The following is a 110,896-nucleotide window of genomic DNA, read 5'->3' as shown; positions in this document are numbered from 1 at the left end:
TTAGTATGAGCGTTATAAGATAAAAATATCGATATATAGAATAAATACTATACTAATAGAATATTTTATATATATAATTTTCACGATCCTATTTTTTAATCGTGGAATCTAAATAATTTAAATTAATAATATCAAACACTTATAAATAATTTTAGATATTATGAAAAATTGGCACGCCCTTAGCATTATATAAAGTAAGAATTATCTTCAATAATGAACAAACTTTGCAACGCTAAGGAATACAACATGCAACCAACCACTCATAACATCATTCAAGACGGTGGAACACCTATCAGACTTTGGACCAAAGGCGTGCCTGTCGATCCAAAAGCACACGACCAATTGATCAAAGCATCAAAAATGCCGTTTGTATATAAATGGCTTGCGGTGATGCCCGATGTGCATGTCGGTATTGGCGCGACTATCGGTACGGTATTGCCCACCAAAGAAGCGATTATTCCGGCTGCCGTTGGTGTCGATATTGGCTGCGGAATGATGGCGGTACAAACCACCCTAACCGCAAACGATTTGCCAGATAACTTGCTTGGTCTGCGTACCGAGCTGGAAAAAGCGATTCCGCATGGTCGTAGTAAAACACGTGGTCGCGGTTCTCGTCGTGATGTCGGTGCGTGGGCAAACCCTGACGACACGGTAATGAACGGTTGGAGAACGCTGGTTGATGACTTTAATTATATAACCCAAAAGCACCCTCGCCTAAAAAACACCAATAACCTTAACCATTTGGGTACGCTGGGTACAGGCAACCATTTCGTCGAGGTGTGCCTTGATGAAACCAACCAAGTTTGGATCATGCTGCACTCAGGCTCACGCGGTGTGGGTAATGCCATTGGTCGCTACTTTATTGAGCTGGCACGTGAGGACATGCGCAAGTGGTTTATCAACTTGCCTGATAAAGATTTGGCCTACTTTGCCGAGGGTACAGAGCATTTCGATGACTATTGGTTTGCCGTTGGTTGGGCGCAGCGCTTTGCCTTTAAAAACCGCGAAATCATGATGGAAAAAACCATCAAAGCGCTGCGCCAAATCATACCTAAGCCGTTTGATGCTGCCGTAAAAGCGGTGAACTGTCACCATAACTATGTAGAAAAAGAGCAACATTATGGCGAAGAAGTGTTTGTGACCCGCAAAGGCGCGGTACGTGCCCGCGTTGGTGAATACGGAATCATTCCAGGGTCAATGGGTGCCAAATCATTCATCGTGCGCGGTAAAGGAAACGAAGAGTCGTTTTGCTCTTGCTCGCATGGCGCAGGTCGTATCATGTCACGTACCGAGGCGAAAAAGGTATTTACGGTCGCCGATCAAATCGCGCAGACTGCGGGCGTAGAATGTCGAAAAGACGCAGATGTGATTGATGAAATTCCAGCGGCTTATAAAAATATTGATGACGTGATGCAAGCACAAAGTGATTTGGTGGAAGTGGTACACACACTGCGTCAGGTGGTTTGTGTTAAAGGCTAAACCAGAATATTTAAAAAAATCAGTTAATTATAGTACTTTGACCTATATTAATTCAAAAAATAAGGCTAAATATGATTCCTCAGACATTTATTGAAATAGCAGGTGATATTCTAGGTAGCACTGAGAAAGGCTTATCAGGCTCTAAAATTGCTAGTTTATTTGCAGCATACGCAGTTGACTATAACGTTGATATTCCCTATCCAAGTTATTCCTTTCCAGCATCAGTACCTAATAAAAGGCATGCTTTAAAGAAAAACTTAAGCTCATTTGATCCGAAACAACAATTTAAAATTATAAAAGAACTTTGCGAGCATTCGGAACTCAAAGACTTACCTGAAGTTAAAGATCTCAAAATAAAGCTATTAACACGCTTCAAGAGCTTGAATATCGACATAGATACAGTTAATGAAATCCTAGTAGATGAAACTAGATTTTGGTTAGATGGTTATACTAAGTCTTTAGAGCAATATAATAATGCTCTAGAAAAGTATAAAGGAAATATATTTGAAAGGAACTTATTAGACGATCTGCGACTATCGTTAGAATTATTAGTCAAAGACATACTAGAAAACTCAAAATCTCTAGAGAATCAGTTTAGCGATATTGGTTTTTTTATTAAGAATAATAATGGCTCTAAAGAGCTAGCCAATATGTTTGTAAAATTAGTTGAATACTTTACTAAATATCAAAACGAGTACGTCAAACATGATTCTCAAGTTATCGAAGAGGAAGTTGAATTTATTCTTGAGATAACCTCTTCATTTATGAAGCATTTCATTAGAATGAAAAATCGGAATTAAGGACTAAGCCATGAAACTCGCAGAAGCCCTGCTTATCCGTAGCGATATGCAAAAGAAGCTGGCTCAGCTTAAGGGTCGTATCAACGCCAATATTAAAGTCCAAGAAGGCGATACGCCATCTGAGGATCCAAACACATTGATGATTGATGCCAGCCAAACCATCGCTGAGCTGTCAAACCTGATTGAACGCATTCACCGTACCAATGCAATTGCTCAAACGGATAAAGGTCAATCGATGCTAACGCTGCTGGTAGAGCGCGATACCTTAGAGATGCGCCATAAGCTATTGGTCGATGCCATAGCAGCCACGCATACCGAAACAGACCGTTATAGCCATCGTGAGATTAAATATAATGTAATGGTGTCGGTCGCTAGTTTACAGAAGCAAGCGGATGATATTGCCATGAAACTGCGTCAAATCAATATTGTCATTCAGTCCAATAACTGGCAAATAGACTTAGCAGAGTAGTTTCTTTTAAATCACTACTTTTAAATCACCATTTTTATAGTGAAATGACTATAGAACACCCTTTTGGAACCGACTGGGCGAGTGTTAAGACCCCGCACTCCACAACAGGGGGTTGAACAAATACTGCAGTGGCTACTTGGCGTTGCGGGCAAACGTCTTTTTTTACTACTGATGCCTCGTACCTGTCACTTATCACACAGCACTATTTAGACCTCATCACCAGACACTGACAGTCGGTTTCAATCTTATTTTTAAAGCCATTGATCATAAGAAATGTGAAAATGTTGACTAAAACTCATCTTCACTACGCATAATCGTTATCTAAAAAGGGCGACTTTAATACCCCTAAACGAATATAGATGCGGTAAACTAAAGTGTGCGTGGTATGTGACCACAGCGCAGTTTTATAATCACTTTCACATTGAAGCATTTGATAATTACTTTTATATGAGGCAACACCCATGATGAACATGAACGATATGTTAGGCGCTGTAACAGGCGGTGATAACGATGAAAATGGCCTATCAGGCTTGATCGACAGCGCAAAAAACATCAGCAGCGAAGACATACAAAGATACCAAAGCATGTCAAAAGCTGAGCTATTAGATGAAATCAAAAACTCTGAGCACAGCGCTGCTGTTGTGACGTTTATCAAAGGTCTATTAGCGAAAAAATTCAACAGCTAAACGTTGATATCCAAAGCCAAACCTTAATAGATAGATTGATAGATGAACAGAGCCTAAAAAATATGCGTCATACCGTATTTTTTAGGCTCTTTTATTTGATAGTAATTGATAGTGAATTAAGCACGCACGATAAAACAATCACATCCCGCTTTACGAAAAATTAAACTTTGAGAGTGTACCAATGAGCTTTATGTCCAACCAAAGCGCCAGTAATGCCAGTGCCCATACTGCGAGCACCAAGCGTGCGACCCTAAAAATAGATGGCAGCACTGGCGAAGGTGGCGGACAAATCATTCGTACCGCTCTCTCATTATCGATGCTGACAGGCATACCCATTGAAATGACCAATATCCGCGCTGGGCGAGCCAAATCAGGATTAATGCGGCAGCACTTGATGTGCGTGCAAGCGTCACAACAGATATCGAACGCTAGCGTATCAGGCGCAGCGTTAGGCAGCACATCGTTTCGCTTTGCGCCGAGTGCGATTCGATCAGGTGATTACCATTTTGATATTGGCTCGGCTGGCAGTACCAGTTTGGTGCTACAAACGCTACTCCCTGCTCTACTGTTTTCTAGTACAGATCAAAGTACCCACTCAACAGTGAGCATAAAAGGCGGTACGCATAATCCATTAGCACCAACCACGGACTTTTTGCAGCAGGCATTTGTTCCTGCATTGGCGAAACTAGGCATGCACGTTAATATTGAATGTGTGCAAGCAGGCTTTGCGCCCATCGGTGGCGGCGTGATTAAAGCAACCATTACCCCGTTTATGCGCCGTGCTGATGCCAAGCCACTACGCCTAACCGAACGTGGAGCGCTGACAAATATCGCATTAGTAGCCAGCGTCCTAAATTTGGAATATGACATTGGCAAACGCGAGCTTGCCAGCGCTAAATCCGTACTGCTTGAAAGCGGAGTGGATGACTCACTTATTACTACTAGAGCCAATAAGCTAGACGGTATCGGTGAAGGCAATACGTGCTATGCACAGGTTACTCATGAATGTGGCGATCATCTACATCACGAAATATTTACGCTACTGGGCGAAAAACGCACGTCAGCTGAGAAAATAGGCAATCGACTAGCAGGCTTGGTTAAACGTTATCTCTTTAAAACCAATGCGCTGGTTGATGAGTACTTAACAGACCAGTTGCTATTGCCACTGGCATTATCTGGTGGTGGCGAGTTTACCGCTCGAGTCATCAGCCAACATACCGAAACCCAAGCATGGTTAATTGAACAGTTTTTGCCCGTTGACATTAAGTTTGAGGCGATTGATGAGCAGAAAACTTTGGTACGAGTGATTTGTTGAGAAAGTCATGGCACAATCATACCTTACTCAATTATCGCTAAGCCGTGATATCATAACCGTACAATATGCGCGTTAATTATAAGTTAAGATAAATATTATTTGCTCTCAACATCATACGTATTGATGCTTGAGACATATTCTTTTTATCTGTTATATATAATTACCGCGTTTTTTAATTTCCATGTTTTATTACCGAGCCTCGCTATGCCCCAATCTCGTACCAATCTAAATCCCGAACCAAAAAGTAATTCGCCCTATTTAATCGGTGTACTGTTGCGCTACAGCACCTTTGCCGCAGCCGTTTTTCTGTTTTTAGCAGGGTTATTATTGCTGAACTGGTGGCTGATTCTCATTGGTGGATTTGGGGTAGCTTTGGGCATTTACGATGTCATTCAATCCAAGCATGCCATCTTAAATAACTACCCTATCGCAGGTCATGTCCGCTATGTGTTGGAAGACTTTCGCCCTGAGATTCGTCAATACTTGCTCGAGGATGATAAAGAACAAGTACCGTTTTCGCGCCAGCAGCGTGCTTTGGTCTATCAGCGTGCTAAGAACGTCAGTGATACCAATGCGTTTGGTACGCTAGATGACCTATATGCGCATGGCAAAGAGTGGTTTTTACAATCAGCGGTCAGCCAACCTCTAGAGAATAAAGACTTTAAAATCATGGTTGGTGGTGAACGTTGTCAGCAGCCGCATGAGATGTCGGTATTCAATATCTCAGCGATGAGCTTTGGTAGCTTGTCTGCCAACGCTATTATGGCACTCAATCAAGGTGCTAAAATAGGCGGCTTTACGCATGACACAGGTGAAGGTGCTATCAGCCCTCATCATCGTAAGTTCGGTGGCGATTTGATTTGGGAATTGGGTACGGGTTATTTCGGTTGCCGCGATGCCAATGGCGATTTTGATGCACAGTCTTTTGCAGAAAAAGCCGTTGATCCGCAAGTCAAAATGATCGAGATAAAGCTATCGCAAGGCGCTAAGCCGGGTAAAGGCGGCGTGCTACCAGCGGAGAAAATCACCCAAGAGATTGCTGACACGCGTCAAGTACCGCTTGGTCAAGATTGCATTTCACCCTCTTCACATACCGCTTTTAGTACCCCGCGTGAGCTCGTGGCGTTTTGGCAGCAGTTACGTGAACTATCTGGTGGCAAACCTGTTGGCTTCAAACTTTGTATTGGTCAGCCATGGCAGTTTATGGCGATTGTCAAAGCCATGATTGAGATGGATAACTATCCTGATTTTATCGTCATTGATGGTGCTGAGGGTGGTACAGGTGCGGCACCTGTCGAGTTTATGGACAATGTCGGTATGCCAATGGTTGATGGGTTTTTGTTGGTTCATAACACCTTAGTTGGCGCAGGTATTCGTGACAAGGTTAGACTAGGCGTAAGTGGCAAAATCGTCTCTGGCTTTGATATTGCTCGTATGATTGCCTTGGGTGCAGACTGGTGTAACTCGGCACGTGGCTTTATGTTTGCCGTCGGTTGTATCCAGTCGCGCTCTTGTCATACCAACACTTGCCCGACCGGTGTAGCGACTCAAGATCCTTATCGCCAAAAAGCGCTTGATGTCCCAAGTAAAGCCGAGCGCGTTGCAAGCTTCCATAAGAATACGCTAAAATCACTTGCTAGTATCGTAGGCGCAGTCGGTTTACAGCATCCAAGCCAGCTACAGCCTTACCATATTGCGCGTCGTTTAGAAGATGGACAAATCAAACTGTTATCGAAGTTCTTTTATTTCACCGATAGAGGTGCATTACTTGATCAAAGTGCCCGTGCAGACGTGTTTAATCAGATGTGGGTGATGTCGACAGCGGATAGCTTCCTTGCCGATAATGACGCATTGATTGCCTACAATAAGGACTCGCGAGATACAGGCAAACAAACGCAAGCGCCAACTTTAAAAGCGGGCGATCAAGCAACAAACGATCAAGCAAACAATAATACTACTGGTATCATGATGGGCAATGTCAATAATACCTTTCGCGACTTTCCACCTAACAGTGAGTAAGCATTAGCGATTCATCATCGGTGAGCCATGACCACTGATATCTCTTTCCTTATGATAAAAGACCCATAATTAATGCCAAGTTTTTCTCATACTTTACCTTTATGCACAGTCGCCCTGCTCTCATTTAGTATCAGCGCTTGCCAGCCGATAGATACTACTGCCACTCATAGCGACACAGAAAACTGGTCGTGCCAGTCTCAGGATGCCCCTTTTTCTTATAGTGCCTGTCGTATTAAAGCGGAAGCATTGATTGATGGCCGTTACTCATTAAAGTTGTTTTGGCAACAGTCTGAGAGTGATCAGCCCTTGCTAACTTTTGATAATTTGATGTCGACATTACCAAGCAATCAAGCGCTTAGCTTTGCCATGAATGCGGGTATGTACAATAAAGACTATGCACCGATTGGCTACACCATCATTGAAGGTAAAGAAGTTCGTGCATTAAACCTCAACGAAGGCGGCGGTAATTTTCACCTGCTACCCAATGGGGTCATGTGGTGGGATAAGTCTGGGAAGGTACAGATTACAGGAAGTAATGCCTTAAATGAGTTACTTACAGAGGATAAAGCGCAGCCTTGGTATGCCACCCAATCAGGCCCTATGCTGGTCATCAATAATGAGATACATCCACAGTTCAAACCTGATAGCACCTCACTTAAGATTCGTAATGGTGCAGGCGTGTGTGATGATGGCAGCATACAGTTTGTGAATAGCGATGAACCCGTCACGTTTTATCAATTTGCATCCCTATTTAAAGACAACTTAAGCTGCCCGAATGCACTGTTTTTAGATGGCGGAATTGCATCGGCATTATATGCACCTAGCATTGATAAGCATGATAAAAAAGAGATGGGTGTGATGATTGGTGTGGTTGAAAATAAAGAGTAATACGCATCTACATTTCAATATTAATGCCCAACTCCTTACCTCTTCTCATATTACATTGCACAAAAAGCACTTAGCATGATTATTTCACGCTAAGTGCTTTTTTATAAACGTTTATTTTTAATATTATAGGCAAAGAACTCTAAAATGGGTACAAGACAGCCGACTGCAGATTGTACAAATAGTACATCTAAGGAAGGTAACGCCGTAACGGTTTAGTAGTTCACCGACTATATGTTAAAAACTTAACCACCCAAGCTCATTTTAGGGCCAAACGGTTCATAATGGACACTATCGACACCATGATCTAATCCCACTAACCCATCAATCATACTTTCCATAAATGGCATTGATCCACATACATAGATATCGGCAGGCTTAGGCAATGTTTCAAGCCATGCAGCATCTAATAGCTGTCCAGACTCAAAGTAAAAAATATGCTTTTCTACGCGCTCAGCCTGTTCAAGCAGTTCATTTACCTGAGCAGAAAAAGCATGATGTGTGGCATTTTGGCACGCATAAACCCAAACAATAGGTCGTTTCGGATTGGCCAGTACTTGTGCCTCTAGCATAGACAGCACAGGTGTTACCCCCACACCGGCACTCATCAATACCAACGGAATCTCATTTTGCTGTACCAAATCTTGATTAAGCGCGAAGTCACCAGCTGGAGCCGATAATAAAACCGTGTCACCCACTTCTAATTGGTCGTGCATATAGTTAGAGACCAAGCCATGATGCTCATTGCGGTTGTCACGTCGAACAGCGAACTGAATGCCTGTCTCGGTACTGGCAGAGTATAAAGAATAATGACGCAGCGCAATATGATCGCTGTCTGCTGGATCTGTTTTCACCGTAATATATTGACCAGCGGTTAACTTCAATTTACTCAGGTTAATATCTTGATTACTGTCTTCATTATCGTTCACTGGCACTACCGTAAAGGCTGCGATATCCGTAGCAGCCGCTACCTTTTCAGTCACTATAAAAGGCGCAAACCCTTGCCACATCGCCTCTTTATACATGCCATGTTCAATCTGAATAAATACCGAAGCGATCTCATCATAGGCTTCTGTCCAAGCGTTGATGATGTCATCAGTAGCCGCCTCTCCTAGCACTTCTTTTATCGCACCGATCAAATGCTTACCGACGATAGGATAATGCTCAGGCAAAATCTGTAACGCTCTATGTTTATGGCTAATCTGAGTCACTTGCGGCAATAGCGTGGCCAACTTATCCAAATGCTTGGCAGCGGCTAATACTGTTGTAGCCAGTGCGGTCTGTTGACGTCCTAGTTTTTGATTGGTCTCATTAAAAATATCTAACAGCTCAGGATGCTCATTAAACATGTTTCTATAAAATACGGTGGTAATCGCAACGCCATGTTCTTCAAGTACAGGAACGGTTGCTGTGACGATTTCTAATGTTTTTGGTGAAGCCATGTTGTTTCTCAGTGTGTGGTCGAATTGATATATTAAAAAACAGGAGATAAGAATCTTTAAGTAAATATCTTAAATAAGAACACTTATAAGATTCATTTAAAATGAATGTTATCATGTTTTACTCAGCATACCAATGCCGAATTGTCATATTGCTTATTTTTAAACAAAAAAAGCAGCCGTTATGTTGTCATAACGGCTGCTTTCATAAGGATTCAATCAGACTTAATAGATTTTATAAGTGATAGTCGATTCAATATAATTTGGATACAAGGAAGGCGAGTGAAAGTACTACAAGTAGTAGACTGACACCGTATCCAGTTGATAGAGGACTGACTATAGCATGAACGTCAAAACTATCGTGCTAAGTAACCGGTCATCTCTTCCACGCCATGCAAGGTCATGGGATACATCTTGTTATCCACGAGTTTTTTGATCTCAACGATGGTTTGAGTATATTGCCAATATGTAGGATTTTCCGGATTGAGCCAAGCGACTTTATCAAAATGATCCAGTACCCGTTTCAGCCATACGATACCCGCCTCATTATTCATATACTCAACGCTACCGCCCACCGTCATCAACTCATATGGCGACATCGATGCATCACCAACGAATATCACGCGATACTCTCGGCCATATTTATTGAGCAGCTCATAGGTTGGCATCGGTGCGCTATGGCGACGGTTATTATCTTTCCACACATAGTCATAAAGACAGTTGTGAAAATAAAAAAACTCTAAGGTTTTAAACTCATTTTTTGCCGCAGAGAATAGTTTTTCGAGCGCTTCGACATGAACATCCATACTGCCGCCCACATCAAACAGCATCAGCACTTTGACACGGTTTCGGCGTTCAGCCTGCATATGAATATCAAGCACGCCTTTCTTCGCGGTTCGCCTAATGGTCTCTTTGATATCAAGCTCATCGGCACTGCCAGTACGTGCAAACTGGCGCAGATTACGTAGCGCCATCTGAATTTGACGCGTACCAAGCTGACTATCGTCGTCTAGATTGCGATATTTACGCTGCTCCCAAACTTTGGCAGCACTGCGCTTACGAGATTCACCGCCGACCCGTACGCCTTCTGGATGATCGCCATAGGCACCAAATGGTGAAGTACCACCTGTGCCAACCCATTTGCTACCACCTTGATGACGTTCTTTTTGCTCTTTTAGACGCTCTTCTAACGCTTTCATTAACTCCTCTAGCGAGCCATACTTTTTGAGTAGTCGACGTTGCTCTTCTGTCAGATTTTTTGGGTCTAGTTTTAAATCCAGCCATTCTTTAGGAACGTCCGTCAGCTTGGCCAATAATTCATCCAGATCTAAACTGTCGACGCCTTCGAAATAATCCGCCATTGCCCGATCAAACTTATCAAAATGACGCTCGTCTTTGACCATGCACAGTCGAATCAGCCGATACATATCTTCGCGGCTAGCAAAAGTAGTCAGTGCTGGATCTTCAGGATGCGGCTGCATCATCAAACCCTGCTCAAGCGCAGCATTGAGATCAAGCAGTTCACGTGTACTGACTGGTACGCCGTAAGTACGCAAGGTATAAAACAGTTTTATGAACATAAGCTACGCATCACTTATTGGCTGATTGGGTTATGACTGAGCCTAGTGCTTATAAGCTCAAACCATGATAACAAGGCAGTTAAGTCGCCTTCTACTGCTGACAGGCTAGCGACGCATCATATTGGCAAAGCGCTGCAATAGACTCACATCGGCTTCATTTTTCAGTAACGCACCATATAGTGGCGGAATGGACTTTTCACCACGCAGGTTTTCTTCTAATTCTGCTTGTGCCATATCATCAGCAAGCAATAGCGTTAACCAATCGACCAATTCAGACGTTGATGGTGGCTTTTTGAGACCTTGAATACCACGCAGTTTATAGAAGATATCGAGCGCATCATTAACCAATTTTTCTTGAATATCAGGAAAATGCACTTCGATAATTTGGCGCATAGTTTCTTCTTCAGGGAAATCAATATAATGGAAGAAGCAACGACGCAAAAATGCATCTGGTAACTCTTTTTCATTGTTCGATGTAATAATCACCACTGGGCGCTGCGCTGCGGTAATGGTTTCGCCCGTTTCATACACATAAAACGACATCTTATCCAGCTCATGCAGCAAGTCATTTGGAAACTCGATATCGGCTTTGTCAATCTCATCAATCAGCAGCACACTGCGCTCTGTGCTGGTGAATGCATCCCACAGTTTGCCTGGCTTGATATAGTTGGCAATGTCATAGACCTTATCGTCACCCAATTGTGAATCACGTAAGCGTGATACTGCATCATACTCGTACAGACCTTGCTCAGCTTTAGTAGTCGATTTGACATGCCAAGTAATTAGGGGCATACCTAAACTCTCTGCCACCTCTTCTGCCAGTAGCGTCTTACCTGTACCCGGCTCACCTTTGATCAGCAGTGGCTTTTGTAGCGTCATTGCTGCATTTACCGCTAGCTGTAAATCATCAGTAGCAATATAACTACTGGTACCGGTAAAGCTTTTCTTAGTCTTGTCAGTCGTGGTCATAATCGAGTCTCAGTTATTGTTATACATTAAGGCTGTTAGGAGTCATCAAATTATTAAAAGTAATCGATGGAAAATAAATTATCATTTAGATTAGCACAGCCTTGTTCATTGCCAAAATACTCATGCGTTCGCGATTGCTAAGCTTCGCGATTAATAAACATAGTATGAACTTCTCATCACGCTAAATGCTTTCACTCGCCTTCCTTGTATCCAAATTATATTGAACCGACTATCTCTCTCAGGAGGGGTAAAAAATCTCAAAAAAAAAGACACGCAAGGTGTCTTTTTTATAAAGTCTTATTTTATTATTTCAGCGCTTTGAATTATTTATAAAGTACTTACTATTAACAACCGCTTTATAACTTATCAGATTTTTCTGCCTTGGAACTTTTAGTTAAGCTACTGTCTTTCTTTAAGCTGACATCTGTTTCGGCCTTAGCTGCTAAAGGCGTTTTACCAGACTGCGGAGTGACATCAGGTTGTTCAGTTAATGTATCACTTCCTGGCAAATAACTGCCTGTCGTCAACTGCATCGTCGCCTGCGTATCTTCTGCACTGCTTCTACGTGCTTTGTCTAAGCTCGATTCAAAAGCACCACGGATGAGTTGCCAAATAAAACCAACAAACAATCCCGCCACTAACACCACCAATATCGGCACCATGCCAGCTATCGCACCAGCAAAATCTTTCATCATAATAGAATAGACAACGTGAATACTAGCAGGTGCTAATACACTAGGGTCATTCAGAGCAGTGCCAGGTGCTAATAAAACAGCAAACAGTAACATCCAACTCATACCGCCCAGTGGTTTCGGTAGCATACGAGCGACCAACAACCATAATACCAATACGATAACGACACCGCCAAGGTAAGCATACATTGGTAAATCGGCAGGTGGCACGTCTTTGACCATCTGCCCCCACCAAATAGCAACCTCACCGAGAATATCACTGATGGCTTCTAACGGTAAGAGATGTACGATATTTTTTAACCAGTCCATACGCGTTTCACTATTTGCGTTTATAAATTGTGCGTCTTTTCGTTTTTGCAGGCAGACACTAGATACTGCCCTACTATAATCAGTAACAACGAATACATCATCGACATGCACACTTGATAGGCCGCTAGTTTATCACGACTCTCTACCAAAATGCATGTGACCAAATGTTTACTAAACGTTTTGTTGATTACTTTCTGAGGAGCTCGTCTCAAGGATTTGTCTAAAACAGCCTTGCAGCAAACGCCTTATAATAAAGACACTAGTCGTAAATATTATCTTGCGCTTCACGGGCCCGTAATTCTGCTTGGCGGCGCATGACATCTTGCGGCGGCATCTGCACAAAATATCCTTGTGACTCTAGCTTTGCCAATACTTCTGCTTTATCAACACGGGCCAGCGTTGGTGTGGCTGCCAAATCTAGATGCATAACAAACTTACTACGGCCTAAGCCTGCACGGAAATCTTTGGGCAAAACACCCAACCAATCCCTAATCTCATCGGTATCATCTGGATAATCAGGGCGAGCAATATAGACGTACATATCGTCATGTTTTGGAAATTTATAAATATCGCAATGCATAAAAACAACCTATCAGAAACTATCGCCATAGGTTAGCATATTTTGGGCGATTATCAGTAGTCGCTTTATGTTTTGGTGTCAGTATTCGCTCCACATTCACTGCAATCTGACAGACGTAAAAACCGTCTATTTATTGATAATTGTACTGATTGCCCTCTCGAACAGTCATTTTTGCCAAAATTATCCACTTTAATGTGGTTGATGGCTTGTAAAAATACGATTAACCTTTCATAATAAAAGCGTTTTTCAGGAGAGAGTCTGTAAGCATCTGCCTCGTATCAAACCGCATTGGTCATACGATGTCTATAATTGCTATACGACCACCGAAGGCGCATCTACCCTGCCAATCGCTCAGGTAAAAGGACTGAAAAAACACATGTCATTATTGTTTAGTTAAACGCCATCAAGCGTGCATAACTCAAACATTAGGCATAACAAATCTGGAGAGCGGTAAAACGGACGACGTTTTACCCACCGAAGGGGAGAAAATACGCTATCATCAATAGCAGGTTTAGATTAAAAACCACATAGTGATGATTCGTGTTGAAAATCTCAGGTCACAGGACAGATAGGGCTATTGCTTAAACCGACGTTCAGCGTCTGTTTGGTCTACAGTTTTCTATTTATTTTTTGTGCCACCCTTTGATGTAATACTTGCACCTTGCAATGTTGCTTCTCACTACTATGATAATGCGCATCCGTTTCTATACTTTTTGAGTATGACTGATGTACACATAAGGATTTGTTATGACCAATACTCAAGATAACCAAGCTCAAAATCAAGCGCCTCAACGCACTCCTCTATATCAGTCTCACGTCGATAGTGATGGCAAACTGGTGGATTTTTCTGGTTGGGAATTACCGATTCATTATGGCTCACAGATAGAAGAGCATGAAGCCGTTCGTACTGACGCAGGGATGTTTGACGTCTCACATATGGTCGTGGCTGATATCAAAGGCAGCGATGCAAAAGCATGGCTACAGAAACTGCTGGCCAACGATGTTGAGAAACTAAAAACTGTCGGTAAAGCCCTCTACTCTGGCATGCTAAATGAGCAAGGTGGCGTCATCGATGATTTGATCGTCTACCTAATGAATGAAGAAGCCACTGAATACCGTATCGTCTCTAATGCTGCCACTCGCGATAAAGACATGGCACAGTTCCATAAAGTCGCCGAAAGCTTTGACATTACCATCACTGAGCGCCCTGAGCTTGCGATGATTGCGGTTCAAGGTCCAAACGCCGTAGAAAAACTGGCACAGGCCAAACCTAGCTGGGCAGATACCTTAGCAGGACTCAAGCCTTTCGTTGGTGCAGACTTAACGGATATCGAAGGCACAGATTGGTTCGTCGCGCGTACTGGTTACACAGGTGAAGATGGTGTCGAAGTCATTATGCATGGCGATGATGCACCAGCGTTCTTTGAGCAATTAAAAGCCAATGGCATTAAACCTGCGGGCCTCGGTGCACGTGATACTTTGCGCATGGAAGCCGGCATGAACCTATATGGTCATGACATGGACGACTCCATCAGCCCTTATGAATGCAATATGGGTTGGACACTAGCGCTAAAAGATGAGCGTGACTTCGTCGGCCGCACTGCCATGGTTAGCAAACGTAAGCAGTCAAAAGAGGACAACACTGCAATGAAGCAAGTGGGTCTACTACTAACGACTCGCGGTGTATTGCGTGAAGGCATGACGGTGACCATCAATCAAGGCACAGACAATGAGCAGACTGGTATCATTACCAGTGGTACATTCTCCCCTAGCCTCAAAAACTCAATCGCGATTGCCCGTATTCCTGCCAGCGTATCAGACGATGACAACGTCCAAGTTGATCTACGCGGCAAAGGTAAGTTCGTTGATGTGCGCGTTCTTAAACTACCGTTTGTTCGTAATGGCAAGCAGCAGTTTGACTCATAGGCTTTATAAATTCTATTATTAGCCTCTATTAGCTTTAGCTTTACTATTCTTGCTTTACTATTCTTGTTAATTAACCTCTATCACGTAGGAGAGAGACCATGAGCAACATCCCAGCAGAACTAAAATACATTGCCAGCCACGAATGGTTACGCTTAGAAGACGACGGCACTATCACTGTTGGTATCACTGACCACGCTCAAGACCTACTGGGTGACGTGGTATTTGTTGAATTACCAGACGTCGGCGACATCATCGCTGTTGATGACGAAATCTCAGTGGTTGAATCAGTAAAAGCCGCTTCTGACGTTTATGCACCTATCTCAGGTGAAGTTGTGGAAATCAACGAAGCACTAGAAGATGATCCTGAAATAATCAACTCTGATCCATATGGTGAAGGTTGGTTCTTTAGAATGAAGCCTGACAACATCGCTGACTACGAAGCATTACTGACTGCTGATGAGTACGAAAACGAGCTGTAATATCAGCCCGATACTCTAATCTACTAGCAGCGCTAAGGTTAGAGGTCACTATTCATCATACCTTATTACATCGAAAACTCGAATAATGACAGATACTAGCAGCAGCTGGTATCTGTACGCTTTACTCTCAAAACCTGCATACTGTTTATTACTTCCAACCGCTATTTGATTTATTCGTATCAATCACTTGTCAGATGATATTGAAGAAGTGCACTCAATAATGACTCAAGTTGATCATTCAATCCCCAGCATGGATCCTAATATGAGCACCAACACTGACCTTAAAGACAACATTGCAACGCCTACTCATACACCGCAGCTACAAGCGTTTCGCGACGTGGTTGAATCACGCCGTTCTGTTCGTCGTTTTACGGACACGCCCATACCTGATGATGTATTAGCAGACTGTTTGCGTTTGGCCATGTTGGCGCCGAATTCTAGCAATCTACAGCCGTGGGAATTCTATGTCATCGATGATGTTGATAATCGCAAACGTGCGGTGAAGAACTGCATGAATCAAAACGCGGCAAAAACATCAGCACGCCTGATCGCGGTCGTTGCTCGTACTGATATCTGGCAAAGTCATGCTCAGCAAATCCTACGTGAATACCCTGACAAGCCTGTACCAAAAAAGGTCAAAGACTACTATACCAAAGTCGTCGCACTGGATTTTTTACGGGGTCCAGTTAATGTGGTATCAGCGGCTAAATGGGGCGCGACTCAAGTGGTCAGACGCTTAAAAGGTCCGATTAAATCGCCTTATTATACCTTTGAAGACACCAAAAACTGGGCAACCAACAACACCTCGCTCGCTGCGGAAAACCTAATGCTAGCATTACGAGCACATGGCTTTGACAGCTGTGCGATGGGCGGCTTTGATGAGCCTGCTATGAAGCAACTATTAGGTTTAAACAACGATCAACATATCATTATGATGATTGGTGCTGGCGAGCGTGCTGACAATGGTATCTATGACACCCAGTACCGCTTTGATCAAGATCAGTTTGTGCACTATGTCTAATGCACCATGCCGTTATTTTTAGTTAATCTCTTTATTACTTTATTACTCCCTTAATCAAGGACTATCATGACTATCTCTCAAAACCCGACGTTTGATACTTTTCAAGGACTATTCAACGAAGCTGAATTTGTCTACCGTCATTTAGGTTCAAATGACACTAAACAAGCTGATCTGCTAAGCGCTGTTGGTTATCAAGATATGGCTAGCTTTATCAATGATACCGTGCCTGAGCCAGTACGTTTACACAAAGAGTTAGACTTGCCAGTTGCGATGAGCGAGCATGCCGCATTAGCGAAACTGCGTACGATGGCAGATGACATCACCGTTAAGAAAAGCTATATCGGTCAAGGTTACTCGCCTGTGCGTATGCCTGCTGTCATTCAGCGTAACGTTCTTGAAAATCCAGGTTGGTACACCGCTTACACCCCTTATCAAGCAGAAATTGCGCAAGGTCGTCTAGAAGCCTTGCTTAACTTTCAACAAGTTTGTATCGATCTAACAGGTCTTGAGCTTGCTGGTGCCTCATTACTTGACGAAGCAACCGCAGCAGCTGAAGCCATGGCCATGTCAAAGCGCGTGAGCAAAAGCAAATCGATGCAGTTTTTTGTAGATGATCGTGTCTATCCACAGACACTAGATGTCATCAATACTCGGGCCAAGTATTTTGGTTGGGACGTGGTCGTTGGGGATTTTGAAACTGCCAAATCAGGCGATTATTTTGGTGCATTATTCCAATACGTCGGTGTTGAAGGTGACGTAAAAGACCTAACAGACGTCATTGCAGCTGTTAAAGAAAACAAAACCTACGTCAGTGTGGTTAGTGACATCATGAGCTTGGTACTACTAAAATCACCAGCTGATATGGGCGCAGATGTGGCTTTGGGTAGCACACAGCGCTTTGGTATCCCAATGGGCTTCGGTGGCCCACACGCGGCTTACTTCGCTTTCTCTGACAAAGCCAAACGTTCAGCACCTGGCCGTATCATTGGTGTATCAAAAGATTCGCAAGGCAATACTGCGCTACGTATGGCTCTACAGACTCGTGAGCAGCATATCCGCCGCGAAAAAGCCAACTCAAACATCTGTACGTCACAAGTATTGCTTGCCAACTTGGCAGGTATGTATGCTGTGTATCATGGTCCAACTGGTGTTAAACGTATCGCCACTCGTATCCATGCGTTTGCCACTGCCTTTGCTAATGTAATTAAGGGTGCTAACGATAGCAACTTAAACGTGGTACATGATCAGTTCTTCGATACCGTTGTGGTTGATTGTGGTTCAGAAAGTCTGGCTACTCAGATTTTTGAAAACGCGGATAATGTTGGTTACAACTTATGGCGTCTGGGTGACAGCAAACTAGCCGTTTCATTCAGTGAAATCAGTGATCAAACAGACTTTAATGTTTTAACTCAGCTGTTTGTCAGCAAAACACACGACTTACCTGAAGCAGCCAGTGTATCTCTTGATAGTGCACACTTACGTACTGATGATATCTTGACACATCCAGTATTTAACTCGCATCACACCGAGCATGAAATGCTGCGTTATTTGAAGTCGCTTGAAGACAAAGATTTGGCGATGAACCGTAGCATGATTTCACTTGGTAGCTGTACCATGAAATTGAATGCGACCAGTGAAATGCTACCGATCACTTGGCCTGAATTCGCTAATGTGCATCCTTTTGCACCACGTGATCAAGTCACTGGCTATATCGCCATGATTGATAGCCTACAAGACCAACTCAAAGCCATTACTGGTTTCGATGATGTGTCTATGCAGCCAAACTCTGGCGCATCAGGTGAGTATGCAGGTCTGCTTGCCATCCGCCGCTATCACGAATCCTTGGGTGAAACCGATCGTGATGTTTGCTTGATTCCAATGTCAGCGCATGGTACCAACCCAGCGACTGCTATGATGATGGGCATGAAAGTGGTTGTGGTCAAAACTGATGACAATGGTAACGTGGATATCGATGACCTAACTGCTAAATGTGAAGAGCATAGCGCGCGTCTAGGTGCTTTGATGATCACTTACCCATCAACGCATGGTGTGTTCGAAGAAGGCATCCGTAAAATCTGTGACCTTATTCATAATCACGGTGGTCAGGTCTATATGGATGGTGCCAACATGAATGCTCAGGTAGGCATGATGCAGCCTGCAGATGTCGGCGCAGATGTGCTACACATGAACTTACATAAAACCTTCTGTATCCCACATGGCGGCGGTGGTCCAGGTATGGGGCCTATCGGTATGAAGGCGCATTTAGCACCATTTATGGCCAACCATACGCTAAGCCCTGTACATAACGCGCAAAAAGACTGCTCAGCAGTATCAGCAGCGCCTTATGGTTCAGCGAGTATCTTACCAATCTCATGGATGTACATCGCCATGATGGGCCGTGATGGCTTGCTAAAAGCGACTGAGATGGCCCTATTAAATGCTAACTATGTGGCCGCTGAACTAAAAGATCACTACCCTGTGCTATACACAGGTAAAAACGGCCGTGTCGCTCACGAATGTATCATCGATATTCGTCCGTTAAAAGAAGATACTGGCATCAGTGAAAGCGATATCGCTAAGCGCTTGATGGATTATGGTTTCCACTCACCAACGATGAGCTTCCCAGTTGCTGGCACTTTGATGATTGAGCCGACAGAGTCTGAGTCAAAAGAAGAGCTAGACCGCTTTATCAGCGCGCTCAAATCTATCAAAGCTGAAGCGTTACAAGCCAAAGCTGGCGAAAATGGTTGGACGCTAGAAGACAACCCATTGGTCAACGCACCGCATACTGCTGCTATGGTGACTAGCGGCGAATGGACGCACCCATACAGCCGTGACACAGCTGCATTCCCGCTTCCTTATATCCGCGCTCATAAGTTCTGGCCAAGCGTAGCACGTGTCGATGACGCTTATGGTGATAAGAACCTCATGTGTTCTTGCCCAAGTATCGAAAACTACTTGTAATCGTAGTCTTTGATCAACCATAAGTAGATTTTTATAAAAAAACAAACCTCCAAGTCAGTAGCTGATTTGGAGGTTTTATTTTGTGTGTCGTAGTAAGGTCTGTTGAACATTCAATAAATTCTAAGTAGCATAAATAATGATAGTATTTATCGATATAATAAAATGACTTTTACGATGTTGGAGCAGACATGCAACAGAAAAATCGCGTCATTCTTATTCATGGCCTACATCAAACTGCATGGATTATGCGACCATTAGCCAAACGTTTGCAAGCCGCAGGTTTTGAGACTCATCAATACGGCTACCGTAGTATGCGTGATGGAATCAAGACTAATAGTCAACGTTTAAACGCTTGGCTTGAGAGCAATCACAATCCTGCCAAGCCCATTGACCTCATTGGTCACAGCTTGGGTGGTCTGATTATTAGGGATTTTGTCGTCCAGTACCCAAAGTGGCAAATTGGACGCTGTGTGACTCTAGGCACGCCGCATAATGGCAGCATTAGTGGCGATTATATTTGGCGACTCGCTCCTGCGATTGTCGGTAAATCATACGAGCAAGCTTTGGATGGCACGGTTGCTCCTTTGCCAAAAGGTATTGAACTTGGCGTCATAGCTGGCAATAAAGCGCAAGGCTTAGGGCAACCTATCCTAGCCTATCATAATCGAAAATTGCGTAAGACAGATAACGTGCCATCAGCAGAACATCTGATGCATGACGGCACAGTATATATACAAGAAACTAAGATTGAAGCAGCTGCCGATCATATCGTGATGCCTGTCTCACATACGGGTATGCTAGTCGACAAATCCGTTGCGAAACAGGCAATATATTTTTTACAAAATGGACAATTTGAACGCTGATCGTTATGAGATTTTGATAATTAACAACGCTCAAACTCCAATAGACATTCATGCTTATTAAGCATGAACACCCATACCTTGCTGTAATTCAGTTTTGTGCTTCTCAATGACTGGAATCAAGGTATGCACTATCCAATTATTGCGCCAACCTTTTAGCCCTTGTGGTAACTCGCTGATGCCTTTGTTGAAAGCCACAACTTCATACAGTTGAGCAAGCCATTTTTTACGCATCAGCACATTAGCAGGCACACCAATTTTCTGCGCTTGATTATCTATCGCTTGTTGCACTGCCTTTGATAGGACTTTGTTTTTTGAACGATAAGGTGGTAATAGACAATCGGGATGCTCAGCAGGTGGCAAACTCTTTGCGTCTTTGATGACCTTCAGCAACTCTTCACCATACAGTCGCAACATACTGCGATGCATCGTTGTTTTATGCGCAAGCTCTCGCATACTGCTAGGCTTTTCGGTGATAATTTCGCGCACTGCTTGTTTTTTTATCACAAACGTACGAGGTTGATTGGTCGCACGCGCCAGTTCTTCTCGCCACGTAGCAACTCCTTTGAGTATCGCCATCTGCTGAGAATTATAGCGATAATCTGCCATCGTTAAGTACATCGCATCATCTTCAACGTGCTGCGTATTATACAAATCACTGGCATAAAGCTGACAATCTGCCCATACATAATTGTACAGACCTTGTTTTTTTAGCTCGCATTCAAGGTTTAAATACAACGCTGGTAAAAACCGCACATCATCAATCGCATATTGCTCTTGCTCATCCGATAGCGGACGTTGCAGCCAATCTGACTGGCTTTGTTCTTTATCAATATGCATATCCAACTGATCATCAAGCGCTTGCTGATAACCCATCTGCAGTTGACCTGTTAGATAAGACAACGCGATTTGAGTGTCAAATATATTGGTCAATGGCGGACAACCAGACAACAGATAAAAAATACCTAAATCTTCACCGCACGCATGCCAAATCGCTACATCAACTTCACTCAGCGCCTGCCACAGTTCAGCCAATTGCAACTGTGGTGCATCTAGCAAATAAATATGGTCACCCGTATTCAGCTGAACCAATGCCAATCTTGGATAGTACGTATCACGCTTGATAAATTCGGTATCTAATGCGACACGGCCACAAGTAGCTAATGCATCGATGACTTGATCCAGACCTCTTTGCTCACGTACCCATGTGACAGCGGCTTCATCAGCGATATCTAGTAACGCATCGATATCTGGTTGCGGCGGTAACATTGCTGAATCGACATCGGTGTTAAGTGGTTGACTGGATACGTCGTCATTAGCAACACAAGCGTCGTCTTGGGTGTTTGAATGGGTAGAAGCGTTCGAAACATGGTTGGACACGGGCAGATACCTGCATAAATAAGAGAAAATAAAACGCTAAACCACGTTTTAATAAAATGAAATAATAAAACAATTATAACAGTACCATAAAATCAAATGGGCAAGACTTGACGGTGATAAAAATACTATAACAAGTCTATAAAAAAGAGCGGTTTTGCATGGCTTGACCAAGCGTCATACTGTCTAAGTACTCAAGCTCACCGCCCATCGGTACGCCTTGCGCCAAGCGCGTGACTTTATTGACATGACGGCTGACGGCTTCACTGATAAAGTGTGCAGTGGTTTGCCCTTCAACAGTAGTACCAGTAGCCAGTATCAGCTCTTCAACAGGCTCTTGTTTGACACGCCAGACCAGCTGATCGATATTTAAGTCGTCAGCGCTGATGCCGTCGATAGGTGATAAGTGTCCGCCTAAGACAAAGTAACGTCCACGATAACCTGCTGTCTGCTCTATCGCCATCACATCTGCAGCCGTTTCGACCACACATAACAATCCATCATCACGTCTAGGATCTTGACACAACGGACAGATAGCCTCATCACTGAAGCTATGGCAACGCTGGCATTCAACAATATCACGCATCGCATCATCTAACGCTTGGGCGAGCGCCATGCCTTGTGGGCGTTTTTTGGTGAGCAGATGTAACGCCATACGTTGGGCACTTTTTTGCCCGACGCCTGGCAAAATACGTAGCTGTTTGACCAGCTGATCAAATTTGGCTGTCAGCAAAACCACTTCCTTTATCTATAAACCGTAGCTATAAAAATGGGGTCGTATCGTATCGATAACAACCCCATTTGCTAGACATTATAGTCAGATGACATATCGCCAATTAACTATAAAACAAGCCGCCTATCCATACCAAAAATTAAAAGTAACATGGAAGACTAGTATCACCCTAGTAGGCTTAGCCAGTCTAACAAGTTAAGTTATGTTTGGAATGGATATTAGAACATGCCTTGCATACCTGGTGGCAGACCCATACCTGAAGTTGCGCCAGCCATGGTTTCTTCATACAAGTCATCTGCTTGACGAACGGCATCATTGATAGCAGCAGCAATTAAGTCTTCGATCATATCTGGCTCATCTTCGAGCAAGCTTGGATCGATGGTCAAACGCTTAACGACATGGCGACCAGTCATGGTTACTTTTACCAGACCGCTACCCGCTTCTGCGTGCACTTCTTTATTGGCAAGATCTTTCTTAGCGTTTTCAACGTTTGCTTCGACTTTCTTTTGCATCGTTTGTGCTTGTTGCATCAATGCTTGAATATTCATAGTTGCCTCTTTTGTTTTTTAATAATAAATGATTGATATTTTACTAATATAAAGTGCTAATAGCGATTATACCGTTATCTTTACAAACTGTCTAAACCACGCGCCAAATCTTTAATGATATCTTCTACATCTTCTAAACCTACAGACAGACGGATAAGACCATCTTTGACGCCTGCCTCTGCACGAGCCTCAGCAGTCAGACGGAAATGTGTGGTGGTCGCCGGATGGGTAATGGTTGTTTTCGCATCACCCAAGTTATTGGTGATAGATACCATCCGTGTTGAGTCAATGACATGCCAAGCGGCAGCTTTTGAGTCAAGGTCAGCAGTTGGTTTTACTTCAAAACCCATGATAGCACCATAGCCACCCTTCATATGATGTTGGCGCGTAGCAAGCTCATGAGCAGGATGATCGCTCAACCCTGAGAAATGCACGGTACTGACATTAGGATGATTGACTAAGAAATCAGCCACTTGATTGGCATTTTGACAATGTGCTTGCATACGCAATTTAAGCGTTTCGAGGCCTTTGGTAAATACCCAAGCGTTAAATGGGCTCATACTAATACCACCTGAGCGTACCACGGTAAATGCTTCTTGCATCAGCTTGTCGCTACCGACAAGCGCGCCGCCAAGTACTCGACCTTGACCATCCAAATATTTAGTTGCAGAGTGAATTACCACATCAGCACCCAAATCTAACGGGCGCTGTAATGCTGGCGTGGCAAAGCAGTTATCAACCACTAATAAGATATCATTGGCTTTACATAACTGGCTGAGATAACCAAGATCGCAAATCTGCGCTAGCGGATTACTTGGGCTTTCGCAATAAATAACCTTGGTATTTGGCTGAACGGCATTCGCCCATGCTTCGTTATCGAAGCAATCAACGTAGCTGACTTCAACACCAAACTTGGCCATATAATTATTAAATAAACCAATAGAGGAACCGAATAATTGATTGGCCGCCAGTAGGTGGTCGCCTGCTTTCAAATAGGCCAAGCACATGGTCAAAATCGCACCCATACCTGAAGCCGTCGCAACGGCGCGCTCACCATTTTCGAGGGCGGCTAGACGACGCTCAAAGGTACGTACACTTGGATTGGTATGACGTGAATAAACATTGCCCGTCTTGGTGCCATCAAAATGCGCAGCGGCATCAGCAGCAGAGGTATAAACGTAAGAGCTGGTGGTGAAAATAGGCTCTGAATGTTCACCTTCGTCCGTACGATGTTGACCTGCTCGTACCGCAATGGTCTGCATACCATAATCCAGCCCTAAATCTAAGGCATCGTTGCGCCAGTTTGGATCTAACTTGTTTACACTGCTTTCATCATTGGTTTGCGACTGGCTCATAAATCTTCCGTTATCTTGATAGTTATAGACTTGATAGTTGTAAATTTGATAGTTATAAACTTGACTGTAATAAAAGTGGCTGCTTATTTTTTAATTATTGACCTAAGGCGTGTCTTCAATTCACTCAATAGTCATCTCAATGGGCTAAAAATGGCTAAATCTTGCCAGACATCGTCAAATAGCTGTTTAATATCCCGATATCATCTGCGCTATTTTTCTTGTTTGACGGCAATTTATCTCATTTTTATCACCATTTTTGAAGTGAAGACACGCCCTAATACACCAGCGTTATCATATCATGCCAACTTATTCCAAACAGCTGGTTTCAGATGATTATCAAATGTTATTTTTGAATACCAACATACATTTATATCAAGATAGGTTTGAAGATTAATAAAGATTAAAGAGTAGTTAAACAATCAATAAATGCGCCGTCAAATCTAACAAAAATAACGTATTTATAATAGGCATAGATGCCGACAGCTGATAAGCTTAGCGGCGATCTAAGTTCCACCTTGGGCAGTTTTATTACTTGTCCCATAATTGGCACTGTTTTCTGTCAACAAACACAGAGATGACATGCTCATTTTTAACGGAATTTTTATTATATTAAGGCTCATTAAGGTAACTCATTTATGTCGATGTTCAGTATAGATCCAAGTAATCTATCGTTGAGTCTAACGCTTGGACTTACCTTAGGACTTGTTGGGTGCCAAAGCTTACCGAAGCAACCACATCTGCCTGAAAGCCAAGCGCTATCAGCACGGGTCGACGCTCTATATCAACCTAAAAACAGCCAAGACAATGAAACATCTATAACCAGCAACATCGATCTAGTCGCAGCCGTTAGTGAGCAAAACGATATTCATCCAGAATTATCAGGCTACCACCCTATCGTGACTGGCGCCAATGCATTTGCCTCTCGCAGTATATTAACGGATATGGCCACACGCAACATCGATGCACAGTATTATATTTGGCACAATGATCAAGCAGGCCAATTACTGTTAAGAGATTTATGGAAAGCCGCTGAGCGTGGCGTGCTTGTGCGTTTATTATTAGATGACTTTAATAATAACGCGACATTCGATCAGCACTTACTGCGTTTTGCCAGCCACCCTAATATTGCGGTACGTATCATCAATCCCCTTATGCATCGTAAATTTCAAACATTGAATTACGTCACGGGCTTACCACGTATCAACCGCCGTATGCATAACAAGAGCATGACTTTTGATAAGCAGATTACTATTATTGGTGGACGTAATATTGGCGATGAATACCTAAGTAATGATAAAAACAGCCAATTTGCCGATTTAGATGTTTTACTGATTGGTAGAGTAGTCGCAGATATTGATAACAGCTTTATCAGTTATTGGTCATCGCCACTATCATTTGATATCGAAACTCTAGTCACCGCTGATGATAGCGCACCGTCTGATTTTCTATCAGCGTTAGACAAACTTGGTCTAGATGACAAAAAGTCAGAGAGCGATTTAACGATTTATAAAACAGCAATCGAAGACTCAACGATAGACAGCGATTTAATCAATAAGCGTGTGCCCTTTCGTTGGACAGATATGCAGTTTTTGAGTGATGATGTTGGCAAACTGACAAAAGCTGTCCCTGCTGACACCAATTTGGTGCATCAACTACGGACATTATTAGGTACACCAACCAAGCAGCTAACGATTATCTCCTCTTACTTTGTGCCTACTAAAGACGGCGTCAATACCCTAGTAAAACTGTCCGAAGCTGGTGTTGATATCAAAATCTTAACCAATTCGTTTGATGCAACCGATGTGACTGCTGTGCATTCCGGCTATAGCCAATGGCGTCCTAGCCTGCTCAGTGCCGGTGTCAAAATCTATGAGCTAAAATCGACTGCTTCTGAAGAACAACGTGAAAATAAGCTGTGGAAAGCGCGCAGTCAGTCTTCCACCAGCCTACATGCAAAGACTTTCGCGGTTGATGACCACCAAGTATTCATTGGCTCATATAATGTTGACCCTCGATCTGCCAATATCAATACCGAAATGGGCGTGATTATCAATGATGATGAGCTAGCGAGACAGTTGCATGGCGCACTTGGTGAAGATTTATTAAGCAAAGCTTATGAAGTAAAATTATTAGACAATGGTAACCTGCAATGGCAAACCATGGAAAATGGTAAAAAAGTGGTTTACGATTCAGAGCCGCGTGTCGATGTCAGTGATCATGTTTGGCTGACTATCATGTCATGGTTACCTATTGACTGGCTATTGTAGCGCTCATACTTGATAACCCTCAAAATGACTGTTTAGAGGTAAATTAAAATGACTGAGTGATTAATTTTCGCTTACTCTCAGAACCCTTGTAACTTAGACATCTGTTTCATATATTAGCTCCCAAACCTTTATTTTTTCGACAAATCATTATCTATTTATACTGATTTGTCGTTTTTTATTATGGCCGGTTATCTAGATAATAACCGGCTTAACGAATGCCTTTATATATGCGTGATCTATTATGCCTTCCCGTTCCCAATATGCACTGATGTCTTCTAGAGACAGAAATACAGTAATGTTTATCTGCTTTAGTAGTGCAGTGGCGTTTTTTGATTTTTTGATTTATTTATATATCTCAGATATTGTGGCGGCCGCTTTTTTTCCTGCTAACATCGACCCGACTATTACAAAGATACAAGGGCTTGGACTGTTTACGATTGGCTATTTCGCACGCCCGATTGGTGGCATTGTTTTTGGTCGTTATGGTGACATAAAAGGTCGCAAACCCATACTATTAATCAGTATATTAGTGACAGCGCTCAGCCTATTGGCAATGGCAAGCTTACCTACTTATGCACAATGGGGATTGATTGCACCCATCTTATTTATCACTTTACGATTTATACAAGGTATGGCATTTGGTATTTATGTACCACTCGCTTGGATTTTTGTAGCAGAGCATGTTCCACGGCTGTACTCGTCCGTCGTCTGTAGTTATGTCAGCGCCAGTTTCTATGTAGGGGTATTATTCTCTAATGCCTTTTTTCTTTGGCTGACCAGTGCCATGACGACGGCGCAATTGGCTGATTACGGTTGGCGTTTACCATTTTTCATCGCGGCTGCCTTAAGCCTTGTGCCATTATTGGCATGGCGATGGATTGATGAGTCGCCGTTTTTCCTTGAAATGAAAAACTCGCAACCAAACGACTATGTTGCCAAACCATTCCGCCTACTCTTCAAGCACTGCAAACATTCACTATTTATTGGTATGATTCTCACCCTTATTGTTTCTAGTGTAACGACTGTGGTCGTACTCTTGCTGCCTGATTTGATTGAGATGCACTTTACGTTAGATAGCGACCTGTTTGGATTTTCACACAGTCTAGGTATTATATTCATGATTCTTGGCTGTATTTTTTATGGAATAATCTCTAACCGTCAAAATTTTGGTAAAATTTTGACCATTGGTTCTATTCTATTAATCGTCCAGATGCTGGCATTCTTTTATCATCTACAGTCGAGCGGTGACTACATACTCATTATGTATGCGCTGTTAGGATTTTGTGCTGGCATCATTGGTATGATACCTGCCATTATCTTGCAGTTATTTCCAACCAATGTCAGACTCACAGGAATGGCTTTTTGTTATAATATAGCCTACGGCATTGTCGGGGTGTTAGTGCCTTTCGGGCTTGGCTATGCCACTCTTTATGTGGCTTTCTCACCAGCACTCTACATTGCATTCATCGGTTTTATTGGAATAATAATGGGCATTTACTTCTATAATTTGCCCGAAGCCAAAAAAATCGACCAGATTATCTAGATCGGGATATTCATTAAAATATTTATACCATTATTTGGTATAAATATTTTTGTACTAAACCCCACACCCTCAAAGATTAGAATATTAAGGCTTAACAATCATGGTTGATATGACCAATAAAAGACTCTCTGTCGCACCAATGATCGACTGGACAACCACAGATTATCGGTACTTTGCACGGCTCTTTAATCCGCACGTGTATTTATATACAGAGATGATCAGTACGGGTGCCCTAATACATGGCAATCGCGCACGCCATCTACGCTTTGATACGCAAGAGCATCCGTTAGTGTTGCAGCTGGGTGGCGCAGACAACAGCGAGATGACTCAATGCGCTGAATTTGCACAGCAGCATGGCTATGATGAAGTCAATATCAACGTTGGTTGCCCATCAGATCGCGTACAGCATAATAAGATAGGTGCTTGCCTAATGGCAGAGCCTCACACGGTTGCAGACTTGGTCAAACATATGCAAGCAGCAGTCGATATTCCGGTGACGGTTAAGCATCGCATCGGTATTGACGACTTTGACAGTTATGAGTTTATGGTAGATTTTGTGCAGGCGGTCGCCGAGGCTGGCTGTACGCGATTTATCGTTCATGCACGTACTGCGTGGCTACAAGGGCTGAGTCCTAAGCAGAATCGCGAGATACCACCACTTCGCTATGAAGATGTCTATCGCCTAAAACAAGACTTTCCAGCACTTGATATTGAGATTAATGGTGGGATTGACACCATCGCTGATATTGAAACGCACTTGCAGCATATCGATGGGGTCATGATTGGACGAGCGTTTTATCACAATCCTTACTTATTGGCAGAAGCCAATAGCTTATGGAGCGACAAGCCAGCACCTAAACGCTCAGAAATTCTATCGCAGCTTTATCCCTATCTCGAAGAGCAACTCGCCAAAGGTGAACCGCTACCTACGATGACACGTCATTATCTAGGGTTATTCCAAGGACTTATGGGTGCACGTAAATGGCGTCAGGCATTGAGTGGTAAACCTCAGCTGACCATTGATGATATCAAACGCGCGGCAGATGAAGTCTTCTTATTGAATCCTGATATGTAATCGCTTTTATCATCATAAGAACAACAATAAAGATATATTCAAACGTTAGGAACCATAACTGTTTATTTAAGCTGCTTGCGCCATATATTGCCACATCGCCGCACCGTTATTAGCGATGTGCAATAGTATCGGCAACAATAACGACCCTGATTTGACACGTGCATAGCAAAATACCAATGCCAATACAACAATGGTGCTGATTTCATAAATACCATACTGCACATGGATTACTGCAAATATCAAACTGGTCACAATACTGGCAACGATTGCGCCTCGATACTTTGTTGGATAAGAGGAATAAGAGGAATCAGCGAACTGTTCTGCGATAGCCGTCCACAAGATACCGCGAAAGACCAGCTCTTCATATAATGGTGCAACGATGACCATCGCAAAGACCAGCAGCCATACCGAACTGACAGATTGGTATAGCGGATCCACAAATACCAGTGGCGTCTCATCGAGAAAGTACGTCAGCGCCTGACTGGCAATCATAAATATCAATAGCAACCCAGCCATTTTCAACCCTACCGCAGGTGAAAATGACTTTAGCGCCAGATACTGACGCACACTACCTCCTCTCAAACGAATGATAGAGACAGTAATCCCTGTTATTAACACACAACCTATAATGATAGAGAGGCTCACAACCGTGCCATCATTACCACCAAATAAGAAAATATCGCCTACTGTTGCATTTTGAGTAGCAGGTAACACTAACTTGCCAGCGACATATATCCCTAGCAATTGACTGACAAAAAACACCATTACCATGCTTACCGTTAGTAGGAATGCACCCAAGTGTGAAAACAATGGCACATGATTAAGCAATGCAGCTTGCTTGTGTGCGTCAGTAGCATTTTTTAGCATAAACTCGTTACTCAAAAGTCTGGTTTTCAGCCCATGTCTGTGAAAAACATTAATAATAATTGGCGACTATTTTAACAGTTGTTGCTCAATCAATGACAATACTTGCAGCGATACAGAGTCAGGATGTTCAAGCGGAAACATATGACCACCTGCATGAGTAGTGTAAGGCACCCCTAAACGTGCCTGCACTTGCTGAGGGAAGTGACGTTTTAAGAATATGCTGTCTTCACCAATAATCAAAGTCACAGGCACATTAGGACCACGATTTGGTGTGAGCCAATACCAAGATGGATTGGTACGGAATACGGCAACTTCGCTAGATTTGGGAATGGCCAAGGTTACTTTACCGTCAGCACGCTGGTGTAATCCATGATCGATATAGCCTTGAAAGCTGCGCTCATCAAAATTCTTAAAAAACCCCTTATGGCGCATCTGCTCATAAGCATCCGCTCGACTATCCCACACATCACGGCGGTGCTTAGAGATTCCAGCAGGTGATAATTTATCCATCAAACGGTTATTCATCAACGGCAACCGATCCACTGTCTTTGCCAAGTGCCATAGCAGACTGACCTTGCCATAAATCCAAGGCGGATCCATGAGGACCGCTTGCGCAAAGTACTTTGGCTCACGATACAATGCTTGCATGGTACACATTGCGCCAAGTGAGTGACCGACTGCGACTACTTGCGCGACGCCATGTTTTTCACAAGCATCTTTCACGCTATCGATAATTTGGTTTGTGAGACTACGCCAATGATCGTCTACGGGATAACCTGGGGTATCGCCTAGCATCGCAATATATTCAATCGTAAAAAACGCTGCTAAATTCTCAAAAAATGGCTGATAAACAGCACTTGGCATACCATTGGCATGTGCAAAATGAATAACAGGTTTGTTTGTTATTTTAGAGATAGGTAAAGCGGTAAAGGTCTGAAAATTGCGTTCATCAGTCATAACAGGCTCTCATCGAATCATTATGGATAGCTTACATGTCATTTATCATGATTAAATCTGACATACCTGACATATCTAATATATAAATAAGAAGGCTGAGCATAATCATATACTCAGCCTTATCAATCATACACAGTAAATCTCAAATACAAAATGCTTAACGCATCTCTACATTACCATCTTCTTTTGTTAGAACATCAAGATTGACACTTGAACCAATGCCTGCACCTAACTTAACAGCGAAGCGATCCATAAACGACTCAAAAGGATCTGTTGGGCTGTAGTTAATCGCCGTATCAAGATCTAACTCTTTTTCTAAGCTCGCGATGCTACCTTTCTTGTCTGCTAGACCAAGTTCGATAGACTGCTCACCTGTCCAAAATAGTCCTGAGAACAACTTGTTCTGTTCAGGATTTTTTAGACGGTCGCCACGGCCTTCTTTCACTGCATCGATGAAATGCTTGTGCGTATTCGCTAATACTTTTTCGACATGACTTTCTTCATAGTCAGTCAATGGACGCGATAAGCTTAAGATATCTTTGTATTCACCAGCGGTCAACGTACGATCTTTTACGCCGACTTTATCCATCAAGCCTTCAATATTATAGCTCGACATAATCACGCCGATAGAGCCAACCAAACTTGATGGATTGACATAAATCTCGTCTGCTGCAGAAGCGATATAATAAGCGCCAGAAGCACCAATATCACCAATCACTGCATAAAGCTTTTTGTCTGGGTACTCTTGACGCAATTCCATCATAGTCTGCCAAATTTCATCAGACTGTACAGGTGAGCCACCAGGTGAGTTGATATCTAGTACAACGGCTTTTGAATTACTGTTTTCAAAGGCACGGGTCAGGGCTTCGTTGACATCATAAGCATTGGCCACATCACCGCTACTGATGACACCTTGTAGCTCAACCACAGCCAAGTGTGGCTCGCTATTGTCGACTGCGTCCATGCCCGTTGAGGCACTGCTGCAACCACGGCCAAGGGTCAAAAATATCAATAAGATATAACCAAAGGTCAATAATTTAAAAAAGATACTCCAGCGACGAGCGCGGCGCTGTTCAACCACACTAGCCAGCAATGTGTTTTCCAGCAGTCGCCACTCTTGTCCAGTCGGTTGGCTTGATTGCTGCATGGGTGCTGGCTGATTAGCCGAAGTGTCAGGACGTTTGTTAGGGTCTGGTGGCCAGTTGGGCATATAACTTCCTAAGTCAGAAACAATCTAAAGCGATAAAAGAGATGATATAGAATATAAATGTAGTAAGAAGCTAGTTCTTACTCTCGACGCATTTGTAATGCAAGCGTCATTTATATTAATAGGTTGGTAAGTATGGTCGCATTTCCATCATGGTTCAATAGTATAACTGTGAAATATCACCATATTGTAACGCTAAGAGTATGAGCAATTTTTTGAGAGGTATTATTATAATTTAGTGTGAGAATTTGCTCTGAGAGTTATCATCTATAGATAGTGCCACCGCTAGCGCTTTATCATCATAAGTCACAATTTGATTAATGCTTTGGCGATCTAATACATCAGCAGTTATATACGATGTACTGTGCCCGAGCCATGTAATATCAGATGGCTTTATTGTTTGATTGATGGTTATTGGATCAGTGATTATTTGATTAATAGGTGTTTGACCAGCAGCTACCTGACCAGATAATGGCTTCGCTGAACATAGCAACTCCCACATCTGCCAAATACGCTGATGAGTATCTACATTCAAAACTAGACGTGATGTAGTCGCTGCTACGTTAGGCGTCAAGGATGAAAGGTTCGATGGCAGTGTTTGTACAGCTGCAGGTAATGACCTGAGTGGATCAGCGGCATTATATCTTAATACTTGTATCGGTAAGCCAGTGTCTATAGTGAGCGTGCAATCCCAAACACTTTCATCATCTATTGTGCGCCAACCTGTCAGTGCTTGTATCGATAAGTCACCATTTGGTAGCTGCCATGTTTTACCCTGCTCGCAACCTTGCACGCTAATATCTGACTTACTCTTAGATTGACTGGCGACCTTATATGAGCGCTGAAGTTCAGGCCAGCGATCAAAACGCCCGGCCTGCCAGTACTGATTAATAGGCAGCTGCTGATTTAACTGGGCAACCGTCAGTGATAATAGCTCAGAACCTCTAGTATTAATGTCAGCAAGCTTATCATCAGTTGTCAGCGTAGCCGTTAATCCAACACTACCACTCTGTACGGTAATACCTTCTAGCTTATTAATCGATAAACTGCCCAATTGCTGCTCCAACATCGTCGAGAGCTTCTCTACCGTCAAGTTACTTGGCATCGTTCGCGTGGCTTTCGGTCTATGATCAGCTAAAAACAGCCAACTGACACTCTCATTATTGGTATTTTTAGAATTGATAATAGGATATTGCAACAGAGCGGCACTTATATATTGATCACCCGTTGGTAGTATATATAACGTCGGTGTCATCGTTAGTGATTGCTGATTGGCATAGACCGTCATCATCAGCATAGTCAATGGCGGCAATACTAGCCAACGACTGATAAACCCACGTGGTAACAGCCAAGGCAATGTGCTCAGCAATACCATCAATAAAATCGCCATATTTACTGGTGTGTAGAGCCATGCTTCTGATAATGAGGGTAATGAAGTTAGCCACGTCATCAACTCATGCAAGCTTGCAACGATGGCACTGACGAGTGCCCAAATACTATCAGCGATAGTAGGTGACAACAGATAAAAAAGCCCTGCCAGTAGATTAAGCGGTACAATTACCCAACCAAATAAGCCGATAGCAAATAGATTGATGAAAAGTCCCCATAGTGAGGCCTTGCCGAACAGCAGTAACGTAATAGGCAGTAAAGTAATAAACAACCAAAACTGTAGTTTGAATATGCGTCTAACTATCATCCAAACACGTTTGGCCAACCCATTTATGGCGTTGGATTTATAGGCGCCAGCTTGAGGAGTAGATACAGATACTTGCCTATATTTATAGGACGTGTCTTCGTATTTAAGTAGTAGTGCCACTGCGATAAAAGACAACCAGTACCCTGCTTGCCATAGCACATAAGGATCAAGCCATGCCATTAGCACTGCCAGTGCAAACAATACATGCATGGTGCTGATAGGTAATAAGGTTAAACGTACCAAGCCTATCGCCAGTAGCATCCATGCAGTACGGGCAGCAGGTACATCAAACCCTGTAAATAATGCATAGACAAAAGCAGCACCAATCATCACCCACCAACGCACTTGCCAACGTGGTATATAGCGATAAACAACTGGACAGAATCGATCAAAGATTAGAACTGCACCACCCGCCAATACAATCGCTAAAAACAATACATGCGTCCCTGATATTGCCAGTAAATGTGAGATACCTGCCAGCTGATACAAATCTTTGGTATCGCGATTTATTAAACTGCGGTCGCCTGTCAGTAGACTGAGCGTAACGGCTTTTGCTTGCTGCTCTGCTGTGGTTTTATCACGCCAATCGGTATAGAAATGCTGCCGCAATTGCCAACGCCCTTGGTCAATACGAGTACGCAAACGCTGAAGATAGCTATCGGAAGCGAGCGATATGTTTGATGATTCACCATCAGTAACGGGCAATGTACTAACCGCCAATATATTTGCGACACCATCAATATGACGACCTCGCAGCCAACGATAGCTATCAAAACCAGACGGATTGTTTAGGGCTTGTTCGGAGATAGCCAGTGGTGCAAGCGTCAAACTCATAAACAGCTGATCACCTGGCTGCAAATGATTTAATTTTGTAAACTGATCACTGCCTGAAGACGTTGTAGATAGGGATTTTTTTGGATAGGCATTGAGTAATACACGGTACTCTATCTCCTCACTGCCATTGCCACTGCTATCTAAACTGTTATTTGAATGGTTATCATGCGACATATCCTTATTTGAGGAATTTTCACTTAGGCTATTTTTGCCATCGCCTAAAAAACCAACGGTAATATCATCTAAGTCTTGCGATGCTAACTCTGATACCAGCGGTGATATATGGCTAATAACCGCCACTTGTCGATAACCACTTTCTGTATTTGCATCATAGACGCTATCACTTATCCCCTCAACGGTCACCAACGCTTGCAAACGCATAGGCTCAGTGACTGCTTTCATTTCTGCTTGTTGGTGGCTTAGCAAAGCTTGCATCGTGCTACCAATAAGCAATCCAATCGCTAATATAGCGACTACCAAATGATGAGCAATACGACATAATAGTTTAGGATAAAGTGGAGAATAGCTAGAAGATTTTTGTGAGGAACGGCTGATATTGACGGAAGGTATATTGAATTGAACAAGGATAATCAAAACGATGGCAAGCGCCATTAGGGATAAAGGTACGATAGAGACATTAGCAATCTCCATTAATAACGGACTCGTCGGCATATTATCTAAAACTGCCAACACGCCCATCATAGCGCTAATAATCAAGCTACAGATCAACCAATACACCAGCACTCCTTGCTTGATGATATAAATATTATGATATGGCTAAATATAGTCATTGGTTACAATGGGCAGCAACCTACCATCATAAACAACCTGCCACCACAGAGAAGTATCGGCATAAAATTGAGCCCAAACAAGCGGTAGCTAATACGTCATACAATGGCATTTATATTTATATTACCCTATACTGCTCATACATAGTACGATGACGATACTCTGACATTATCATACTATATAATCTCATCCGTATTTTTTATTAATAATATTACCTTATAACAGTCCATCAAAATAATTGATCGGGCTGTAGTTAACGATTAAAGGCAATCTTGTGCCCCAAAAACGTCTAAAAAGCCTGCTTCCTACACCAGAGAAAATTCTAGAAAGTCGCACCTTAAAACTGTTTGCACCGCATTTAGCTGATCCACGATTATGGCATTTTAATCGTCACAGCCTAAATAAAGCGGTCTACATTGGTGTGCTTAGCGCATTTTTTCCATTGCCGGGACAGATGCTAATAGCGTTGGTTGGTTCATTAATCTTCCGTGCTAATGTTCCGATGGCGCTCGGTTTGACTTGGATTACCAATCCGCTTACTAGCTTGCCTATTTTTTATGCCGGTTATTACATCGGTGCCAAAATTATCGACGCACCCGTGCTCAGTCTTCGACTTATTGGACGAATGATCGCTGATTTTAGTTTGTGGGTATTGTCAGATGGCGCCAATCCATTTATTACCTATCGCGGCACTGTATCGATTGCGGCATTTTGTATTGGACTCACTATTTTAGCAGTGTTGACTAGTATTATTTGTGGGTTAGCATTTAAAGCCATTTGGCGCTATAAAACGGTTGTCAGCTGGCAAAACCGTCAGGATATACCTTCTGACAAACCGCCTGAATCCTAAACTATGCTAGATGCCATTAGATTATAGATTACTAACAGTATCAACTGTAAGCTAGGCTAGCTACACTACACGTCTTTGCTATTTTCTATGGCTTCCGTGATATTACTGGTGAGATTGCTATCCATCACAAAGACCTCAATCACCTCTTCACCTTTGAATAGCGTATAGCGTTTGCCTGTTGCACTATCTTGGGCTTTGAGATCGTAATCAACACCAGCCAGAGTAATGGCATCAAAGACAGGTGTCAGCAGATCTATCTGTGCCTGTCTATCAAGCGTATCGAACAGTGCCGGATCCATATAAGAATGTAGCGGCGCATTGCCTTCTTCGGCACTGCCAAAAGCTTCGATTGGATCTTCATTTTCATTCATTATGTTTATCCTTGTCAGACATAAGGGGCTTAATACTCTTCCCAATGACCATTGCGCAATAGTAGCTGACGGTCTGCCAATGCGGCCAAATTACGATCATGCGTCACCATCAATAGTGCCGTTTGCATCGTATTTTGTAATTCGGTCAACAGTCCAAAAACGCTTTGGGCATTATCATAATCCAAGTTACCGGTTGGCTCATCTGCCAAGATAAGCGATGGCTTGGTCACAAGTGCACGGGCAATCGCCACACGCTGACGCTCACCGCCTGATAACTCACCTGGTCGATGCATCAAACGATGCTCAAGACCGACACTTTCTAAAATATCAATCGCTTGTTGGCGTGCTTCAGTCGTCGATACTTTTGGTCGCATCAGTAGCGGCATAGCGACGTTTTCGATAGCCGTAAACTCAGCCAACAGATGATGAAACTGATAAATAAACCCTAAATGCTTATTACGCATCGCACCACGTTCGGTTTCATTCATGCTATTTAATAATTGACCATGTAGCCAAACTTCACCCGTAGTAGGTGTATCAAGACCGCCTAGCAAATGTAGCAAGGTACTCTTACCCGAGCCACTGGTACCAACGATAGCAATACGCTCGCCAGCCTTAACCGTCAAATCAAGGCCAGTCAATACTTGAGTACTAACTGCCCCTTCATCATATATCTTGTTGATGTTTTTCGCCTCTAAAATGGCAGACATGGTATTTCCTTTATTCTATTTATATAGTTGTTGCTTTATAAAATCATTTACTCATAACGCAATGTTTGTGCTGGCTGAATTTTAGCCGCGCGACGTGCCGGATAAATCGTTGCCAAAAAGCTTAATACAAATGATGCACCAGTAATCAACACCACATCTAGTAAACGCAACTCTGACGGCAAATAGTTCACAAAATACGCATCAAATAGGTTCAGGTTAAAGACTTGATTGATGAAACCCAAAATATCACTGACTGTGAGGGCAAATATCACACCCAATATCGTGCCAGCAACCGTACCGATGACACCGATGACCACACCTTGAACCATAAACACTTGGGTAATCAATCGAGGTGATGCACCAAAGGTTTTTAAGATTGCAATGTCCGCTTTCTTATCTGTGACAAGCATGACGAGACTAGAGACGATATTAAAGGCTGCAACTAATATAATCAAAAAGAGCAGTAAGCCTACCATCGCTTTTTCCATCTGAATGGCACCAAACAGATTGCCATGAGTCTGTGTCCAATTATTCGGATACAATCTATCAGGGGCAATCGCAGCCGCTTTCTCTGAGGCAATTGGCGCAGTGAAGATATCATTAAGCTTCATACGCACACCCTGCGCACCCTCTGGCAGACGTAACAGTTTTGCAGCATCACCCATAGGAATAAAGGCCATTAGACTATCGACTTCTGGACTGATGGTGAAGATACCCGTCAAGGTAAAACGCTTAAATCGCGGTATGACACCGGCTGCTGATGGTGATGCCTCTGGCAGTACTAACGTGACTTTATCACCGAGTTGCAACCCTAGTGATTGCACCATCTCTTCACCCAGTACAATACTAAAGTCACCATTTTGCAAGGTATCAATACTACCCTCAACCATGTGCTCGTTGATGATAGAGACCTTTTTCTCATACTCAGGCTCAATACCTGTGACCATAATCCCTGCAACCTGACCATTTGAGGTCAACATCCCTTGCAGTTGAATAAATGGTGCTACCGCTGCCACTTCTGGGTCTTCTTTAATCTTGTCTGCCAATTGTTCCCAGTCACTGATAATCTCGGATGAGACGACCGTTGCTTGTGGGACCATACCCAGAATACGGGTTTTTAGCTCCCGATCAAAACCATTCATGACTGATAGCACCGTGATCAATACGGCAACCCCAAGAGTCAAACCAATCATCGAGATCAGCGATATAAAGGAGATAAAACCATTACTACGCTCTGCTCGGGTATATCGTAAGCCGATAAATAACGCTAAAGGACGAAACATATTCAAACTCTTTATCTTATCTACGTGCGACTTTATATATAGTCGGTTCAATATAATTTGGATACAAGGAAAGCAAGTGAAAGTACTACAAGTAGTAGACTAAGTGAGACTGACACCGTATCCAGCTTATAAAGGATTGGCTATATGCTATAAAACGAGCACACAAACTGGGTTTCAGACGAGCTTAAGACAGCCGTCAAAAGGGAGCTAGTTTGACACAAATCGGCTGATATGTGCCAATCATTAGCAAAAACTGAGTATGTTTTTTGCTAAAAAATAGGGTTTTGTTACTATTTTTTATGTGGGACTTGCTATTACTTGCGTCAATACCTATATATTGTATGCTAAGGACAATTGTCATTACCCATTCATTGTAGTTTGTTGACCTTTTGCTGATGACAACGTTGCTAGCCATCATAGACCCATATTTAGCATAGTAGGTTATGATAACCAGCAATCGCAGCTATAGCGACAGACTTCACGCTGACTTAATTTTGAGTACTCTCATGACCATTAATTACCAATATAAAAACATCCAGTCTCCTACTAAGGTAACCTTAACTGACGAGCAATCTGCAGGTCACGCTGATCATTGGCGAATTTTAACTGATGATATGAGCCATGATGTACCAGAGTGGCTACAGAAAATGATCGAACAAGCAGCAATGCCTAAAGGTCTTAATAGCAATGTCAGCTCGCAAGACAGCTGCCTATTACTATCTGAAAATCAGCCTTGTCACATTAATCAAGTACTGGCGATGAAAAATGGTAAGCCTGAGTGCTTTATCAATGCCTATCCTTGTGTCGATAGCCCATATGGTTTGAATTGTAAAATTGAGCGTATCATCGCTAATGACAAATCACATGATGCCGTACTACGCTTACACACGGCTGATGGCAGTATCATTTATGCTTTTGATCAACTTTATACCACCAATCGTCATCTATATCAGCGAGATACCTCTTACTTCGTGAACCTTAGCGCCTGGGCGCACGAGATCAAACACAGCGAACAAAATGAAGTGATTATGGTCGAAGATCAAGAGTCGATTCGCTATCATCGTGCCTTTAACGACATTGTTGCCGCCAATGATGGAAAGATACCAGACGATTTGCAAGATCAAATCAAAGAATGGAAACCTGAGACCAAAGAGCAAATGGCGCCTGTCGAAATCAACTTAGGTCATATGTGTGCATATCTCTTTGGCGATACACTCGGACAAGAAGACGAAGCATGGTGTCAAGGTCAAGTGCTTGGCAAACAAGAGACTGTCTTCAATGGCAAATCTATTATTTTGTTTGATGTCGTCATACTACGCGAACAAGATGCAGATCCATTTGTAATACGTGTTGGCGCGCTTAATACTGCAGAGACCGCCATCATTAAAGTGCATGATTATATACAAGCTAATGTTTGGCTACAGGCGGCTATCTATAAGCAAAACCAAAAAAGCGCAACGCAACAATCAAAAGCCAGTTAATCAAACAAAAACATGTTGCTATTAAATTTATCAATAAAAAAAGCCTCTAATATGAATTAGAGGCTTTTTTTATGTCAACTAGCGCGTATCACATAGAACCATGTGAATCTAAAACTACGCCATAGTCGTCATAGATTTGATACGAGAATACAATTCTTTTTGCTCAGTGCTTGGGCGAGCAGTCTGTACTGCCATCAATTGTGACATATCGCCTTCAACACGAATTTTACCGCTCATAAATGCACCCATGATTTGATTGGTATCAAAATCAGTGATGATTGATTGCAAGATACTGCGATCAAGTAGCAAGGTAGTCGTCGCCGCGTCATTTAATCCGCGATGTAATAAGCCATTAGTGAAGTTGGCTTCAATATCTTGATCAGTATCAGATAATTTCAAGTTGACGATCATATTTGCAAGTGCTGGCGGTAAATTAAGCTCACCCGCTTCTTGACCCATTTGCTCAACTTGCTCAAACCATTCATTTGTCAAAAAAACTGCCATATTATTGTCCTTAATTAGTATTATGTGAGGCTAAGGTTTTATTCACCCTCGCCTGACTGAACATCAAATTATAAAATAGTTTCTGATAGCAACGATATAAAAGCACTGCTACCCATCATATTTAGCCTCATTATAAGGGTCGACTTGATGATAAGTAAAACTTATTTACATGACTCATGCTGCCATTGTTACAAGATTATTTTCATACTGACAGTAACGTATCACAATCACTATCCTTTTCTAACCAAAGACCACCTCTAGAATCATGACAAAATTGTGTATAAAATAGGTGGATAGCGTAGCAATAATAAGTTGCTCGCTAGAGTTTTTACCAAAGAGTTTGTATTTTGCCGCATAGTTCTGATGATATTTGATTAGGATTGCGTTACAATACCCTTAAACAGAGTCGGGAGTTTTAACTAAACATTACGTAAACATGTTTTTTTGTCAGCCGCCGCTAGCATACGTCTATGGTCAGTGCATTTTTATGGCCCTATGGATATTGGTATCTATCTTCATTGGTACAGTTTTATTGGTAATAATTAAGATAAATACTTAGCCTCATTAGATGTTTGATGCTCAAAAACGGCGCATTTTCTTATTCACCTTAACAGTTATTAATAATCCTACTATCGATTGGCTATGAGCGCTGTGTATTTTAAATGCCTCTATATATGAGCACCAGCTGATATATGGCTTAGATTGATAGCTAATAACGTTAAAACTATAAGCGATCCAAAAAACAGCATGTACCGCAACTACTATTTGATCATCAATTATTATGATGCAGATGGTGCGGAGAGTTAGTTAATTCTGTTGATAATTCGGGCTGTAAAGGAATCATCCAATGAGTTTACAAAACACAGCAGTCGCCCCAGTGGACCGTGAGTACGAAATTACTATCGTAAGATTTTTTGCGATAATGGCCGTAGTTTGGGGCATCGTCGGCATGAGTATTGGTGTGTTCATTGCTTCACAGTTAGCATGGCCAGCACTCAACTTTGACATTCCATGGCTGACTTTTAGTCGCCTAAGACCGCTTCATACCAATGCGGTCATTTTTGCGTTCGGTGGCTCTGCCCTGTTCGCAACGTCTTACTATATTGTTCAACGTACCTGTAAGACAAGGTTATTTGCGCCTTATTTAGCTTGGTTTACCTTTTGGGGTTGGCAAGCGGTTATCGTATCAGCAGTTATTACCCTTCCTCTAGGTTTAACCTCGACTAAGGAATACGCTGAGCTTGAGTGGCCAATCGATATTTTGATTGCTTTGGTATGGATATCTTATGCCATTGTCTTTTTCGGTACGCTCATCAAACGTAAAACCTCACATATCTATGTAGCTAACTGGTTCTTTGCAGCTTTTATTATTACGATTGCACTACTGCATATCGTAAACAGCATGGCGATTCCTGTTAGCGCATTTAAATCTTACTCGTTATTTGGCGGTGCAACTGATGCGATGGTGCAGTGGTGGTACGGGCATAACGCGGTAGGTTTTTATCTAACGGCAGCATTCCTTGGGATGATGTACTACTTCGTTCCAGTACAGATTGGTCGCCCTATTTACTCTTACCGTTTGTCTATCGTTCACTTTTGGGCATTGATTGCTTCATATATGTGGGCTGGTGGTCACCATTTGCATTATTCAGCGCTTCCAGATTGGACGCAGTCATTAGCAATGGTATTCTCAATCATCCTATTTGCACCATCTTGGGGTGGTATGATTAACGGTGTACTAACGTTATCGGGTAGTTGGGATAAGTTACGTACCGATCCAATCATTCGCTTTATGATTGTTGCATTGTCGTTCTACGCCATGTCGACGTTCGAAGGCCCAATGATGTCTATTAAGACAGTCAATGCGCTATCGCATAACACGGATTGGACAGTAGGACACGTACACTCAGGTGCGCTTGGCTGGGTTGGTATGATTACTATTGGTTCACTATACGTATTGTTACCACGTATCTTTAACAAACCAAAAATGTACTCTATTAGCTTAATCACCACGCATTTCTGGTTAGCGACTGCAGGAACGATCTTCTATATCGTGTCTATGTGGATTTCAGGTATTGGCCAAGGCATGATGTGGCTTGCTACCAATCCAGATGGTACTTTGGTATATAGCTTCGTTGATACTGTTGAGTTCTCACATTTCCCATATATTGGTCGTGCTTTTGGTGGCTTCTTATATGTGTCGGGCATGTTTGTGATGGCATATAACGTTTATAAAACACTTAAGATGCCAGAAGGTAAGCCTGTAGATGTGGCTGATCCAACGGATCATGAAACTAGTGTTGATAAACCTTCAGCAGCTAACGTATAAGGAGCTATCATGGCTGGTACACCGCATGAAATTATTGAAAAAAATACAGGCTTGTTGGTCATCGGTATCGTTATTGCTATTAGCTTTGCAACGCTAGTTGAAATCGTACCATTAATATATGACAACAAGGGTCCTGAAGAAGGCGGGGTTAACGCTCCCCTTCCCACTATGGAACCTTGGACTGCACTAGAGTTCGAAGGCCGTGACATTTATATTCGTGAAGGTTGTCACGTATGTCATACCCAAATGATTCGTCCGCTACGTGCTGAAGTCGAGCGTTATGGACCATACTCGCGTGCTGCAGAATCAACGTGGGATCACCCATTCTTGTGGGGTTCTAAACGTACTGGACCTGATCTGGCACGTGTTGGTGGACGCTATTCTGAAGACTGGCAAAAGCAGCATTTGATCAATCCACGTTCATTGGTTCCTGAATCAGTAATGCCTGGCTTCCCTTGGCTTGCTGAGAATGAAGTGGATGGTGCTAACATTCAAGATAAAATGCGCCTATTCCGTGATCGCTTCGGTGTTCCTTATACTGAAGAAGATATCGAAGGAGCACCAGATGCTGTTCTTGGTGCCACTGAACTTGATGCTTTGGTTGCCTATCTACAGCAACTAGGCACCGCGATGGAAGGACAGCGCTAATGGGTATTGGTGAATTACAAACAATTGCGACCGTTTCTGCCTTTATTGCCTTCGTAGGTGTTGCATGGTGGGCGTATTCGCCAAAAAACAAAAAACGCTTCGAAGAAGATGCACAACTTGCGCTTGATGACGAAGATATAAAGTCTTTGTCTGAAGAGCAGCGCAATAAGGATAAATGATGACATTTTTTTGGAGTTCTTGGATCACGCTAATCAGTATCGGCTGCTGGCTTTTTATTCTTGGGGTTCTGTTATTTGTTCTAAAATACAAACCTGACGTAGAAGAAGATGGCACCACTGGTCATGAATATGACGGCATCCGAGAATACGACAAACCATTGCCTAAATGGTGGCTAGTGATATTTTTTGGTTCGATCGTTTGGGGTGTTGCTTATTGGGTATTTTTCCCAGCAATGTTTCCTAAACATTGGGAAGGAATTGCCACGGTAGAAGTTGATGGTGAAACGGTACCGTGGACCTCTCATAACGAGCTAAATAGTGAGCTTGAACAGAACAACAAAGTCTTTACGGCTAACTTTGAACAGAATATCTTAGCGAAAGCAGATGCCAGTGGTGCAACATCAACGTTAGCCACACTTGCAGATATGCAATCGACTTTGCGTCATAGCGAAACAGCACCAGCAGACTTAAAAGCTCAGATTGATGGCAAAGTTGCAGAACTTGCACCTTATGTTGAGAAGCTATCTGAAAATCCAAATGCTTTAAAAGTTGGTAGCCGTTTATTTTTACAGAACTGTTCTGTATGTCATGGCTCTAATGCTAAAGGTGCAACAGGTTATCCAAATCTGACTGATAATGATTGGTTGCATGGTGGAAAGCCAGAGAATATCTTGCTGACTTTACATAACGGCTGGCACATTGGTGTAGATTACAAGAAAGAACCTGCAAAACTACCAATGCCTGCTTGGCGTGAAAACCTTGGTGAAGATGGTGTGCGTGCGGTTGCTGAGTATGTACTATCAATCTCTGGCAATCAAAACGATTACGATCTAGACCAAACGTTAGTTACACAAGGTAAGACGTTATTTAATCAGCCTACTAACTGCGTACTTTGTCATGGTCCAGAAGGTAAAGGCATGGTATCTACAGGTGCACCAAACCTAACAGATAATATCTGGCTGTTCGGTGGAGAGCGCGAAACCATTCGTGACACCTTACGTTATGGTCGTGCTGGTGTAATGCCACAATGGCAGACTAAACTTGGTAATGAACGTATTATGCTGCTTGCGGCCTATGTTTATTCATTATCAGATAAGACAACACCACCTGTGACCCAGCAAACTGCTGCCACTACTCAAGTTGTAGAAACAGCAGAAGCTACTGCTAACTAATACTTTTAGTAGATTGCTCTGTCGTAAATGAATGAGATTGAAAAAAGGGAGAACTGTTATTGCAGTTCTCCCTTTTTTATATACTTTTGCTAGGGCATGCAATCTGGATACTAGCTAGTGCATAACTGGCATATCTTTAGAGTAAGATATTAATTGCTTTTTATTATTATTACCCCATTTATAGTAAGGAGAATGCTAAAATAGCCGCACTCAAAAACGGCTCATTAATCGCTGATTTATAGAGCTATTTTTCATTTTCATGAAGTCATTCGTAATCGATCATTTGGTAGATGGTTTAACAAATATTTATCCGCTACCTACTGACATTGATAACATCGTTCGCTCATACATCTTATGATCAAAGATGTTTGTTCATCATGCCAGCAAACTGATTCTTTTTTTAAAGAGGCACGTTTATGTCAGCACAACAACCCAATAAAATCCCTGTACAGCAAATTGACTTGGATGCCACCAAGCACCGTGTTCATCCTAGGTTCATCAAAGGCTTTTATCAAAATATCCGCATTATCACAATGTATGCCCTATTGGCCGCTTTTTTGCTTTTGCCATGGCTACGTTATAATGGCAGACAAGCAATATGGTTTGATGTTCCCTCGCAGCATTACTATATTTTTGGTACGACATTTTTGACTCAAGACTTTTATTTCATTGCTGCCTTTGCCATTATTGCTGCATTTATGCTATTTATGGTGACTGTTTATGCAGGTCGCGTATGGTGTGGTTATGCTTGTCCACAGACGATTTGGACACACTTGTATCAGTATGTTGAAAAGTGGATCATTGGTGATCGCAATAAGCGCATAAAGTTCGATAAAGAACCAATGAGCGCGCAAAAAGCCTTTAAACGCTCTGCTGTATATTTTATTTGGTTTGTACTTTCAGTTATCACAGCGGCGACCTTTGTAAGCTACGTCGCTGGAACAGATTATCTGTATCAAAGCTGGCAAATGATTGGTGTCGTCCCAATTCCTGATTGGCCAACATGGGTATGGGTATCGATGTTTATTTTTACCTTTGCCACCTATGCCAATGCAGGTTATATGCGTGAGCAGATGTGTATCCAGATCTGTCCTTACGGTCGCTTTCAGAGTGTCATGTTTGATAAGGATACGTTGGTTGTATCTTATGACTATGAGCGTGGTGAGCCACGTGGCACACGCAAAAAAGGTACAAATCCTGAGCATTTGGGCGACTGTATTGAGTGTACGATGTGTGTGCAGGTCTGCCCCACTGGTATCGACATTCGAGATGGTTTGCAGGTGGGTTGTATTCAGTGTGCCGCTTGTATCGATGCCTGTAATGACGTTATGGACAAAGTGGGCTACCCTCGTGGGCTCATCCGCTACACGACAGAACGACAGCTGGCAGAAAAAGAAGATACCCGTGTATTCAGTCCACGCTTATTTGCTTATTTAGCTGTTATTTCTATTTTATGTGGTGGTCTAGTTTATGCATTGACGGATCGTGTGCCCTTAGAGATTGATATTCGTCGTGACCGTAATCAGTTGTCATCCATAAACAATCAAGGCATGATTGAGAACAGTTATATTGTTAAACTGACCAATAAAACGCAGAATCCTCATGCTTATAAAATAACACTAGCACCGAAAGATGGTTTAAGTTTAGAGCTACGATTTAATGATGTGCCACTAGAGGCAGGCGAAAGCTTCGATATGCCAGTTAGCATTTATGGAGATCCAGATGTTATCGATTTCGAACAGACGCCAGTCACTCTAAATGTAACCAGTGAAGATGGACAATACAAAGTCAGTAAGCAGAATGTCTTTACTACTCAATAAGCTTCAATAAACTATTGAGTGCTTCGCTAGGGCGTATCTTCATTTTAAAAATGGTGATAAAACTGAGATAAATTGCTGCCAAACAAGAAAAATAGCGCAGATAATATCGAGATATTAACCAGTTATTTGACGATGTTTGGCAAGATTTAGCCATTTTTAGCCCATTTAGATGCCTATCGAGTGAATTGAAGACACGCCCTAGTATATAATTATGCATATTACCTGTTAGTCTATGACTAGCAGGTAAACCGTTTATCATTACATTGGCAGCATATAGCCGTCAAATGGTTCGTTGATACAGTTTATAGATGTCTGACAAACCAGATATCTGATTAATAGGTACTTTATGTCTACTCCAGCATCAAACTTTAAGCATCAAGACACTCAGCCATGGTATAAAAATTACATGGTCGTTATCTTTGTGATTGGCATGCCCGCATTTGTGGTAGTGGCCTGTATCTACTTTGTTTACTACTCTTATCAGATTCGAGACAGTGTAGTGCGTGACGATTGGTACATGGATGGCAAGACCCTTTACCAAGATGTGTCACGTGACAAGCTGACTTATGATTTAGACCTACATGGCAAAATGCAATTTGCTGATAATGGGGATGTTACCTTTTATTTAGATTATCCTGAGCAAAGCTTGCAATCAGGTAAATTATTGAATGGTACGCCGCTCGTTTATCCTGAACAGCTAGATCTGTCTATCTCGCATGCCACTGATATCAAAAAAGACCATGATGTGATACTAAAGCACCAAGAAGGTAATAAATATAGTGCGCGAGTCGATATGGATCCAGTAAAAGCCAAATACTATCTGCAAGTCAGTAATGGTGGTACAAACAACTGGCGTATGCAAGATGTCGCCAAGCTACCTCGTTCAAATGTTAGTTTTGTACCCTTACAAGCTTTCGAAAAAAAACAACCTGATTGATCAGATATAATCTGAAGACGTAAAAAAACCAGCCATTAGTAGATAATGAGCTGGTTTTTTATAGCCAATTTAAAGGTTTTAGCGATAGCTGGTTCAGTATAGAACCATCAAATAACCGGATTAATCGTTGGGATTTTTTGCGTGGTACGATTATCTGTTGTCGCCTTATCTAATTCTGGCAGTTGCTGTTTATCACTCATAAACTTCGGACTAAACGTTTGGGTCTTTGGTGATATAGGCAAACCAATTTCGGCAAGACTATCGGTCTGCCCTACTTGAATATTATCTCCTTCAAACAAACGCTCGTTGTCATCACGATCAAGACTTAATCCTTCAAAGTCAAACAATTCACGGTCTGCTAATTGCGATGGGGCAACGTTTTGCATCGCTTTAAAGATAGAAGCCAAACGCTGTGGATGAGCATCGTCCCATTCTCGCAACATATCATTGATAATGGCTCGTTGTAGATTGGTTTGGCTGCCACACAAGTTACATGGAATAATCGGGAATGCTTTCAATTTAGCGTATTCAATGATGTCTTTTTCTTCGACATAAGCCAGTGGACGAATAAGCATGTTTTGCTTATCATCGCTCAATAGTTTAGGTGGCATAGACTTGAGCGTACCGCCATGAAATAAGTTTAAAAAGAACGTGGCCAACATATCATCGCGGTGATGACCCAGTGCAATCTTGGTGGCGCCGATCTGCTTCGCAAAGCCATATAACGAACCGCGACGCAAACGTGAGCAGGCAGAGCAATAAGTCTTGCCTTCTGGCACCACGCTTTTAACGATACTATAAGTGTCTTTTTCTAAAATATAGTGAGCAATGCCCTGCTCGTTCAGATACGCGGGTAAAATATCTTCGGGATAGCCAGGTTGTTTTTGATCGAGGTTTACCGCAACGATATCAAAGCTAATCGGTGCAATGCGCTTGAGCAATAATAAGATATCAAGCAGCGTATAACTGTCTTTGCCGCCTGACACACAGACCATTACCACATCACCCTCTTCGATCATATTAAAATCACGAATCGCCCAAGATACTTGTCTACGCAGTTTTTTCTGTAGCTTGCGGAACTGTGCTGATTGAGTAGGTGATAACTGCTCCGCCATCAACTCATCCTCAGCGGCATCATCATCTTCCATGCCATCAGTCTCTAAAATATAGTCAGCCATACCTGCATCAGCAGACATCTCATCAAACTCTGGCGTAATTTTTGGCGTAAACAAGGTCGCTGCGGTCATAAGTTACTCAATATCTTTACAAGGGTGATTTTGCTATACAGCAAACTGCTATTACAGTGCTGTCATACACGATGGGCAAGCACTAATACTGATGCTTTAAAAGCAGCGATTATAACAAAATTTGCTAACAGTTTGAAAAGAGGACATTAAATAATGGCTTCATGGTTCTGTAACGGTTGGATTTTTGCTAAAATAGCCGTTTTTCGTAAACCAATAATAGATACCATTATGACTAACGTTACCTCACAAAGTACCGCCGATAACATAGCGCTTGATAGCGAATTAGATAGCCTTCATAACAACCAAAATGCCGTCGTGCTATTGTCAGGCGGGCTTGATTCGGTCACTTGTTTATATTGGGCAAAGGCACGCTACGCCTCTGTGACAGCAGTCAGCTTTAATTATGGTCAACGTCATAATAGTGAACTTGTCGCAGCCAAGACTATCGCTGAGACGGCTGAAGTCAATCACAGAATTATCGATATCGACATCGCCCAACTCGGTGGCTCATCCCTGACAGATCATAGTATGATCGTTCCTGACGGTGATTCAGATAAATTCCCTAATAAAAACCGTGATGAAATCGATAACGACGCCATTCCTAACACTTATGTCCCTGCCCGCAACACCATATTTTTATCGTATGCGCTAGCAGTGGCAGAAGTGGCTGATGCCAACCATATCGTGATTGGGGTCAGCTCAGTCGATTACTCAGGCTACCCTGATTGCCGTCCAGAATATATTGCTGCCTTTGAGCATATGGCCAATCTTGCCACAAAAGCAGGCGTCACCGGACACCATTTATCGATTCAAACGCCATTGCAGCAGTTGTCCAAAGCAAAAACTATTGAGCTTGGCTTATCACTCGGTGTCGATTATGGGCAGACCATTTCTTGCTACCGTGCCGATAAAAACGGCCTTGCTTGCGGTGTATGTGATAGCTGTACATTACGTCGTCAAGGCTTTGAACAAGCTGGCGTTGCTGACCCTACCCACTATCAATCTTAGTAAATAGTATAAGCTGAGTCTTATTAAGATTCATACTAAATAATGGCAGTGCTCAACATTAGCGCAACATTCGCTTGCATTAACACAGCATGTCGCCATTGTATTTTAGTCAATATACTTGCTATGGTATGGGCGATTGCCTTTATCGAAAGACACAAGTGCCCATATCAATCATCAACTATTAATGTTTTGCGTACAAAATATAAAAACTGATGCCACCTGTAAGAGGATGTTTATGAAGTTACTACCAATATTACCTTTAGCTCTAGCTGCTATTTTTGCGATGCCACAAGCGAATGCTGCTGATATCAAAAAAGAAAATATCAATACTTGCATTGATGGTGCGGTCAAATACAAAGTCGCGGATAAAGGCACTGCTACCAAGCTGTGTAATTGCACCATTGACGTCCGTAGCAACATGACCATCGGTCAAATGTGGGAAATAGAAAGTTACGCGCAAGATAAAAAAGACCCTTCTGGCCTACCTTATGTCAAAAAAATGCAAAAAGAGCTGCAGCAATGCACCGTTGGCTTAGACTTAAAGCAGCCACAAAAACCTGCTTAATTGACAACTTGCTTAACATACAAAAGACTGGTCATTACCAGTCTTTTTTGTTGGGAATAGACAAGTAAAATGTAAAACTCATTATGAATTTCAATGAATCCCCCTATAATAAGAATACGATAACTAAATACAGCCAATATATAGTTGATTCAGTTTAAAGCAGAGACAAGGCAACCGAGTACAGATGTATATGTGATACGTCAAGCGAGGTTAACGCTGTCACTCTTTTATAGAGGATTGACTATATCATCAAAATTAATAAGGACTTTATAATGGCAAAGCCAACCACAGAAAACCTCACACTACCTGAGTTCCCAGTCACGATAGTACGAGAGCTAGATGGCAACTTCGTCCATGACGAGATAAATTTAAAAGAGATGATCAGCAATACCAATAAAGGACTCATTCTTTACTTTTATCCAAAAGACAATACGCCTGGCTGCACCACGCAAGCGACAGAGTTTACCGCTCATCTCAACGACTTTGACGAATTGGGCTATGACATCATCGGTGTCTCACGTGATAGCGTTGAGTCTCACGAAAAATTCATCGCTAAACAAGACCTAAACATCGCACTTATTAGTGATACTGATGAAAAACTGTGTCAGTACTTTGACGTTATTAAAGAAAAAAATATGTATGGAAAAATAACGCTCGGCTTAGTCCGTTCCGCATTTGTTTTCGATACGGATGGTACGCTAACTCACGCTCAGCGCAATCTACGTGCTAAAGGCTATACCGAACGGTTGCTTGAAATATTAGCACCTTAATCAACATAGCCTCTTAACCAATATAGCCATAAATCACGACAGTCATAAATGATATAAAGTTGCTTTTGTATAAATCCATTTTTATATAAAGCTACTTATATACAAAGTCACTTTAGAATAAGCGCTGATAATAACGACAATAACCATAACGACAATAATAACGCGGTGCCAAATACTAATAAAAGCATTCAAAGCTACCGCCTCCATAATGTGAGAATACTATGAATAAACAATCTGAGACTGGTGCTGATAATGCCGCACCCAAGGTCACTCGCAAAGTATCTGTAGCCGTCATCGGTGCAGGTACCGCTGGTCAAAATGCCTTTCGCCAAGCCAGCAAAATTCATGACGACATTGTCATTATCAATGATGGGTTTTGGACAACCACTTGTATCCAAGTCGGCTGTATGCCAAGCAAACTGTTGATTGCAGCCGCTGAGCGTGCTCATGATGCTAAAAGTTCTGCTAAATTTGGTGTTCATGCTACCGTTCAGATAGATGGTAAGCAAGTCATGCAGCGTATCCGTGATGAGCGCAATCACTTTGCTAGCTACATCAAAAAGCAAGTCGAGGGATGGCCTGACGATAAGAAGATAGATGGTCGTGCTCATATCAATAAGCAAGGGCTTATCGAAGTCAATGATGAGCTAATCAAGGCAGAACAAATCATTATTGCGACTGGTAGCTCTCCGTTTATTCCAGACGGTTGGACTGATAAACTAGGCGATACGATACTCACTTCTGATAACGTCTTTGAGCTCACAGATCTACCGAAATCAATGGCAGTCGTTGGCGCAGGTGCGATAGGGTTGGAAATAGCTCAAGCGTTGACACGTTTGGGTGTGGACGTGACATTATTCAATCGGGTCAAACGTGTTGCCGGACTCAAAGATGACGATATCAACAACAAAGCGATTGAGTGCCTGAGTGGTGAGTTGACCATGCACTTGGGTAGTGAGATTAATAATGTCGGCACCCAGATAAATGCAGAGCATAAAACAGCATTTATCGATTATGAAGACAGTGCTGGTGAGTCGAAACAATGGCAAGGTGAATACGTACTGGTCGCGACAGGCCGCCGTAATAATATCAAACAGCTAGGCATTGAAAACTTAGGTGTCGAACTTGATGACAAAAATCGCCCAAAATATTTGAGTAAAAAAACAGGTAAGATTGGTGATTCAAACGTTTATATTGTGGGTGATGCTAACGCACATATTCCATTGCTACATGTGGCCAGTGATGAAGGCTATAGTGCGGGAAGTATGGTTTGCGAAAACGAAGAAAATGCCTATATTCGCCCGCCCGCCACGCCTTTCTCTATCGTATTCTGCTCACCGCAAATCGTCAATGTTGGTATGTCCTTACCAGAAATTCAACAAGACTCAAATCTAGAGCATGTGATCGGCAGCGTCAGCTTTGACAATCAAGGCCGTAGTCGTGTGATGGGCGTCAATTGTGGTCTATTACATATCTATGGCTGTAAAAAAACAGATAAAATTTTAGGGGCTAGCATGGTGGGTCCTGACGCTGAATATATTGGTCATATTTTGGCATCAGCAATTACCAATAATTTGAGTGTTAAAGACATGCTTGACACGCCTTTTTATCACCCAACGATACTGGAAGGTCTACGCACTGCTTTACGTGATGTGCAGCATAAAATGGAGATACCTTATCAGTATCAAGACACTCAGAAAAATAGCTCTTAATTATCAGCTCAGCCGCACCTGCAAAACAGGTATACTCAGTGTCAATCAGCACATCTCTTATGTTTGATTGCACTGATGATTTAAGGTAGCTTATAATCCTATACCTTATGTTAAATACTTTGCATATACCAGAATCTGCATGGACCAAAAAATGCCAATCGCTAGTATTACTGATTTTTTCAAAGAGATCATACGTGATCTCCATACTAGCCTCTATCTTGCGCTTGGTGGATCTGCAGATGAAGAGTCACTTGACTGGTCATCTCAAGCAGTGGATCTGGCAAGTACTGGCATCAAAATCCTAATACTGCTTGCGGTATTAGGATTTTTTTATTGGTTGGCTATTTATATCCTCAAACAAAGCAAAGCAAAGATACGTTTAAATGAGCGTCGAACTAAAATTGTTCGCTCAGTGCTACGTTATATATGGGTTGTGGCTAGCTTAATCGCCATTATGAGTCAGATTTACTTTGAACCAGATACCATCAAAGCGACGGCAAAGGCCAGTACCTGGGCCGGTATCTATTATGTGCTCTGGGCCTCTTCAGGGCAAATTATTCACAGAGTGCTACAGCATTATGGCCTCAACGCCTCCATAGAGCAGCTCCTCAAAAACATTTTGTCCGTGCTGCTATTGGTACTCGGACTTGCCAGCGTCATGGCGCAGTTTGGTTTTGATATCGTCTCACTAGTAGCAGGTTTGGGTATTGTAGGTTTAGCAGTCGGTTTTGCTGCTCAATCGACGCTTGCTAACTTTATCGCTGGTATTACTATTTTACTTGAGCAGTCCTTTCAAGTTGGCGACTGGATTCATATTAATGAGAATGAGGGCCGTGTAGTGCTTATTGCCTTACGTACCACTCATATTTTGACTCGAGATAACATCACTGTCATTATTCCAAACTCTAATGTTGCCTCCTCCGAGGTAATTAACTTAACCTCCAAAAACTTTATACGCTTTGATGTTCGTGTACGTATTGCTTTCGAAGATGATATTGACACTGCCCGTAAGGAAATCTTGCAAGTACTTACCGATACTGAGGTGGTACTTAGCCGTCCTGAAACTTCAGCCACCGTGGCAGAAATTGGTGAGTATGGTGTATTCTTTATTGTACGGTTTTGGGTGAAACCAGCCGCTGTTGCACGTATGCCAAAAATCAAAGAACATTTGAGAGAAGATATCAAGTGCGCTTTCGATGCAGCAAACATCTCAACCCCTTATCCACATATGCGTTTGCTGATGCCAAAAGATGTCGACTACCCTATCGCGACCAAACCCTTTGCAATGACAACACAAAGAGTAATGCCAAACAATCATATCCACCCTGAAAGCACCACCCAGCCTTAATAACAAATAAAATCGCTAACCATTTATGGTTGTTCTGTTAGCGTAATAAAATTTTGCACACATGCAATAGACTGCTTATGACATTGCTAATGCATCAATACGCTAATTGATGACACGCCTTAACTCTATGCATGCAGATCCTGCACCTGTAGATATCTACAGGTACATCTTTGATAAATCCTTGTTATGCTGCAAACAGATACTAATAGACCGTTGAATAGGTTTAACAAAATATCTAGGGGCATAATCAATTGATTACTGACAGGGAGTTCTGCGCATGGAAATCAAATTAAGACTCACTCAAGCTTTGAGCATAGCTGGTGCTAGTTTAATATTGACAACGGGAGCATTTGCAAATCAACTGATTAATGGAGGCTTTGAGCTAAGTCCGCCTACCAGTGGATTTGGCAATCATATAGGTCATCCTATTACTCCTTGGGTGTTAGGAACAGGTGATGATTCAAACGTCATCAGAACCAACCAAGGCATTAATTCCACGGGAGATGGCCCTCGGAGTGATGCATCGGGCACTGCGTCAGGAACTATTAGACATTATCTTGATATTGCTAATGGCAGCAATGACTTCTATCAAACCTTTATAGCAAAATGTAATGGTGAAGCAAATTTTGGTGGATACTTTTCTACCAGAGCTGATAGTAATGGAACAGCCTCTGTCATCTTGCGTAATGGAACAGGTATCAATGGATCAATCGTTGGTCAGTCTAACCCTGTCGCTCTCCCAGGTGGTAACTCTTCAACAGATCCTTGGAAATTAGTATCCTATACTAGCCCAGTGGTAGCAGGTAATACCTATTCATTAGTCATCAAAATGGATAATAACATGAACTTTGATGAAGCCTTTGTCAATATCAAAGGGTGTGCTGGCGATGGGGGCACTGGACCGGGTCCCATAATTTTTGATGAGGCTACAAATTTAGGTGATTTGGTTCCAATGGATTATGATGATATTGTCATTAATATACCTGCTGATAACTGCTGCCCACCCATCAATGAAGAAGCTATCATTCGACAATTAACCCCGGTATTTCAGCCCGGTGGCGGATCAAATGCAAAATATCGCCTTAATTTCTCAGCGACACCGCAATTTAACAATCAGATGCAAAGCTACTTAAACTATGTGCATAGCATGAAGCCCCCTATCAATGCATTAATATCCAAATGGACTATATATGATAAAGGACCAGGTGCGTTAGGTTCACCCGTACCTACGTCACCAGGTTGGGGCACTAGTATTGACGCATTTTATACTAACTTCCACATCACTAACCCTATAAATCATGGTAGTACTTCAGCAAGTTATGATATGAAACCGAACCATTGGTATCGTGTACAAGTAGGTACATATTTTAATGGTGGTAACAAATTCTTCCACCAAACATGCGAGTCTGCTGATTATTGGGTTAATTGGCAAGTTGGTGGAAACAAGTCGTCTGGCTCAAATGGTAGTGCTGGTAGCTTCGTCATTAGTGATGGTAAGAAAGAGATTGCTAGAGTCAAAGTAGAATCTAAAGCTCAGCCTAAATCTATGTCAATGAAGAAAAGCGCTACTCTAAAACGATTCTAAAATAGATCTATAGCGCTTTAGAGAAATCTGATAAGAGAGTAACGGAGAAGTCATAAAATTTTGAAGACGTTAATTATCAATTAATAAACCACCTATCATTTTATGATAGGTGGTTTGTTCGTTAATTTAGACTCCAATTTAGTTCTCTCGCTTCTTCAATCCAGCTCAACCATTTTTCAAATCATATACTTTTAAGTCAATATCTATTAGCCCATGATTGACTGCTTGTACTATGGCATGTGTACGGTTAGAAGCTTCTAGCTTTCTAAGGCAGTTGCTCATGTGAAAGCAAACGGTACGCTGTGAGATACCAAGATCGCACGCGATTTTTTTATTGCTATCCCCTTTTACGATGCAGGTTAGCACTTCAATTTCGCGATTAGTGAGTTGGGGTTTATTGATTTCTGCTGTGATAGGTTTCAGACTAGCGAGTAATGATGGGGAGATGAATTTTTTGACCGTACGAACCTGCTTGATAATGGCTAATAAATCTACAAAGGCTGTATTTTTTAACACATAACCTGACAATCCAATATTGAGTAATTGCTGTGCTTTAGCGCCATCATTGACAGTAGTCAATGCAATCAATTGCGTGATGAGTGATTGTTTTTCGACCGAAAGAATGATATTTTCGATACTCATGCCAGACATGGTGACATTCATTAAGACAATATCTGGCTCATACTGTTCTATTAGGTGTAATGTTCGATCGCCATCAGTCGCATGGCCTACAACATTAAACCCTTCTACACGTGCAAGCAAAAGCATCAACCCTTCCAAAAATATTGGATGGTTGTCTGCTACGATTACTGTGGTTATCGTCTCCATTTTTTTAGTATAAAACAAATATTGCGTTAACTTACCAGTTTATTACTGGTTTATTGAACACTATGACATTCAATCTTATAATCCTAGATAGCTTTTAAACTAAACTTATTGAAATATGGTAAAATTGCCGGTTAAACATCTTACTTTATGATGTGCATTAATTATCAATTTAGCCCACAGGTATCCGTATGACCGAAACAACCGCGCCTTCAACTTTAGTAGCAGCTTCGCCAGAGTTGTCGCTTGACCTTATCATCACTTGTGCCGATGGGCTTGAGGCACCACTACAGACCGAACTGACCAGTTTTGGTATTGCCAGCGAAGTCAAAAGTACAGGCCGTCTAGCAGTTACGGGTACTTTGCGCGACCTATATACTATTTGTTTGTGGTCACGTGTCGCCTCTCGAGTATTGATGCTCATCAAACGTAAAAACATCAATGCCGAATACGATGTGGCTGAGCAAATTTATGGTTTGGCAAAATCAGTCAATTGGACTGAGCAATTTAGCTTAGAGCAAACGTTTGCGATTCGTCTCTCTGTAGACAAGCGCGTTGCCGTTAGCCAGCAGTTCGCCATGCTACGTATCAAAGATGCGATTGCCGATACCTTCAATGAAGTTTATGACAGCCGTCCTAACGTCGATAGCAAAAATCCAGATTTCTCTATTTTTGCCACCGTAAATGACAAACAAGCTGAACTATATTTAGATTTATCAGGTACCAGCTTGCATCGCCGTGGTTACCGTGTGGCCATGACAGACGCGCCCCTAAAAGAAAACTTGGCTGCCGCCCTACTCTATAGCGCTGGTTGGCATAAAAAGAACGAAGAAGGTAATGCGCCTTTCTACAATGCATTAATCGATCCTATGTGTGGCTCTGGAACGTTCATCATTGAAGCGTTACTCATGCATTGTGATTATGCGGTTGGTATCGATAAAGCTGCCAACCAATTTGGCTTTTATCAATGGCAGCATCATGACGATGTGCTCTGGCAAGAAATGATTAATGATGCACAGACACGTTTCCGCGACGCGTTGGAGATTGCAAACGAGCAGCCTGACACGTTACCGCTAATCTTAGGTTTCGACGCTGATAGTGGTGCAATTCTTGCCACAGAAAAAAATATCATTGCCGCAGGTTTACAGGATTTACTCCCGCTACTCGATATCGAAACTCGCGCCCTTGACCAGTTGGGTGCTGTACTAAGCCCCCTCGTCAGTGATGGTCGATTGAGCAAGCCTTTAATCATCACCAACCCACCTTATGGTGAGCGTTTGGGTGATGAAGAAATGATTAAGCCGTTATATCAAGCGATTGGTCTTATTTTGCAAGATAGCTTTGCCGGTAGTGGCGTTGATCCGATGCTTGGCATACTGGCGTCTCATGTCGAACAAGTCGATATATTACCAATTAAAGAACCAAAAACATTGCGTTGTCATAATGGTGCTATCACCGTTTATTTCCGCTATGGCACCTTGATTGCAGGACAAACGGGCAATCTCGTGAGTCGCTTTGAGAAACGTGAGATTGAAGTAGAAGATGGTCAAGACTTCATCAACCGCTTGCAAAAAAATCTTACCAAGCTTAAAAAACTGGCGAAAAAAGACAACGTCAGTAATGTACGTGTCTACGATGCCGACCTACCAGATTTCAAGGTTGCGATCGATTTATACGGTGACTATGCGCATGTGCAAGAGTATGCACCACCAAAGACTATCCCGCCTGAGACAGCCAAAAAACGCTTTAACTTGGCATTGATGGGAATACGTGAAGTGTTCGGTATTAACCGCGAACAAATCTTTATCAAAACGCGTGCACGCCAGTCTGGTAATGATCAATATAGCAAGCAGAACACCACAGAAAAACGTGGCAAGTTTCATGTTGCGCGCGAAGACGGCGCTTATCTATATGTGAATTTTACAGATTATCTTGATACTGGTCTGTTCATCGATCACCGTAACATGCGTGCACGAATCAAGGACAACAGCCGCGGCAAAGCGGTATTGAACTTATTTGCTTATACTTGTACGGCGAGTGTTCATGCTGCATTGGCTGGCGCGAAAAAAGTCACCAGTGTCGATTTATCACAGAACTATCTAGATTGGGGCAAACAAAACTTTGTACTCAATGGCTTGGACGTTAGCCGCAATAAATACCAGTTCGTTGCTGCTGATATCTTCGAATGGATTAAAGACAATACCGAGCAGTTTGATATTATATTCATTGATCCACCAACCTTTTCAAACTCTAAGAAGTTCCAAGGTACTTTTGACGTACAACGTGACCATGCTGCCCTTATCAATCGCGCCATGAATCGCTTGACCTCTGACGGTGTTTTGTATTTCTCAAACAACTTTACCCGCTTTGAGCTAGATGAGCAGTTGACTGAGCGCTACGATATTGTTGAGATTACACAAAAAACCATTGGCTTTGATTTTAATATCAAAAAACCGATTCATCAAAGCTTTGAGATTCGTCATCGTCAAAGTTTCTAAGCGACAGTCTATAATCTTAGGCCTATGATCAGAGCTTTTAAATGGCAGCTTTTAGATAAGCGCCTACAGATGACTAATTATATAAACGGTCATCTGTAAGCCACTAAATCTTAAGTTTTATGCTCAATTTTTTATGAAACATAACAATGACCCAATCAGCTTTGATTGGGTCATTTTTTGTTGTTATGATAGAGCGTTATTAAGCAATAGTTCTGCGGCGATAGTTTTTTGATAATGTTAATCCCACTATCGATTTTTCTCGCTTAGTTGTACTTCTTCGCATAGTTATTGCTTTAATATTGCACCTCTCCCTACTCTAATAACAAGGATATTCTCATGGCTTTATCACTTAATAAAGGCGGTAACTTATCGCTAACCAAAACGGATCCAAACCTAACCAAGCTACTTATCGGTCTTGGCTGGGATGAGCGTGCCACATCAGGTGCAGAGTTTGATCTTGATGCGAGCGTATTCTTGCTAAGTGGCGCTGGTAAAGTGCGCGGTGACCATGACTTTATCTTTTATAATCAGCTTAAGTCTGACAATGGTGCCGTTGAACATACTGGTGATAACCGTACTGGCGAAGGTGATGGTGATGATGAAGTCGTTAAAGTAAATCTTACCCAAGTACCCGCTGATGTCGACAAAATCGTCGTGACGGTTACTATTCATGATGCGGCGGCTCGCAGCCAAAACTTTGGGCAAGTAGCCAACGCCTTTATCCGCGTCGTTAATGAAGAAACAGGCACTGAAGTCGTACGTTTTGACTTGGCTGAAGACTACTCTGTCGAGACGGCAATGGTGTTTGGCGAAGTATATCGCCATAACGGTGAGTGGAAATTCCGCGCCGTTGGTCAAGGCTATTCAGGTGGTCTACAGGCGATGTGCCAGCAATATGGCGTTGATATTTAAAACCCTATTTTATTAACATTTAGGTACTTATCAACCGTCGTTATCACGTCCAAAACGTAAAGCTGACATAGTTGCAAATAGTCACAATTTATAGTGACCAAATGACTAGTAATGCTCTGCGTTTCGTTTAGAATTACCTATCAAAGGTGGTTAGCAATAACCACTTTTTTGCAGTTTGTGTCTATAATAGGCCGACCTTAGCTTTACGCAACCAGACAGGATGTGTCATGAGACATTTTTATTTAGATTTTATCTTCACAGCCATTGCCCTAGCGGTAGCGGCATGGTGGGGATATTCACATGGCGGTATGGGTGGCATGATATCCACCTTATCTATTACCGCTATTTTGGCCGTCATGGAGATTTCATTATCATTTGATAATGCGGTGGTCAACGCTTCAGTCCTCAAGGGCTGGGACGAATTTTGGAAGAAGATATTTTTAACCGTTGGTATTTTGATTGCAGTATTTGGTATGCGCTTGGTCTTTCCTATTGTCATCGTCGCGGTTACCGCTGATCTTGGCATGATGGAAGTTATCAATCTAGCTCTGTATCAACCAGCAGAATACTCAGCCAGATTGATGGCGCATCATGCTGAAATCTCAGCATTTGGTGGTATTTTCCTACTATTAGTTTTCTTGAACTTCATCTTTGATGAAAAAGAAGTCCATTGGTTTGATTGGCTAGAGAGCCGTTTGGCTAAGCTCGGCAAAGTCGATGCTATGAGCGTATTTATCGCTCTCATCGTCTTAATGATTGCTGTATCATGGGCCAACGCTGAACAATCAGGTGCTGTCTTGATTGCAGGTGTTTGGGGTATTCTTGTTTACCTTGGCGTACAGGTTGTCTCTGGCATGCTCGAAGGTGATCTCGAAGAAGGCTTAGAAAACGAAGAAAGTGGTTCGGGTGCTGCGGCGACTAGCGCTATCATGAAAGGCGGTATCATCGGTTTCTTATACTTAGAAGTCCTCGATGCTTCATTCAGTTTTGATGGTGTTATTGGTGCGTTTGCCATTACCAACGACGTTATTGTCATCATGTTAGGTCTTGCCATTGGTGCGATGTTTGTACGTTCTATGACTATCTTCTTAGTCGATAAAGGTACACTTGACGAGTTTGTCTATCTTGAGCATGGCGCACATTATGCGATTGGTGCATTAGCAATTATCATGCTGTTGTCGGTTAAGTTCCATGTACCAGAAATCATTACTGGTCTGATCGGCATTACCTTTATTGGTTGGGCATTTGTTGCATCACTTAATTACCGTAAGGCTGAGAAGGCAAGTCTGAATTAAGGCATGTCGTTCATATAGCATCTGCTGTATCTAGTGATGTATTTAAGCAGGTCATATCAAAAAATTGATATGGCCTGTTTTTTTATGGCCTAATTAAAGCGATAAGTTATAAATATATGATGTATGCATCGGTATACCGTAATGACCAATCATTAAAATACAATTCCATGATTACTATCATCCTTTATTCAGTTAGAATCTCCACCCTCTAACAACACCATAAAAATACGACTACATGATTAATATACAAAAAATTCTTGATGATATTGCTACAGAAATGGCAAATGAAACCGATCGTGGCAAAGTAGCAGATTATATCCCGCAACTGGCTCATGTCGACCCAAATCAGTTCGGTATTGCGGTGGCGACACCTGACGGACAGGTCTATACAGCTGGCGATGCTGGTACACTGTTTTCTATTCAAAGTATCTCAAAGGTATTTACCTTAACCATCGGTCTTGGCAAGTTAGGTAATGCGCTGTGGACACACGTCGGTCGCGAGCCATCTGGTGACCCTTTCAACTCTATCATGATGCTAGAGCATGAATCTGGCAGACCACGTAATCCCTTTATTAACGCCGGTGCAATTGCGGTGGTAGATGCGATTATGATGGGTCATGAGCCAAAAGAGACATTGGGCGAGATACTACAGTTTGTTCGCTTTATCGCAGACGATGACTCAATCAGTTTTGATCACAAAGTGGCTGCATCCGAAATGGCACATAAAGATCGAAATGCGTCACTGGCCTATTTTATGAAATCCTTTGGTCGTCTAAAACATGACGTGGATAAAGTGTTGGGTACTTATTTTCATCAATGCTCGATTGCGATGAACTGCCAACAGTTAGCTCAAGCTGGCCTATTTTTAGTATCTAATGGTATTAATGAACACACAGGCGTTAGAGTTATTAATGCACAGCGTTCTCGCCGGATTAATTCGCTGATGATGATGTGTGGTCATTACGATGGCTCTGGTGAGTTTGCCTATCGTGTCGGATTACCGGGTAAGAGTGGTGTTGGCGGTGGTATTTTAACGATAGCACCAGGTGAAGGTTCTATCGCTGTTTGGTCACCAGGGCTCGATCATATAGGCAACTCTAAGCTTGGAACCAAAGCACTAGAGCTGTTTGTACAAGAAACTGGCTGGTCTGTTTTCGGCGACTAAAGACTATCATCTAATACTTTTATCGGTGAGTTGTTCAAGACGATGAACACCGTTAAATATGACAAGTTTTACTTCAGGTCATGCAAATATATTTGCATGACCCTTTTTCGTTTTAAAGCTTTCTTTAGAAAAATGCGTTCTTATCAGCCAAAAACCAATTTTTTCTTGTTTAATCTACAAATGATGATAGATAGGTAATTTACTTTTGATAACAACACCTTAAGTATTACTATCAAGATTGTTAAAAAGTATCAGATATACAGGGACATTATGTCTCTTAGGAAACATATAGTAAGTGCACAAAATACGCCTTGCTTACTAAGCAAACGCTTAGTATAGTAAAACGTAATGATACGTAGGCCGTGACATATAGGTAGAGTTATTAACTGTGTACGCTTACGTATCAACCATTGCACCATTTTCAGTTCGTTTTTTTATTATTTAATTACTAATCAATAGGATATTTATATGGCTATTAGCTTAACAAAAGGCGGCAACGTAAACTTATCAAAAGAAGCGCCAGGCTTAACCAATATTACAGTCGGTCTTGGCTGGGATCCACGCGCTACTGACGGTCAAGAGTTTGACTTAGATGCGATTGGCTTTTTGGTCAATGAAGCAGGTAAAGTACGTAACGACCAAGATTTCATTTTCTTTAACAACCTAAAGTCAGACAATGGCGCTGTTGAGCACACAGGCGACAACCGTACTGGCGAAGGTGATGGCGATGATGAAGCTATCAAAGTAAACCTAGCGAGCATTCCAGCTGACGTTAATAAAGTAGCACTTTGTGCCATCATTTATGAAGGTCAAGCCCGTAACCAAAACTTCGGTCAAGTAGGCGAAGCTTACATCCGTATCGTTAATGACAATGGCGGCAGTGAAATTGCACGCTATGACCTATCAGAAGACGGCAGCACTGAAACCGCCATGATCTTTGGTGAGTTGTATCGTCACAGCGGTGATTGGAAATTCCGTGCCGTTGGTCAAGGTTTCAGCGGTGGTCTGGGACCATTAGCGGGTTCTTATGGCGTAAACGTATAAGCTTAGCTTCAACTAATTTTAGCTTTGACGTAATCGCTTAGCAAAATAAATATCGCAGTCATATAGTTGATTGCGATATAACAGAGCTATTTAAAGCCATCAAGTGTGCCCTTTTAACGCATTTGATGGCTTTAATTTTAATTGGCTAACCAAAAAAGCCCAAGTCTTGAAGATAGCTTATATAGAACCATATACATAAACAGCCATAAACATAGCTATCAAGCGCACATATTAAAAAATTAGAATAAGGATTTGCAAGTCATGGCCGCAACATTTAGCTTAATCGGTACCATCGAACCTTTTTTACATTGTAATCTCAAAAAAGGCGACTCGATTTATTGTGAAGCCAATGCAATGGTGATGATGGAATCGAACCTTGAGCTCAAAGGGAAATTGCAAGGCGGGTTGATGCAGTCACTCATGCGCCGTTTTGCTAATGATGAGTCGTTATTTCAACAGCAAATCGAAGCGGTCAATGGTGAAGGTGATTGCTTGCTTGCACCCACGCTCGATGGTGATATGCAGATCATTGATTGCGGTGCTCAGCAGTACACGCTCAGCGATGGTGCTTTTGTAGCGGCGCAAACTGGCGTGGATATCAGAGCCAATATTCAACGCAACCTTGGCGGTGCGGTATTTGGTGATACTGGTGGCTTTATGGTTATGCAGACGCAAGGCCAAGGTCAGGTCGTGGTATCAGGGTTTGGCTCACTGTTCGAGATCGATGTAGAACCCGGTAAAGACGTCATTATTGATAATGGTCACGTGGTCTGCTGGGACTCCAACTTAGATTATAAGCTGTCAGTGTCTACCAGCAAGAAAAAAGGATTCATGAGCAATATCATCAACTCCGTCACCAGTGGCGAAGGCATGGTATTGAACTTCTCTGGTACTGGCAAAGTCATTATCTGTTCGCGCAATCGTGATAGCTACCAAGGTTGGCTACAAAGCGTCTTAGGTAGTAGCTCAGGCGGTCGCGGTGGTAGTAGCGGCTTATTAGGCAATATCTTATAATTGTATGTCGTCATATACAGATTTTATTCGACGCTTTACTCAAAACTATTACAACATTTTTAAAAACTTAGATAGCAAGGAAGACGAGTGGTAACACTACACTCAGTTCATATTTCTCAATATTGATACTATAAGGATAATCACATGGCAGTTAGCTTACAAAAAGGTCAAAAAATCTCACTTAGCAAAGAAGCTGGTGGTGACCTCACGCAGGTAAAACTAGGTTTAGGCTGGGATGTCGCACAAGGTCCACAAGAGAAAAAAGGTGGGTTTTTAGGTAAATTATTCGGTGGTGGTAGTGGCGGCGACTCTATTGACCTCGATGCCTCATGCATCATGTTTGATAGCAATAAACAGGCGGTCGATGCTATTTGGTTCAGTCAGCTAAAATCAAAAGATGGCAGCATTGTCCATACTGGTGATAACCGTACGGGTGATGGTGATGGCGATGATGAAGTCATCAACGTAGACCTATCTAGAATTCCTGCTAATGTTGTATCGCTGGTATTTACCGTCAATAGCTTTACTGGTCAGACTTTTGAGACCGTAGAAAATGCATTTTGTCGTATTGTAAATGCCAATAACAATCAAGAAGTTGCTCGCTATAACTTATCAGCGCAAGGTGGACACACGGCGATGGTAATGGCAAAAGTCTATCGCCATAACAATGAGTGGAAAATGCATGCCATCGGTGAAACAGCGTCTGGTCGTACTTTTCATGATTTGATGCCTGCTATCACACCGCATGCATAATTGACTCTAGAAAATTTTTGAATGTTGAAGCGTATTCAACAGTAATAAGCCCTTCTATTATAGAAGGGCTTATTTTTTTTGTACCAATCGATATTCTTGCAGCCGTTACTACTTAGTTACTACTTGCTACCGCGTTTCCAGCTAAATCCCCAATTAAAGGCTTTGTCCATTTCTTGGTGACCTTTAAAGTATTGATTGATACGCTCAACATTGATACTACCTTGTTGATTAACCAAACGAGCGATTGCACACATTGGCAAGTTGCCTGTGCCTTCTGTTAAACGCGTTTCAATCGGCGGCTGCTCTGGTACGGCAATGGTTACCACGCCATCTGTTTGCGCCCAGTTCGGAGCCCCTTCGTAGATAAAGGCGAAGATAAAGACCTCCTCAATCTGCGACCACTGCTGACCATTGATATCGAGCCATTCACCACCACTTATTTGCCCTGTTCTATCATCGGCACGCAGACAAACATAAGGCGCTGATTGCAAGCTACCAAAACGATTACCCAATGCTTGAATAAGCGTCTTTTCACCATTTTTCAGGTGAATCATCGCACCAACATCCAGATCAATACCACCCGCTTTATGTTGCTTAAACAGATCACCCAAGAGACCTTTTTTAGGTGCTTGCTGATCAGCATTCGGTCGTTGATTCCAGTTTAAGTTAACGGTAATTTTACCAAAATCATCACGTTTTTTGAGGTTGATGCTCGATTGATTCTTGGTTAAGGTTACTTTGCTTAGATTTATGGCAGGATTAGCTGATATCGGTGGTGGTGTGTTTGCTTGAGGGGCGCTACCCGGTTTTTGAGTATTGATTGGACGCTGCGTGTTGATAGGTTGAGCCTGACTCTGTGACTGGTTTTGGGCTTGACTCTGTGGCTGATTCTGAACTGGCGCTTCATCAGCAATCTCAACACCGAAATGCTCTGACAAAGGTTTTAGACCACCTTCAAAACCTTGAGCAATAAATCTAAACTTCCAACTGCCCTGCCTACGATAGCACTCAGCTAAAATAATCGCTTTTTCATTACGGCCTGCGCTACTGAGCTGACAAGTCATCAGTACTTGACTGCCTTGTAATACTTGAATATCAACATCACCGACTTGAGCAAGTGTTTTATCACTAGAAAATGCGAGCGCTATCTTTTCAATATTTGCAGGTTGAGCTGGCAAATTGATGTCAAAAAAGCCATCGCTGTCGTGACCACGAAAGCTGACACTGCTATCATCGCTACGTGTCTGCCCATAAAATATCATGTCTCCATCACCGCGCACTTTACCATTGGCAGTTAGGCGATAAGCAGCACAATCAATCGCATTTTGGCTTAAGATACGAATACTAATATTGTCCGTCGGTAGTGGCGCATTGGCACCTGCAATTAGGGTTTGACTCATTACTCATCCTTTCATTTATTTATTATATCGATGTATTTATTATGTCTACTATCAGCATATAGTAGCACGGTTATTACAAGATTTTTAGTCGGTACATACCTTCAGTGAAGTGCTGTTCAAGACCCCAAAGTAAATCCTAAGCATTCTTACTGATACTATTTTTTTAGCATCATTTATAACGGCTAGCATTTGTATATAATAGCGCTACTATCAGCAATATGATGACTTGGATGGTTAGCTACATTTTTAGCTTATCTAGATTGCTGTTGGTTTTGCGATGACGATATTACGTTATCCAATTATATCTAACACTTATGATACTGCTGAGAGAATTATGGATAACACTGCTAACGATAGTCACCATACAACGCCAACTGCAGCTTGGTTAGCCGAAGGCCAGTCAAGCCAGCGTGATATGTTAGCCAGCCTACAAGCATTAAAGGCCCAATCTGAGACACCATTCAACATCATCGCCTCACACCGTCACGATAGACCTGAAATTTTTGAGTTTGCGGATGATGTCTATCTTGAACCTACTATAGCTTCTATAGGTAGCCTCGATGAAGTGGATGTTGAACCTGAACTCGTTATGCCGCGTTGGCAGTTCGTCCTAGAACAGGCTCAACAGCACAACGTAAAGGTATTATTGACTGGTCGCAATGGTATTGATTATGAGGCCCGTCGAGAGGTATTTGATGCAGCAGGTATTCGCTTATTGACCGGCGCAACCAGTGTTGCAGCGTTAGAATCAATCGATGATAAATTTGCCTTTATGCAACAGTGCCATTCTCAAGGCATACCTGTTGCTGATGCGTGGCGCTTTGATACGACTGAGCAGCTTGAGGCGCTACTTGCCAAACATGGCCATCAGCCTTTATGTGTCAAACCAGTCACTGGTATTTTTGCGCAAGGGTTCTGGCGGTTAGATTTAGGTAAAACAGAAGAAGAGAAATACGATAGCTTTGAGCATTTATACTTTACCGAAGAGAAAAAAATCAGTACTGCCCAATTTATAAATGCGTACACAAACAGCTTAATGGTGCATGAGCGCCCTATTCCAATGCTATTAATGCCTTATTTGTCAGGGCAAGAGTACTCTATCGATGTGGTATGCGAATATGGTGAAGTACTGGCCGCTATTACTCGTTATAAAACTGGGAAAATCCAGCATATCGGCTACGAGCAATCCGTCATGGATGTCGTCATTCCATTAATCAAAGCTTTCAACTGTGATGGTATCATCAGTGTACAAACCAAGGCCGATGATGAGGGTCAGCACCGTATACTTGAGATCAATAGTCGCCCATCTGGTGGTATTGGTTACACAACTCATAGCGGTGTGGATTTAACACAGGTCGGCTTTGCCTACTGGTTGGGCTTGACTGATAAACCAAGGCTAGCTGATATCGCTCAAAAGATAGTACCTTGCCAAGTACGTTCAATCATGATGGGTGTAAAAATCGAAGAAACTACAATGGATTAAAGTGTAGATAAGCCATTAGCTATACACCAGCTACTCCACATAAAAAAAGGTTTTTAGAATAATATCTAAAAACCTTTTTATTGTATTAACCATTCAATAAACAGAACAACAATGGCTTATAGTCAATCCTCTATAAAAGAGTGACACGTTAACCTCGCTTGAGATATCACATATACCTCTGTACTCGGTTGCTTTGACTCTCTCTTTAACTGAATCAACTATATCATTACTCGCCGAATACTAAGTTTTCTTGTTTAGGAGCATTTTTAGATGCTAAGAACCATAGTAAGCCAAGTACAATCGCTGAACCGATAAAGATGATAATCGATGAATTAATCGCACCATCATGTGTATGACTCATAGACATTGTGTGACCCGCTGTAACGCTCATCTCCATTGCTGCTACACCAGTATAATGCATACCACAAACAGCGATACCCATAATGAATGCACTACCAAAGCGCTGTACAGTACCACGTAGGTTAAATGCCAACCATAACGCAGAGATAGCTGCCACGATAGCAATGACGATTGAAGTGATTAACAGTGGTATATTATATGACATGGTTGCATCCATCTGCATTGAAGCCATACCTGTATAGTGCATTGCTGCAACACCCAGTCCAGTAAGCACGCCACCACTGATCAACTTGGCAATACTTGACGCGCCGCGTCCAACGATAACAATACCAACGGCCACAAACAAAATAGCAAGTAGCATTGAAATAACGGTCAAACCTAAATCATAAGTGACCGGCATTTTCATATCAACGGCCATCATACCAATATAATGCATAGACCAAATGGCACCACCGATCGCGATTGAAGATAACGCTACCCAAAAGTACAGATCGCCTCCTGGTTTGGCTGATGGCACGCGAATGGCAAGGTTTAGACCAACGTAAGAGCCCATTACGGCAATAACATATGAGATAAACACCAAAAGCAGGTTATATTCAACTTCAATCATTTTTTCGACCTTTATATTTAATAAAAACTGAGCTTAAGCAATGTGCGTTTTAATGAACTGACATTGCTTTATGCATTTATTACTGTTTTTCATAGGCATTCAACTGTCTATGAATAATTATTTTCTACCAGATGATAAATTCACAAATATTGGTAGTGCCAGCGCCACAACTTGATTCCTCAACCCGAACTCTGTCTACGGCAGGATTACTTGATAAGAAACCATCTATGTAACCCACTACAAAGTGACAGCCTGAATGGTTGCTATCTGACAACTTACAGAATGGACATTTAGTCAAGGCAACCAAATTGTTCTTAGCTTTAACCTTAGAAAAGCTCTTTAATGCTGGTACAAGTTCGCGATTAATCGTGGTTGGCATTTTTAAGGGGCTACCAAGTGAATAGTCACGCTTGTAGATCCCACTTCCCACTTTGCGTCCTAATTCATGCATTGCCTTAGCACGACTCTCATGTGGCAAACTGGCCTCATAGTGCCTAACGATATCGGCGATGTCGGGATACTGTGCACCAATAGCTGCTAACGCATTTTTCTGATCCAAATCTTGTGTTACCGGTGGTGCTGATGCTACTGCTGATGGTATTGTATCCGCACTTCCCTCTCCATCTATCTCTAGCTGAAAAAGTGTACAGCCTTCGATAGAAGAAAGATCATCGATTAAATCTTCTTGTGTCTTTGATCCTTGGCTTTTGGCAACAACATGAATAATGTTACCACCATTTTCTGAAGGCTCTTGTCTTTGGGTTACGAGTTGGTAACCTGCTTTAATAAGTGGCGAGATAACATTAACCAAACGAATCCGCTCAGAAGACGTTTCCAATGAACAAGAAAATTTCAAAGATTACTCCTTTTCTAAAAATATCGCTAAACTTTCTTGATAACAAACTATCTGGCCAAGCTCAACGATTAATATAAATTCAGTTTCAGACTTGTGGTTTGCCGATTTTCTTGTCGCACAAATACAATGAGAAAGTAGTGTTTAATACATTTTTTTCTTTTAATCATGAGTGTTATAAAACAACCAAATCCATATATTTTAATCTTTTGATAATTTTTTTATCACTCATAATTAAGCACAGCTTTATATATCATTATTTTCTTATACTTTTAAGGCAAGAGGGGTATTCATAGATGGTATTTAGATAGACAACTACTACTTAATCCTAATCTGATAAAATTTAGTTACTTTATAGAAGCAATTAAGCAGCATTATTACCGAATAGATATATTATGACAAGACTTAACTTAATATTGTCGGATAAATGGCAATATTATCCGATAGGTGGCGGTGAATAAAAATAGAAAGTTATCTTATCTAATTATAAGTATATCGCAGGGCTTTAAAAGGATAGCTTGGATTAGTTTTTGAATCTCACTATTTGCTAGATGTTTTTATTCAAGATCGGCATGACGGCATTTTAATCATTCTATGCCAAATTATAAACAAAAACCACTATAATAGACAAATATCGGTTTTTTATAATGACCCCATAGTTATTTAAACTGCTATCTAAAAACTGTCTATAATGATTTATAATCAACTCAATTAGAGGCATATGATGACTGTACAGACCGCGTTAGTGCTAGGAGCAAATACGATTATCGCGCAATCTAATTGTTCGGTTACCTTTTCCACAACAGACCAGCTTACATTTGGGCAGCAACTTGGACTGATATGGCTGCCGTTAGATGAGCATCGTAAAGCAGCTTGTAGCCCCGCCTACCTTCATGAGCCTAAGGACTGGGCTCAGTTAGACGATAATAATAATCCAAACGTATGGCAGCTAGATTTGACCAAACTGTTTGATGCGCAAGCTGTTGTTTCTTTGCAACTGATTGCATATGTTTATCATGATCCAAGCCTCAACTTGCCAGCGATTGAGCTCAACAATATCTGTCTAACACTCAATAATGACGCGATTAAATATAATTTCATGGCAAATGAGCGTCATATTAAAGCCGCCATTGTATTGGAAATATATCGACGTAATGGCCAGTTTAAATGCCGTGCACTGGGTGAAAGCTCCACACAAGGACTAGCAAGTGTAGAGCATCGAGTCGGAATCAGTCTCGATACCCGTCCGCCAGATACGCATGCGCTTATTCAAGCGGCTCAGCAGCAACAGCGAACTCAGCCAAACAACGAGTCGCGTCCGCCACGTCACGTTCAGCCTGGAGAAACTTGGACGGGAACAGCATTCGCTATTGACCCCTATCATCTATTGACCTGCTATCATGTCATTGAGTCGGCGGCGATAATTGGTGTCCGTCAGCAAGGCCAACCTGATCGGGAGGCGCAAGTAGTCCTCAGCGATATCGGAAGCGACTCAGCTATTATTCGAGTGAGCGAACCTCTGCCTAGCTATTTACCCCTAGCGCAGCGATGCTCTGATAATTTGGGAGAGACCATTACCACATTGGGATTCCCGTTGTCAGGATTGAGTAGCCAATTACAAGTCACGCAAGGTTGTATCTCAGGTCTGACAGGGTTTGGCGATGATATTCGTTACATGCAATTCACTGCACCCATTCAGCCTGGCTCTAGTGGCAGCCCTTTATTACTACCTACTGGTGAAGTTGTCGGCATGGTAACCTCTAGCCTCGTCCACGAGCATGCACAAAACATGAACTATGCAGTGAAATTTCAGTTATTATCTGCCCTACTGGCGAGCGCTGGCATCGGCTTAGAGGATTTATCAGACTCGCCTCATGCTAAAACGTCACCACTAACCACACCGCAGTTGAGCAAACAAAGCCGCGGTGCGCTATGGCTCGTTGGCTGTCAAGGTTGAGGTTGAGGTTGAGGTTAAAGAATCACGTAACGAACCTAAAAAATATAAAACAATGACTTAAAGAAAACGTATTAGGAAATATAAATGTCAGCTCAGCTCAAAAATATAGCCATACTTATCGATGCTGATAATGCATCAGCAAAAAATATTGGTCATATTTTGCAAGAAATAGAAAAGCTTGGTCATATCACTTGTAAAAAAATATATGGTGATTGGGGAAATGCTCATATTCAAAGTTGGCAAGAAGCATTACTCAAATATGCTATCGATCCTATGCAGCAATTCGCTTATGTTAAAGGCAAGAATGCCACTGATATAGGCATGGTCATCGAAGCCATGGATTTGCTGTATAGCAATAACTATGATGGATTTTGTCTCATATCAAGTGATAGTGACTTTACCTCACTGGCTTTACGCATTCGCAAAAACCATGTAAAAGTCTTTGGGTTTGGCAAACGTAATACGGTTAGCGCGTTTTCGCAGGCTTGTGATAAATTCTTTTATGTAGAAGATTTATTGGTCGATCAGAATAATAGCAATTCTACGCAAACAACCCTTTCTCCTAAAAGAGCACCTAATAATAATTCATCAAAACAATGGACGACTAAACAGTTACAAACACAAACGCACTTAATTAACTTATTAAATAAAATAATCAAAGAAAATATTAACGCCCATAATGGTTGGTCGAATCTATCTTATATAGCCAGCGAGCTTAGTAAAAATCATAATGACATCAAACTCGATAAGTATGGCTATGATAAATTTTCTAATTTAATGATTGCATTGCGTTTATATGATATTAGAAAGCAATCTAATGGCATGTGGGCAAAGATTAAAATACAGAAGGCATTAACAGCCGCTACAACTGCTAATAAAAAAACAATTGATACTAAGCCAACTTCTAACCTGTTCCCAGCTGCTTCTATTCTTGTAAAAATATCAACAGCACCTACTATCGATGCTGTCTTATTTAGAGTGACGCCTACTGCAAAGGTCCGCGGTGATGAAGATATGATATTTTATGGTCAAACGCATAGCGAGGATGGTTCAATCGAGCTAAACCAACAGCTCGAAAGTAATACATCAGTCTCTGAGTTCAGTTGTGATCTAAACCATCAACCTACTAGCATTGAACAACTTAACTTCGTGCTATCAAGTGAATTGGAAAGCTTAGCAATTGACCCACAGCAAACCAGTATTAAATTAAATATCACTGATGAGCAACAAAATACATTATTATTCTCAGGCAAATTTGACGTCCAAAATAAATCAGGTAAAAGCCTAATATTATTTACGTTAAACCGAACTGGCAACCAATGGCAGTTTGTGCCAAAACATCAAAATATAGATGGCGACCTACGTTATCTCTGTGAAAAATATGGAGTAGAACTAAGTGATAACTGATTCTAAAAACAATACGACATCTAATAAAACTTATAAGCGAAGTATCTCTTTACCTCGCGGTACACTTGATCTGACCTATAAAATCAATCCATCAGCGGCTCAAAACGACTCGCAAAAAGATGACAACTATCAACTAGAGGATTTACTCGGGTTTGCTCAACGTATTAACCCAAAACGTGCGTTTTTATTTGTGTCGAAAGTATTAGGCCGTCATATTCCGGTAGCACCTAGTACGATGCGTAGCGCTTTTACGGATCTGGCAAACTTAGTGCCTAGCAATTTACCTGAGCCGATTTTGGTTATTGGCATGGCAGAGACGGCTGTTGGCTTATCGGCTGGTGTCCATCAAGCACTACAAACGCGTTACCCTAATGCTTTATTATTGAACTCTACGCGTCATGCGCAACACAATGATGATAACAGTGAAACGTTGCTGACCACATTCAGCGAAGACCACAGTCATGCTAGCCAGCATCTCATTTATCAAAGCTCTGATAAAATCACGCAAGCGCAGCTACTGGCCAGTAAAACTCTCATTATGGTCGATGATGAAGCGTCAACGGGTAATACTTGCGTCAATGTCGTTACGGCGCTACGCAATGCAGGACTGAGCCAATTAGAGCAAGTGCATCTCACCACGTTGGTTGACTGGTCTCTCAGTCAGAATCAAGGTACAGCGGATGTAGACGATGCCATATCTGCTCGCTTGCCTAACATAGAATTTTATCGTCATCACCTATTGTCTGGCGCTTGGCAATGGACGGATGCACCCAATCCTGAACCCATCATCATGCCATCGGTCGATACCACTGACGCTGGTAGTCAGTCATTAGGTAACACGGGTAATTGGGGACGTTTTCCAACACTAGACAGTACCGATGGATTCTATAACTATCTGCAGAAGTTTCAAGCAGCATTGACGAGTTTTAGTGATCAAGCACCGTTTGATAAAGAACAGTTACCTGAGCGAATTCTGGTATTAGGTAGTAATGAGTTTGTGTGGCTGCCATTTTTATTGGCTGAATGGCTTGAAGGTCAGGTTCAAGACTCTGAGGCAACGACTACGGTTAACTTTAGCGCTTTGACAAGATCACCCATTGCTCTGGGTGGTGCGATTACCACCATGCTAAGCTTTAGCGATAACTATGGGCTTGGTATGACCAACTTTGCCTATAACGTTGAGCCTAGCGATTGGGATTTAATTGTGCTGTGTGTAGAGACCTCAAGCGATAGCGTTGATGACATGTGGCAAGGTTTAGATAATGTATTGGTGATAGGTACTAGCCATGGGAATGGCTGAATTTTTAAGTAGCGCTCAGATAGCTTTGGGTCTTAATGATTATGCGCAAGCTATTATCACAATTATTGTTATAACCGTTCTCGTGTTTGTAAGACCTTTTAATTACATAGTTAACCGTGTAGATGCCAAAGATGATAAGCAATTTGAGATGCTTTATAAAATAATTGATGATGAAAATTTTCTTGAACGCCTGAGTAATCAACCGTTTTTAATTAAGCAACTTTTCTATAAGCGTTTTTACCTACTCAAAGATTATAAGGTTGAAGAAATAGAGTTTCTAATGTCTCAAAAGAGCTTAAAAATCAGCTTATATGAGATTAGCACTTTAAAATCGGGTTCTATAATAAAATTCCAAAATGGTAAATATATAAAGAACATCAATAGTCTGACTAATTATTGGATCCGTCATCATCGAAGATTTAATACATTCATCATTATCGGGTTCCTATGTTGGATACTAATTTCGTTGTTCTTTTTCCTCATACTTTTTAAAAGCACTACATTATTCTATATTTCTATAGCGCCACTTTTTCTCTTAGAAATATATTTATTAATAAAAATAGATGGTGTAAGAGCTTATCTAAGAACAAAAAATGTAATAGATGATTTCATACATCAAAGCGCGTTATTTGAAGATAACCAAGGTAATAGGAACACATGACCACACCATTTTTTCAGCCCAATGCAAATATCGTAAAACCCTATGCCTTAATGGATTTAGACGATACGCTATTCCAAACTCAACGCAAAATTGACGCCTGGGACTTACCCACTACGGAGCCTGAGCAGTTGGTTTGTGCTACCGTTAATAAGCAAGACGAGCCATTAAGCTTTATGAGTCAACGTCAAGCGGCACTATTTAATTGGCTACTTGCCAGCACTGAGTTGGTAGTTGTCACTGCCCGTGACCGTAGTGAAATCAAACGCGTGAAGCTGCCTTTTGATAGTTGGCAAGTCTTAACCCATGGTGCGATTATTCTCAGCAAGGATGGCAAGCTACAAGCACAGTGGCAGCAGCATATGCATGACCAGCTTGCACCACTACAGAATAAACTAAATCAGCTGAGTCAAGTATTTACCAATTACAGCAAAAGTGATGGCAGTCAGCTCGTATTTACACCGCATATCGATAGCTTTCATAATGGCTCTGTTGATGCAGAATTAACTATTTATTTGGCTATTAAACATGCTCACAAAAACCATCAGGCATTGATAGATTTGGCTGAAAAGTTGCCAACGCTAATACGTGATTTTGATCAAGACTTTTATGTACACGTGAATGCAAATAATCTAGCGATATTGCCGCGTGCCGTGCATAAGCATCATGCTGTAAAGTTTTTATTAGACCATCATTTAGACAGTCAGCGGCCTAGCTTTGGCTTTGGTGACAGCCTAGCGGACTTACCATTTCTGCAATTGCTAGACTGGTATGGGATGCCCAATCACGGCCAGTTGCATTCAGAGTTACAATCGCAGTTACAGCCTTTGTGATAGGCTGGGTTATTCATTCTCACAACCCTCACCTTTTTCTATAATGAGTGACAATATTGCTATCATGATTTCAAATAACCTCAATACAAAAACAGCTGACTTAAAAAGTTACGGTTCAGGCAGTTACCTTGCCAGTGATGTGACTGTTCTACTCGATATCGTTGATAAAGATGCCGTGGCTGATGTACCTGTCAGCCAAAAAGAAGCGCTTATCCAAAGTGGCCAGCGTCACTATTCTGATATGTTGACGTTAGAAGATGCACCAACAGCGATGCATGAGCGATTATATCATCAGGCGCTAGAGCAAGGAACAAACAGAACTGCGACTGATATCGCTAACTTGGCTCATACATTACAATGTACTTTTGAGCAGACCGTTAATACTGAGAATCCATTAGTATTAGTCAGCTTAGTACGTGCAGGTTTACCGATTGGGGTACTGTTACAGCGTGCGTTAGCAGATACTGACAGCCACTACGCTTTGCCAAGCGTACATTACGGTATTAGCATCATTCGTGACCGAGGTTTGGACTCTGTCGCCCTAGCATTAATATTAAAATCACATCCAAACAGCCCTATTGTGTTCGTCGATGGTTGGACAGGGAAAGGTGCCATTTATCAAGAGCTATCCCGTAGCCTAGAGGCATTCAGCAACCCTAGCCATACAAATTTCGCCAATATCTTTCATCAAGGTAAAGGTGTGATTCCATTATTAACGCTGGCTGATCCGGCTGGTGTCGCTTGGCTTGCGGCAAGCGAAGAAGACTGGTTGATTCCATCAGGGTTACTGAACAGTACCGTGTCAGGGCTCATATCACGCAGCTTATATACCGAGCCACAATCAGGGCTGCATCGCAGTGTTTTTTATGATAACTTGGTAGCGTCAGATCACAGCTTAGCCTTTGTCGATCAAATCGATGCGGCACGTCGTACACTGACCGATTCTTCGAAGTGTTTATCACTATACAAACAACCCCGCTATCAAACGGCTGACTTAATCGATACGCTCGCAGTAGATTATGCTATCGACAATCGTAACCGAATCAAGCCAACTATTGCAGAAGCCACGAGGGCCATATTGCGCCGTGATCCTGAACGTATTTTGCTAGCAACTGCCGATCATCCAGATACGATACTGCTCAGACATTTATGTGCGCAACGAGATATCGCTATCAGTGTATTAGGTGATAAAATACTGCCTTATCAAGCCATCACTCTCATCAAGCAACGCACCAAAGACAGCTAATGGCTATTTTCTAGTTTTAATGGCTATATTTAGAGCTATTGAACTTAGAGCTGTTGATAAGTAATGACCCTTGAGCCATGCCACTTGATAATACCTTCGATCTTTTACAACTCCTTACTTATCACTACTTATGATGCCAACTATGTCAGATACGCCACACAACGAAGCAAATATCTACAACCATTCCCAGTCTTACGCTCATCTATTTACTGAGCGTCATGCGATGGTTAAACCGCACACCCACCATCCTTATCAGCTTGGTGCTAGCCTTTATATGCCTGCAACTCGGGAAGATATATGGCAAGTTATCAAGCGTGACAAGCTGCCCACGATTAATAGTATTATTATTTGTCTAGAGGACGCGGTCAGTCACAGCGATGTCGACTTAGCGCTTGAACGCTTGCAAGCATTGCTCGATACATGGGCTGCGCATGTTGATAGTATCAATAATCCATCTAGAAAAGCAGATATCAAAACTCAACATCCAACTCGTCCGTTAGTATTTATTCGCCCGCGCAATCCGATGATGCTACAGCAGTTGGCGGACTATCCTCATATCGATCTCATCGATGGTTTCGTCATGCCAAAAGTTGATATGTATAGCTTATCCAACTGGCGCATGGCTTGTCAGAATCTAAGTGCCGAGCAACTATTAATGCCCACGCTTGAGACGGCGGCCTTATTCAATCCACATCACAATCAAGAACTGGCCATTGGTTTTAAAGAGGCTTTTAGCCAGCCAGTGTTTGCACTGCGTATCGGTGGCAATGACTTGTTTGCCGCGCTACGTCTCAGGCGACCTAAGCACAGTATTGTCTATGACACGCCAATTGGCACCCTAGCCTATCAGCTGCTTGGCTGCTTTGTGCCACATGGCTTTTATCTGACGGCACCCGTGTTTGAATACTTAGATCAACCAACACTGTTTATGCAGGAGCTGACCCATGATGTTAGCTTGGGATTGGTTGGCAAAACTGTCATTCATCCAAGCCAAATCGCTTTGGTACAGCAAGCATATTGCGTACCACTTAGTACCTTAGATGAGGCGCAAGCGATACTTCATAGCGAAGCCAAAGCAGTATTCAAATACAACAACACCATGTTAGAGCCAGCCACGCATCGTGCTTGGGCGACTGAGGTCGTGAATCGTGCCGAAGTGTTTGGGACTATTGATGATGGCAGTAGTGAATACAGCTCTCGAATGTAGCTATCAGATAGTTAATGTATGTCACAAAAAAGCCGCTATCATCATTTGATAGCGGCTTTTTTATATGAAGTTTAACCCTAAGAATGAGGCTTTAATACACTACAGTCAAAGAACTCTAAAATGTGTATAAGGCAGCCGACTGCAGATTGTACAAGTAGTACATCTAAGGAAGGTAACGCCGTAGCAGTTTAATAGTTCACTGACTACACACAGTTTTCTAAAAACTGACTCATGACTCGGTTTACTTGCTCTGGCTCTTCTACAGATGATGTATGACCCGCACCTTTAACAATTGCTAGCTTGGACCCTGCAATCGCAAAATGCATGCGCTCAGCCTTTGCATAAGGGGTCGCTACATCTTCATCACCAACGATAATTAATGTAGGTGTTGTAATATCACCAAGCTGCTCATAAATGCCTTTACGCTCAATCACACCCATCGTTGCCTTAATCACACCACCTTTACGATTGCCTTGTAGCATCGTGAGCCATTGCTTGCGTTCTACTTTTCGCAGCTTGTCTGCCAAAAAAGTATCGCCAAACATAATAGGCATGAGTTTATTACTCACACGCTTGCTACCCAACCAACGAATGGCTTGGACAAGTTTACGATACTGCGGCATATTTTTAGGATCTTCAGGATCAGCAGACGTTGCTAATAAGGTAAGAGATAGTAATAAATCAGGACGCTTAATTGCAGCTCGCTGAGCGACAAAACCACCCATAGACAATCCTACAAAGTGGCATTTATCAATACCAAGCGCAGCAATCAGACCAAGTGTATCCTCTGTGAGCGCATCCATATCATAGCCAGACTTGGTAATTTGCGATTGACCTTGTCCACGGAAGTCAAAAGCAATACAGCGATAATCTGCTTGGAAATGTTTGACTTGTTCATCATATATTTGCGTACTCCACAGCAGACCGTGTGCAAATACCATGACCGGCTTTTGCACATCATTTGGTGCACTGTCTTCATAATAAATATCAGCATCATTGATTTTAATAATTGGCATAATAACTTCCTTGTTTGATAGATAAGAGAGGCTAATATATCCCTCAGGATTTTAGAATCTTCATGAATAACCCCCTGACACAGCTTTTGGCATTTTAGCATAACCTATCGAATTTCGATGTGTCTTGAGCGCCCACAAAACCCACTTTTATAATCATGCCAAACTGCTATAGTAATATGCTGTCTACATAGTCAGTTCAATATAATTCAGATATAAGTAAGGCTAGTGAAAGGACTACAAACCGTAGATTGTGCATATCTGACTTATATGTAATTGACCATAAGATACTTATAAAAACTTATACAAGGATAGATAACATGTCGCAGCCTTTAGTCGATTATCAAGTCGAACAGCATATTGCTACCATTACATTTAATGATCCAAAAAGTCTAAATGCTTTTGGTACGCCTCTAAAAAATGGTGTGTTAAAAGCGCTTGCTGAGGCCGATGCCGATGACCAAGTGCGTGTCATTATCTTACAAGGTGCAGGTGGCAATTTTTCTAGCGGTGGCGATATCAAAGAAATGCTGTCTGAAGGTCTGGATAAAGACATTATTTCAAGCAAGCTAAAAGGCATGGTAGAAGGTGCTGGAGAAGTCAGCTTAAAGTTGCGTAATATTCATAAACCTATTATTGCTAAGTTAGAAGGTGCAGTAGCTGGCGCAGGTATGAACTTAGCCTTAACCTGTGATTTCCGTATTGCAGCTGACAATGCCAAATTTGTACAAGCCTTTGTCAATATTGGCCTAATTCCAGATGCAGGCGGTATCTACTTGCTAAACCAACTGGTTGGCGCAGCTAAAACTACTGAACTTGTTATGTTGGGTGATAAGCTTAAAGCAGAAGATATGGCGCGCTTGAATCTAGTGAATAGCGTGGTTAGTGCCGATGAGTTGGACGCGAGCGTACAGGCATTAGCAAACCGCTTAAGTCAGTTGCCAGGTAAAGCATTGGCTTCAATGAAACATATGCTCAATGTGCATGCTTTTATGGGTCTAAATGAAGCCTTAGATATGGAAGTTGAACAACAAACCATGATGGCAAAAACGGATGATTTTATCGAAGGTGTCACAGCCTTTGTAGAAAAGCGTAAGCCAGTTTATCAAGGTAAATAGTTTTATTATCTATAGTCAATCCTCTATAAAAGAGTGACAGCGTTAACCTCGCTTGAAGTATCACATATACGTCTGCACTCGGTTGTCTTGTACCTCTTTTAGACTGAATCAACTATAAAGTCGAAATACCTGTTAATGACTTCTATAACAAACTAATTATTGAAAAATATTGGAATAATGAACTAAACAATAAAAAATCCGACCACATACAGTGATCGGATTTTTTATTGTTTAGAAATATTGAAAGCTAAAGGTTATAGCAGTGTTTGTCGCTAATACTTGTACCAAATCATTCTTATTTTATTCGTAGAGAACAATCTATATATCAATTAACCTTTTAAACTATTAGCATTTATTAGCTACATGATTTTTTAGACTGACTGATTTTTCCGTTTTTACAGACAAACTTAGCACCTTGGCAATGCGATATGCCACCCATCTTGCCAGAACAAGGCGTATTCTTTGCATTTGCCTGCATGACAGGCGCTAGCATAAATATAGAGATAAAAAATGCTGACCAAGTTCTCATAAATAAAAGCCTCAATAAATGAATAATATAAATTCGAACTATATTACTGTGACGTTCTTTTATCAATCTTTATTTAATCTACTTTCATCGATGAATACTAAACCTTAAAATAGTGTTTTTGCATTAACTTGTTTATTACTCAATGCACAAAAAACACCAAAAAAATAAAGGGCTAATAGTCTAAGACTGTCAGCCCTTTATCATTACATTCATCTCTCAATACTAATTCACTGACTAAACACCTTATAAATTTATGCTGTCAAAATATACTATAGTCGCTTCAATATAATTTGGATATAAGGAGGCCGAGTGAAAGTACGACAAGTAGTAGGCTAATAGAGGCTGACACCGTATCCAACTTATAGAGGATTGACTCTACTACATAGCCAACAGGGCATCGCCATGATCATCACGTAAATCCTTTTTCACCATTTTTCCAGCACCGTTAAGCAAAATACTCTCTACAAAAATAACTTTATCTGGTATCTGCCAACTGGCTATTTTATCTTCATAAAATCTCAATACTTGCGCCTCATCGATTTCTGAATCGTCTTCTTTCACGACGATCAATACTGGACGCTCGCCCCACTTTTTATGCTTTGCCGCAATGGCTGCCGCGATTTTGATTTCCGGATGCGCGACGGCGATGTTCTCAAGCTCTACTGAAGAGATCCACTCGCCACCAGATTTTATCAAGTCTTTTGAGCGATCACGGATATTCATATAACCATCTGCGTCAATGGTGGCGATGTCACCCGTATCAAACCAGCCGTCTTCAGTGATGGCATCAGGGTTCTCGGTGTAATAGTCATTGATAATCCAGTGACCCTTAATCTGCAAACGACCCTGAGACAGACCATCTTCTTTTACGCGCTTAGTCGGCTCATCAGTGTCTATCAAGCGTAGCTGAACGCCATAAGGCGGGCGACCTTGAGACTTACGTAAATCATTAATTTCATCTTTACTCAGTGATTTGTGCTTGGCTTTTATTTGATTCATCGTCCCAAGCGGACTGGTTTCAGTCATGCCCCAGCCATGTACCGCATCGCAGTTGAAATCTTCTCTAAATGTTTTGATAACTGATGGCGGACACGCTGCGCCACCAACGATAGTACGCGTCATACTTTCAAGCTTACTGCCTTTAGACTTTGCAGCGGTCAATAGACTTTGCCAAATCGTTGGAACGCCTAGCGCAACGGTTACCTGATAATCATCAATGAGAGAGACCAGACTCTCACCGTCTAGATTGGGGCCAGGCAATATGATAGAACAACCCGTTAATGCAGCAGCATAAGGCGTGCCCCATGCATTGACATGAAACATAGGTACTACTGGTAATAAAACATCTTGCGCAGATAGGGCTGAGACGTCAGGCATACATAATGCCATTGCATGAAGTACAGAGGATCGGTGAGTATATAAAATACCTTTAGGATTGCCTGTCGTGCCTGAGGTATAGCATAAGGAGCTGGCAGTCGCCTCATCAAGTTGAGGCCACTCAAAATCAGGAGAATGCGCTGCTAGCAACTCGTCAAAGAACAGTACATTCGGTAACTGCTCTACGACTTTTTCATCTCGATCACTTAAGCAAATAAAATGCTCGACGCCTTTGATATCTCCCTTAATAGCCATAATCAGCGGCAAAAAGGTCACATCAAAGAACAATACGCGGTCGTCGGCATCGTTGATAATATAGCCAAGCTGCTCAGGGAATAATCGAGGATTAATGGTGTGGCAGACCATACCACTACCCGAAATCGCATACCACGCTTCTAAGTGACGATGATTATTCCAAGCCAGCGTAGCGATTCGTTCTGAGGACTTCAATCCAAGTGTAGCCAGCGCATTGGCCAAACGTTTTGAATTATTTGACACGCTAAGCCAGTCAGTATGCGTTATCTGTCCATCGACTTCTTTGGAGACAACCGCTGTATCACCATGATAGCGTGCAGCATGTTCAATAAGACCACTGATCAGCAATGGCTGATACATCATTTTTCCTAACATAGTACATTCCCTGTAGTTGTTTGAAAGTCAGCTTATTCTTATTGGTATATCATCTGATACTCCGAATAGGCCACAATTAAGAATAATCAGAATTATTGGTTAAAACAAGCGAATATTATGACCTCAATTGATGAAAAAATAATGCTTGCTCTCCTAGACTCTAGCTCTGAACGATAGCTCATGGTCATTTTAGATAGAAACACCTAAAATTTAGACAAAAAAATCCGACCACATTGAGTGATCGGTTTTTTAATATTTGGTGGAGATGGCGGAAGCATAACTGAAACGCTACAGCCCTTTAAACACAAGGCATTGCGTCGATACAAAAAAGTCCGTGTGCTATATGTGTGTAGAGAATTTAATCCAAATTACCTGCTATCACAAATATAAATTTTAAAAATATATTAAAATTTTATTAATTAAGCCTTTCCAACACTACTCTCAATCCGACTTACTTATATAGTCAGTCCAAGTCTTAAGACTAAATGCTTGATCGTCATGGATAATGCTAGCTTTCACAAACGCGCTCAAAAATTGCTGAACAGGCCTGGTTACCATTTGTTATTTCTACCACCTTATGGCCTTGAACAGAACCCTGAGCGAGGATAAAGCAAAGCACTGCTTTGCCCGAGTAAGAGAAAAGTGGGCTCAAGCTAAGTTTCTACGACAAGAGTGGATGAAGAATAATTTACCAAAACTGTTTCATGATATAAAGTCTACTTCTTTTATCTTGGATTGACTATAGAGCAGCTGTAAATCTCAAAATAGAAGCACTATCTTGGTTCTTAGTGGCATTCTTAAGATCTTCAGTAGTACCTATTATGCCATTAGCATTACCCACACCTCCAGTTACTGTATTTGCAGCGTCTTTAGCCATTTCAAATGGATTTCCACTAATTGTACCCATTTAAGATTCCTTTTTTTCTGAGAGTTTTAGATATAGAACGAAAATTAACACACCTGATAAAATATAAAAAACACTACTGAGTAGCATGTATCTAATAGCCTTGCTACGAAACTGTATATAATGCTCTTTAGCTGAACGATAATTTAAATAAACTCTATCATCATTACGAATTTCATAGGCTAAGAGAAAATAACCTTGTTTAGAAGGTAATTGAAGATTCAGCTCAGTATATTTAATTTGAATCTTAGTTCCCTGAGGAACATATATTTCTTGTGGTCTAAAGCTATGATATGGGTAGTCGAAAACAAAGCTATATTTATTACTATCAGCATCATTTATTTTAATAATTTTGTTATGATCGACATCTTTTATAACTGTGCCACTAACGGTATCTAAACTAGACTCATCGACTGCAAAATTCATAAAATAGATATTAGTTGCTCCTAAGTTTTTAAATAAAGGAAGACCTATTAGTATAATTATAGGAAGCAAGGCAAAGCTAAACATATCATTAGTTGACCCAGCTAATATTTTATCTCGCCTTATTCTAGCAATACCTTCTGAGAGAATTAAGAATATAGATATATAGAAAGCAAAGCTTCCCAGATCCACTGCATATCTATACTTATAAGTAATAGCAAAAAAAGTAATAAAAATAATAATGTAATATATAAATCTATATTTATATAATTTTCCTGAATCTATATTTTGAAACACTCTTCTTTCTAATTTTTTTGAAAAACTCACTTATACGCCTCTTTTTTGTATTTATTTAAAATATGCTTAGCTATATGAGCTTGAAGTATGCTGAAATGTTGGAACTTAATGGTGATGGAGAAATCCTGTGGAGATTATCTCAGATGAAAAACAAAGTAAATTTATCATCAGTAATGCTTTTAAATTACTACTATCCTAAGCCAAATAGCGAATATAGTGTGAATTTAGAAGTTATGTACAATAAGGCGACTATATATCTAGGATTTAAGAATACTAACTCTTAATAGTTGGGATATGCATAGAAAGGTAATTTTATGAAATGACAAGCAAGCTATATGTGCAACTTGTAGCTGAGCATGAATATTATACGTTGATCGATATCCGTCATATGGGATTTGAAGTTTGCAGCGTGGCTATTGAGCGCAAACGTAGACCAAAGTAAAAATGTCACAACTTTATAAATTATGTTTTTTCTGTGTGTAAGACTGAATGCTATATGTGTGTATTGAACCTATATTAGTCGTTAACTCTAATATACAACGTCTAAACTGAGCCCATATTAGAAGCAACAAAAAACCCTTTAAGCATTATACTTAAAGGGTTTTTTGTTAAAAACAATTTATTTCTAAATTGTTACTGGTTTGTTCTTTTATGTAAGTGGTGGAGATGGCGGGAGTTGAACCCGCGTCCGCCAGCATTACGCTCATGAATCTACATGTTTAGTTTCTGTCTTTAATTTTAGTCTGCACCGATCCGACAGTCAGGATGGATTAGCCGATTCTCTACTTTTGAACCCAAGCGATTGAGACAATCCCTTGTGGCGAGCCTACATGCGGACGCTTCAACTTAGTTGACCAACTGTAGGTGATCAGCAACTTAGTAAGCAGGGTTTATGCTGCTAGAGCGTAATTTTCGTCGTTTGCGACTATAACAATATATGTTGGATTAACGAGAGGACATATACTCTCGACATGCATCATTGAGTTTCATTACCAGCGTCGAAGCCAGAACATCCCCAATAAGGTCGACTATTATATAGTAGGTAGTGGGTAGGTTTCAACCTTTATAAAGCCTGTATTACATTACGTTACAGCTCAGCTGTCTAAGCAAGTACTGCATTCAACCATGTACCAATCGCTTGAATCTGTGGCATACATACTTGATGCGCCATCGGATAAGTATGATATGCCACGTTATAGCCTTTATCAGATAACAACTGCTGTGCCTGCTCACCCAAAACAACAGGAACCACCGGATCATGAGTACCATGTTCGATTAGAATTGGCATGTCTTTATTAGCAGCACTATAATCAATATTATCATTGGTCGCTAAGTAGGTCGAGAGTGTCATCAAACCAGCCAAACGCTTTGGATAGCCAAGTGCCACATGGTAAGCCACTGCCCCGCCCTGCGAAAACCCTGCAATAACGATATGCTCAGGAGAGACACCGCGCTCAACCTCACGGCTGATCAAATCATTGATTTGTTGGGCAGACTCTTCAATTTGTGCAACATCGATTTTACGTTCTAAACTCATCTCTAAAATATCATACCAAGCTGGCATGACCATACCGCCATTCACCGTCACTGCACGCTTTGGTGCATGTGGGAAAATAAATCGTACAGCCATATCATCAGCCAAGCCCAGCTGCGGTACCACAGGCTCAAAGTCATGACCACTAGCACCTAAGCCATGCAACCAAATGACAGCACGGTCTATTTTTTTATTGGTAGGGTTATGCTCAACAATAACAGCGTCTAAATAGTCAGTCATGACTGATCCTTAATACAATTTTGATAGTTTAGCTTTGAGAATTGGAAGTGAAATATTTTTGTAACAATCACTCGCCTGTCATTATCTTTTAAAAATTATCAGGTAACGTAAGGGATGGATAAATGACAGCAATATTGTACTTATTATTTTTCACTTTTTGTAGGGACAGTTTACATGACAATGTTAGATAATTCAGTGGCGACGCTCAATCAACTCAAAAAAACGCCATTTAAAACCGTTAAGATGGTCAGTATAGCCATAGCACTAGGGGCCACTTGCACTCTATCAATGGCCGCAGACGATATACGCAATACCACATTGACTCAAACATCCAACCAAACCATTAAGCCATCACTAAAACAACTACCAAAAAACCCGCATGCCAAACCTCAAGCCTATACATATGGTGTGCGGCCATTCTACTTGGTCAATGACATGGATGCAGGACCATTAAAAGACGAGCTGATGGCTTGTAGTGCGCAAACGCCTAGCAAAACGAACTTTTCTATCGCGCATCGCGGTGCACCGCTGCAATTACCTGAACACACTTATGACAGCTATGTCGCCTCAGCGCAAATGGGCGCAGGCATCTTAGAATGCGATGTGGCTTTTACCAATGACGGCGAGCTGGTCTGCCGCCATGCGCAAGAGGACCTGCATACGACTACTAACATTCTGGCTACCCCGCTGGCCAAACAGTGCACCGTACCGCCAATTATCGACGCCAACGGTGTGCTGACCAATGCTGACAGCATTGAATGTCGCACATCAGACATTAGCGCAAGTGAATTCAAAACCCTCACAGGCAAAATGGATGCAGCGGATAAAACAGCCACCACTCTCAATGATTATATGAATGCAACGGCTGCATGGCGAACTGATTTATATTCACAAAATGGTCAAGTGCTCATGCTAAAAGAACATATTAAGCTTGCTCAAAGCCTAGGTATGAAGCACACGCCAGAGCTAAAAGCACCAGCCGTTACCATGCCATTTAATGGCTATAGCGTAGATGCTTATCGTCAACAGCTGATTGACACTTACAAAAATGCAGGTGTGGCTGCCAGTGACGTGTTTGCGCAGTCATTTAATATCGAAGATGTGGATTACTGGATTAAAAATGAGTCTGCTTTTGGTGCTAATGCCATTTACTTGATTGATGATAGTAATGAGACCGCAACTGGCAAAACCTTTGATAAAAACGACCCGTCTACTTGGAAGCACTCACTAGCCAACATAAAAGCGCGTGGTATTAAAACCATCGCACCGCCACCTTGGATATTGGTAACCACTGACGCGACAGGTAAAATGATACCATCCGCTTATGCCAAACAAGCCAAAGCGCTTAATTTGGATATTATTACTTGGTCAATTGAGCGCTCAGGGCCGTTAGCAGCAGGTGGCGATTGGTATTATACTGACTTAGGCAAAGCCATTAATAACGATGGCGACATGATGACTTATATCGATGTGCTGGCTCAAAACGTTGGGGTCAAAGGTATTTTTTCAGATTGGCCCGCAACCGTTACATACTACGCAAACTGTAAAGGTTTGAGCTAGACTGTATTAGGGTATGTCCTCAATTCAAGCGATAGTCCTCTAACTGGGCTAAAAATGGCTAAATTTTGCCAAACAGCGTCAAATAGCTGGTTAATATCTCGATATTATCTACACTATTTTTCTCGTTTGACGGCAATTTATCTCATTTTTACCTCCATTTTTGAAATGAGGATACACCCTATACATTTATAAACAAGTCCTGCTAGTAATTAAAAGGTCAACTGAGTCACAACTTGGTTGGCTTTTTTATATGCTGGAATATTGGTTCAAAGGTTTGTTCAAAGTTTGTTTTGACTCACTCAATTAATCAACGACTGTCATATCAACACCGCGAAACGTAAAAACAGTTAGCCTCTCATTTTTTCCATCAATTTTTCATCGCTTTTGACAAGCATTCACAAAATGCCTTGGGACTTTTATGCTAGGATAATCCCAACAACTTTGGAGTCTTTCCCTAACTCCAAATACAAACTTTATTCAGCAAAGTGGACACTGACAGTATCTATGCGATTGTTATCTATTAACCATCGCGTCAAGCAGCCATTTTTTTACACATTTTTCTAAAATAAGTATACCGTCATGACTCATATTTTACTGGTAGAAGATGACCCCGCCATCGCAATGTCGCTCAAGGTCACCTGCAAGCGTGAAGGCTGGCAAATCACATGGTTAGACAATGCCAGTAGCGTACTGCCGATGCTACATAGTGAGGCCGCAAGCGATCTATCAGCCATTATTTTGGATGTTGGCTTGCCAGATGGCGATGGTCTCAGCTTGTGTCAACAAATACGCCATACACCTGATATTGATGCCTTAAAAGACATTCCTATCGTGTTTTTGACCGCACGTAGTGATGAGGTCGATCGTATTTTGGGCTTGGAGATGGGTGGTGACGATTACTGTGCCAAACCCTTTAGCCCGCGAGAGTTGGTCGCCCGCCTAAAAGCCATTTGGCGACGTGAGCAATTGCTGTCTCAACAGTCATCCGCTCCTACTAACTCAGTAGATAATGATAACCCGTCTAATAATATGACTGGGCAAGCATTAACGTTTGAATGTCAGTCTGGTATCTGGCATTACCAACCACTCAATTACTCATTGATGTGGCAAGAGCAAAAGCTAGAGCTGAGCAATACCGAGCGCAAAATCTTATTGACCTTATTACAAGCACCCAATCAAGTATTTAGTCGTGAGCAACTGTTAAATGCAGTCAGTGACTATCCGGATCATCGCTTGGCGAGAACGATAGACAGCCATATCAAGTCAATTCGTAAGCAGCTGGCTACCGTAGATGCTAGCATCGATGTCATCCATACGCACCGTGGATTGGGCTATGCGTTATGTCCCGCTTAGCTATATTTTACTTAGTACTGACTTTCTATAACTGCAAGCAACACTGATAAAAATATGACCAATAAAGCGAATGATATCGTTGATAACCACGCTAATAATAGCGTTGATCATCCTGCTAATGCTAATCAAAGTAACTGGTATGCAAAGTTACATCCTATTGGCACCGCGCAGCAAACGACTGAGCCAAAACGACTGCTAAATCTAAGTATATTTTTTAGAATTTGGTTAGCCGTTGCATTGGTGTTGACCATTTGCGGTGTAGTGGTGTTTACTCAGCTATTCGGCTATGTCAAACCGACAGCGCAGCAAGTCATCGAAGACACGTTATTAGATACCAGTAAATTGCTCGCGGTCAGCTTGCAGGTGCCATTATCGTCTGGGCAGCTATATGAGGAGGCTTATCAAGCAAGACTGGATTCAGCATTTATTGGCACGCCAGCGACGAACAAAACCAGAGAGCCAGAATATAAAAATAAAAGCTATAGCAGTTTTCGGATATATGTCACAGACCGTTCGGGCATGGTTATATATGACTCTCTGCCTTACCCTGACAACGATGAGGGGCAAGATTATAGTCGTTGGAACGATGTCTATTTGACTCTACAAGGTCAATATGGCGCAAGAAGTACCACGCGAGATCACAATCAGCGCGATGGCACGATCATGTATGTGGCGCAGCCTATAAAAGACGCCGCTGGCAATCTGATTGGCATCGTCAGCGTCGGTAAGCCTGTCGCTAGCGTATTGCCTTATTTGGATGATACGCGCAATCGTATGCTGATTACCGCGCTGTTTATGAGCATCGCTGCCCTGATGTTGGCAGGACTGGTAGCTTGGTGGCTTAAGCAAAGCATTACTTTGGTTACTCAATATACCAGCGCATTAGCTGAGGATACCAAAAAACCCTATTTTTACTTAGGTCATGAGCTTAATAGCCTGACAGATACGATTGAATCCATGAAACATCGATTGGAAAACCGATCTTATGTGACCGATTATGTCCATACCCTCACCCATGAGTTGAAAAGCCCATTGACCGCAATTCGTGCCAGCAGTGAATTGTTAGAGGATGATGGTCTCGATAGTAGCGCATTAGACATTGAAGATCGGCAGATGCTGATCCAAACTATCGGTGAACAAAGCATAAAAATGCAGCAGCTCATTGATCGATTACTGTTACTTGCCAAAATTGAGCAACCAACTTTTAAGCTAAACCAACAGCTGACGCCTCTATTACCATTACTACAAACCCTTGCAAAAAATAATACCGCCAAATTGCAACAGCAGCTTTTAGCACCTATTGACATCTATATCGATGATGCACGCTTCACTGACACCACAAGTTTACAGCCGAATATATTGGCAAATACCAGTGTCTTTGCTGATCAGTTCTGGTTAGTGCAAGTGCTACAGAACATATTAGATAATGCCATACACTTTGCTGAGAACACGGTCAATATTCATATTCACAATACAGTGCAGATAGTAACCATTGATATATTTAACGATGGCAAATTACTACCCGACTATGCCGTAAAAAAAGCCTTCGACCGCTATTTTAGTTTGTCGCATCAGAGCCAAGCCACTTATAGCGCAGCAAGCCAGCCCAATCAGTCATCAGAGCCTTCATTTGATAAGCAATCAATCGCAGAAACCAAACCAGAACAGCCTAGCACGTCTGGCAACACTCTCAAAAAAGGCACTGGCCTTGGTTTAACGTTAGTAAAACAAGTGATCGAACACCACGGAGGTCATGTTGCTATTAACAACGTGCATAGCAATGAAGGTTCTGAAACTGGCGAGAGTAGTGCTGTTAGATACCTACATTCTGGTGTGATGGTTAGCATTACGCTGCCTTTAGCTCGCGAATAAAATTCATTAAACTTCCATCATTCCTACACAGGTTTTCTATCTTATTATCTTACGATAGCGTTATTCAAATTCGTAAGACAGATTAAGGATAGAAATACGATGCAACACACACTTATTACCAACCATATTGTTAATAACAAGCTTATCGCAGGTCAATTGATTGAAAGCTTGCTAGGTCATAGTCGTCATCATTGCGCACAGATTTTGTCAAATCAAGGTATCGATAGTATTGAGTTTGGACATTGGCTCGCTATTCCCAGTCAGCAGGTATTATTGGTATTTCGCCATCAGCGGTGTGTGGCTATTGATGCTTATCAAATAGCGGCTTAAATTATTAAGTGCATATTATGATTACTATGTCATCACGAAACAAACCACTAAAATTGTTACTACTATTTCTTACAGTATTGTTTATTTACAGCGAATTTTTTGCTACTCATATTAAATTAATCAATAAAACAGACTATGATATTTACTCAGTAAAAGGCGAGTATTTTTCTAAAAGCACAGACCCAAGCTTAGAAGAGATAGACAAGCAACAAAGTTTAGTTATCACACCTAAAGGTAAGACGCAATATTCAATTCGTTTTAGTACTCAAACAGCAAAGCAGCCGATAGACATATCAGTAGGTTGGGGTACGCGCGTATATGATAATGATGGTGACCTTGTCCCAATTATAGAGAGTCAAGGTAGCGACTTTATATTTTCAGCAGATGGCTTTTGCGACTATGAAATTATTATTCATGAGCAATACGCAGAAGCTAGAGGATATAACAAGAATTTTTGTTATAGAAGAATATTTTTACATTCTGCTAAAAATATCATTGTCACAGAAGGATAAGTAGCTTCAAGGTGTAAAAGCTCATTGGTAAAGTTCATTACAGTTCGATAGCTTATAAGTTCTAAAATAGAAAAGTCTTTTACCTTATCAATGAAACCCATCGACAGAGAAAAGACTTTTCTTGAATAATTAGCTAAACCAAACGACTAAGTAATCGACTCTACCGGCTGCTTCACATCGCCATTTTGACCACGATGACGCAGGTAATGATCGAGCAATACAATCGCTAGCATGGCTTCTGCGATAGGCGTGGCACGGACACCAACGCACGGATCATGACGACCCTTGGTCAGCATATCGATCGACTCACCTTGCGTATTGATACTCTTGCCAGCGGTGGTAATACTAGACGTTGGCTTCAAAGCGATACTGACACGGATGTCTTGCCCGGATGAGATACCGCCCAGTATACCGCCAGCATGATTGGCAGTGAAACCGTCTGGTGTTAGCTCATCACGAGAGCTGTGACCGAACTGCCCAGCCACTGCCATACCATCACCAACTTCAACGCCTTTTACCGCATTGATGCTCATCATGGCATGAGCAATATCTGCATCTAATCGATCAAAAACTGGCTCGCCAAGTCCAACAGGGACACCGCTTGCGATAACTTCTAGACGAGCACCACAACTGGTGCCCTCACGGCGCAAGTTATCAATTAATGACTCAAAACGAGTCACCGCCTCTTTGTCAGCACAAAAAAATGGATTACTATTTACGAATTCCCAATCAATTTGGCTAACATCTGTGACGTTACTATATTCATTGCCAATCTGAGTCACATGACCACGGACTTGCACGCCTAGACGGTCTTGCAGATATTTCTTTGCAATAGCACCAGCCGCAACGCGCATCGCCGTCTCACGTGCTGATGAACGACCACCGCCACGATAATCGCGAAAGCCATATTTCATACTATAGGTATAGTCGGCATGACCCGGACGAAAAGTATCTTTAATCTCGCTATAATCTTTAGATTTTTGATTGGTATTACGAATCAGTAAGCCAATAGACGTACCTGTCGTTTTACCCTCAAAGACGCCAGAGATAATCTCAACTTCGTCAGATTCACGGCGCTGAGTCGAGTACTTAGACGTGCCCGGTTTACGGCGATCTAAGTCTACTTGCAAATCCTCTTCAGACAAAACCAAACCGGGTGGCACGCCATCGACGATAGCCATAAGGCCTGCGCCATGCGACTCTCCACACGTAGTGACAGTGAAAACCTGTCCGATACTATTGCCTGCCATATCTATCCTTAAATAAGTAAACACAACTTATGCTTATTTTATCAATCGTTTGTGACTGTGACGAAAATGACCGATTGTTATGATAATCAGTACCTAGTCACGACCCATATTTGACTATTGAATGCTGTCTAATAGCTGTACATAAGAGGCAAACAACTGACGATGGGTCATGAGCTCATCATAGGTAATCGCAAAAACACCATGACCGCCGTGGGCAAACTTTAACCAGTCAAGCTGGATTTCAGGATAGGCTTGTTTTAATGCCCATTCGCTATCGCCCACTTCGCAGATTAGCAGACCTTCTGGACTTAGATAGTCTGGTGCTTCAAACAAGATACGATGTACCAAGTCTAAGCCATCTTGACCGGCAGCTAGTGCATGCTCAGGCTCATATAAAAACTCAGGTGGCAAGTCTGCCATGATGGCCGCATCGACATACGGTGGGTTGGTGACGATGAGCTCATACTGGTTTTCAGTAGGAATCTTCGCAAACAGATCTGATTCAATCACATTAACCTGATGACCAAGATCATGATGATCAACGTTGACCATCGCTACTTCCAGCGCACCTTTATCGATATCGACAGCATCAACCAATGCATCGACGAAACGGGTCGCAAGCGCGATAGCAATACAGCCAGAACCGGTACACATATCCAAAATACGCTCAGGCTGCGACAGTTGCTTGACGTCTAAACCATGATCGTAAAATGCTGCGCCTTGCTCGTTAGGACTGATTCCTAAAGGCTTGGCCAATTCAGTCACCTCAAAGTAAGGATGAAACTGCTGACGTATCAATTCTGCTATCGGTGAACGTGGAATCAAAACACGCTCATCGACATAAAAAGGCAAATCACAGAAGTATGACAAGTTAATCAAATAACTGAGTGGCTTACGTTCAGCGATGCGCTCTTCTAGCAGGCTTAGCACTAGCTGTTTCTCTGAAGTCGTCAAACGACAATCAAGAATCTGCTCGTTCGCTGACCAGTCTAGAGACAATGAATGCAATACAATGGCAGACGCCTCTGCGAATTCATCGGTAGTACCTTGGGCGACAACCACATCATAATTGCGTAGTTGAGTCACTGAAAAACGAATGAAATCGCGAATACTAACGAGCTGCTCTCGCGCTTCTTCTAGCTCTGCATGCAAATTGGCAAATTGATCGTCCTCACCGAGAAGCCCAGACTCCAAATCAAACGCCATATTATCTTCTAGACTATCGTCATTGAAGTACTGGTTTTGAAACTCTTCTGCGCTCATTGTTTGGTCTTCTGACATATCATACCTTGCTGATTACATGTTCGTTGACGACATGTGGGTGGGTTAAATCGCTTCTACTAAAAGCCGATCTATTAATTAATATTCTAATTATACATTATAGACATAAACACTAAGTAGCGCCAATATTTGCATTTTTGTGTTTGTAGAGATAATAGGAAATGTAATTAACTTCAGTCATATCATGAGCTATTACCCTATCTAAACTCTCGCTCAGTTATTACCCAACTGTAGTGAATACGTCAGCAGTTGACGTTTGGCAAGCATTAAGTGAAAAAAGATGTGTCTAAAGTTTGCGAAGCATCCAAATTATGCGCATAATAGCCACATTAGTACCAACTACAAGTGATTCAACATGATGAAAATAAAGCCTATTATTACTGCTATTTCTATCGCTGCTGTCAGCGTTAGTGCCATTGCTGCCACTGCCGATACGACTCGCACATTGCCAGTACGTACAGCGGATTCGCTTGCGAAAAAAGTTAGCCTCAATGTGCAAGAAAATCGCAGCAACTCGTTAGACAGTCGTACAGCGACTGACAACATGACGCAGCTAATCGATTCAAAACAAGCACCGAAAGCGGCGGCGCCTGATAATATGAGCGCAGCTGAGCTGATGCGTAAAGATGAGCAGGCTGACCGTACTGACGATATAAGCGAAGGTCAAGCGGTTGCTGCTCCTAGCAACCTAGCCTCTATCGATTCATCTGATCCACTTTCTTTTGAATTGCCTGAAAACGAAAAACGTCAAGACTTTAGTGATGACCCTACCATCAAAAATATCGAAGACAAAGATGGTAAAAGACACACTACCTTGAACCTATCAAACTATGCCAAGCAAGTGAATAGTTCTGTCTGGTCACCAAACATGAAAGTCAACTCAGCGATGACTATCAAGATGCAAGCGTTACTCGATTGGAACCATGCTTCTCCTGGTCCTATCGATGGTGGTTGGGGTATGAACAGTAAAAAAGCCCTTATCAACTTTCAAACCATGAAGGGTTTGACTGCTAACGGTAAAATGGACCAAAAAACATGGGATGCTTTGATCAAAAACATTCCTGCTAATAAGCCCGTACTGGTCACCTATACGCTGACTAAAGCAGATCTTGATACCAACTTTGCGACTACTCCTTCTGGTTCAGAAGCCAAGTCAAAAATGAAAGGTTTGTATTATCAAGACATCAAAGAGATGCTCGGCGAACGTTTCCACATGGACGTACGCTACCTTGATAAGTTGAACAAGAACAAAGAGTACAAAGTCGGTGAAACCATCACAGTATTGAACAACCGTGGCGAGCTTAACCAACGTATCAACCGTATTGTTGCTAACAAAGCAGACCAAACCCTGTATGCATACAATGGTGACAAACTGGTTGCTACCTATCCGACGACTGTCGGTAGTGCTGCTACACCATCACCAAAAGGTACGTTCAAGATCATCAATAAAGTGAAAATGCCTTGGTATAAGTCAACAGTCGGCGAAGGTGCTCAAAAGAAAGTGCATATGATCGCACCAGGACCAAATAATCCAGTAGGCGTTGTTTGGATGGGATTGTCTAAACCTTCTTATGGTTTACATGGCTCACCAGTACCTGAAGGCATCAGTCGTCAAGGGTCAGCAGGTTGTGTGCGTTTGACCAACTGGGATGTACTAGAGGTCTATGCAAACGTTGAAAATGGCGCAGTAGTCGAACTTCAATAACACTCCACTATTATAGTGACCAAAAAAGACCTTGAACTATATCAAGGTCTTTTTTTATGTCTGACTATAAATGATGGTTGAATACCCTCAAGATATCTTAAAGCGTGTTAAACATTCAATCGTGGCGCTGACAGAGACTATCTGTGAGTGTTCAAAATGTCCTACACTTTATACCCTTCCTCATTGCCAGTGATACTACCGACTTTTTTGGTAAAGAATAACCCTGCTGGGATAGATACCAAAATGCCCAATGCGACTGCTATTTGCACATGCAATATCTCATTAAAACCTGTTACTAACGTGGCAACTATAAACACACCAATGGTAACGGTTGCTGCTATTGAATAAATGACAGAAAATAATGGCCAGTTCATAAGATACTCCTTACTTTTATTATGGATATAGTACCTTTATACACTAAACCCACATTAAAAGTAAGTATTTAATATAGACCCATAGAGTAGCCATAACAGATGATTCAGAGCAAAAGCCATGTTAATATTAAGGTTTTTTCTGGTAGTCTCAATATCATAAATATTACCTTTCAGCTATTATCAGTTACCGACTAACTTCTCTTCTTGTTCGCAAAAAACTCATACACCTTCCTCTATTTATCATTACAATAATGATTTTCTTTGTCTTTCTAAAAAAGCTACCTGCTATGACCTCATCTGAAGAAAAACCGCCTAATGATACGAGTACTACCAAACAATCATTAGCGATGACTAAGCCTGAAAAAGAAAACGCTATGGTCGCGAATGAGACTGATAGCTCTGAGCCAGACAGTACTGCAAAAAATGCTGAACCTTCAGAGTATTTAGAGCATCATGACGAAAATGAATCCGATAAGGACATGGCAGATACACAAAATCCTGACGCAAAAGTAATCATAGAATCGATCAGTCCAGATGTAGCAGTTGCGACATTAGAGACACCTGATACCACAACACCTGAATCCAACACCTCTGAAGATAAATCACGGCCTTCTACTGAAGACTTAACACCAGAGACTGAACCAGATTCAAACCATACTGATATTGAACATACTCACCTAGAAAATCCTGAATCTACAAAAAAAAGTCAAGATTATGATGACAGCACTACGCAAACCTCTCAAGAGGAAGCCGACGCTGAAGTAACAGTTTCTGATAGTGATATAGAAGACAGCTCGATAGAACAGAGTGTGGATTCAGAGCAATCCGTAAATGAATCAACAAACGCTATTGCAAATAAGCATAAGAGTGCTACAACACAAAGCAGTCAGCATAATAAAGACAATGCTCAAAAAGTCACCATAAAGGATGAGACCAACAATCAAACAGATCAAGATAGCGAAGACCTAGAGGAAGAAGTTAAAGAACAAAAGGAAGCCAAACTAGAATCTTATAAGCAGTTTGTTGCCGAGCAATTTAGCAATCAAAAAGTAGACTATCCAGAAGTCCGAGTAAGAATTGAAGCCAATGCGCTGCCTAGTAAAATGTATTTCATCATGAACATACTGTCTGCCATTATCGCCAGTTATGGACTGGTGACCAACTCAGCAGCGGTGGTCATTGGAGCTATGTTAGTGGCCATGATGCTAGGACCGATTACTGGTGTCGCATTAGCCATTATTGACCATCGTATGCCGCTACTGCGCAGGTCACTTATCACCATGCTCATCGGTGTGTCATTGGTGATATTGGTTGGCTTTATCGTGGGCTGGCTACACAAAGACCAGCCTTTAACAGCAGAAATACTGTCCCGTACTCAGCCAACATCCATGGATTTGATGATTGCTCTAGCAGGTGGTACTGCTGGTGCTTATGCGATGGTCTCGCCGCACCTCTCGGTTGCCGTTGTGGGCGTAGCCGTTGCCACAGCACTAGTGCCACCACTGGCTGCTAGTGGTATTTTATTGGCTAATGGTGAGCTACAGCTCGGACTCGGTGCATTTTTATTAGCCATCACCAATATTATTGCCATTCAATTTACCAATGCCTTAGTGCTTTGGCTGCTAGGGTTCCGCCGCTTGGTTGATGATGACTATAAATCAAATACTTACTTAACTTTTTTGCGACGTAACGCTGTGACTTTATTATTGCTAGGTGGCTTGGGTACTTATTTGACCATCAATCTACAGACCAATGCCAAACAGCAAGTGTTTGAGAGTAGCGTCAAAGAAACCATCAATAGTTATTTTATTGATAAGGGCAACGTGCTAACCAATACCCAATTCGAAACTGTCGATGACAACCAAGTCGTACGTGCTGTTATTCGCGGGGAGACAACGCCTAGCTCATACGATGTCCGTCAAATTGAATTAGCAATTACCCAAGATATGGTGACAAACTTTCCCAAATATTTACCCATTAAACTACAACTGCGCTACTTGCCAGTACAGGTGATTGAATCCAATCCATTGATACAAGATAGATTGGACGAAACTGATGCAGCGATTTTGACCAACTAATTCATTTGCGAGCCAGATTTCATAATGCTTTAAAATACTGGCTATGGTCGGCTCAAGATAATTTGGATACAATAATGAAGGCAAGTGAAAGCACTACGACTAGTAGAATTAGCAATCCTGACACGCTATCTGTTTATATAGTATTGACTATATCCACAGAATAACCCTGCAGTTGTAACTCTTGTACCAAGAGCTTGGGCGTTTGTGCTAAAATCGCTTGCAAAATTATTTTACTTCATCTACTCAATTCTATCCGTCAGTAAGGAGCCGCTGTGAGCCAGCCATTTCGCTCAGCCGATATTCGCCAAGCCTTTATCGATTTTTTCATAAGCAAGCAGCACACTACAGTCCCATCGTCTAGTCTGATTCCGCATAACGATCCGACATTGCTATTTACCAATGCCGGTATGAATCAGTTTAAAGAGACATTTTTGGGCATGGAACCACGTGACTATACACGTGCTGTGTCCTCGCAAAAGTGCGTACGTGCTGGCGGTAAACACAACGATTTAGATAATGTCGGCTACACTGCCCGTCATCACACTTTCTTTGAGATGCTCGGTAACTTCTCGTTTGGCGATTACTTTAAGCAAGCCGGTATTGAGTATATTTGGGAGTTTTTGACATCGAGTGACTGGTTAGGAATTGATAAAGACCGTTTATATGTCACCATTTACGAAACCGATGATGAAGCCTTTGATATTTGGAACAAGAATATCGGCATCCCAAGTGATCGCATCATTCGTATTGGTGATAACAAAGGCGCGCCGTATGCGTCAGATAACTTTTGGACGATGGGTGACACAGGTCCTTGTGGTCCTTGTACTGAAGTTTTTTATGATCATGGTGCAGATATCGAGGGCGGCCTACCGGGCACACCTGAAGAAGATGGCGACCGCTATATCGAGATTTGGAACTGTGTGTTTATGCAGTTCAACCGTCAAAAAGACGGTACGCTATTACCACTTCCAGCCCCTAGTGTGGATACAGGCATGGGTCTTGAGCGTATCAGTGCGATCATGCAAGGCGTCCATGGCAACTATGAGATCGATTTGTTTATCCATTTGATGGATGCAGCAGCTGAGATTTTAGAGATTGATAATGAGCAGCAATCATCATTGAAAGTCATCGCCGATCACATTCGTGCCGTTGCCTTTTTGATTGCTGATGGTGTCACACCAAGCAACGAAGGCCGTGGCTATGTGCTACGCCGTGTAATCCGTCGTGCAGTGCGCCACGGTAACAAGCTGGGTGCAGATGGTGACTTTTTCTATAAGATGGTCGCACCATTGGTTGCTGAAATGGGCCACGCCTATCCTGAGCTAAAAGACAAGCAAAGCGCTATTGAAAATGCCATTCAAAAAGAAGAGACACAGTTTGCTAAGACACTAGCGCAAGGGCTGCGTTTGCTTGCCAGCGAGCTCGAAGGGTTGCAAGATGGTGACACGCTATCTGGTGAAGCAGCCTTTAAGCTGTATGACACTTATGGCTTCCCGCTTGATTTGACCGCTGACATCACTCGTGAGCGCGGTATTGTTATCAATGAAGCTGAGTTCGATGAGCACATGCAAGCGCAACGTGAGCGTGCGCGTGATGCTGGTAAGTTCGATGTCGATTATAGCAGCGTCATTCAAGTAGAAACGCCGACGACCTTTATTGGTTATGAGCAACTTGAAGAAGACGGCGTGACGATTGATGCGCTTTATCAAGACGGCAATTCAGCAGACAGCTTGAATGAAGGTATGGAAGGTGTTGTTGTGCTTGACCGTACCCCATTTTATGCCGAAGGTGGTGGTCAGGTTGGTGAGCTGGGCGAAATTCGTACCGCATCTGGTGTCTTTGAAGTTCAAGATACCAAAAAATCTGGTCAAGCCATTATTCACTATGGTGTTGTCACCATGGGTGAGATTAATGTTAAGCAAGTGGCTGATGCGCAAGTACTCTCTAGCATCCGTGCGGCGAGTGCCAAAAACCACTCAGCTACGCACCTATTACATGCAGCATTAAGAGAGGTATTGGGCGACGCGGTCACGCAAAAAGGCTCACTAGTATCAAGCGAAGTATTACGTTTTGACTTCTCTTATGACAGACCCGTTAGCCTTGCTGAAATCAGCCGTATCGAACGTCTCGTCAATGAGCAAATCCAAGCCAATACCCCTGCCCGTATCGAGAACATGTCGATTGATGAAGCCATGAAAAACGGTGCAATGGCGCTGTTTGGTGAAAAGTACGGCAGTGACGTTCGCGTGCTTACCATGGGTACAGACAGTATCGTAGATGGTCAACGCAAGCCCTTCTCTATCGAGCTGTGTGGCGGTTTGCATGTACAGCGTACTGGTGATATTGGCCTGTTGAAAATCACGAGCGAGTCAGGCATTGCTGCTGGTATTCGCCGTATTGAAGCCGTTACTGGCATGAATGCGGTCAAAAACATTCAGCAAAGCGAGCAACAATTAAGCGAGCTTGCCAGTCAGCTTAAAGTAAAACGTCCAGAAGTCGCCCAGCGTGTCCGTACCATGGCAGATAAGCAACGTGATCTAGAAAAACAACTAGAGCGCTTGCAACAAAAAATCGCCAGTGCTCAAGCAGCCAACTTACTTGATGACGTGCAGACTATCGCAGGTACGCCTGTACTTATCAGTATGTTAAGCGGTGTCGATGGTAAGTCAATCCGTACGCTGATGGACGATATCAAATCGAAACTTCCAGATAGCGTAATTGTATTAGTAGGTGACAAAGACGATCAGTTAGCCCTAGCAGCCAGTGTAGCGAAATCTGTCATAGCCAAAGTAAAAGCGGGTGATATCATTCGTCACTTGGCAGGTGAGCTGGGTGGTAAAGGTGGCGGTAAGCCTGACTATGCACAAGGCGGCGCACCAAAGTCTGGTAACAGTGCAGCAGTCATCGATGCCTTACCTGCTTGGATTGCAGACCAGCTTGGCTAGATAGTAGAGAGCCAACTGAGCAAAACACTGCATGATTAAATGTACAATACGTGATTGGTTATAACCATTATAACCAATCGCCATACATCTAAGCCGTACTAGCACTTAACGTGGTGACGTAGATATGATATAAAGGTCAACGTTTGAACACATTGTTCATTCATTAACTGTTAAGCACCATTAAATATAAGTACCATGGAATAAATAAAAGGCATATGGCGCAACTCTTATAATACGGCTTTGTCTATGCAAACATTGATTGAGCATCACATGGCGACATTGGCTCTTATTGATGATAACAAAAGGCCATTAATGAATAATAGGTAGATTTTTATGGCGTTAATAGTACAGAAATACGGCGGCACCTCGATGGGCAGTATCGACCGCATCAAAAACGTCGCCAAACGAGTCAAACGCTGGCATGACAACGGTCATCAAGTGGTCGTTGTGGTATCTGCCATGAGCGGCGAAACCAACCGTTTGATCGATCTGGCTCGCCAAATTAGCACTCAGCCTGATCCTCGTGAATATGACCAAATGGTTTCGACAGGTGAGCAGGTCTCTATCTCATTGCTCGCAATGGCGATTAAAGAGCTTGGTATCGGTGCACGTTCATTTACTGGCCGTCAAGTCGCAATTAAGACCGATAGCGCCCACAATAAAGCCCGTATCGAAAGCATCGATGATAAAAACATTCGTGAGCAGTTAGATGCTGGCAATATTGTCATCGTTGCAGGCTTCCAAGGTATTGATGATGAAGGTAACGCGACCACATTAGGGCGCGGTGGCTCTGATACTACGGGTGTCGCTATTGCGGCTGCTTTGGGCGCGGATGAGTGTCAAATCTATACCGATGTTGATGGCGTCTACACCACTGACCCTCGTGTCACCTCAAAAGCTAAGAAACTTGAAAAAATTACCTTTGAAGAAATGCTTGAGATGGCAAGTCTTGGCTCTAAGATTCTACAGATTCGTTCCGTAGAGTTCGCTGGTAAATACGGTGTACCTTTACGTGTACTATCTAGCTTTGATGAAAACACAGACGGTAGCTTTGACCAAGAATTTCAAGACAATGTCGGCACCTTAATTACGATAGACGAAGGAGATAGTATGGAACAGGCAATCATCTCAGGTATCGCCTTTAACCGAGACGAAGCAAAAATTGTAGTGCGCGGTGTACCTGACCACCCTGGTATTGCCTCTGCTATCTTGAGTCCGATTGGACGCGCCAATATCGAAATCGATATGATCGTACAAAACCTCTCGACCAATGGCACAACCGACTTTACTTTTACTGTCAATCGCTCTGATTTAGACAAAACCATGAAAGTGCTGAATGAAGAAGTCAAAGACGAGATTGGTGCAAAAGAAGTCTTAGGTAATAGTGAAGTTGTGAAAGTCTCACTAGTGGGTGTTGGCATGCGCTCGCACGCCGGTGTCGCTAGTCTTATGTTCCAGACGCTCGCTGAAAACAACATCAATATCCAAATGATATCGACCAGCGAAATCAAAGTCTCTGTACTGATTCAAGATCAACATTTAGAAAAAGCGGTTAAATCATTACATACCGCATTTGGTTTGGATCGCGAAGATGGCGAAAGTAAAATCGCTGGGCTATAATAGCCACCTATAATCCTGATGTGCTCTTTATAGTGGCTGGGCTATTATTTTAGTTAACAGTAATAGATTTGGCTGGCGCAGTTACCACTCATGGGTTACTAATAACATTCAATAATACGTTCAATTAAATAGGGTCTCTTGAGATCCTATTTTTATTTTTTATTATTGCTGACGTTAGTAGTTACCTAATAGTTTTGTGAAAACTCGTGACAGTCTCTGCCATGCCCCCTATAATGGGCTTTCATTTGGGCTAAATGAATCTACCTATCATTACCGCCATTGGCACTACGCTAATTATTTTAGTTATGCTGATATATAGTATGTTTAATACTGCGGTGATGTCCTGCAATTGAGAAGTAATCTAATGAGTAATAATTTGTTGATGCGACATAAGGAGTGTGACGCATGTTAATTTTGACACGCCGCGTGGGCGAAACGCTAATGATTGGTGATGAGGTCAGTGTGACTGTCCTAGGTGTCAAAGGCAATCAAGTACGTATCGGTGTAAATGCACCTAAAGATATTGCCGTACACCGCGAAGAGATTTATCAACGTATTCAGCATGAGCGTTCTGTACAGTCGCAAATGCAACATCTTGAGCAAGGCAGTTTTGCGCCTTCTTTCGATGATGAAGACTATTTTAATCGCTAATCGATATATTTTCACTTTTCTAATCTGCTCTGAGGTCATTTATTTATGAGTATTCGCCAATCAGACATATCGGCTCTACTTAATGGTTTGAACAAAAAAGCCATTGGATTCAATGATGTCATCAGTTTTATTGATGATTTTTATCGCTATGCACCTGCCCCTTTCGTTAACGGCATGGTACATAATGCAGCTGGTGAAAATGAAGGCAGTGCAAAGATTTTTGGCTTTGCGAAACTTCACGGCCTTGATCAATTAGACACGCTAAAACTATTCGGTGAGCATTATGCCAAAGTTCAAGCAACCCCTAATGGTACCGATCATGCCAATATTCGTAATTTTTTACATTGGGGTTGGCAAGGGTTTTTGATGCAAAAAAACCCACTAACAGTACGCCCTAGTGTCGATACGACTGCACTTTAATAAATCATCAAGCAATAAAAAAGCCACGCTATATATAGCGTGGCTTTTTTATTGTGATTTACATCGATAATAAATGCTTATTTATCACGAAACTTGACGGGTTGCACGGCCCCTTTAGGATTCGGCATATTAGGATAATGATGTTCATGCTCAACATCACATTCTGCTCCAACGACAGACCCATCGTCTTTTACTGGTCTATGGATATAGCCAGTACGCTCAGCAGGTGGTAGGTGCTCATGCTCCCAAACCATGATGGCTTGCATGCAAGTTTCACGCTGTTCAGCGGTTAGCTTACGGCCATCAGGCCACTTACCTATCTCAATCGCCATACGAAATTTATCAGCCACTTCTGGCGTCAAACTTGCCAATATCGTTTGCTTATCCATCTTATCTACTCTCCACTACTATTTTTTTATAGCATATTCTATCTAACGTTTTTATATAACGGATAAAGTTATTCGTCATCATCCATAATATCATCATCGACATCCAGACTGAATTCTTCAGCATGGACGTTCCAGTGCAACTTTGTACGACAGGCTTCATAAAAATCAAACCCTGGCGGATGCAATAGCGTGAGCTTGTCAGGGTGCTTGCGAATATAGAGCCGCTGCTCTTGCTCAAGTGGTACACTCGGCTTACCGTCTGCACTGACCATCGGCTGCGTGCGATTGTCTTCGTGAATACGAATACACACCTCACTGTTACCGCTCACTACGATAGGCCTGCTAGATAGCGTATGCGGGTGCATAGGCACCAGACAGATCGCATCCATACTTGGATGGATGATAGGGCCACCACCTGACAATGCGTAAGCGGTAGACCCAGTCGGTGTGGCCGCTATCAAACCATCGCTATGCTGTCTATAAACATCATGCTCGTCAATTTTCATCTGAAAATCAATCATGTGTACTGATTTCCCAGCATGTAATACGATATCGTTGAGCGCCATGTCTTCGTGGATAATCTTACGACCTTCTCGTATCTCCATGGTCAACAGAAACCGATGGTCAAGCTGGTAATCACCCATCAATACTTGGCGTAGCTTAAACGCCGCCTCATCAGGCTTTACATCTGCCAAAAACCCAAGCCGACCACGGTTAACGCCCAGCACAGGAACACGGTAACGTGCTAAAGCTTCGGCGGCATGCAATATCGACCCGTCCCCACCAACAACGATGACCAAATCGCAAATTTCACCGATGAGACTGCGCTTAACGATTTTAACTTTTTCAATCTCAGTGAGATTCAATGTTGGTAAGTTGGCCGTCTTCACATCCATAATCAATGTGAGATTCATATCATTGATCGTTTGGGCAATCTGCACGAGGCTTTGGGTGACACTACGCTTGCCTGCACGGCCCATCAATCCGATACGCCTAAAAGCAGGGTTTTTGATAGCGTGAAACAGCTCTGACTCATGTAAGTGTGGCAATCTGGCTGACTGCGCTGAGTTTTCCATAAAACGGCTCGGTATAACGTTAAAATACTAGGTAATGATAGCGATAAATGAGCGCTTAGACTAGCATGTTTATGAATTATCGTTGTTAACTGTCGTAATCGACCCCATATAAAAGCCATCATACGTTACTTTTAAACGTGTTTATTTAGCTACATAGCATCACATTATTATAATTTAATAAGCAACTACAGAATGTCGTCAGGCCTTTATGGCCGTCACGCAAACACAGTTGACAATAATGGCGGATTTGCTAAAGTAGCTGTTATCTAACTCATTTATATTTTATTATTAGGGACATATATATGGCCAATCCTATTGTCAGTCGCGCAGAACTTGCGATCGGCGGGAATCCAATGACGGTCAAGGGTGTTATTCAAAAGACCAGTCTATTACTTGGGCTATCAGCTATCACTGGTGTGGGCTTTTTCTTTTATGCACTTATGGCAGGTCTATCGCAGGGTTTTATCACGATGGCAGCCTTTGGTAGCATGATTGCTGCATTCGTTCTGGCTCTTTTCATCACTTTTAAGCCACAAAAAGCCAAGACTTTGGCCGTACCTTATGCACTACTAGAAGGTATATTTTTAGGCGGCATTTCACTTTTCTTTATGAGAATGTATCCAAGCGTGCCCGTGACTGCAATGTGTGCAACTTTTGTCACCGCAGCCGTTATGCTAGGACTATATCGTTCGGGTCTCGTTAAAGTAACTCAAAAGTTCCGCTCAATCGTGACCTCAGCAGTTATCGCTATCATGCTGGTCTATGTGGCTCAGTGGGTGCTTTCTTTGGCATTTGGCTCAAGCTTACCTTTCTTGTTTGAAGGCGGCGTTATCGCTATTGGCTTTAGCTTATTCGTTATTGTTATTGCTTCTTTCACACTGCTATTGGACTTCGATAATATCGACCGCGGTGTGGCAATGGGCATCTCTGAAGACTACGAGTGGCTATTCAGTATTGGTATACTTGCCACGCTAGTGTGGATGTACATTGAGTTTATGCGTCTATTAAGCTATCTACAAGATTAGTATAAATAGACTGTCTAACAGTAAGCTAACACAAAAAACCGTCTTTTATTAAAGGCGGTTTTTTTGTGAGTAAAGTCTTGCTTCAATTAGCGATATTTTACTTTCAAACCCTATCGAGCAACTTATAGAAAGCTAACTACCTAAGTCATCGATTGAGCCAATACCTCGAAAACTTTTGAATGACTCATTTGCGCCACATTGAACCGCATAAAGTTCTCAGCATTGTCCGACTGACTAAAAACATTGCCCGGTGCCAATACCACACCCTGTGATAAACAGCGATTGGCCAATTCGGTCGCATTATTATTCTCAGGTAATCGGCACCATAGGAACATACCTGCTTGTGGGAGCAGCCACGGTACGATGCCTAATTTAGCCAGTCGTGGTAGCGTATGAGTACGCGCGCTTACCAGCCGAATATGGATATCATTCATATGCTTACGGTAGCCGCTATCAGTCAACGCGGAGAACACAACGGCCGCTGCTAACTGACTGCCACCAAAGCCAGTGGCTATCTTTAAATCTACCAAACTCTCGACCCATTCTATAGGTGCGGCAATATAACCACAGCGTAGGGATGCGGATAACGTTTTAGAAAAACTGCCGATATAGAATACTCGTGATAACCCATCCAAAGCCGCCAATCTCGCTGCAGGCTTGACTTCAAAGTCTGCAAAAATATCGTCTTCGATAATGTATAAACCAGCCGCTTGGGCCAACTGTAATACACGGTATGCCGTAGCAGGTGATAACGTTGCGCCAGTAGGATTATGAATGGCAGCATTGGTGATGTACAAGCGCGGCTTATGCTCATCTAAAATCGCTGCAAAGGCCTCTACATCTGGCCCATTTGGCGTATAAGGAACACCAACCACTTTGACTCGATGAGCAAGCAGCTGTGCTCGAAAGTTAAAATAGCAAGGATCATCGACGACAACCGTATCACCTGGCGTCAGTAAAAATCGAAAAATCAAATCTATCGCTTGGGTGCCTGAATCCGTCAATATCACCTGTGACGGTTCTGCATTGATACTCAATCCTGCCATACGCCGCGTGAGTAGTTGACGCAATGCTAACAGTCCTAGCGGCGTTGCATACTCACTGATAATGGAGGCGTCAGCTTTTGCCACATTTCGCAAACCACGGCGTATACCCGCCTCAAACAGCCAGTCCGCTGGTAACCAGCCACAGCCTGGCTTTAGCGCACCATCGGGTGGCTCCAGTGACTGCCGTGATACCCACAATGGATCTACCACTCGGTCAATTTTTGGCGCTATATCTGTCAATGATAGCGGCGCTGTCGTCTCTGCCACGTAGAATCCTGCACCAGGCCGAGAGTAGATAATTCCCTCAGTTTGCAGGCGCTCATAAGCTTCAACCACAGTAGATGGTGAAAATCCATAGCTTTTAGCGGCTGCCCGTACAGACGGCAGACGTGATTCTGGCATATAGATAACGGTCGCTATTTTCTCTCTTACGTCAGCCATGACAATTTCGATACGTGTTAACTTATTATTCATATTTTTACATTTTTTGGTAGGTCAGCTTCTATGAAGTCTTGTCTCAAAATTATAGATGAGAAAATATATTGACTCGATATCCGAACTGTATGGGCTCTATAGACCAAACAGTTCTGTCTAATTGTACTGGATTGTATGTAGATAACCTACTGCGCTTTTGTTTTAATCATTGAACATAAAACGATGTAGAGGTAGGTGTCATTCTACTGTGAATCGCTCTAACCTCAGTCAATTCAATGATCACTCTTCAAAAAGCAGCGATATATGACCACGAAAAAATACAATAAATATTTGGCATTTGCCTTATGCGTAATAACGACAAGCGTCAATATCCAAGGGCCGCTGTATGCCGTTTATGCACACAATGATGGCTATGGCGTACTAGCAACTACGATAGCGTTTTCCTTTTATGTATTAGGCGTCATACCCGTATTATTAGCTTTTGGTGGGTTGTCTGATCGAATCGGACGACGCAAGACCATTTTAATCTCTTTGGCACTATCAATAGCGGCGACGGCTCTCATGTTGTTTTATCCGTACACGCGAGCGTTAGCAGTAGCGCGATTCATACTGGGTGTGGGAACGGCTCTGATGGCTGCTACGGCGACGGCCTATATGATTGAGCTGCTTGGCTCATCAGATACGATGCGTGCGACAGCGTGGGTGACGGCCAGTACGACGATAGGTTTTGGTCTTGGTCCTGTATTGACGACAGTTTCTTTGATGTTTTATGAAACCGATCAGCCAGCCAGTTTTTTCTTACTGCTAGCGAGCGGGATACTCGCTATGTTTTTGTTATATCAATTACCAGAGACAGCACCTAAACGCACTAATTTGCCCACATCTATGCTACGGCTACCTTATTTTAATCGTGAAGTCATTTGGTATGGCAGCGGTATTTTGATTTGTTGGGCGACGACAGGATTGGTGTTGTCAGTTATTCCCTCTGTACTGGCCACGCATGGACTCGCTAAGTATGCAGGGATATCCTCTATGTTAGCCATCAGTTGTGGATTGATCGTTCAGCCAATCGCCCGAAAACTTGACCCTCAAATCTCAAGCAAGCTTGGTCTTTTGATCTTACTACCAGCATATGCTTTGTTGGCTTGGGGAACGTTGAACGCCAACCTTCCAGTGATTCTTTTGGCTGCTTTTTTAGCTAGCAGTAGTTGTTATGGCTTTGTCTATTTAGGAGGTATGCTAGGAGTCGCACGCTCGGCTGGCAATGAGCAAGCACGTGCGAGTGCAGGCTATTTTCTGATGGCATATATAGGGCTTAGTGTGCCTGTCATCTTTACTGGTTTGATTGTGGATCGGTATGGTGCTGCTACTGCATTCTACGCCTTTGGTGTGTTTTCATTAGTTGGTGTGATTGTCTTGTTTGCCAGCCAGCCTATTTTGCAAGTTAGGCATCTTTCAACCTTAGAAATGAGAAAGATTAGCTGAGCAAACCTTAAGTAGAAGTAAAAGCAGCATTATTTTCCCTTGATCAATCGTAAAATGCGATACACGATAAAGTAAGAAATAGAATAGGAAGGCAGAGAATAAGGACAGCATTAGGACCTAAATGTTTTAGATGGTCTGTTCTTCTCTATTAGAAAGTCTAGTCACACACCAATCTGAGTTTTAGGTGATATCACAGACACAAAAAAACCTCAAACAATCTAATGTTTGAGGCGAAACTTGCTTAAACTCGAAAGTCTAAATTCGTTTTAGATATGGCGCAGCGGACGGGACTCGAACCCGCGACCCCCGGCGTGACAGGCCGGTATTCTAACCAACTGAACTACCGCTGCTTAGGTCTCTTTAGC

The 110,896-nt window shown here is 42.1% G+C and carries 91 protein-coding genes, 1 tRNA gene, 1 other RNA gene, 1 pseudogene and 2 riboswitches; of the genes and pseudogenes, 58 read left to right on the top strand and 36 right to left on the bottom strand.

The features are described 5' to 3' along the window. Window positions 1-246 precede the first annotated feature (246 nt). From I6E84_RS09430 to I6E84_RS09400, 7 genes are all read left to right on the top strand, one after another. On the top strand, window positions 247-1,479 hold the full coding sequence (locus I6E84_RS09430; protein ID WP_197217674.1) for an RtcB family protein: 1,233 nt from the start codon (window positions 247-249) through the stop codon (window positions 1,477-1,479). A 71-nt stretch (window positions 1,480-1,550) separates the two neighbouring features. Beyond that, the gene (locus tag I6E84_RS09425; protein ID WP_197217673.1) at window positions 1,551-2,279 is read left to right on the top strand and encodes a hypothetical protein; all 729 of its coding nucleotides are present in this window, start codon (window positions 1,551-1,553) and stop codon (window positions 2,277-2,279) included. A gap of 10 nt (window positions 2,280-2,289) precedes the next feature. Continuing rightward, a complete protein-coding gene (locus I6E84_RS09420) occupies window positions 2,290-2,748 on the top strand; it encodes a DIP1984 family protein (RefSeq protein WP_197217672.1) in 459 nt (152 codons plus the stop codon). A 461-nt stretch (window positions 2,749-3,209) separates the two neighbouring features. Next, window positions 3,210-3,434 (top strand): hypothetical protein, encoded by a 225-nt coding sequence (locus I6E84_RS09415; RefSeq protein ID WP_197217671.1) that lies wholly within the window; start codon window positions 3,210-3,212, stop codon window positions 3,432-3,434. Between the two features lie 190 nt (window positions 3,435-3,624). Further along, complete coding sequence (rtcA, locus tag I6E84_RS09410) at window positions 3,625-4,749, top strand: RNA 3'-terminal phosphate cyclase (RefSeq protein ID WP_197217670.1); 1,125 nt, start codon at window positions 3,625-3,627, stop codon at window positions 4,747-4,749. Between the two features lie 204 nt (window positions 4,750-4,953). Further along, the gene (locus tag I6E84_RS09405) at window positions 4,954-6,768 is read left to right on the top strand and encodes an FMN-binding glutamate synthase family protein (RefSeq protein ID WP_197217668.1); all 1,815 of its coding nucleotides are present in this window, start codon (window positions 4,954-4,956) and stop codon (window positions 6,766-6,768) included. Window positions 6,769-6,840: 72 nt separating this feature from the next. Then, window positions 6,841-7,656, top strand: coding sequence for a phosphodiester glycosidase family protein (locus I6E84_RS09400; protein WP_197217666.1), 816 nt, complete (start codon window positions 6,841-6,843; stop codon window positions 7,654-7,656). Between the two features lie 242 nt (window positions 7,657-7,898). Here I6E84_RS09400 and I6E84_RS09395 read toward each other — a convergent pair whose 3' ends face one another. The 5 genes from I6E84_RS09395 to I6E84_RS09375 form a co-directional block, all read right to left on the bottom strand. Further along, entirely contained in the window at window positions 7,899-9,095 is a 1,197-nt protein-coding gene (locus I6E84_RS09395) for a globin domain-containing protein (RefSeq protein ID WP_197217664.1), read from the bottom strand. Window positions 9,096-9,448: 353 nt separating this feature from the next. Continuing rightward, on the bottom strand, window positions 9,449-10,672 hold the full coding sequence (locus I6E84_RS09390; RefSeq protein ID WP_197217662.1) for a vWA domain-containing protein: 1,224 nt from the start codon (window positions 10,670-10,672) through the stop codon (window positions 9,449-9,451). Window positions 10,673-10,777: 105 nt separating this feature from the next. Beyond that, window positions 10,778-11,641 carry an AAA family ATPase gene (locus tag I6E84_RS09385; protein ID WP_197217660.1) on the bottom strand — a complete coding sequence of 288 codons (864 nt, stop codon included), beginning with the start codon at window positions 11,639-11,641 and terminating at the stop codon, window positions 10,778-10,780. A 356-nt stretch (window positions 11,642-11,997) separates the two neighbouring features. After that, window positions 11,998-12,642: a hypothetical protein gene (locus tag I6E84_RS09380; protein ID WP_197217658.1), complete on the bottom strand. Its 645-nt coding sequence runs from the start codon at window positions 12,640-12,642 to the stop codon at window positions 11,998-12,000. A gap of 259 nt (window positions 12,643-12,901) precedes the next feature. Continuing rightward, window positions 12,902-13,222 carry a YcgL domain-containing protein gene (locus I6E84_RS09375; protein WP_110922710.1) on the bottom strand — a complete coding sequence of 107 codons (321 nt, stop codon included), beginning with the start codon at window positions 13,220-13,222 and terminating at the stop codon, window positions 12,902-12,904. A gap of 237 nt (window positions 13,223-13,459) precedes the next feature. Next, window positions 13,460-13,599: riboswitch (glycine riboswitch) on the top strand. Window positions 13,600-13,652: 53 nt separating this feature from the next. After that, window positions 13,653-13,800, top strand: a riboswitch (glycine riboswitch). Between the two features lie 169 nt (window positions 13,801-13,969). Between I6E84_RS09375 and gcvT the strand changes: the two genes are divergently transcribed. From gcvT to I6E84_RS09350, 5 genes are all read left to right on the top strand, one after another. Then, window positions 13,970-15,148, top strand: coding sequence for a glycine cleavage system aminomethyltransferase GcvT (gene gcvT, locus I6E84_RS09370; RefSeq protein ID WP_197217656.1), 1,179 nt, complete (start codon window positions 13,970-13,972; stop codon window positions 15,146-15,148). A gap of 98 nt (window positions 15,149-15,246) precedes the next feature. After that, window positions 15,247-15,627: a glycine cleavage system protein GcvH gene (gene gcvH / locus I6E84_RS09365; protein WP_110922708.1), complete on the top strand. Its 381-nt coding sequence runs from the start codon at window positions 15,247-15,249 to the stop codon at window positions 15,625-15,627. Between the two features lie 262 nt (window positions 15,628-15,889). Further along, complete coding sequence (locus I6E84_RS09360; RefSeq protein WP_197217654.1) at window positions 15,890-16,648, top strand: nitroreductase family protein; 759 nt, start codon at window positions 15,890-15,892, stop codon at window positions 16,646-16,648. Between the two features lie 66 nt (window positions 16,649-16,714). Further along, complete coding sequence (gcvP, locus tag I6E84_RS09355) at window positions 16,715-19,612, top strand: aminomethyl-transferring glycine dehydrogenase (protein WP_197217653.1); 2,898 nt, start codon at window positions 16,715-16,717, stop codon at window positions 19,610-19,612. Between the two features lie 188 nt (window positions 19,613-19,800). After that, the gene (locus I6E84_RS09350; RefSeq protein ID WP_197217652.1) at window positions 19,801-20,475 is read left to right on the top strand and encodes a lipase family alpha/beta hydrolase; all 675 of its coding nucleotides are present in this window, start codon (window positions 19,801-19,803) and stop codon (window positions 20,473-20,475) included. A 57-nt stretch (window positions 20,476-20,532) separates the two neighbouring features. On the opposite strand, the gene I6E84_RS09345 is transcribed toward I6E84_RS09350, so the two are convergent. The 4 genes from I6E84_RS09345 to I6E84_RS09330 all read right to left on the bottom strand — a co-directional run bounded on the left by I6E84_RS09345 (window position 20,533) and on the right by I6E84_RS09330 (window position 24,485). Continuing rightward, window positions 20,533-21,852 carry a ribonuclease D gene (locus tag I6E84_RS09345; protein WP_320158638.1) on the bottom strand — a complete coding sequence of 440 codons (1,320 nt, stop codon included), beginning with the start codon at window positions 21,850-21,852 and terminating at the stop codon, window positions 20,533-20,535. Window positions 21,853-21,988: 136 nt separating this feature from the next. Continuing rightward, the gene (gene recR / locus I6E84_RS09340; RefSeq protein ID WP_110922704.1) at window positions 21,989-22,582 is read right to left on the bottom strand and encodes a recombination mediator RecR; all 594 of its coding nucleotides are present in this window, start codon (window positions 22,580-22,582) and stop codon (window positions 21,989-21,991) included. A gap of 218 nt (window positions 22,583-22,800) precedes the next feature. Continuing rightward, window positions 22,801-23,130 carry a YbaB/EbfC family nucleoid-associated protein gene (locus I6E84_RS09335; protein WP_110922703.1) on the bottom strand — a complete coding sequence of 110 codons (330 nt, stop codon included), beginning with the start codon at window positions 23,128-23,130 and terminating at the stop codon, window positions 22,801-22,803. 80 nt (window positions 23,131-23,210) lie between these two features. Next, window positions 23,211-24,485, bottom strand: a complete 1,275-nt coding sequence (locus I6E84_RS09330; RefSeq protein WP_197217651.1) for an O-succinylhomoserine sulfhydrylase — start codon at window positions 24,483-24,485, stop codon at window positions 23,211-23,213. A gap of 635 nt (window positions 24,486-25,120) precedes the next feature. Between I6E84_RS09330 and I6E84_RS09325 the strand changes: the two genes are divergently transcribed. The 3 genes from I6E84_RS09325 (at window position 25,121) to dusA (ending at window position 29,370) form a co-directional block, all read left to right on the top strand. After that, the gene (locus tag I6E84_RS09325; protein WP_197217650.1) at window positions 25,121-26,752 is read left to right on the top strand and encodes a phospholipase D family protein; all 1,632 of its coding nucleotides are present in this window, start codon (window positions 25,121-25,123) and stop codon (window positions 26,750-26,752) included. 241 nt (window positions 26,753-26,993) lie between these two features. Beyond that, window positions 26,994-28,295 carry an MFS transporter gene (locus I6E84_RS09320; protein WP_197217649.1) on the top strand — a complete coding sequence of 434 codons (1,302 nt, stop codon included), beginning with the start codon at window positions 26,994-26,996 and terminating at the stop codon, window positions 28,293-28,295. Between the two features lie 100 nt (window positions 28,296-28,395). Beyond that, window positions 28,396-29,370 carry a tRNA dihydrouridine(20/20a) synthase DusA gene (gene dusA, locus I6E84_RS09315; RefSeq protein WP_197217648.1) on the top strand — a complete coding sequence of 325 codons (975 nt, stop codon included), beginning with the start codon at window positions 28,396-28,398 and terminating at the stop codon, window positions 29,368-29,370. A 66-nt stretch (window positions 29,371-29,436) separates the two neighbouring features. On the opposite strand, the gene I6E84_RS09310 is transcribed toward dusA, so the two are convergent. The 4 genes from I6E84_RS09310 to I6E84_RS09295 all read right to left on the bottom strand — a co-directional run bounded on the left by I6E84_RS09310 (window position 29,437) and on the right by I6E84_RS09295 (window position 35,669). Then, window positions 29,437-30,237, bottom strand: coding sequence for a CPBP family intramembrane glutamic endopeptidase (locus I6E84_RS09310; RefSeq protein ID WP_227681421.1), 801 nt, complete (start codon window positions 30,235-30,237; stop codon window positions 29,437-29,439). A gap of 66 nt (window positions 30,238-30,303) precedes the next feature. Next, window positions 30,304-31,194, bottom strand: a complete 891-nt coding sequence (locus tag I6E84_RS09305) for an alpha/beta fold hydrolase (RefSeq protein WP_197217646.1) — start codon at window positions 31,192-31,194, stop codon at window positions 30,304-30,306. A 157-nt stretch (window positions 31,195-31,351) separates the two neighbouring features. Beyond that, window positions 31,352-32,404 (bottom strand): signal peptide peptidase SppA, encoded by a 1,053-nt coding sequence (gene sppA / locus I6E84_RS09300; RefSeq protein WP_197217644.1) that lies wholly within the window; start codon window positions 32,402-32,404, stop codon window positions 31,352-31,354. A 232-nt stretch (window positions 32,405-32,636) separates the two neighbouring features. Further along, window positions 32,637-35,669, bottom strand: coding sequence for a ComEC/Rec2 family competence protein (locus I6E84_RS09295; RefSeq protein WP_320158637.1), 3,033 nt, complete (start codon window positions 35,667-35,669; stop codon window positions 32,637-32,639). A 325-nt stretch (window positions 35,670-35,994) separates the two neighbouring features. Here I6E84_RS09295 and I6E84_RS09290 point away from each other — a divergent pair, with 325 nt between their 5' ends. Then, complete coding sequence (locus tag I6E84_RS09290; protein ID WP_227686660.1) at window positions 35,995-36,570, top strand: DUF2062 domain-containing protein; 576 nt, start codon at window positions 35,995-35,997, stop codon at window positions 36,568-36,570. 65 nt (window positions 36,571-36,635) lie between these two features. Here the strand turns inward: I6E84_RS09290 and I6E84_RS09285 are convergent, their stop codons facing one another. The 3 genes from I6E84_RS09285 to I6E84_RS09275 are packed head-to-tail and all read right to left on the bottom strand — an operon-like array spanning window position 36,636 to window position 38,934. Next, window positions 36,636-36,941 (bottom strand): hypothetical protein, encoded by a 306-nt coding sequence (locus tag I6E84_RS09285; RefSeq protein ID WP_197217643.1) that lies wholly within the window; start codon window positions 36,939-36,941, stop codon window positions 36,636-36,638. Window positions 36,942-36,970: 29 nt separating this feature from the next. Continuing rightward, window positions 36,971-37,651 carry a lipoprotein-releasing ABC transporter ATP-binding protein LolD gene (lolD, locus tag I6E84_RS09280; protein WP_197217642.1) on the bottom strand — a complete coding sequence of 227 codons (681 nt, stop codon included), beginning with the start codon at window positions 37,649-37,651 and terminating at the stop codon, window positions 36,971-36,973. Between the two features lie 47 nt (window positions 37,652-37,698). Then, on the bottom strand, window positions 37,699-38,934 hold the full coding sequence (locus I6E84_RS09275; RefSeq protein ID WP_110922692.1) for a lipoprotein-releasing ABC transporter permease subunit: 1,236 nt from the start codon (window positions 38,932-38,934) through the stop codon (window positions 37,699-37,701). 506 nt (window positions 38,935-39,440) lie between these two features. Between I6E84_RS09275 and I6E84_RS09270 the strand changes: the two genes are divergently transcribed. After that, a complete protein-coding gene (locus I6E84_RS09270; protein ID WP_197100045.1) occupies window positions 39,441-40,415 on the top strand; it encodes a hypothetical protein in 975 nt (324 codons plus the stop codon). A gap of 114 nt (window positions 40,416-40,529) precedes the next feature. Here the strand turns inward: I6E84_RS09270 and I6E84_RS09265 are convergent, their stop codons facing one another. Next, on the bottom strand, window positions 40,530-40,919 hold the full coding sequence (locus I6E84_RS09265; protein WP_110922691.1) for an SCP2 sterol-binding domain-containing protein: 390 nt from the start codon (window positions 40,917-40,919) through the stop codon (window positions 40,530-40,532). A gap of 847 nt (window positions 40,920-41,766) precedes the next feature. Between I6E84_RS09265 and ccoN the strand changes: the two genes are divergently transcribed. The 6 genes from ccoN to I6E84_RS09235 all read left to right on the top strand — a co-directional run bounded on the left by ccoN (window position 41,767) and on the right by I6E84_RS09235 (window position 48,004). After that, the gene (ccoN, locus tag I6E84_RS09260) at window positions 41,767-43,248 is read left to right on the top strand and encodes a cytochrome-c oxidase, cbb3-type subunit I (protein ID WP_110922690.1); all 1,482 of its coding nucleotides are present in this window, start codon (window positions 41,767-41,769) and stop codon (window positions 43,246-43,248) included. A gap of 9 nt (window positions 43,249-43,257) precedes the next feature. Then, window positions 43,258-43,896, top strand: a complete 639-nt coding sequence (gene ccoO, locus I6E84_RS09255) for a cytochrome-c oxidase, cbb3-type subunit II (RefSeq protein ID WP_197100044.1) — start codon at window positions 43,258-43,260, stop codon at window positions 43,894-43,896. Then, complete coding sequence (locus tag I6E84_RS09250) at window positions 43,896-44,075, top strand: CcoQ/FixQ family Cbb3-type cytochrome c oxidase assembly chaperone (protein WP_057760804.1); 180 nt, start codon at window positions 43,896-43,898, stop codon at window positions 44,073-44,075. The genes ccoO and I6E84_RS09250 overlap by 1 nt, the downstream gene beginning before the upstream one ends. Beyond that, entirely contained in the window at window positions 44,075-45,247 is a 1,173-nt protein-coding gene (ccoP, locus tag I6E84_RS09245) for a cytochrome-c oxidase, cbb3-type subunit III (protein ID WP_197100043.1), read from the top strand. The genes I6E84_RS09250 and ccoP overlap by 1 nt, the downstream gene beginning before the upstream one ends. Before the next feature lie 416 nt (window positions 45,248-45,663). After that, a complete protein-coding gene (gene ccoG / locus I6E84_RS09240) occupies window positions 45,664-47,067 on the top strand; it encodes a cytochrome c oxidase accessory protein CcoG (RefSeq protein WP_110922687.1) in 1,404 nt (467 codons plus the stop codon). Window positions 47,068-47,413: 346 nt separating this feature from the next. Further along, the gene (locus I6E84_RS09235) at window positions 47,414-48,004 is read left to right on the top strand and encodes a FixH family protein (RefSeq protein WP_197217641.1); all 591 of its coding nucleotides are present in this window, start codon (window positions 47,414-47,416) and stop codon (window positions 48,002-48,004) included. A gap of 107 nt (window positions 48,005-48,111) precedes the next feature. Here the strand turns inward: I6E84_RS09235 and ttcA are convergent, their stop codons facing one another. Next, window positions 48,112-49,119, bottom strand: coding sequence for a tRNA 2-thiocytidine(32) synthetase TtcA (ttcA, locus tag I6E84_RS09230; RefSeq protein ID WP_413786949.1), 1,008 nt, complete (start codon window positions 49,117-49,119; stop codon window positions 48,112-48,114). 360 nt (window positions 49,120-49,479) lie between these two features. Here ttcA and queC point away from each other — a divergent pair, with 360 nt between their 5' ends. From queC to I6E84_RS09200, 6 genes are all read left to right on the top strand, one after another. After that, window positions 49,480-50,259: a 7-cyano-7-deazaguanine synthase QueC gene (gene queC, locus I6E84_RS09225; RefSeq protein WP_197217639.1), complete on the top strand. Its 780-nt coding sequence runs from the start codon at window positions 49,480-49,482 to the stop codon at window positions 50,257-50,259. Between the two features lie 235 nt (window positions 50,260-50,494). After that, window positions 50,495-50,824 carry a hypothetical protein gene (locus I6E84_RS09220; RefSeq protein WP_110922684.1) on the top strand — a complete coding sequence of 110 codons (330 nt, stop codon included), beginning with the start codon at window positions 50,495-50,497 and terminating at the stop codon, window positions 50,822-50,824. Between the two features lie 272 nt (window positions 50,825-51,096). Beyond that, window positions 51,097-51,594, top strand: coding sequence for a peroxiredoxin (locus I6E84_RS09215; RefSeq protein ID WP_181416251.1), 498 nt, complete (start codon window positions 51,097-51,099; stop codon window positions 51,592-51,594). Window positions 51,595-51,815: 221 nt separating this feature from the next. Continuing rightward, a complete protein-coding gene (locus I6E84_RS09210; protein ID WP_197217638.1) occupies window positions 51,816-53,306 on the top strand; it encodes a dihydrolipoyl dehydrogenase in 1,491 nt (496 codons plus the stop codon). Window positions 53,307-53,457: 151 nt separating this feature from the next. Next, on the top strand, window positions 53,458-54,654 hold the full coding sequence (locus I6E84_RS09205; protein ID WP_227681419.1) for a mechanosensitive ion channel family protein: 1,197 nt from the start codon (window positions 53,458-53,460) through the stop codon (window positions 54,652-54,654). 277 nt (window positions 54,655-54,931) lie between these two features. Continuing rightward, entirely contained in the window at window positions 54,932-56,239 is a 1,308-nt protein-coding gene (locus I6E84_RS09200; RefSeq protein WP_197217634.1) for a hypothetical protein, read from the top strand. Between the two features lie 165 nt (window positions 56,240-56,404). On the opposite strand, the gene I6E84_RS09195 is transcribed toward I6E84_RS09200, so the two are convergent. Then, entirely contained in the window at window positions 56,405-57,067 is a 663-nt protein-coding gene (locus I6E84_RS09195) for a LuxR C-terminal-related transcriptional regulator (protein WP_197217633.1), read from the bottom strand. A 188-nt stretch (window positions 57,068-57,255) separates the two neighbouring features. Here I6E84_RS09195 and rlmKL point away from each other — a divergent pair, with 188 nt between their 5' ends. The 7 genes from rlmKL (at window position 57,256) to I6E84_RS09160 (ending at window position 65,745) form a co-directional block, all read left to right on the top strand. Beyond that, window positions 57,256-59,562, top strand: a complete 2,307-nt coding sequence (rlmKL, locus tag I6E84_RS09190; RefSeq protein ID WP_197217632.1) for a bifunctional 23S rRNA (guanine(2069)-N(7))-methyltransferase RlmK/23S rRNA (guanine(2445)-N(2))-methyltransferase RlmL — start codon at window positions 57,256-57,258, stop codon at window positions 59,560-59,562. Between the two features lie 336 nt (window positions 59,563-59,898). Continuing rightward, window positions 59,899-60,474: a TerD family protein gene (locus I6E84_RS09185; RefSeq protein WP_197100034.1), complete on the top strand. Its 576-nt coding sequence runs from the start codon at window positions 59,899-59,901 to the stop codon at window positions 60,472-60,474. Between the two features lie 227 nt (window positions 60,475-60,701). Continuing rightward, window positions 60,702-61,769, top strand: coding sequence for a DUF475 domain-containing protein (locus I6E84_RS09180; RefSeq protein ID WP_197217631.1), 1,068 nt, complete (start codon window positions 60,702-60,704; stop codon window positions 61,767-61,769). 235 nt (window positions 61,770-62,004) lie between these two features. Beyond that, entirely contained in the window at window positions 62,005-62,934 is a 930-nt protein-coding gene (locus tag I6E84_RS09175; protein WP_197217630.1) for a glutaminase, read from the top strand. Window positions 62,935-63,402: 468 nt separating this feature from the next. Further along, window positions 63,403-63,978: a TerD family protein gene (locus I6E84_RS09170; RefSeq protein WP_110922674.1), complete on the top strand. Its 576-nt coding sequence runs from the start codon at window positions 63,403-63,405 to the stop codon at window positions 63,976-63,978. Between the two features lie 261 nt (window positions 63,979-64,239). Further along, window positions 64,240-64,992, top strand: coding sequence for a TIGR00266 family protein (locus tag I6E84_RS09165; protein WP_194197243.1), 753 nt, complete (start codon window positions 64,240-64,242; stop codon window positions 64,990-64,992). A 144-nt stretch (window positions 64,993-65,136) separates the two neighbouring features. Next, window positions 65,137-65,745, top strand: coding sequence for a TerD family protein (locus tag I6E84_RS09160; RefSeq protein ID WP_110922672.1), 609 nt, complete (start codon window positions 65,137-65,139; stop codon window positions 65,743-65,745). Between the two features lie 119 nt (window positions 65,746-65,864). Here the strand turns inward: I6E84_RS09160 and I6E84_RS09155 are convergent, their stop codons facing one another. Further along, window positions 65,865-67,145: a TerD family protein gene (locus tag I6E84_RS09155; protein WP_197217629.1), complete on the bottom strand. Its 1,281-nt coding sequence runs from the start codon at window positions 67,143-67,145 to the stop codon at window positions 65,865-65,867. A 334-nt stretch (window positions 67,146-67,479) separates the two neighbouring features. Between I6E84_RS09155 and I6E84_RS09150 the strand changes: the two genes are divergently transcribed. Continuing rightward, the gene (locus I6E84_RS09150; protein WP_197217806.1) at window positions 67,480-68,628 is read left to right on the top strand and encodes an ATP-grasp domain-containing protein; all 1,149 of its coding nucleotides are present in this window, start codon (window positions 67,480-67,482) and stop codon (window positions 68,626-68,628) included. Between the two features lie 226 nt (window positions 68,629-68,854). Here the strand turns inward: I6E84_RS09150 and I6E84_RS09145 are convergent, their stop codons facing one another. After that, complete coding sequence (locus I6E84_RS09145) at window positions 68,855-69,598, bottom strand: MHYT domain-containing protein (protein WP_110922668.1); 744 nt, start codon at window positions 69,596-69,598, stop codon at window positions 68,855-68,857. Between the two features lie 124 nt (window positions 69,599-69,722). Continuing rightward, window positions 69,723-70,436 carry a hypothetical protein gene (locus I6E84_RS09140; RefSeq protein ID WP_197217627.1) on the bottom strand — a complete coding sequence of 238 codons (714 nt, stop codon included), beginning with the start codon at window positions 70,434-70,436 and terminating at the stop codon, window positions 69,723-69,725. Window positions 70,437-71,172: 736 nt separating this feature from the next. Here I6E84_RS09140 and I6E84_RS09135 point away from each other — a divergent pair. From I6E84_RS09135 to I6E84_RS09105, 7 genes are all read left to right on the top strand, one after another. Then, the gene (locus I6E84_RS09135; RefSeq protein ID WP_227681417.1) at window positions 71,173-72,408 is read left to right on the top strand and encodes a trypsin-like peptidase domain-containing protein; all 1,236 of its coding nucleotides are present in this window, start codon (window positions 71,173-71,175) and stop codon (window positions 72,406-72,408) included. 84 nt (window positions 72,409-72,492) lie between these two features. Beyond that, entirely contained in the window at window positions 72,493-73,815 is a 1,323-nt protein-coding gene (locus I6E84_RS09130) for an NYN domain-containing protein (protein ID WP_197217625.1), read from the top strand. Beyond that, window positions 73,805-75,115 (top strand): phosphoribosyltransferase domain-containing protein, encoded by a 1,311-nt coding sequence (locus I6E84_RS09125; protein ID WP_197217623.1) that lies wholly within the window; start codon window positions 73,805-73,807, stop codon window positions 75,113-75,115. Before I6E84_RS09130 ends, I6E84_RS09125 begins: the two co-directional genes overlap by 11 nt. Beyond that, window positions 75,102-75,776, top strand: a complete 675-nt coding sequence (locus I6E84_RS09120; protein WP_197217621.1) for a hypothetical protein — start codon at window positions 75,102-75,104, stop codon at window positions 75,774-75,776. The genes I6E84_RS09125 and I6E84_RS09120 overlap by 14 nt, the downstream gene beginning before the upstream one ends. Then, window positions 75,773-76,606, top strand: a complete 834-nt coding sequence (locus I6E84_RS09115) for an HAD hydrolase family protein (RefSeq protein WP_197217619.1) — start codon at window positions 75,773-75,775, stop codon at window positions 76,604-76,606. Before I6E84_RS09120 ends, I6E84_RS09115 begins: the two co-directional genes overlap by 4 nt. Before the next feature lie 64 nt (window positions 76,607-76,670). Next, window positions 76,671-77,852, top strand: coding sequence for a cysteine protease StiP domain-containing protein (locus I6E84_RS09110; protein ID WP_197217617.1), 1,182 nt, complete (start codon window positions 76,671-76,673; stop codon window positions 77,850-77,852). 142 nt (window positions 77,853-77,994) lie between these two features. Beyond that, complete coding sequence (locus I6E84_RS09105) at window positions 77,995-79,059, top strand: HpcH/HpaI aldolase/citrate lyase family protein (RefSeq protein WP_197217615.1); 1,065 nt, start codon at window positions 77,995-77,997, stop codon at window positions 79,057-79,059. 203 nt (window positions 79,060-79,262) lie between these two features. Here I6E84_RS09105 and I6E84_RS09100 read toward each other — a convergent pair whose 3' ends face one another. Continuing rightward, window positions 79,263-80,075 (bottom strand): alpha/beta fold hydrolase, encoded by an 813-nt coding sequence (locus I6E84_RS09100; RefSeq protein WP_197217614.1) that lies wholly within the window; start codon window positions 80,073-80,075, stop codon window positions 79,263-79,265. Window positions 80,076-80,392: 317 nt separating this feature from the next. Between I6E84_RS09100 and I6E84_RS09095 the strand changes: the two genes are divergently transcribed. Next, the gene (locus tag I6E84_RS09095; RefSeq protein WP_110922660.1) at window positions 80,393-81,190 is read left to right on the top strand and encodes an enoyl-CoA hydratase/isomerase family protein; all 798 of its coding nucleotides are present in this window, start codon (window positions 80,393-80,395) and stop codon (window positions 81,188-81,190) included. A gap of 355 nt (window positions 81,191-81,545) precedes the next feature. Here I6E84_RS09095 and I6E84_RS09090 read toward each other — a convergent pair whose 3' ends face one another. The 6 genes from I6E84_RS09090 to I6E84_RS09065 all read right to left on the bottom strand — a co-directional run bounded on the left by I6E84_RS09090 (window position 81,546) and on the right by I6E84_RS09065 (window position 87,124). Next, the gene (locus I6E84_RS09090; protein ID WP_197100020.1) at window positions 81,546-81,719 is read right to left on the bottom strand and encodes a hypothetical protein; all 174 of its coding nucleotides are present in this window, start codon (window positions 81,717-81,719) and stop codon (window positions 81,546-81,548) included. A gap of 378 nt (window positions 81,720-82,097) precedes the next feature. After that, window positions 82,098-83,726 (bottom strand): long-chain fatty acid--CoA ligase, encoded by a 1,629-nt coding sequence (locus tag I6E84_RS09085; RefSeq protein WP_197217613.1) that lies wholly within the window; start codon window positions 83,724-83,726, stop codon window positions 82,098-82,100. A 739-nt stretch (window positions 83,727-84,465) separates the two neighbouring features. Continuing rightward, complete coding sequence (locus tag I6E84_RS09080; RefSeq protein ID WP_197100018.1) at window positions 84,466-84,633, bottom strand: hypothetical protein; 168 nt, start codon at window positions 84,631-84,633, stop codon at window positions 84,466-84,468. Next, the gene (locus I6E84_RS09075) at window positions 84,634-85,380 is read right to left on the bottom strand and encodes a hypothetical protein (protein WP_197100017.1); all 747 of its coding nucleotides are present in this window, start codon (window positions 85,378-85,380) and stop codon (window positions 84,634-84,636) included. It lies immediately after the preceding gene. A 628-nt stretch (window positions 85,381-86,008) separates the two neighbouring features. Beyond that, window positions 86,009-86,367, bottom strand: a transfer-messenger RNA (tmRNA) gene (gene ssrA / locus I6E84_RS09070). A gap of 85 nt (window positions 86,368-86,452) precedes the next feature. Further along, window positions 86,453-87,124, bottom strand: coding sequence for an alpha/beta hydrolase (locus I6E84_RS09065; protein WP_197217612.1), 672 nt, complete (start codon window positions 87,122-87,124; stop codon window positions 86,453-86,455). Between the two features lie 174 nt (window positions 87,125-87,298). Here I6E84_RS09065 and I6E84_RS09060 point away from each other — a divergent pair, with 174 nt between their 5' ends. From I6E84_RS09060 to I6E84_RS09040, 5 genes are all read left to right on the top strand, one after another. Further along, window positions 87,299-88,684, top strand: coding sequence for a glycerophosphodiester phosphodiesterase family protein (locus tag I6E84_RS09060; RefSeq protein WP_197217611.1), 1,386 nt, complete (start codon window positions 87,299-87,301; stop codon window positions 88,682-88,684). 579 nt (window positions 88,685-89,263) lie between these two features. After that, on the top strand, window positions 89,264-90,037 hold the full coding sequence (locus I6E84_RS09055; protein WP_197217610.1) for a response regulator: 774 nt from the start codon (window positions 89,264-89,266) through the stop codon (window positions 90,035-90,037). A gap of 54 nt (window positions 90,038-90,091) precedes the next feature. Beyond that, the gene (gene creC / locus I6E84_RS09050) at window positions 90,092-91,909 is read left to right on the top strand and encodes a two-component system sensor histidine kinase CreC (RefSeq protein WP_197217608.1); all 1,818 of its coding nucleotides are present in this window, start codon (window positions 90,092-90,094) and stop codon (window positions 91,907-91,909) included. Window positions 91,910-92,008: 99 nt separating this feature from the next. Continuing rightward, entirely contained in the window at window positions 92,009-92,239 is a 231-nt protein-coding gene (locus I6E84_RS09045) for a hypothetical protein (RefSeq protein WP_197217606.1), read from the top strand. 17 nt (window positions 92,240-92,256) lie between these two features. Continuing rightward, window positions 92,257-92,751, top strand: a complete 495-nt coding sequence (locus tag I6E84_RS09040) for a hypothetical protein (RefSeq protein WP_110922653.1) — start codon at window positions 92,257-92,259, stop codon at window positions 92,749-92,751. 146 nt (window positions 92,752-92,897) lie between these two features. Here I6E84_RS09040 and aroC read toward each other — a convergent pair whose 3' ends face one another. Together aroC and prmB are read right to left on the bottom strand one after the other, a co-directional pair. Then, window positions 92,898-94,001 (bottom strand): chorismate synthase, encoded by a 1,104-nt coding sequence (gene aroC / locus I6E84_RS09035; protein ID WP_110922652.1) that lies wholly within the window; start codon window positions 93,999-94,001, stop codon window positions 92,898-92,900. Between the two features lie 114 nt (window positions 94,002-94,115). After that, window positions 94,116-95,282, bottom strand: a complete 1,167-nt coding sequence (prmB, locus tag I6E84_RS09030) for a 50S ribosomal protein L3 N(5)-glutamine methyltransferase (RefSeq protein WP_110922651.1) — start codon at window positions 95,280-95,282, stop codon at window positions 94,116-94,118. Between the two features lie 355 nt (window positions 95,283-95,637). On the opposite strand from prmB, the gene I6E84_RS09025 reads away from it, so the two are divergent. Next, a complete protein-coding gene (locus tag I6E84_RS09025; protein WP_181416248.1) occupies window positions 95,638-96,987 on the top strand; it encodes a L,D-transpeptidase family protein in 1,350 nt (449 codons plus the stop codon). A gap of 161 nt (window positions 96,988-97,148) precedes the next feature. Here the strand turns inward: I6E84_RS09025 and I6E84_RS09020 are convergent, their stop codons facing one another. Next, the gene (locus I6E84_RS09020) at window positions 97,149-97,361 is read right to left on the bottom strand and encodes a hypothetical protein (protein WP_110922650.1); all 213 of its coding nucleotides are present in this window, start codon (window positions 97,359-97,361) and stop codon (window positions 97,149-97,151) included. Window positions 97,362-97,648: 287 nt separating this feature from the next. On the opposite strand from I6E84_RS09020, the gene I6E84_RS09015 reads away from it, so the two are divergent. The 5 genes and pseudogenes from I6E84_RS09015 to I6E84_RS08995 all read left to right on the top strand — a co-directional run bounded on the left by I6E84_RS09015 (window position 97,649) and on the right by I6E84_RS08995 (window position 105,075). Then, complete coding sequence (locus I6E84_RS09015) at window positions 97,649-99,439, top strand: DUF389 domain-containing protein (RefSeq protein ID WP_197217604.1); 1,791 nt, start codon at window positions 97,649-97,651, stop codon at window positions 99,437-99,439. Between the two features lie 272 nt (window positions 99,440-99,711). Beyond that, window positions 99,712-102,384, top strand: coding sequence for an alanine--tRNA ligase (gene alaS, locus I6E84_RS09010; RefSeq protein ID WP_197217603.1), 2,673 nt, complete (start codon window positions 99,712-99,714; stop codon window positions 102,382-102,384). A 333-nt stretch (window positions 102,385-102,717) separates the two neighbouring features. Further along, the gene (locus tag I6E84_RS09005; protein WP_197100008.1) at window positions 102,718-104,004 is read left to right on the top strand and encodes an aspartate kinase; all 1,287 of its coding nucleotides are present in this window, start codon (window positions 102,718-102,720) and stop codon (window positions 104,002-104,004) included. Window positions 104,005-104,409: 405 nt separating this feature from the next. Beyond that, window positions 104,410-104,577: pseudogene (gene csrA, locus I6E84_RS09000) on the top strand (carbon storage regulator CsrA); the annotation flags it as partial. 123 nt (window positions 104,578-104,700) lie between these two features. Then, window positions 104,701-105,075: a HopJ type III effector protein gene (locus I6E84_RS08995; protein WP_110922646.1), complete on the top strand. Its 375-nt coding sequence runs from the start codon at window positions 104,701-104,703 to the stop codon at window positions 105,073-105,075. Between the two features lie 77 nt (window positions 105,076-105,152). On the opposite strand, the gene I6E84_RS08990 is transcribed toward I6E84_RS08995, so the two are convergent. After that, window positions 105,153-105,464, bottom strand: coding sequence for a YeaC family protein (locus tag I6E84_RS08990; protein ID WP_197217602.1), 312 nt, complete (start codon window positions 105,462-105,464; stop codon window positions 105,153-105,155). A gap of 68 nt (window positions 105,465-105,532) precedes the next feature. Continuing rightward, window positions 105,533-106,540, bottom strand: a complete 1,008-nt coding sequence (locus I6E84_RS08985; protein WP_181416247.1) for an NAD(+) kinase — start codon at window positions 106,538-106,540, stop codon at window positions 105,533-105,535. 302 nt (window positions 106,541-106,842) lie between these two features. Here I6E84_RS08985 and I6E84_RS08980 point away from each other — a divergent pair, with 302 nt between their 5' ends. Continuing rightward, window positions 106,843-107,565: a Bax inhibitor-1/YccA family membrane protein gene (locus I6E84_RS08980; protein ID WP_110922643.1), complete on the top strand. Its 723-nt coding sequence runs from the start codon at window positions 106,843-106,845 to the stop codon at window positions 107,563-107,565. Window positions 107,566-107,705: 140 nt separating this feature from the next. Here the strand turns inward: I6E84_RS08980 and I6E84_RS08975 are convergent, their stop codons facing one another. Next, entirely contained in the window at window positions 107,706-109,085 is a 1,380-nt protein-coding gene (locus I6E84_RS08975) for a PLP-dependent aminotransferase family protein (RefSeq protein WP_197217601.1), read from the bottom strand. Window positions 109,086-109,349: 264 nt separating this feature from the next. Between I6E84_RS08975 and I6E84_RS08970 the strand changes: the two genes are divergently transcribed. Next, window positions 109,350-110,531: an MFS transporter gene (locus I6E84_RS08970; protein WP_197217600.1), complete on the top strand. Its 1,182-nt coding sequence runs from the start codon at window positions 109,350-109,352 to the stop codon at window positions 110,529-110,531. A gap of 273 nt (window positions 110,532-110,804) precedes the next feature. Here the strand turns inward: I6E84_RS08970 and I6E84_RS08965 are convergent. After that, a tRNA-Asp gene (locus tag I6E84_RS08965) sits at window positions 110,805-110,881 on the bottom strand. Window positions 110,882-110,896: the final 15 nt, after the last annotated feature.

It is taken from the genome of Psychrobacter sp. SCQQ22 (assembly GCF_015864605.1).
Lineage (GTDB): Bacteria > Pseudomonadota > Gammaproteobacteria > Pseudomonadales > Moraxellaceae > Psychrobacter > Psychrobacter fozii.
Note: the sequence above shows the minus strand (reverse complement) of the source record. Positions and strands in the feature narration are given on the sequence as shown.

What these genes read in the sequence shown, in the direction of transcription:
- I6E84_RS09430 (WP_197217674.1), top strand. Translation starts at nt 247, where the DNA reads ATGCAACCAACCACTCATAACATCATTCAAGACGGTGGAACACCTATC.
- I6E84_RS09425 (WP_197217673.1), top strand. Translation starts at nt 1,551, where the DNA reads ATGATTCCTCAGACATTTATTGAAATAGCAGGTGATATTCTAGGTAGC.
- I6E84_RS09420 (WP_197217672.1), top strand. Translation starts at nt 2,290, where the DNA reads ATGAAACTCGCAGAAGCCCTGCTTATCCGTAGCGATATGCAAAAGAAG.
- I6E84_RS09415 (WP_197217671.1), top strand. Translation starts at nt 3,210, where the DNA reads ATGATGAACATGAACGATATGTTAGGCGCTGTAACAGGCGGTGATAAC.
- rtcA (WP_197217670.1), top strand. Translation starts at nt 3,625, where the DNA reads ATGTCCAACCAAAGCGCCAGTAATGCCAGTGCCCATACTGCGAGCACC.
- I6E84_RS09405 (WP_197217668.1), top strand. Translation starts at nt 4,954, where the DNA reads ATGCCCCAATCTCGTACCAATCTAAATCCCGAACCAAAAAGTAATTCG.
- I6E84_RS09400 (WP_197217666.1), top strand. Translation starts at nt 6,841, where the DNA reads ATGCCAAGTTTTTCTCATACTTTACCTTTATGCACAGTCGCCCTGCTC.
- I6E84_RS09395 (WP_197217664.1), bottom strand. Translation starts at nt 9,095, where the DNA reads ATGGCTTCACCAAAAACATTAGAAATCGTCACAGCAACCGTTCCTGTA.
- I6E84_RS09390 (WP_197217662.1), bottom strand. Translation starts at nt 10,672, where the DNA reads ATGTTCATAAAACTGTTTTATACCTTGCGTACTTACGGCGTACCAGTC.
- I6E84_RS09385 (WP_197217660.1), bottom strand. Translation starts at nt 11,641, where the DNA reads ATGACCACGACTGACAAGACTAAGAAAAGCTTTACCGGTACCAGTAGT.
- I6E84_RS09380 (WP_197217658.1), bottom strand. Translation starts at nt 12,642, where the DNA reads ATGGACTGGTTAAAAAATATCGTACATCTCTTACCGTTAGAAGCCATC.
- I6E84_RS09375 (WP_110922710.1), bottom strand. Translation starts at nt 13,222, where the DNA reads ATGCATTGCGATATTTATAAATTTCCAAAACATGACGATATGTACGTC.
- gcvT (WP_197217656.1), top strand. Translation starts at nt 13,970, where the DNA reads ATGACCAATACTCAAGATAACCAAGCTCAAAATCAAGCGCCTCAACGC.
- gcvH (WP_110922708.1), top strand. Translation starts at nt 15,247, where the DNA reads ATGAGCAACATCCCAGCAGAACTAAAATACATTGCCAGCCACGAATGG.
- I6E84_RS09360 (WP_197217654.1), top strand. Translation starts at nt 15,890, where the DNA reads ATGAGCACCAACACTGACCTTAAAGACAACATTGCAACGCCTACTCAT.
- gcvP (WP_197217653.1), top strand. Translation starts at nt 16,715, where the DNA reads ATGACTATCTCTCAAAACCCGACGTTTGATACTTTTCAAGGACTATTC.
- I6E84_RS09350 (WP_197217652.1), top strand. Translation starts at nt 19,801, where the DNA reads ATGCAACAGAAAAATCGCGTCATTCTTATTCATGGCCTACATCAAACT.
- I6E84_RS09335 (WP_110922703.1), bottom strand. Translation starts at nt 23,130, where the DNA reads ATGAATATTCAAGCATTGATGCAACAAGCACAAACGATGCAAAAGAAA.
- I6E84_RS09330 (WP_197217651.1), bottom strand. Translation starts at nt 24,485, where the DNA reads ATGAGCCAGTCGCAAACCAATGATGAAAGCAGTGTAAACAAGTTAGAT.
- I6E84_RS09325 (WP_197217650.1), top strand. Translation starts at nt 25,121, where the DNA reads ATGTCGATGTTCAGTATAGATCCAAGTAATCTATCGTTGAGTCTAACG.
- I6E84_RS09320 (WP_197217649.1), top strand. Translation starts at nt 26,994, where the DNA reads ATGCCTTCCCGTTCCCAATATGCACTGATGTCTTCTAGAGACAGAAAT.
- dusA (WP_197217648.1), top strand. Translation starts at nt 28,396, where the DNA reads ATGGTTGATATGACCAATAAAAGACTCTCTGTCGCACCAATGATCGAC.
- I6E84_RS09310 (WP_227681421.1), bottom strand. Translation starts at nt 30,237, where the DNA reads ATGCTAAAAAATGCTACTGACGCACACAAGCAAGCTGCATTGCTTAAT.
- I6E84_RS09305 (WP_197217646.1), bottom strand. Translation starts at nt 31,194, where the DNA reads ATGACTGATGAACGCAATTTTCAGACCTTTACCGCTTTACCTATCTCT.
- sppA (WP_197217644.1), bottom strand. Translation starts at nt 32,404, where the DNA reads ATGCCCAACTGGCCACCAGACCCTAACAAACGTCCTGACACTTCGGCT.
- I6E84_RS09285 (WP_197217643.1), bottom strand. Translation starts at nt 36,941, where the DNA reads ATGAATGAAAATGAAGATCCAATCGAAGCTTTTGGCAGTGCCGAAGAA.
- lolD (WP_197217642.1), bottom strand. Translation starts at nt 37,651, where the DNA reads ATGTCTGCCATTTTAGAGGCGAAAAACATCAACAAGATATATGATGAA.
- I6E84_RS09275 (WP_110922692.1), bottom strand. Translation starts at nt 38,934, where the DNA reads ATGTTTCGTCCTTTAGCGTTATTTATCGGCTTACGATATACCCGAGCA.
- I6E84_RS09270 (WP_197100045.1), top strand. Translation starts at nt 39,441, where the DNA reads ATGACCATTAATTACCAATATAAAAACATCCAGTCTCCTACTAAGGTA.
- I6E84_RS09265 (WP_110922691.1), bottom strand. Translation starts at nt 40,919, where the DNA reads ATGGCAGTTTTTTTGACAAATGAATGGTTTGAGCAAGTTGAGCAAATG.
- ccoN (WP_110922690.1), top strand. Translation starts at nt 41,767, where the DNA reads ATGAGTTTACAAAACACAGCAGTCGCCCCAGTGGACCGTGAGTACGAA.
- ccoO (WP_197100044.1), top strand. Translation starts at nt 43,258, where the DNA reads ATGGCTGGTACACCGCATGAAATTATTGAAAAAAATACAGGCTTGTTG.
- I6E84_RS09250 (WP_057760804.1), top strand. Translation starts at nt 43,896, where the DNA reads ATGGGTATTGGTGAATTACAAACAATTGCGACCGTTTCTGCCTTTATT.
- ccoP (WP_197100043.1), top strand. Translation starts at nt 44,075, where the DNA reads ATGACATTTTTTTGGAGTTCTTGGATCACGCTAATCAGTATCGGCTGC.
- ccoG (WP_110922687.1), top strand. Translation starts at nt 45,664, where the DNA reads ATGTCAGCACAACAACCCAATAAAATCCCTGTACAGCAAATTGACTTG.
- I6E84_RS09235 (WP_197217641.1), top strand. Translation starts at nt 47,414, where the DNA reads ATGTCTACTCCAGCATCAAACTTTAAGCATCAAGACACTCAGCCATGG.
- ttcA (WP_413786949.1), bottom strand. Translation starts at nt 49,119, where the DNA reads ATGGCGGAGCAGTTATCACCTACTCAATCAGCACAGTTCCGCAAGCTA.
- queC (WP_197217639.1), top strand. Translation starts at nt 49,480, where the DNA reads ATGACTAACGTTACCTCACAAAGTACCGCCGATAACATAGCGCTTGAT.
- I6E84_RS09220 (WP_110922684.1), top strand. Translation starts at nt 50,495, where the DNA reads ATGAAGTTACTACCAATATTACCTTTAGCTCTAGCTGCTATTTTTGCG.
- I6E84_RS09215 (WP_181416251.1), top strand. Translation starts at nt 51,097, where the DNA reads ATGGCAAAGCCAACCACAGAAAACCTCACACTACCTGAGTTCCCAGTC.
- I6E84_RS09210 (WP_197217638.1), top strand. Translation starts at nt 51,816, where the DNA reads ATGAATAAACAATCTGAGACTGGTGCTGATAATGCCGCACCCAAGGTC.
- I6E84_RS09205 (WP_227681419.1), top strand. Translation starts at nt 53,458, where the DNA reads ATGCCAATCGCTAGTATTACTGATTTTTTCAAAGAGATCATACGTGAT.
- I6E84_RS09200 (WP_197217634.1), top strand. Translation starts at nt 54,932, where the DNA reads ATGGAAATCAAATTAAGACTCACTCAAGCTTTGAGCATAGCTGGTGCT.
- I6E84_RS09195 (WP_197217633.1), bottom strand. Translation starts at nt 57,067, where the DNA reads ATGGAGACGATAACCACAGTAATCGTAGCAGACAACCATCCAATATTT.
- rlmKL (WP_197217632.1), top strand. Translation starts at nt 57,256, where the DNA reads ATGACCGAAACAACCGCGCCTTCAACTTTAGTAGCAGCTTCGCCAGAG.
- I6E84_RS09185 (WP_197100034.1), top strand. Translation starts at nt 59,899, where the DNA reads ATGGCTTTATCACTTAATAAAGGCGGTAACTTATCGCTAACCAAAACG.
- I6E84_RS09180 (WP_197217631.1), top strand. Translation starts at nt 60,702, where the DNA reads ATGAGACATTTTTATTTAGATTTTATCTTCACAGCCATTGCCCTAGCG.
- I6E84_RS09175 (WP_197217630.1), top strand. Translation starts at nt 62,005, where the DNA reads ATGATTAATATACAAAAAATTCTTGATGATATTGCTACAGAAATGGCA.
- I6E84_RS09170 (WP_110922674.1), top strand. Translation starts at nt 63,403, where the DNA reads ATGGCTATTAGCTTAACAAAAGGCGGCAACGTAAACTTATCAAAAGAA.
- I6E84_RS09165 (WP_194197243.1), top strand. Translation starts at nt 64,240, where the DNA reads ATGGCCGCAACATTTAGCTTAATCGGTACCATCGAACCTTTTTTACAT.
- I6E84_RS09160 (WP_110922672.1), top strand. Translation starts at nt 65,137, where the DNA reads ATGGCAGTTAGCTTACAAAAAGGTCAAAAAATCTCACTTAGCAAAGAA.
- I6E84_RS09155 (WP_197217629.1), bottom strand. Translation starts at nt 67,145, where the DNA reads ATGAGTCAAACCCTAATTGCAGGTGCCAATGCGCCACTACCGACGGAC.
- I6E84_RS09150 (WP_197217806.1), top strand. Translation starts at nt 67,480, where the DNA reads ATGGATAACACTGCTAACGATAGTCACCATACAACGCCAACTGCAGCT.
- I6E84_RS09145 (WP_110922668.1), bottom strand. Translation starts at nt 69,598, where the DNA reads ATGATTGAAGTTGAATATAACCTGCTTTTGGTGTTTATCTCATATGTT.
- I6E84_RS09135 (WP_227681417.1), top strand. Translation starts at nt 71,173, where the DNA reads ATGATGACTGTACAGACCGCGTTAGTGCTAGGAGCAAATACGATTATC.
- I6E84_RS09130 (WP_197217625.1), top strand. Translation starts at nt 72,493, where the DNA reads ATGTCAGCTCAGCTCAAAAATATAGCCATACTTATCGATGCTGATAAT.
- I6E84_RS09120 (WP_197217621.1), top strand. Translation starts at nt 75,102, where the DNA reads ATGGGAATGGCTGAATTTTTAAGTAGCGCTCAGATAGCTTTGGGTCTT.
- I6E84_RS09115 (WP_197217619.1), top strand. Translation starts at nt 75,773, where the DNA reads ATGACCACACCATTTTTTCAGCCCAATGCAAATATCGTAAAACCCTAT.
- I6E84_RS09110 (WP_197217617.1), top strand. Translation starts at nt 76,671, where the DNA reads ATGATTTCAAATAACCTCAATACAAAAACAGCTGACTTAAAAAGTTAC.
- I6E84_RS09105 (WP_197217615.1), top strand. Translation starts at nt 77,995, where the DNA reads ATGTCAGATACGCCACACAACGAAGCAAATATCTACAACCATTCCCAG.
- I6E84_RS09100 (WP_197217614.1), bottom strand. Translation starts at nt 80,075, where the DNA reads ATGCCAATTATTAAAATCAATGATGCTGATATTTATTATGAAGACAGT.
- I6E84_RS09095 (WP_110922660.1), top strand. Translation starts at nt 80,393, where the DNA reads ATGTCGCAGCCTTTAGTCGATTATCAAGTCGAACAGCATATTGCTACC.
- I6E84_RS09090 (WP_197100020.1), bottom strand. Translation starts at nt 81,719, where the DNA reads ATGAGAACTTGGTCAGCATTTTTTATCTCTATATTTATGCTAGCGCCT.
- I6E84_RS09085 (WP_197217613.1), bottom strand. Translation starts at nt 83,726, where the DNA reads ATGTTAGGAAAAATGATGTATCAGCCATTGCTGATCAGTGGTCTTATT.
- I6E84_RS09080 (WP_197100018.1), bottom strand. Translation starts at nt 84,633, where the DNA reads ATGGGTACAATTAGTGGAAATCCATTTGAAATGGCTAAAGACGCTGCA.
- I6E84_RS09065 (WP_197217612.1), bottom strand. Translation starts at nt 87,124, where the DNA reads ATGACTGACTATTTAGACGCTGTTATTGTTGAGCATAACCCTACCAAT.
- I6E84_RS09060 (WP_197217611.1), top strand. Translation starts at nt 87,299, where the DNA reads ATGACAATGTTAGATAATTCAGTGGCGACGCTCAATCAACTCAAAAAA.
- I6E84_RS09055 (WP_197217610.1), top strand. Translation starts at nt 89,264, where the DNA reads ATGACTCATATTTTACTGGTAGAAGATGACCCCGCCATCGCAATGTCG.
- creC (WP_197217608.1), top strand. Translation starts at nt 90,092, where the DNA reads ATGACCAATAAAGCGAATGATATCGTTGATAACCACGCTAATAATAGC.
- I6E84_RS09045 (WP_197217606.1), top strand. Translation starts at nt 92,009, where the DNA reads ATGCAACACACACTTATTACCAACCATATTGTTAATAACAAGCTTATC.
- I6E84_RS09040 (WP_110922653.1), top strand. Translation starts at nt 92,257, where the DNA reads ATGATTACTATGTCATCACGAAACAAACCACTAAAATTGTTACTACTA.
- aroC (WP_110922652.1), bottom strand. Translation starts at nt 94,001, where the DNA reads ATGGCAGGCAATAGTATCGGACAGGTTTTCACTGTCACTACGTGTGGA.
- prmB (WP_110922651.1), bottom strand. Translation starts at nt 95,282, where the DNA reads ATGTCAGAAGACCAAACAATGAGCGCAGAAGAGTTTCAAAACCAGTAC.
- I6E84_RS09025 (WP_181416248.1), top strand. Translation starts at nt 95,638, where the DNA reads ATGATGAAAATAAAGCCTATTATTACTGCTATTTCTATCGCTGCTGTC.
- I6E84_RS09020 (WP_110922650.1), bottom strand. Translation starts at nt 97,361, where the DNA reads ATGAACTGGCCATTATTTTCTGTCATTTATTCAATAGCAGCAACCGTT.
- I6E84_RS09015 (WP_197217604.1), top strand. Translation starts at nt 97,649, where the DNA reads ATGACCTCATCTGAAGAAAAACCGCCTAATGATACGAGTACTACCAAA.
- I6E84_RS09005 (WP_197100008.1), top strand. Translation starts at nt 102,718, where the DNA reads ATGGCGTTAATAGTACAGAAATACGGCGGCACCTCGATGGGCAGTATC.
- I6E84_RS08995 (WP_110922646.1), top strand. Translation starts at nt 104,701, where the DNA reads ATGAGTATTCGCCAATCAGACATATCGGCTCTACTTAATGGTTTGAAC.
- I6E84_RS08990 (WP_197217602.1), bottom strand. Translation starts at nt 105,464, where the DNA reads ATGGATAAGCAAACGATATTGGCAAGTTTGACGCCAGAAGTGGCTGAT.
- I6E84_RS08985 (WP_181416247.1), bottom strand. Translation starts at nt 106,540, where the DNA reads ATGGAAAACTCAGCGCAGTCAGCCAGATTGCCACACTTACATGAGTCA.
- I6E84_RS08980 (WP_110922643.1), top strand. Translation starts at nt 106,843, where the DNA reads ATGGCCAATCCTATTGTCAGTCGCGCAGAACTTGCGATCGGCGGGAAT.
- I6E84_RS08975 (WP_197217601.1), bottom strand. Translation starts at nt 109,085, where the DNA reads ATGAATAATAAGTTAACACGTATCGAAATTGTCATGGCTGACGTAAGA.
- I6E84_RS08970 (WP_197217600.1), top strand. Translation starts at nt 109,350, where the DNA reads ATGACCACGAAAAAATACAATAAATATTTGGCATTTGCCTTATGCGTA.